Source organism: Blautia sp. AF17-9LB (assembly GCF_003479185.1).
Taxonomy (GTDB): domain Bacteria; phylum Bacillota; class Clostridia; order Lachnospirales; family Lachnospiraceae; genus Fusicatenibacter; species Fusicatenibacter saccharivorans.
Genome location: NZ_QUGU01000009.1, coordinates 536 through 115878, shown reverse-complemented (window position 1 = coordinate 115878; position 115343 = coordinate 536). Strand labels below are relative to the sequence as shown.

General features: G+C 46.2%; 96 protein-coding genes, 3 tRNA genes, 2 pseudogenes and 1 riboswitch (1 of these 102 cut by a window edge). Of the genes and pseudogenes, 27 read left to right on the top strand and 74 right to left on the bottom strand.

Going from position 1 to position 115343, the window contains the following annotated elements:
- Window positions 1-1285, bottom strand: the 5' portion of a protein-coding gene (locus tag DWX00_RS11150) for a UbiD family decarboxylase (protein WP_118595245.1). The gene continues 185 nt to the left of window position 1, outside the view; the window shows 1285 of its 1470 coding nt (coding positions 1-1285); the start codon lies at window positions 1283-1285; its stop codon lies off the left edge, out of view.
- 229 nt (window positions 1286-1514) lie between these two features.
- On the opposite strand from DWX00_RS11150, the gene DWX00_RS11145 reads away from it, so the two are divergent.
- Both DWX00_RS11145 and DWX00_RS20570 read left to right on the top strand, forming a co-directional pair.
- Complete coding sequence (locus tag DWX00_RS11145; RefSeq protein WP_158578807.1) at window positions 1515-2414, top strand: LysR family transcriptional regulator; 900 nt, start codon at window positions 1515-1517, stop codon at window positions 2412-2414.
- A 101-nt stretch (window positions 2415-2515) separates the two neighbouring features.
- Window positions 2516-2770, top strand: a pseudogene (locus DWX00_RS20570) (beta-galactosidase); the annotation flags it as partial.
- 118 nt (window positions 2771-2888) lie between these two features.
- Here the strand turns inward: DWX00_RS20570 and DWX00_RS11135 are convergent.
- The 6 genes from DWX00_RS11135 to DWX00_RS11110 all read right to left on the bottom strand — a co-directional run bounded on the left by DWX00_RS11135 (window position 2889) and on the right by DWX00_RS11110 (window position 12620).
- A complete protein-coding gene (locus DWX00_RS11135; protein ID WP_118595243.1) occupies window positions 2889-4196 on the bottom strand; it encodes an O-acetylhomoserine aminocarboxypropyltransferase/cysteine synthase family protein in 1308 nt (435 codons plus the stop codon).
- A 578-nt stretch (window positions 4197-4774) separates the two neighbouring features.
- The gene (locus tag DWX00_RS11130; protein WP_118595242.1) at window positions 4775-5683 is read right to left on the bottom strand and encodes a LysR family transcriptional regulator; all 909 of its coding nucleotides are present in this window, start codon (window positions 5681-5683) and stop codon (window positions 4775-4777) included.
- A 122-nt stretch (window positions 5684-5805) separates the two neighbouring features.
- Window positions 5806-6738, bottom strand: coding sequence for a cysteine synthase A (gene cysK / locus DWX00_RS11125; RefSeq protein ID WP_055226189.1), 933 nt, complete (start codon window positions 6736-6738; stop codon window positions 5806-5808).
- A gap of 141 nt (window positions 6739-6879) precedes the next feature.
- Complete coding sequence (locus DWX00_RS11120) at window positions 6880-7404, bottom strand: spore maturation protein (RefSeq protein WP_118595241.1); 525 nt, start codon at window positions 7402-7404, stop codon at window positions 6880-6882.
- 76 nt (window positions 7405-7480) lie between these two features.
- A complete protein-coding gene (locus DWX00_RS11115; RefSeq protein ID WP_118595240.1) occupies window positions 7481-9691 on the bottom strand; it encodes a glycoside hydrolase family 36 protein in 2211 nt (736 codons plus the stop codon).
- Window positions 9692-9869: 178 nt separating this feature from the next.
- Complete coding sequence (locus DWX00_RS11110; protein ID WP_118595239.1) at window positions 9870-12620, bottom strand: alpha-mannosidase; 2751 nt, start codon at window positions 12618-12620, stop codon at window positions 9870-9872.
- Window positions 12621-12911: 291 nt separating this feature from the next.
- Here DWX00_RS11110 and DWX00_RS11105 point away from each other — a divergent pair, with 291 nt between their 5' ends.
- A complete protein-coding gene (locus DWX00_RS11105) occupies window positions 12912-14057 on the top strand; it encodes a substrate-binding domain-containing protein (RefSeq protein ID WP_118595238.1) in 1146 nt (381 codons plus the stop codon).
- Window positions 14058-14064: 7 nt separating this feature from the next.
- Here DWX00_RS11105 and DWX00_RS11100 read toward each other — a convergent pair whose 3' ends face one another.
- Entirely contained in the window at window positions 14065-15102 is a 1038-nt protein-coding gene (locus DWX00_RS11100) for a helix-turn-helix domain-containing protein (RefSeq protein ID WP_158578805.1), read from the bottom strand.
- A 475-nt stretch (window positions 15103-15577) separates the two neighbouring features.
- Here DWX00_RS11100 and DWX00_RS11090 point away from each other — a divergent pair, with 475 nt between their 5' ends.
- Window positions 15578-16324 (top strand): SDR family NAD(P)-dependent oxidoreductase, encoded by a 747-nt coding sequence (locus DWX00_RS11090; RefSeq protein ID WP_199669507.1) that lies wholly within the window; start codon window positions 15578-15580, stop codon window positions 16322-16324.
- Between the two features lie 287 nt (window positions 16325-16611).
- On the opposite strand, the gene DWX00_RS11085 is transcribed toward DWX00_RS11090, so the two are convergent.
- Both DWX00_RS11085 and DWX00_RS11080 read right to left on the bottom strand, forming a co-directional pair.
- The gene (locus DWX00_RS11085; RefSeq protein ID WP_118595234.1) at window positions 16612-17373 is read right to left on the bottom strand and encodes a sulfite exporter TauE/SafE family protein; all 762 of its coding nucleotides are present in this window, start codon (window positions 17371-17373) and stop codon (window positions 16612-16614) included.
- 140 nt (window positions 17374-17513) lie between these two features.
- A complete protein-coding gene (locus DWX00_RS11080; RefSeq protein ID WP_117801822.1) occupies window positions 17514-17936 on the bottom strand; it encodes a MarR family winged helix-turn-helix transcriptional regulator in 423 nt (140 codons plus the stop codon).
- A 225-nt stretch (window positions 17937-18161) separates the two neighbouring features.
- On the opposite strand from DWX00_RS11080, the gene DWX00_RS11075 reads away from it, so the two are divergent.
- Window positions 18162-19502 carry an MATE family efflux transporter gene (locus DWX00_RS11075; RefSeq protein WP_118595233.1) on the top strand — a complete coding sequence of 447 codons (1341 nt, stop codon included), beginning with the start codon at window positions 18162-18164 and terminating at the stop codon, window positions 19500-19502.
- 210 nt (window positions 19503-19712) lie between these two features.
- Here the strand turns inward: DWX00_RS11075 and DWX00_RS11070 are convergent, their stop codons facing one another.
- The 3 genes from DWX00_RS11070 to DWX00_RS11060 form a co-directional block, all read right to left on the bottom strand.
- Window positions 19713-20453 carry an energy-coupling factor ABC transporter ATP-binding protein gene (locus DWX00_RS11070; RefSeq protein ID WP_118595232.1) on the bottom strand — a complete coding sequence of 247 codons (741 nt, stop codon included), beginning with the start codon at window positions 20451-20453 and terminating at the stop codon, window positions 19713-19715.
- Window positions 20454-20564: 111 nt separating this feature from the next.
- Window positions 20565-21335, bottom strand: coding sequence for a cobalt ECF transporter T component CbiQ (gene cbiQ, locus DWX00_RS11065; RefSeq protein ID WP_118595231.1), 771 nt, complete (start codon window positions 21333-21335; stop codon window positions 20565-20567).
- 21 nt (window positions 21336-21356) lie between these two features.
- The gene (locus DWX00_RS11060; RefSeq protein ID WP_118595230.1) at window positions 21357-22349 is read right to left on the bottom strand and encodes an energy-coupling factor ABC transporter permease; all 993 of its coding nucleotides are present in this window, start codon (window positions 22347-22349) and stop codon (window positions 21357-21359) included.
- A gap of 435 nt (window positions 22350-22784) precedes the next feature.
- Here DWX00_RS11060 and DWX00_RS11055 point away from each other — a divergent pair, with 435 nt between their 5' ends.
- Complete coding sequence (locus tag DWX00_RS11055) at window positions 22785-24242, top strand: alpha-L-fucosidase (protein WP_118595229.1); 1458 nt, start codon at window positions 22785-22787, stop codon at window positions 24240-24242.
- A gap of 357 nt (window positions 24243-24599) precedes the next feature.
- Here DWX00_RS11055 and DWX00_RS11050 read toward each other — a convergent pair whose 3' ends face one another.
- The 3 genes from DWX00_RS11050 to DWX00_RS11040 form a co-directional block, all read right to left on the bottom strand.
- Window positions 24600-25985: a glycosyl hydrolase family 28 protein gene (locus tag DWX00_RS11050; RefSeq protein WP_118595228.1), complete on the bottom strand. Its 1386-nt coding sequence runs from the start codon at window positions 25983-25985 to the stop codon at window positions 24600-24602.
- 12 nt (window positions 25986-25997) lie between these two features.
- A complete protein-coding gene (locus DWX00_RS11045; protein ID WP_118595227.1) occupies window positions 25998-28151 on the bottom strand; it encodes a glycoside hydrolase family 3 N-terminal domain-containing protein in 2154 nt (717 codons plus the stop codon).
- A gap of 91 nt (window positions 28152-28242) precedes the next feature.
- Entirely contained in the window at window positions 28243-30036 is a 1794-nt protein-coding gene (locus DWX00_RS11040; RefSeq protein ID WP_118595259.1) for a family 43 glycosylhydrolase, read from the bottom strand.
- A gap of 336 nt (window positions 30037-30372) precedes the next feature.
- Here DWX00_RS11040 and DWX00_RS11035 point away from each other — a divergent pair, with 336 nt between their 5' ends.
- Genes DWX00_RS11035 through DWX00_RS11025 form a run of 3 tightly spaced genes read left to right on the top strand, consistent with a single transcriptional unit; the run spans window position 30373 to window position 32918 of the window.
- A complete protein-coding gene (locus DWX00_RS11035; RefSeq protein ID WP_117801808.1) occupies window positions 30373-31359 on the top strand; it encodes an aldo/keto reductase in 987 nt (328 codons plus the stop codon).
- A 53-nt stretch (window positions 31360-31412) separates the two neighbouring features.
- Complete coding sequence (locus tag DWX00_RS11030) at window positions 31413-32216, top strand: hypothetical protein (RefSeq protein WP_022461004.1); 804 nt, start codon at window positions 31413-31415, stop codon at window positions 32214-32216.
- Between the two features lie 3 nt (window positions 32217-32219).
- On the top strand, window positions 32220-32918 hold the full coding sequence (locus DWX00_RS11025) for a nucleotide exchange factor GrpE (protein WP_022461003.1): 699 nt from the start codon (window positions 32220-32222) through the stop codon (window positions 32916-32918).
- A 299-nt stretch (window positions 32919-33217) separates the two neighbouring features.
- On the opposite strand, the gene DWX00_RS11020 is transcribed toward DWX00_RS11025, so the two are convergent.
- The 6 genes from DWX00_RS11020 to DWX00_RS10990 all read right to left on the bottom strand — a co-directional run bounded on the left by DWX00_RS11020 (window position 33218) and on the right by DWX00_RS10990 (window position 40084).
- On the bottom strand, window positions 33218-34486 hold the full coding sequence (locus tag DWX00_RS11020) for an extracellular solute-binding protein (protein ID WP_022461239.1): 1269 nt from the start codon (window positions 34484-34486) through the stop codon (window positions 33218-33220).
- Between the two features lie 90 nt (window positions 34487-34576).
- Complete coding sequence (locus DWX00_RS11015) at window positions 34577-34933, bottom strand: hypothetical protein (protein ID WP_022461240.1); 357 nt, start codon at window positions 34931-34933, stop codon at window positions 34577-34579.
- Between the two features lie 110 nt (window positions 34934-35043).
- Window positions 35044-36258, bottom strand: coding sequence for a M56 family metallopeptidase (locus DWX00_RS11010; protein WP_022461241.1), 1215 nt, complete (start codon window positions 36256-36258; stop codon window positions 35044-35046).
- 29 nt (window positions 36259-36287) lie between these two features.
- Window positions 36288-36653 carry a BlaI/MecI/CopY family transcriptional regulator gene (locus tag DWX00_RS11005; RefSeq protein ID WP_022461242.1) on the bottom strand — a complete coding sequence of 122 codons (366 nt, stop codon included), beginning with the start codon at window positions 36651-36653 and terminating at the stop codon, window positions 36288-36290.
- A gap of 372 nt (window positions 36654-37025) precedes the next feature.
- The gene (locus DWX00_RS10995; protein WP_022461243.1) at window positions 37026-37955 is read right to left on the bottom strand and encodes a calcium/sodium antiporter; all 930 of its coding nucleotides are present in this window, start codon (window positions 37953-37955) and stop codon (window positions 37026-37028) included.
- A gap of 290 nt (window positions 37956-38245) precedes the next feature.
- A complete protein-coding gene (locus DWX00_RS10990) occupies window positions 38246-40084 on the bottom strand; it encodes a six-hairpin glycosidase (protein ID WP_118595226.1) in 1839 nt (612 codons plus the stop codon).
- A 254-nt stretch (window positions 40085-40338) separates the two neighbouring features.
- On the opposite strand from DWX00_RS10990, the gene DWX00_RS10985 reads away from it, so the two are divergent.
- Complete coding sequence (locus tag DWX00_RS10985) at window positions 40339-41535, top strand: cation:proton antiporter (RefSeq protein ID WP_117804484.1); 1197 nt, start codon at window positions 40339-40341, stop codon at window positions 41533-41535.
- Between the two features lie 86 nt (window positions 41536-41621).
- Here DWX00_RS10985 and DWX00_RS10980 read toward each other — a convergent pair whose 3' ends face one another.
- Together DWX00_RS10980 and DWX00_RS10975 are read right to left on the bottom strand one after the other, a co-directional pair.
- Window positions 41622-43610 (bottom strand): right-handed parallel beta-helix repeat-containing protein, encoded by a 1989-nt coding sequence (locus DWX00_RS10980; protein ID WP_117762073.1) that lies wholly within the window; start codon window positions 43608-43610, stop codon window positions 41622-41624.
- Window positions 43611-43735: 125 nt separating this feature from the next.
- Window positions 43736-45760, bottom strand: a complete 2025-nt coding sequence (locus DWX00_RS10975) for a right-handed parallel beta-helix repeat-containing protein (protein ID WP_118595225.1) — start codon at window positions 45758-45760, stop codon at window positions 43736-43738.
- 245 nt (window positions 45761-46005) lie between these two features.
- Between DWX00_RS10975 and DWX00_RS10970 the strand changes: the two genes are divergently transcribed.
- Complete coding sequence (locus DWX00_RS10970; protein ID WP_118595224.1) at window positions 46006-46878, top strand: AraC family transcriptional regulator; 873 nt, start codon at window positions 46006-46008, stop codon at window positions 46876-46878.
- Window position 46879: 1 nt separating this feature from the next.
- On the opposite strand, the gene DWX00_RS10965 is transcribed toward DWX00_RS10970, so the two are convergent.
- The 4 genes from DWX00_RS10965 to DWX00_RS19635 form a co-directional block, all read right to left on the bottom strand.
- Window positions 46880-47992: a Gfo/Idh/MocA family protein gene (locus tag DWX00_RS10965; protein WP_117762075.1), complete on the bottom strand. Its 1113-nt coding sequence runs from the start codon at window positions 47990-47992 to the stop codon at window positions 46880-46882.
- Between the two features lie 183 nt (window positions 47993-48175).
- Window positions 48176-52441: an FtsX-like permease family protein gene (locus DWX00_RS10960; protein ID WP_117762076.1), complete on the bottom strand. Its 4266-nt coding sequence runs from the start codon at window positions 52439-52441 to the stop codon at window positions 48176-48178.
- Window positions 52442-52448: 7 nt separating this feature from the next.
- On the bottom strand, window positions 52449-53153 hold the full coding sequence (locus DWX00_RS10955) for an ABC transporter ATP-binding protein (RefSeq protein WP_118595223.1): 705 nt from the start codon (window positions 53151-53153) through the stop codon (window positions 52449-52451).
- Between the two features lie 105 nt (window positions 53154-53258).
- Window positions 53259-53414 carry a hypothetical protein gene (locus DWX00_RS19635; RefSeq protein ID WP_158578803.1) on the bottom strand — a complete coding sequence of 52 codons (156 nt, stop codon included), beginning with the start codon at window positions 53412-53414 and terminating at the stop codon, window positions 53259-53261.
- A 247-nt stretch (window positions 53415-53661) separates the two neighbouring features.
- On the opposite strand from DWX00_RS19635, the gene DWX00_RS10950 reads away from it, so the two are divergent.
- Both DWX00_RS10950 and DWX00_RS10945 read left to right on the top strand, forming a co-directional pair.
- A complete protein-coding gene (locus tag DWX00_RS10950) occupies window positions 53662-54378 on the top strand; it encodes a histidine phosphatase family protein (protein WP_055226022.1) in 717 nt (238 codons plus the stop codon).
- A gap of 203 nt (window positions 54379-54581) precedes the next feature.
- Window positions 54582-55814, top strand: coding sequence for an aminopeptidase (locus DWX00_RS10945; RefSeq protein WP_118595222.1), 1233 nt, complete (start codon window positions 54582-54584; stop codon window positions 55812-55814).
- 9 nt (window positions 55815-55823) lie between these two features.
- Here DWX00_RS10945 and DWX00_RS10940 read toward each other — a convergent pair whose 3' ends face one another.
- Window positions 55824-56432 (bottom strand): nucleoside recognition protein, encoded by a 609-nt coding sequence (locus DWX00_RS10940; RefSeq protein ID WP_118595221.1) that lies wholly within the window; start codon window positions 56430-56432, stop codon window positions 55824-55826.
- Between the two features lie 187 nt (window positions 56433-56619).
- On the opposite strand from DWX00_RS10940, the gene DWX00_RS20315 reads away from it, so the two are divergent.
- Complete coding sequence (locus DWX00_RS20315) at window positions 56620-56754, top strand: hypothetical protein (protein WP_264466111.1); 135 nt, start codon at window positions 56620-56622, stop codon at window positions 56752-56754.
- 128 nt (window positions 56755-56882) lie between these two features.
- On the opposite strand, the gene DWX00_RS10930 is transcribed toward DWX00_RS20315, so the two are convergent.
- From DWX00_RS10930 to DWX00_RS10900, 7 genes are all read right to left on the bottom strand, one after another.
- Window positions 56883-58250 carry an MATE family efflux transporter gene (locus DWX00_RS10930; protein ID WP_117804492.1) on the bottom strand — a complete coding sequence of 456 codons (1368 nt, stop codon included), beginning with the start codon at window positions 58248-58250 and terminating at the stop codon, window positions 56883-56885.
- Window positions 58251-58363: 113 nt separating this feature from the next.
- The gene (locus DWX00_RS10925; RefSeq protein ID WP_117804493.1) at window positions 58364-58855 is read right to left on the bottom strand and encodes a hypothetical protein; all 492 of its coding nucleotides are present in this window, start codon (window positions 58853-58855) and stop codon (window positions 58364-58366) included.
- Between the two features lie 55 nt (window positions 58856-58910).
- Window positions 58911-60488, bottom strand: coding sequence for a recombinase family protein (locus DWX00_RS10920; RefSeq protein WP_118595258.1), 1578 nt, complete (start codon window positions 60486-60488; stop codon window positions 58911-58913).
- Window positions 60489-60633: 145 nt separating this feature from the next.
- Entirely contained in the window at window positions 60634-60828 is a 195-nt protein-coding gene (locus DWX00_RS10915; protein WP_002334813.1) for a hypothetical protein, read from the bottom strand.
- A gap of 72 nt (window positions 60829-60900) precedes the next feature.
- Complete coding sequence (mobV, locus tag DWX00_RS10910; protein WP_118595220.1) at window positions 60901-61845, bottom strand: MobV family relaxase; 945 nt, start codon at window positions 61843-61845, stop codon at window positions 60901-60903.
- Between the two features lie 183 nt (window positions 61846-62028).
- Window positions 62029-62424 (bottom strand): replication initiator protein A, encoded by a 396-nt coding sequence (locus tag DWX00_RS10905; protein ID WP_118595219.1) that lies wholly within the window; start codon window positions 62422-62424, stop codon window positions 62029-62031.
- Between the two features lie 111 nt (window positions 62425-62535).
- The gene (locus DWX00_RS10900; protein WP_118595218.1) at window positions 62536-62949 is read right to left on the bottom strand and encodes a cysteine-rich VLP domain-containing protein; all 414 of its coding nucleotides are present in this window, start codon (window positions 62947-62949) and stop codon (window positions 62536-62538) included.
- A gap of 338 nt (window positions 62950-63287) precedes the next feature.
- On the opposite strand from DWX00_RS10900, the gene DWX00_RS10890 reads away from it, so the two are divergent.
- From DWX00_RS10890 to DWX00_RS10875, 4 genes are all read left to right on the top strand, one after another.
- A complete protein-coding gene (locus DWX00_RS10890; RefSeq protein ID WP_118595217.1) occupies window positions 63288-64088 on the top strand; it encodes a helix-turn-helix domain-containing protein in 801 nt (266 codons plus the stop codon).
- Window positions 64089-64108: 20 nt separating this feature from the next.
- Window positions 64109-64807, top strand: coding sequence for a GNAT family N-acetyltransferase (locus tag DWX00_RS10885; RefSeq protein WP_118595216.1), 699 nt, complete (start codon window positions 64109-64111; stop codon window positions 64805-64807).
- 183 nt (window positions 64808-64990) lie between these two features.
- Window positions 64991-65887 carry a GrpB family protein gene (locus DWX00_RS20445; protein WP_118595215.1) on the top strand — a complete coding sequence of 299 codons (897 nt, stop codon included), beginning with the start codon at window positions 64991-64993 and terminating at the stop codon, window positions 65885-65887.
- Between the two features lie 157 nt (window positions 65888-66044).
- Window positions 66045-66911 carry an aminoglycoside 6-adenylyltransferase AadE gene (locus tag DWX00_RS10875; protein ID WP_001255868.1) on the top strand — a complete coding sequence of 289 codons (867 nt, stop codon included), beginning with the start codon at window positions 66045-66047 and terminating at the stop codon, window positions 66909-66911.
- Here the strand turns inward: DWX00_RS10875 and DWX00_RS10870 are convergent.
- The gene (locus DWX00_RS10870) at window positions 66860-67270 is read right to left on the bottom strand and encodes a hypothetical protein (protein WP_243038003.1); all 411 of its coding nucleotides are present in this window, start codon (window positions 67268-67270) and stop codon (window positions 66860-66862) included. The genes DWX00_RS10875 and DWX00_RS10870 overlap by 52 nt on opposite strands.
- Before the next feature lie 245 nt (window positions 67271-67515).
- Window positions 67516-67635 (bottom strand): annotated as a pseudogene (locus DWX00_RS10860) (helix-turn-helix transcriptional regulator); the annotation flags it as partial.
- A gap of 147 nt (window positions 67636-67782) precedes the next feature.
- Here DWX00_RS10860 and DWX00_RS10855 point away from each other — a divergent pair.
- From DWX00_RS10855 to DWX00_RS10835, 6 genes are all read left to right on the top strand, one after another.
- Window positions 67783-68025 carry a type II toxin-antitoxin system Phd/YefM family antitoxin gene (locus tag DWX00_RS10855; RefSeq protein WP_117762181.1) on the top strand — a complete coding sequence of 81 codons (243 nt, stop codon included), beginning with the start codon at window positions 67783-67785 and terminating at the stop codon, window positions 68023-68025.
- Entirely contained in the window at window positions 68022-68399 is a 378-nt protein-coding gene (locus tag DWX00_RS10850; RefSeq protein WP_118595212.1) for a type II toxin-antitoxin system death-on-curing family toxin, read from the top strand. Before DWX00_RS10855 ends, DWX00_RS10850 begins: the two co-directional genes overlap by 4 nt.
- 136 nt (window positions 68400-68535) lie before the next feature.
- A complete protein-coding gene (locus tag DWX00_RS10845) occupies window positions 68536-68715 on the top strand; it encodes a hypothetical protein (protein WP_118595211.1) in 180 nt (59 codons plus the stop codon).
- A gap of 262 nt (window positions 68716-68977) precedes the next feature.
- Entirely contained in the window at window positions 68978-69235 is a 258-nt protein-coding gene (locus DWX00_RS19465; protein WP_147398246.1) for a hypothetical protein, read from the top strand.
- A 39-nt stretch (window positions 69236-69274) separates the two neighbouring features.
- Window positions 69275-70138 carry a hypothetical protein gene (locus DWX00_RS10840; RefSeq protein ID WP_118595210.1) on the top strand — a complete coding sequence of 288 codons (864 nt, stop codon included), beginning with the start codon at window positions 69275-69277 and terminating at the stop codon, window positions 70136-70138.
- A gap of 29 nt (window positions 70139-70167) precedes the next feature.
- Entirely contained in the window at window positions 70168-72177 is a 2010-nt protein-coding gene (locus DWX00_RS10835) for a hypothetical protein (protein ID WP_147398245.1), read from the top strand.
- Between the two features lie 76 nt (window positions 72178-72253).
- Here DWX00_RS10835 and rsmI read toward each other — a convergent pair whose 3' ends face one another.
- The 24 genes from rsmI to DWX00_RS10710 all read right to left on the bottom strand — a co-directional run bounded on the left by rsmI (window position 72254) and on the right by DWX00_RS10710 (window position 100567).
- A complete protein-coding gene (rsmI, locus tag DWX00_RS10830) occupies window positions 72254-73099 on the bottom strand; it encodes a 16S rRNA (cytidine(1402)-2'-O)-methyltransferase (protein WP_118595208.1) in 846 nt (281 codons plus the stop codon).
- A gap of 4 nt (window positions 73100-73103) precedes the next feature.
- Window positions 73104-73787 (bottom strand): tRNA1(Val) (adenine(37)-N6)-methyltransferase, encoded by a 684-nt coding sequence (locus tag DWX00_RS10825; RefSeq protein ID WP_055226320.1) that lies wholly within the window; start codon window positions 73785-73787, stop codon window positions 73104-73106.
- A 178-nt stretch (window positions 73788-73965) separates the two neighbouring features.
- Window positions 73966-74859, bottom strand: coding sequence for a PSP1 domain-containing protein (locus DWX00_RS10820; protein WP_022461269.1), 894 nt, complete (start codon window positions 74857-74859; stop codon window positions 73966-73968).
- 4 nt (window positions 74860-74863) lie between these two features.
- Window positions 74864-75853: a DNA polymerase III subunit delta' gene (gene holB / locus DWX00_RS10815; protein WP_022461270.1), complete on the bottom strand. Its 990-nt coding sequence runs from the start codon at window positions 75851-75853 to the stop codon at window positions 74864-74866.
- Between the two features lie 54 nt (window positions 75854-75907).
- Complete coding sequence (locus DWX00_RS10810; protein ID WP_055267250.1) at window positions 75908-76504, bottom strand: guanylate kinase; 597 nt, start codon at window positions 76502-76504, stop codon at window positions 75908-75910.
- Between the two features lie 27 nt (window positions 76505-76531).
- A complete protein-coding gene (locus DWX00_RS10805; RefSeq protein ID WP_117801792.1) occupies window positions 76532-77221 on the bottom strand; it encodes a response regulator transcription factor in 690 nt (229 codons plus the stop codon).
- Window positions 77218-78711 (bottom strand): sensor histidine kinase, encoded by a 1494-nt coding sequence (locus tag DWX00_RS10800; RefSeq protein WP_117804562.1) that lies wholly within the window; start codon window positions 78709-78711, stop codon window positions 77218-77220. The genes DWX00_RS10805 and DWX00_RS10800 overlap by 4 nt, the downstream gene beginning before the upstream one ends.
- A 198-nt stretch (window positions 78712-78909) precedes the next feature.
- Window positions 78910-80097, bottom strand: a complete 1188-nt coding sequence (metK, locus tag DWX00_RS10795; protein WP_055267252.1) for a methionine adenosyltransferase — start codon at window positions 80095-80097, stop codon at window positions 78910-78912.
- Window positions 80098-80223: 126 nt separating this feature from the next.
- Window positions 80224-80336: riboswitch (SAM riboswitch) on the bottom strand.
- A 222-nt stretch (window positions 80337-80558) separates the two neighbouring features.
- Window positions 80559-82187: a phosphoenolpyruvate--protein phosphotransferase gene (ptsP, locus tag DWX00_RS10790; protein WP_118595207.1), complete on the bottom strand. Its 1629-nt coding sequence runs from the start codon at window positions 82185-82187 to the stop codon at window positions 80559-80561.
- A gap of 23 nt (window positions 82188-82210) precedes the next feature.
- Window positions 82211-82468: an HPr family phosphocarrier protein gene (locus DWX00_RS10785; RefSeq protein ID WP_117801790.1), complete on the bottom strand. Its 258-nt coding sequence runs from the start codon at window positions 82466-82468 to the stop codon at window positions 82211-82213.
- A 4-nt stretch (window positions 82469-82472) separates the two neighbouring features.
- Window positions 82473-83309 carry a PRD domain-containing protein gene (locus DWX00_RS10780; protein ID WP_022461277.1) on the bottom strand — a complete coding sequence of 279 codons (837 nt, stop codon included), beginning with the start codon at window positions 83307-83309 and terminating at the stop codon, window positions 82473-82475.
- A 27-nt stretch (window positions 83310-83336) separates the two neighbouring features.
- Window positions 83337-85499, bottom strand: coding sequence for a PTS transporter subunit IIABC (locus DWX00_RS10775; RefSeq protein WP_055267260.1), 2163 nt, complete (start codon window positions 85497-85499; stop codon window positions 83337-83339).
- A gap of 292 nt (window positions 85500-85791) precedes the next feature.
- Window positions 85792-86202: a TIM-barrel domain-containing protein gene (locus DWX00_RS10770; protein ID WP_118595206.1), complete on the bottom strand. Its 411-nt coding sequence runs from the start codon at window positions 86200-86202 to the stop codon at window positions 85792-85794.
- Window positions 86203-86437: 235 nt separating this feature from the next.
- Window positions 86438-87727 carry a UDP-N-acetylglucosamine 1-carboxyvinyltransferase gene (locus tag DWX00_RS10765; RefSeq protein ID WP_055226306.1) on the bottom strand — a complete coding sequence of 430 codons (1290 nt, stop codon included), beginning with the start codon at window positions 87725-87727 and terminating at the stop codon, window positions 86438-86440.
- Window positions 87728-88064: 337 nt separating this feature from the next.
- Window positions 88065-88568: a shikimate kinase gene (locus DWX00_RS10760; RefSeq protein WP_117801787.1), complete on the bottom strand. Its 504-nt coding sequence runs from the start codon at window positions 88566-88568 to the stop codon at window positions 88065-88067.
- Between the two features lie 52 nt (window positions 88569-88620).
- Window positions 88621-89640: a sugar kinase gene (locus DWX00_RS10755; RefSeq protein ID WP_117510686.1), complete on the bottom strand. Its 1020-nt coding sequence runs from the start codon at window positions 89638-89640 to the stop codon at window positions 88621-88623.
- Between the two features lie 142 nt (window positions 89641-89782).
- The gene (locus tag DWX00_RS10750; protein WP_117510684.1) at window positions 89783-90670 is read right to left on the bottom strand and encodes a carbohydrate ABC transporter permease; all 888 of its coding nucleotides are present in this window, start codon (window positions 90668-90670) and stop codon (window positions 89783-89785) included.
- 14 nt (window positions 90671-90684) lie between these two features.
- Window positions 90685-91596, bottom strand: a complete 912-nt coding sequence (locus DWX00_RS10745; protein WP_238046142.1) for an ABC transporter permease — start codon at window positions 91594-91596, stop codon at window positions 90685-90687.
- 89 nt (window positions 91597-91685) lie between these two features.
- Window positions 91686-93530, bottom strand: a complete 1845-nt coding sequence (locus tag DWX00_RS10740; RefSeq protein WP_118595205.1) for an extracellular solute-binding protein — start codon at window positions 93528-93530, stop codon at window positions 91686-91688.
- A gap of 476 nt (window positions 93531-94006) precedes the next feature.
- Window positions 94007-95452, bottom strand: a complete 1446-nt coding sequence (locus DWX00_RS10730) for a uracil-xanthine permease family protein (protein ID WP_117510677.1) — start codon at window positions 95450-95452, stop codon at window positions 94007-94009.
- A 287-nt stretch (window positions 95453-95739) separates the two neighbouring features.
- Entirely contained in the window at window positions 95740-96093 is a 354-nt protein-coding gene (locus DWX00_RS10725; protein ID WP_055220310.1) for an Hpt domain-containing protein, read from the bottom strand.
- 430 nt (window positions 96094-96523) lie between these two features.
- Window positions 96524-97858, bottom strand: coding sequence for an NADP-specific glutamate dehydrogenase (gene gdhA / locus DWX00_RS10720; protein WP_118595204.1), 1335 nt, complete (start codon window positions 97856-97858; stop codon window positions 96524-96526).
- A gap of 349 nt (window positions 97859-98207) precedes the next feature.
- A complete protein-coding gene (locus tag DWX00_RS10715; protein ID WP_117510675.1) occupies window positions 98208-98807 on the bottom strand; it encodes a flavin reductase family protein in 600 nt (199 codons plus the stop codon).
- A 104-nt stretch (window positions 98808-98911) separates the two neighbouring features.
- Entirely contained in the window at window positions 98912-100567 is a 1656-nt protein-coding gene (locus DWX00_RS10710; protein WP_117510673.1) for a putative manganese-dependent inorganic diphosphatase, read from the bottom strand.
- A 380-nt stretch (window positions 100568-100947) separates the two neighbouring features.
- On the opposite strand from DWX00_RS10710, the gene DWX00_RS10705 reads away from it, so the two are divergent.
- Entirely contained in the window at window positions 100948-101859 is a 912-nt protein-coding gene (locus DWX00_RS10705; RefSeq protein ID WP_117804507.1) for a 30S ribosomal protein S1, read from the top strand.
- 82 nt (window positions 101860-101941) lie between these two features.
- Here the strand turns inward: DWX00_RS10705 and DWX00_RS10700 are convergent, their stop codons facing one another.
- The 3 genes from DWX00_RS10700 to DWX00_RS10690 are packed head-to-tail and all read right to left on the bottom strand — an operon-like array spanning window position 101942 to window position 105281.
- Entirely contained in the window at window positions 101942-102826 is an 885-nt protein-coding gene (locus DWX00_RS10700) for a carbohydrate ABC transporter permease (protein WP_117801780.1), read from the bottom strand.
- 20 nt (window positions 102827-102846) lie between these two features.
- Window positions 102847-103764 carry an ABC transporter permease gene (locus DWX00_RS10695; RefSeq protein ID WP_117801895.1) on the bottom strand — a complete coding sequence of 306 codons (918 nt, stop codon included), beginning with the start codon at window positions 103762-103764 and terminating at the stop codon, window positions 102847-102849.
- A gap of 14 nt (window positions 103765-103778) precedes the next feature.
- Complete coding sequence (locus DWX00_RS10690; RefSeq protein ID WP_118595203.1) at window positions 103779-105281, bottom strand: ABC transporter substrate-binding protein; 1503 nt, start codon at window positions 105279-105281, stop codon at window positions 103779-103781.
- Window positions 105282-105535: 254 nt separating this feature from the next.
- Between DWX00_RS10690 and DWX00_RS10685 the strand changes: the two genes are divergently transcribed.
- Complete coding sequence (locus DWX00_RS10685) at window positions 105536-107308, top strand: sensor histidine kinase (RefSeq protein WP_158578801.1); 1773 nt, start codon at window positions 105536-105538, stop codon at window positions 107306-107308.
- Between the two features lie 18 nt (window positions 107309-107326).
- Complete coding sequence (locus tag DWX00_RS10680; RefSeq protein ID WP_118595201.1) at window positions 107327-108904, top strand: AraC family transcriptional regulator; 1578 nt, start codon at window positions 107327-107329, stop codon at window positions 108902-108904.
- A gap of 120 nt (window positions 108905-109024) precedes the next feature.
- Here the strand turns inward: DWX00_RS10680 and trhA are convergent, their stop codons facing one another.
- The 9 genes from trhA to DWX00_RS10635 all read right to left on the bottom strand — a co-directional run bounded on the left by trhA (window position 109025) and on the right by DWX00_RS10635 (window position 115257).
- Window positions 109025-109699 carry a PAQR family membrane homeostasis protein TrhA gene (trhA, locus tag DWX00_RS10675; protein WP_118595200.1) on the bottom strand — a complete coding sequence of 225 codons (675 nt, stop codon included), beginning with the start codon at window positions 109697-109699 and terminating at the stop codon, window positions 109025-109027.
- A gap of 226 nt (window positions 109700-109925) precedes the next feature.
- Window positions 109926-110183 carry a GIY-YIG nuclease family protein gene (locus DWX00_RS10670; RefSeq protein WP_055220299.1) on the bottom strand — a complete coding sequence of 86 codons (258 nt, stop codon included), beginning with the start codon at window positions 110181-110183 and terminating at the stop codon, window positions 109926-109928.
- Between the two features lie 172 nt (window positions 110184-110355).
- Entirely contained in the window at window positions 110356-111231 is an 876-nt protein-coding gene (locus DWX00_RS10665) for an ROK family protein (RefSeq protein ID WP_022461220.1), read from the bottom strand.
- A 17-nt stretch (window positions 111232-111248) separates the two neighbouring features.
- The gene (gene manA, locus DWX00_RS10660) at window positions 111249-112184 is read right to left on the bottom strand and encodes a mannose-6-phosphate isomerase, class I (protein ID WP_118595199.1); all 936 of its coding nucleotides are present in this window, start codon (window positions 112182-112184) and stop codon (window positions 111249-111251) included.
- 342 nt (window positions 112185-112526) lie between these two features.
- The gene (locus DWX00_RS10655) at window positions 112527-113480 is read right to left on the bottom strand and encodes a M23 family metallopeptidase (protein ID WP_118595198.1); all 954 of its coding nucleotides are present in this window, start codon (window positions 113478-113480) and stop codon (window positions 112527-112529) included.
- Window positions 113481-113800: 320 nt separating this feature from the next.
- Window positions 113801-114856, bottom strand: a complete 1056-nt coding sequence (locus DWX00_RS10650) for a D-alanyl-D-alanine carboxypeptidase family protein (protein ID WP_118595197.1) — start codon at window positions 114854-114856, stop codon at window positions 113801-113803.
- 167 nt (window positions 114857-115023) lie between these two features.
- Window positions 115024-115096: transfer RNA gene (locus DWX00_RS10645), tRNA-Lys, on the bottom strand.
- A gap of 8 nt (window positions 115097-115104) precedes the next feature.
- A tRNA-Phe gene (locus tag DWX00_RS10640) sits at window positions 115105-115177 on the bottom strand.
- Window positions 115178-115183: 6 nt separating this feature from the next.
- A tRNA-Met gene (locus DWX00_RS10635) sits at window positions 115184-115257 on the bottom strand.
- Window positions 115258-115343: the final 86 nt, after the last annotated feature.

Below are 115343 nucleotides of genomic sequence, written 5' to 3'. Positions count from 1 at the left end.
TCGTGATGATATCCGCATCGCCCTGGAATCGTGTGTTCATTGCCCAAAGGACATCGTTCATATCGAAGCAGTCCACGTCCTCATCCACGAGAAATACATGTTTCAGTTCACTGAATGCAGAAAAAGCCAGCAACGCCGCCTGACGCTGTCTTCCCTCATCACTTGGACCAAGCTTTTTAAACTGAAGAACAGCCATATATTTTCCGCCGCCCGCAGAACCACAGTACACATTCTGGAGTCGTCCCGGCATTGCTTTTTCTACCATGCCATAGATACTCGCTTCCGTCGGAATGCCCGCCATGGAAACATGTTCCTCGCTTGGTCCGATGCAGGTCTGCATGATCGGATTTCGCCGATGTGTTACCGCTTTTACTTTAATCAGGCGGCACTGATCGCTCGCCGGACCGGTATAACCCGGAAATTCCGGCATGGCGTAACCGGTGTGGCTGTTCTGATCTTCCTGCACACGCACGCCCGGGATAACCTCGCCCTCGATCACATACTCTGCATTCGCAATTGCCATCTCATTTACCGAAACGCAATGGCACAGTTCCACCGGCTCTTTCCGCAGCGCACCTGCAACCGAAAGCTCATCGTAACCAAGCGGTGTTGTCGGCGGCTCAAAGCAGGAACCGATCTCAATCGCAGGATCGACGCCGATGCTGATGGAAATCGGCAGTTTCTGGCCAAGCTCCTCCGCACGGTCTGCCATCGCGCCGATATGGCGTGCACCCGGCGTGAAGAAAATCGAAAGTTCGTCTTTTCCCTGAATACAGAGACGGTGAATCGTCACATCGTGCAGCCCGGTATCCGGGTGAGAAGCGTAACACATGCCAAGCGTGATGTACGGGCCTGCGTCATCCGGCGTGTTGGTCGGTGCCGGGACGAGGCGGTTCAGATCAAAATCGGGATCCGTCGCCAGATGCACAACCTCCTGACACGGCGGCGAACCCTGAAATTCCACTGGTGCAACCGGCTTTTCCACGCTGTGATACAGCATTTTCCCAAGATTCTCCGGCTCACAGTCCAAAAGTGCAGCCACACGCTTCCGGCTCGCCAGGACACCGATCGCAACACTTGCGTCCGGGTGGCCTTTGATATTGCGGAAAATCATTGCCGGTCCTTCTTTCGTCGGACGTTTTACCGTTCCGCCCGCGCCGACATAGCGGTAAACTCCGGCAAGCTCCGCCATCGGATCAACTGCAACATCCGTCTCGGCAAGCTGTCCCGGCATATTTTTCAATCGTTCCAGCGCACTGCGCAGATCTCTTACTTTTTCAGCCATAATCATTCTCCTTATTCCCCAAATCAAAACTATCTCATAGAATGTTCTTTTTTGTACTCCATTCAGCCAGCAAATCCATCGGATCCTCTCCATCCACTTTCCCTGCTGCATGTTTTATCCTTTTTTATTTTAAAAAGAAACCTTTGTGGAATCAATTCGATCTGTGGTACAATTGTTTCCAGAATGGAATGAATGAAATGGAATGATTTTCAAAAGGAGGTTCTCTCTTATGACCATGGAACAGATCGACTTTTTTCTGATGACCGTCCGATGCGACACTTTTTTAGAAGCTGCAGAAAATCTTCATATCGCACAGTCCACGCTCTCGAAGCAGATCCAGAAGCTGGAATCCGAACTGAATCTCACCCTCTTCGACCGCACCCGCCGCCAGGCGGTTCTGACTCCGGCAGGCGAGCTGTTCTGCCAGGAAGCCTCAGAGCTCTCCCGCCAGTATCATCAGATGCTGCAGAAAATGCGCCACTTTAAAGAGTCGGAACGCCAGCCGCTCCGCGTCGGCTCTCTTCCGTTTCTGACGCAGTATCATCTCACCTCCCGCATCCGCGCTTTCGCACATACGCATCCGGAGGTTGAACTGATGCTGGAAGAGTGTGAAGAAAACGAGCTGATGGACGGTCTGCAGTCCGGTCGTTTTGATCTTGTCATTGCACGGGATTCCATGATTTCACCGCAGAAATATCACTTTGTACCTCTCGCAAAGGATCGTCTCTGTGTGATGCTCCCCATCGATCATCCGCTTGCAGAAAAATCTTCCCTGACAATCGCTGACATTGCCAGAGAACCTCTGATTCTTATGCATCCCTATACCTCGATTTATCAGCTCTGTATGCAACTATTTGAAAAGGCAGACCAAAAACCGCACATCCTGCGCACTGCCCGCCTGGAATCCATGATAAGCTCCGTGGAAGTCGGCGAAGCCTTAAGCCTGTTTGCCGGGAGTAACTTTGCATTGTTCCACCACCCAAACGTCACCGCCGTTCCTCTGCGCGACGCACCGCCTCTTGTGATCGGTGCCGCGTATCCGCTCAAAATGAAAGCATTAAAAAAGCCGGGAAATATCTCTGCACAGACGCTGAAATCATTTGTCTTTTTTATTCAAAATCCCGTATAAAAACACGCTTCTGGTGCTTTCAAACATGCCAGCGGCGTAACGCTGACGCAGCATGAGACAGACCTATGGTTAATAGCAGGCAAAAACAAAAATAGCTGGTAAAATGTCTGACGATCGCCGGAACCGATATTTACCATCCGACCCAGGATGATCTGACCGGTGCGGAAATCGCGTTTGGCGGTGATATGATTCGTTCTCTGAAAAACGACAACTATCTTGTTATGGAAACCGAGGCACAGGGATTTCCAGGATGGACGCCATACAAGGGCCAGCTCCGCCAGCAGGCTTACAGCCATCTTGCCTCCGGTGCGAACAGCGTCATGTACTGGCACTGGCATTCGATTCATAATACGCTCTGGCATCATAATTTCCCATGCGGTTTATCTAAACCCAAAAAAGAAGCATGTTTGTTTTTTCAAACACGCTTCTTTTTTTTGTATGCTTTTTTATATTCTCTTTTACTTTGTATCCTTTTTACTGAACTGCCTCAAATGCCTCATCCAGATCCTCGATGATATCGTCGATGTTCTCGGTACCGATGGAAAGACGGATGGTGTTTGGTTTGATTCCCTGATCCAGCAGTTCTTCCTCGGTGCACTGGCTGTGTGTAGTGGTTGCCGGATGGATCACCAGAGATTTTACGTCGGCAACGTTAGCCAGCAGGGAGAACAGCTCCAGATTGTCGATGAAATCTTTTGCTTTCTGTGCATCGCCTTTGATTTCGAAGGTGAAGATGGAACCGCCGCCGTTCGGGAAGTATTTTGCGTACAGTGCCTGCTGTGTTGGATCTTCGGATACAGACGGATGATGTACTTTTTCTACCTGCGGCTGGCTCTCCAGATATTTTACAACCTTCAGCGCGTTCTCTACATGACGCTCTACACGGAGAGACAGTGTCTCAAGTCCCTGCAGAAGCAGGAAGGAATTGAACGGAGAAAGCGTAGCTCCGGTATCACGAAGAAGGATCGCACGTACTTTTGTAACGAATGCAGCAGGTCCAACTGCTTTTGTAAAGCTGATGCCGTGGTAGCTCGGGTTTGGCTCGGTCAGGGATGCGAATTTGCCGGATCCCTCCCAGTCGAATTTACCGCTGTCTACGATCACACCACCAAGGGTAGTTCCGTGACCGCCGATAAATTTAGTTGCGGAATGAACAACGATGTCTGCGCCGTACTCGATCGGACGAACGAGGTATGGAGTTGCGAAGGTATTATCGACAACCAGCGGAATTTTGTTCTCATGCGCAATTTTTGCAAGTGCTTCGATATCGACAACATCAGAGTTCGGATTTCCGAGGGTCTCGATGTAGATGGCTTTTGTGTTCTCCTGAACGGCTGCGCGAACCTCATCCAGATCAAATACATCAACAAATGTGGTGCTGATGCCGTACTGCGGAAGGGTGTGTGCCAGCAGGTTGTAGGAACCGCCGTAGATGTTCTTTGCGGATACAATATGGTCGCCCTTCTGTGCCAGGTTGATGATGGTGTAGTTGATGGCTGCTGCTCCGGAAGCTACTGCAAGTGCCGCAACGCCGCCCTCCAGTGCTGCCATTCTCTGCTCGAAGACGTCCTCTGTCGGATTAGTCAGACGACCGTAGATGTTTCCTGCATCCTGAAGTCCGAATCTTGCTGCCGCGTGATCGGAGTTATTGAATACGAAAGAAGAGGTCTGATAGATCGGAACTGCTCTTGCTCCGGTTGCCGGATCCGGATTTTCCTGTCCTACGTGAAGCTGTAAGGTTTCAAATTTAAGATTTCTTTCTGCTCTTGTTTTTTTGCTCATGATTGTATTCTCCTGTTCTGTTTTTCGTTTTTCTATTTCTTTTCATGTCCGATTTTCTATTATCTATCGGAACCGGTTGTCATCCTGTTCTGTCCATGCTGCAATGCGGCTCCGTTTTCTTTCGGTTTTATCTGCTTACGCTGCAACACATGACATCATAGATCACGATTCGATTCTCTGCGAAAACTGCTCTCATTTCCTTCGCTTCCTCTCGTTTTTGTGATATTTCCTATCTGTTTACAAGGATTATTATAGCGACAGTCTTCTGCTTTGTCCAATATAGAAAATTGATGGCCAGTTATAGGTTTTTCCTATAGCCATTCTTTATCTCTACTCTTTTTTCTTCTAAAATTCCTATATCCAATCACGCTGCATAAAACAAGGTAACAAACGCAATTCATCTCCCACAGGCTGGGACTCGCAGCTTGCTCATAACCGAATAGCTGCTTCGCAGCTTATCAGGAGTGGCTTGTACCACTCCTGATACAAGCAAGTCCCCACCCACTGCTTATTGCTTTTCGCAATGGAAGCAGGGGACTTACTTGATTCGGTTAAAGTCTTCTTGTTTCTCCCTTTTCTTACAGCACAAGCTCCTTATATTTCCGAATTTCTTCCAAATACTGCTGTCCCAGTGCGCTGATCGACATACCCTTCCTGGAAACATAACCGATCATCATGTTTTCCTCTGCATGAAGCGGCACCGCGCGGTAATCACTGCCGTTTAATTCCTCACAGATAATGCCGGAGCAGAGCGTATAGCCATTCAGTCCGACCATCAGATTCAGCATGGTCGCACGGTCATTTGCCTTAATGATTCTCTTATATTCATACGTCGAAAGCACTTCCTCTGCCAGGAAGAACGAATTGTTGCTTCCCTGATCAAAGGACAGGCACGGATATTCCTTTAGCTCCTCCATAGTGATCTCTGCCTGATCTGCAAGCGGATGATCCTTCCAGAGATAGACGTACGTTCCACAGGAAAACAGGTCGTGGAACTCAAGGTTATTATCCTTCAGCAGCTTGTTCAGCACCTTCGCATTAAAGTCATTCCGATATAAGATCCCAAGCTCGCTCTTGAAGTTCTTTACATCCATCAGCACATCATACGTTCTCGTCTCATAAACCGCAAACTCGTACTCATCCATACCAAACTGCTTCACTAGCTCCACAAACGCCTTTACGGCAAAACTGTAATGCTGCATCGACACGCTGAATTTTTTCTTTCCCTTGGTGCGATAAATATAGCGGTTTTCGAGAAGCTGATACTGGTCTGTGACCTGACGTGCGTAACCCAGAAACTCCTCTCCCTCCGGGGTCAGTACTGTTCCGTGGCTGCTGCGCTTGAACAGCTCAATTCCGATCTCTTTTTCCAGCTCCTTGATTGCTTCAGAGAGACTCGGCTGTGAAATATAGAGTGCCTTTGCCGCCTCATTCATGGATCTGGAGTCTGCGGCCTGAATTACGTAGCGAAGCTGTTGTAGTGTCATAAGTAAAGTTCCCTTTCTGGTATAAATTAATATGCGAAACTGCCATTCGCGGTGGAGAGAAAATGCCGCGGATGGCAGTGTTCGCTGATATCTATTATTTTAAAATCTGAAGCTGTTCCCTTTTATTTGGCAAACAGGGCTGTGGAATAGTATCTGTCTCCGTTATCCGGCAGGAGCACAACGATGGTTTTGCCTTTATTTTCCTCTCGTTTTGCAAGCTGGATTGCTGCATACAGAGCTGCTCCGGAGGAAATTCCTGCGAGAATCGCTTCCTCGGCTGCCAGATATTTTCCGGTCTCGAAAGCATCCTCATTTTCTACCTTGATGATTTCATCGTAAATGCTGGTATTCAGAGTCTCCGGCACGAAACCTGCGCCGATTCCCTGGATTTTATGCGGTCCGGAAACACCCTCAGACAGTACCGGTGAGGATGCCGGCTCTACTGCTACAATTTTTACTTCCGGTTTTTTCTCTTTTAAATACTCACCCGTTCCGGTGATCGTTCCGCCAGTGCCGACACCAGCAACGAAGATGTCAACCTCTCCATCGGTATCTTCCCAGATCTCCGGACCTGTTGTCTTTTTGTGGGTTGCCGGGTTTGCCGGGTTCACGAACTGGCCTGCGATGAAGCTGTTCGGGATCTCTTTTGCAAGCTCATCGGCTTTCTCGATCGCACCCTTCATACCCTTTGTTCCGTCCGTCAGAACAACCTCTGCGCCGTATGCCTTTACAATGTTGCGGCGCTCTACGCTCATGGTTTCCGGCATCGTAAGGATCATACGATACCCTTTTACGGTAGCTGCCGCTGCCAGTCCGATTCCGGTGTTTCCGGAAGTCGGCTCGATGATAACGGAACCTTCTTTTAAGAGACCTTTTGCTTCAGCATCCTCAATCATCGCTTTTGCAATACGGTCTTTGACGCTTCCTGCCGGATTGAAGGATTCTACTTTTGCGATCAGTTTCGCCTGCAGTCCTTCTTTTTCTTCAATTCGTTTCAGTTCTACCAGCGGAGTTTTTCCTACAAGATCCAGAATGCTGTCATATACCTTTGCCATCGTTGATTTCCTCCTTACTTTTGCTCGCTTTTTCTCTATTTCCCTATTTCCTATTGAGTTTGTATGTTTTAAGTTGTTTCCATCTTATTCCAATCGTTTTAAAATGTCAACACATTTCACTGATATGATCAGAAAAGATGGTTAGAGCAGACCTGCAAGCGCAATACTGACCGCCATTCCGACCAGGGAAGAGAACAATGCACCCGCCAGTGTGTACCGCGTTTTTTTGATGTGGACCGCTCCGAAATAGACCGCCATCGTATAAAAAACCGTCTCCGTGCACGACATCATAATCGAAGCCGCCCGTCCGGCGAAGGAATCACACCCCGCCTCTTTGTAGAGATCCAGCAGCAAACTCACCGCCGCACTGTTGGAAAAGAGACGCACAATGCCAAGCGGCACCAGGGCAGATGGAATCCCCGCCGGTTCCAGCACCGTTCCGAGCAGCTTTCCAAAATCCTCCAGAAATCCCGATGACCGCAGCACGCCGACCGCCGCCATCAGCCCGATTAAGGTCGGCACAATTCCGATCACCGTCCGCATGCCGTCCTTCGCCCCGTTCAGAAAATCGCCGAACACATCCTGTTTCATCAAAAGCCCCAGTCCGACCACGTAAAAAATCAGCACGGGAACCATCAGATCTGAAAGCGCCGAAAGAAAACGCAAAAAATCCCCTCCCCAGAAAAATCCTATCAGATACACTCCGATACAATTTATTCCGCGGGCGGGGATTTATGTAATTTTATTTCACTTTAATCTGAAACAGACGCGCCATATACGTCTCCGGGAAGTGAATCTGCAGCGTCTTGCTGTAGTCATCGTAATGGAACACATCACCGCATGCTTTCGGGTAAATGCAGGAAACCTCCAGCTCTTTTCCCGGGAATGCACGGTCAAGCGGAACCTCAAAACCGGCCTCTCCGCCGCGTCTCCACACACCAAGATAAATTACATCTCCCGGCACACGGATTCCGGCTGCGAGGTGTTTTTCTTCATTGTCTGCCCATCCCATCGGCCAGAACGGAACGCCGTCCTTGATGCCGCTGCGGATCTCTTTGTAGCAGTCAATTCCCTCTTTTACAAGTTCAAACCGCTCCGGCGAAATTTCTGCGAGATGGCCGCTTTGGTGAATACGAAGCAGCAGCGCATTAACCATATTGAAAATAACTTCCTCTTTTGTGCCGTCCCGCAGCGGATATGACCAGATCGCCGCCTGCTCCGGCGTCACGCCGATGGCTGCATTCGCCGAGATCGTCGCATAATTGCGGTAATCCTCCTGATCGCTCGTCGACTGAATGCTGTTTCGCGCCAGCATCGCATAGTCCATCCGAAGACCGCCGCTCGAGCAGTTCTCAATGACAAGATCCGGATACTTTTTGTAGATGCCATCCAGCCATGCCAGATACGCTCTCTCATGCTCCAGAAGACCGTCTCCAAAACTGTCTGCATCCACTTCCGTACCAATACCAGGCTCAATATTGTAGTCCATCTTGATATAGCCGACACCGTAGTCCCGTACCACACGGTCGATGACTTCGGTCACATGCTCAATCACAAGCGGATGACGGAAATCCAGCTGATAACGGCTTCTGTCATACACACGCTTGCCGTGGCGCAGGAAGAAGCACTCATCCGGCAGAATGGAAGCCTTCTTACAGTTGATACCCATAACCTCCAGCTCCAGCCAGACACCAGGAATCATGCCCTTCGAACGAATATAATCCGTCACCTCACGCACTCCATTCGGAAAGCGCTTTTTACTCTCCTGCCACTCACCGACACTGTCCCACCAGTTGCCGTCCGCATACCAGCCGGCATCAATGACAAAATACTCACATCCGGCCTTCTCTGCCGCATCCACCAGCGGGAACTCTTTTTCTGTGGTCGGATCTCCAAACAGACAATTCATATAATCATTGAAAATAACCGGCAGATTTTCATTATCTTTGTTCGGACGGCGGATCTTTCTGCGGTACTTCGTCAAAGTACCAATCGCTTCCTCGAAATCATCATGACCCACGCCGACAGCCACCGGAACCGTTGTAAAGGAATCTCCCGGCTTCAGATTCTTCGACCAGTGTGACTGAATCTCTGTCGGACCGCTCACCGCCAGATAAAAATGGCAGTTCTGATCTCCGATCTCATAATGCCAGGAACCACTGTGGTCAATTTCAAAAAACAGACTCGAATCTGCCGCACTGTTTCCAATATATCCCATCGGCACATATTCCTTCGCCGACCAGTTGCCCGTATTCGTAATCTCAATCGTCTTCGAAGTTCTCTGATAATTATGCGGCTGCGTCTGCGCCATGCCAAGATCTGCAAACCGGTACTTCTTCACCGTCAGCTCCTTCTGCCATCCATTGTGAACCACAACCATCGACATCTTGTCATCCGAGCTGACAAACTTCGGAATTCCCTCTTTCTGTTCCTTCTCAATACCCCAGTAACTAAAACTCGAAATGTACTCCAGTGTCTGGTCTTCCTTTCCTTCGTTCGTCACTGTATTGTACATTCTCGCAACCGGAATCCCATCAAAAAACTGCATCACAGACTCCACCTTCGCACCTGTCACATCGTCCGACTGCACAATCCGCAGCACATCACCCTTCTCATTTCTCTCCTCGGAAATGGAATCAAACTTCAGCATAAATCCCGGAGCCGTCACAATATACTTATTTCCATGCTTCTCATACGGCCGGTTATACCCCGAAAAATTCACCTGCACCAGCTGGAAGCTCTCCTTAATCTGAGCTTCCCGCATTCCTTCCATCATCCACACTCCATCCGGCTTCCGGCAAAGATTCTCCGCGTCAAACGGTGCATGTGAAAAATGAAACAGCTTCAGCTGATTCTCTTCCGTCACCCCAAACACAATATGAATTCCATTCACATCATAACAAATCAGCTCTGCCTTGATCGGGGTCTCAATCCTGCTCGTCCATTTCTGCATCTTAAAAACCCTCCTTTGGAAATTTTTCTCATATTTCCAGCATATAACTTGTCCCCTTTAAAGTCCAGCACATTCTTGCTTTTTCCATCCTATTCTTTTCAACCATCTTGCGCCGATCCGCCCTTCAGGCGGATCCAGACTTTCCTCCCGTTCTCACTCCCAGCTCACGCGCCAGCCGTTATTTCACAACCCCAAACGTCGCAATCTCAAACTCCAGGAGTGTCACATGATACACCCCGTTCTCATCCGGGCAAAGTACCTCACCCTTCTCTTCCACTACATTACTGCGGTAAACCTCTTTCATCCAGCTCTCCTTTCGGAAGGAAAGTACCTCATCCTGCGGCATATTGTTCACAAACCGCACAAACAGATCGTCCTTTGCAAGTCCCTTCTTAAACGCCGTCAGATGAATTCCTTCCCCTTCAAAGCGGAGGAAGCTCATTTCCAGCGGCATCTCGCCCGATACGAGTTCCGGTTTTACCTGACCCGGCTTTCTGAGCCATGCCTTTGAAAGACCGGCCTGTGCTGCTGTCAGATCCTGCTGGAATGCGTAACCCTCGGTAAATGCCTCGCCCATCTTACCAGCTGCATACGGCACAACTTCAAACTCCAGGGTAAACGTTCCGATCTGCTGCGCCTTTGGCGTCGGGAAATAACCCCAGTCGCCCATCTCCGCAACGGAACGAAGCAGCGTTACCGCAATCGCATTCTCCTCATCCGCCAGAACCTCATATTCATACAATCCGCGGTTTGCCACAAGAAGACCATTTGTCTCATCTTCCATTGCAGCAAAGCACTGCTGTCTTTCACATCCGCAGGGATTCGTCCAGGTATCATTATGACGGTTATTTCTCTTTACAACCTCAAAGGCAGAATCTGCCAGATGCGTAGACGTATTCAGACCCGTCGGCATTACAACGCGGACTCTGTGATCCTTTGCCTGATTGCAGATTGTCGTTGCAACGTGCAGGCCTTTTCCCGATTTTTCCAGTGTCAGAACCGTCTTTACTTCCATCGGAACCAGTTCCTTCGAACGGTTTGCCACACGCGTATATGGGTCAATACACATCTCACGCTGTCTCTGCAGTTCCTCTCCCATACCAGACGGAATCATCATTTCGTGACAGATCTCAACTACCGTGCGGAATGCATTTTTCTCCACACAGCGAATCTCAGCTTTCATGCCTTTCGTTGTGATTGTCTGTTTTCCAGAGTCCTGAATATAAATATATTCATTTCCCATATCTCCGGTATCTTCATAGAATCCCAGATTTTCATACGTTCTTCCGGTTTCCTTATTCAGAATCTGGTAGGAACCATCCTCATTGACCGTAACTTTCAGGTTTTCATTTTCCAGAACGCGCTCATTCGCAAAATCTGCAGAGGTTTCCTGGTTCTGATCCGGCTCTGCCTGCTCCAGATAATATGTTGCATATCCCATCGCCGGAACTTCTGCCTCAAACGTTACCAGCACCTTCTTTGCCATATATGGCTGACGGAACCGGTCATCCGGCAGATCGTATCCGAAGGAAATTCCTGCATTTTCGATTTTTGCCGGAACTGCATTTCCGTTTGCATCGCAAAGCACCAGATTTGGCATTTCTACAGCCTCGGCCGCCTCATAACCATCCCATACAAACAGATTGTAATCGCGGAACAGGTGCAGTTCTTTTGCAATGACCTGTTTTTTCGCAGTGCCAGAAGTATTCCATACAACGAACGGAATCTTTTCGCTGTTTCCAGGAAGTGCCGCGGTATTCACCTGATCGGTCAGGTATTCTACACTCTCATCGTAAATCGCATCTGCCACCTGTCTGCTCTTCGCAAAGCGGGTTTTCATTTCTTCATTTACTTCATCGACGCTGCAGCCGCAGATGCTGTCATGCGGATGATTCTGCATCAGCTTTTTCCAGCTGTAAATCATCTGGTCTTCCGGGTATGCTTTGCCAAGCACCTCTGCCATGGCTGCCGCCGGTTCTGCTTTCCGCTCCAGCGCTGTTTCGCCGGCACGGTTGTCCACTTTCAGTCCCATCCAGGAAGAAGCGGTGTTTGCCAGTGTCCATCTTCCGTCTGTTTCCTGGCTTGTCAGCTCGCCTTTTACCGTAGAGAAATTCTCGGAAATTTCTTTTTCCATTGCCTTTACATAGGTTTTGAAATCCGAATGAATAAATTCAATGTCCGGGTACAGTTTCCGTGCGACACGAATTGCCTCGGTAATGTCCTTCTGCAATGGCTGATGGTCGCATCCGTTCATCATCAGAAGCTGATGTGTTGCCGCAAATCTTCTCGCATCGGCCAGTTTTTTGTCCCAGTAAACTTTTGCTTCTGCCTCATCCACCGGAATCTCCACTCCGTTGTTATACCAGTTTGCAAACAGAATACCCGGCAGTTTCGTTCCGTCCGGGGATGCCCACATCATTTCGGAATACGTGGACTCATACTGTCCTCCGGTTACCTCATTATTCGGTCCGATCGGTTTTACACCGCGTCCGAACACAACCGCATCCATGCCCGCCTGCTTCAGCACCTGCGGCATCTGTCCCGCATTTCCGAATGCATCCGGGAAATAACCGACATTTCCGATCGCTCCGTAACGCGCTGCTTCCTGCATGCCGACCTGAAGATTGCGGACACATGCCTCACCGCTGGTCAGAAACTCATCCTGCAGAATGTACCACGGGCCAGTCTGGATTTTTCCTTCACGGACGCATTTTTCCACCTGCTCGCGTTTTTCCGGGCGCACTTCCAGGTAATCGTCCAGGGCAATCGTCTGTCCATCCAGGAAAAATCCGCCAAATTCCGGATCGTTCTCTGCTTTTTCCAAAATATTGTCTACCAGCTCAATCAGTTTCATTCTGTGTTTTTCAAAAGACTGATACCACTCTCTGTCCCAGTGGGAATGGGAAATAATATGAACAGTTGTTTTCATGATGTGTTTCCTCCTGTTATAAAAATGATTTTCAAACTTAAAACTCTTTCTATATTAAGTCTTGTTCCTGTATTGCCGTGTTGATTTGATATATCATATCATAAAAAAACGCAATGCTTCTGTCAAGTATTTCTACGTTTTTCCATGATTTTATATCATTTTCTTTTCATTTGATATATCATTTTTAGTTTGACTTATCTTTTTCCCGAGATTATAATACAAAGCAAGTCGATATCACACTTTTACAAATACAGTTGTCACCAATCATACTATTTGAGGAATTTTACAGACATGGATAGAAATAAAAGAATAACGAAACCCAAATATGAAATCATCAAAGAAGCTCTTTTAGAGCGCATCCGCACCGGACAGTTTTCTTCCGATGCCGTGTTCTGCACGGAAAAAATGCTCTCGGAGCAATATGAGGTAAGCCGCATCACAGCAAAGCGGGCGATTGAAGATCTGGAACAGCAGGGAATCCTGTATCGAAAACGCGGCGTTGGAAGCTTTGTCTCGCAGAAAATCCCACCGGTTTCCTCCTCCGCATCAGAAACCGATAGCAAATCAAAAATGGTTTCCCTGCTGCTTCCCTTTGCCACAACACAGGGAAACATTTCGGAAACGATTGGTTCCTTAAGTGCCGCACTGGCCGAAAAAGGATACTTTTTAAGCATTCATATCACCGGCTCTTCCTCTCCGAAGGAACGTACGACACTGGAACTGCTCCGTTCTCAGAACATCGCCGGACTTGTCTACTATCCCAAGCGTGACAATATCCACCTGGAACAGTTAAACGATTTCCTGTTTGCAAACCGCCCGGTTGTCATCATCGACAAGCAGACCGACTGTCCGTATTTAAACAATGTTGTCTGCGACAATTACGATGGCGGACGGCAGCTCACCCGTCACCTCCTGGAACAGGGGCATCGCAACATCGCCTTTTTCACAACAGCTCCCCTTTCCGAAACCTCGTCGGTCCGTGATCGTTTCGGCGGATTTTTGCACGAAATAAAAGCCGCCGGAATCATGCCCGATTCCCGGCAGCTTATCACCTGGCCACATGCACTTTCTACAGAAGATGCCCTTTCAACAGAAATCACACCTTTTCAACAGCAGCTCCTTACCCTGCGGCAAAATGGAATTACTGCACTTCTCGCAGAAAATGATCAGGTTGCCGAACTCATCTTTCTCGCCTGCCGTACCATTGGCCTTAGGATTCCGGAAGATCTCTGCCTCTGTGGTTTTGATGACACGAGTCTCAGCCGGAGTCTTGAAATTACCTCTATTCATCAGGACTTTGAAAGCATCGGACGGGAAGCCAGCCGGATTCTCCTTTCCGCACTGGAAAACCCTGCGGCGGAACCGGAAAAAATTGTACTGCCGGTGACACTTGTTCCCCGGGCATCCTCGCTTCGAATGATAAAAACAGAATCCTAAAACCAGATCATTTTTCATCTGAATTTTCTTCCAGAAATTTTCGGATCTTCTCTGGCGGCAGCAATGCATAAATACTTTTATGGAATGTTGCCGCCACTTCCAGTTCTCCGTAATATCCTGTACGCACATCACAATTTCCCTGGAATGCCTCCCGCAGTGTCGCATTCAGCGCTGCTCCCTCATCACTGTCCATAAAATCTTTCAGCATCCGGCAGCAGGTGTGCGTGTTTTCATAATAGCGGCGGTATGCCGGATGAAATTCCCGCATCCATCCGCTCACGGATACACAGAACAACGCCGTCGGATGGATCACCGGCTGATAAAGAAGACGCCATTTTTCCTGCTGTACTGGATCTGCCGCAAACGCAAGCAAAGAAACTTTCAGCTCTTCCATAAAACCCGGATAATCTTCCTCCGTCAGAGAGATAATTTTCTGATTGCGCAGATACTGGTTGATGTTCGTCGCATCAATCTGCTCCGGAGAAATGTACTGTAAATAACGGGACATCATTTTCAAATCCGTACCTGCGTGCTCAATCGTATGCTGTGTGATTTTCTGCCACAAAAACTGCTGATATTCCGTAACCGGCGTATCCAGATATGCCATCCACAAATACTGTGCCAGCAGCCGGGCATCCCGGGATTCCATCTGATTCCGGGTAGGATCTTCCGGGCAAAAATCGGTATCTGCAAGCATCCCCGCAAGCTGTTCAAGCGACTGGCACACAGGAAGCTGTCCGCTCAGACGATCCATTTCGCTGATCGTCTGCTGAATGGTAAGCATCTGCGACTGGAGTGCATTCAGCTGTTTATGCAGATAAAATGGTGTTGTGCGCGGCTTGTGAAGAATCGCGCGGATATCCGCCAGTGAAAGTCCTGCCTCGCGCAACTTGCGGATGATAAAAAGTTTTTGAATATCTGCTTCTGAAAAATCATGGTAACCGTTATGTTCATCAACAACAGGCGAGATCATCTTCTGATCGATATAATAATAAACCGTCCTCCTGGACAATCCTGTTTTTTTGATTACTTCCTGAATTCTCATTGTTGCACCCCGTTTTTCCTTTTGTCCAGTCATTCCCCCGCATTCTGACTGTTTCTCTTTTTTTCACTCTTTTTCTTTCTGTTTTTCCGCTTTTTTCGTTTTGATTTTATAAAAGCATACACCTGGTGTATACTTTTGTTTCCTATTATATCCTGTTTTCCCTCAAAAAGCCACGTAACAATTCTCTTTTTCCATAGAAATCTTCTGCTTTTGAGAAAAGAATGCTGTTTATTTCTGAAAAAATTTGCATTGACTGTCCACCAACGATATCCCGTATAATAAAGGAAAAGATTTGCAACAAAATTTAAGAGAAAGGAAATATCCCGTTTTTTGTATTCTCCAAAACGAATCGTCATTCAGAGTCAAATGATTTTTCATGCAAAATTCATTTTTCTCCGAATCGTTAAAAAAATAAAAACTACAGCCTGCATAATCAGTTTTCATTGATACGAAAAAACGGGATCGGGTGAATGGTATGATGTTAAAAGATAAAGTTGCAATTGTTACCGGCGGAACCAGAGGAATCGGCTATGCCATTGTGCACAAATTTCTGCAGAACGGCGCGAAAGTCGTCCTGTTCGGATCCCGGGAAGAGACCGTTGCAAAAGCGGTTGCATCTTTAAAAGAAGAAAACCCGGACTGGAAAGTTTCCGGTGCATGGCCAAAGCTGACCGATGCAGCTGCCATGGTAGATGAGATCAACAAAGTCAAAGAAAAATACGGCAAAATCGATATTCTTGTGAACAACGCCGGTGTCTCAGACAGTACACCAATTGACAAGTATACCGCAGAGCGCTTTGCCAGTGTCATGGATCTAAATGTCAACGCCATGATGAACGGCATCCTTCCAACCGTTGCTATTATGAAAGAACAGGGCGGCGGCTGTATTTTAAATACCAGCTCAATGGTCAGCATCTGCGGCCAGCCGGGCGGCGTTGCCTATCCATCCAGTAAATATGCGGTCAACGGTCTGACCTGGTCCCTCGCACGGGAACTTGGTCCTTTCCATATCCGTGTAAACGCGGTTGCACCTGGCATCACCCGTACCGATATGGTTGCCGCACTTCCAAAAGAAATGATTGATCCACTCATCAACCGCATTCCTCTTCGAAGAATTGGTGAGGCAGAAGACATTGCAAACGCATTCCTCTTCCTGGCAAGCGATATGGCTTCGTATGTAACCGGAGAAATTCTTTCCGTGGATGGTGCGATGAGATCCTGATTTATTTTTCATCCAGTTGTACACCATTTTCTGATTTTGAGGTTATCTGCGTAAAATCTATAGTTTTATGATAGAAAAAATCCTGCAAGACGTTAAACTATCTCTCAATCTTCCGCTTTCCATTTTGAAGATTGGGAGGCAGTTCATGTCCCACAGGATTTTTTCCTATATAGCAGCAGATATTCTCAATCCGATTCGCTGCTTATTGTTTTTCACCATGGAAGCAAGGGACTTCCTTGATTTGGTTAAATCATATTTGAAAACTTCTAAAGTGTCAGTCGACGTAGTTAGAAAAACAGCATCACCACTCCCAGCGCACAGAGCAAAATTCCCGTCACGCGGTTCAACATTTTCACATTTGCCCCGTTGGCCCATTTCGCTCCAATCTGTGCAAAGACCAGGGTACTGATGACACAGGCAATCAGAATTGGAATGTCCGGCGCGCCGCCGATATAAAAATGAGAGATTGCACCGGTCAGAGCTGTAAAGGCCATAATAAAGACGCTCGTTCCAACTGCTGTTTTCAGCTCATATCCGAGCACGCTTGTCAGCACCAGAAGCAGCATCATGCCACCGCCTGCTCCGACAAATCCACAGATAAATCCAATCACAACACCGCAGAGAATCGACTGCTGGATTTTCTGTTTTTCTGATTTATTTGCCTGTACTTCTTTCGTTGTCATAATCGGACGGATGATAAATTTCAGTCCGACAAACAGTGTCATCACTTTCGAAAATCCGCCCATGGTTCCATTTGGCACCAGCGAAGATACGAAGCTGCCGACCAGTGTAAAAATCAGAACAGATATCAGCATAATCACGCCATGGCGGATATCAATGTTTTTATTCTTTTTATAAGTCCAGGCACTTACTCCTGATGCCAGCACATCCGATGCCAGCGCAATGCCAATCGCCTGATAAGCCGGCATGTGTAAAAAGGTAATCAGCATCGGTGAAACAACGGCCGCTGCGGAGAGTCCCGCAAGTCCCGTGCCAAGGCCGGCGCCAAGACCAGCCACAATACATACGATAAGTTGTGTTATTGTCATAGTTTTTCTGTCATCCGCTTAGATCCGTTGCACTTTTCCTGTACTTTGCCATTTAGGGGCAGATGACTGTTTTCCTCCTCTTTCTGTTTTTGTTTTGTCTTATTTTTCTATTATGTTCTTCTCTCTGGCTTTCAGCGTTTTTATTTTTCCGTCACGTTCCTCCGAATCAGCTCGCATAATCTGAGAAATTCTTCCCTGTCTTCTCTGGAAATTCCGGAAAACAACGATTCTCCAAACGCTCTCTGGCAATCCTGTCCAAAGCGGATAATTTCTGATGCACTTTCTTCTAGCTTCAAATGCACTTTCTTGCGATCCGCCGCATCTGTTTCTTTTTGAATGTATCCTTTTTCACACAGCTTGTTCACTGCCAGTGAAACATGCGATTTCTGCATTTTCCGCACACGCACAATATCCACTGCAAGATCAAACTGGCTGTTATTCGCAAGAAACAGCAGAACATCCACTTCCGCAGCTGACAGATCATAACGCACCATGACCTTTTTTCGGTACTTGGCGTATTTTCGTTCTACCTCCACTGCAAATTGCCATTGTTCATCAAACATACTTTTTCACCTTCTTTTTTAACTTGATATTCTTATTTGTTCTATTTTGAACTTTTTTGTATAATAGTTCTTTTTTGAACATTTGTCAAGGAGTGCACACGGAAAACGTTCGAACTTATAAATCTAAAGTATTTTTATAAAGTGCAGAAAATTATATTCTTGACTCTATAATCATTGTAGGGTTTACTATAATCGTAACATTCTACAACAGGAGGTTTCCCTATCATGGAACGAAACTTAACAACCGGCAGTATCCGGAAAAATATTTTCTATTTTTCGCTGCCTTATCTCTTATCGTATTTTCTGCAGACGCTCTACGGCATGGCGGATCTTTTCATCATCGGACAGTTTGAAGGCGCGGCCGGTACAACAGCCGTTTCCATCGGCAGTCAGGTTATGCATATGATTACCGTTATCATCGTGGGACTTGCCATGGGAACGACTGTCAGCATTGCGCAGGCCGTCGGCGCAAAAGATAAAAAGCAGGCATCACGCTGCACAGGAAATACCATCACTTTATTTCTCGGTGTTTCCGTCGTGCTGATGGTAATCCTGCTTCTTCTGGTAAAGCCGATCGTACTTGTGATGTCCACACCATCCGAAGCCGTTTCCGGCACCGTCGCTTATCTGACGATCTGTTTCATTGGTATTCCATTCATCACCGCGTATAATATCATCAGTTCCATCTTCCGTGGACTTGGTGATTCGAAAAGCCCGATGTACTTCATCGCGGTCGCATGTGCGGCCAATATCACACTCGACTATCTCTTTATGGGCGCCCTGCATCTTGGTCCATCCGGTGCCGCGCTTGGAACCACGCTTTCCCAGACACTCAGCGTCATTCTGGCACTGATTGCGATCCGCAAACGTGATACCGGCATCCGTCTTACCCGGTCGGATCTCTCCCCTCAGACAGCTGTGATGGGACAGATTCTTAAAATCGGTGTTCCGATCGCCCTGCAGGATGGTTTTATTCAGATCGCCTTTATCATCATTACCATCATCGCTAACCGGCGTGGCCTGGAAGCAGCGGCTGCAGTCGGTATTGTAGAGAAAATCATCAGCTTCCTGTTCCTGATTCCATCTTCCATGCTTTCCACTGTTTCGGCGCTCGGCGCGCAGAACATCGGTGCTGGAAAGCAGAAGCGTGCCGAACAGACCATGTGGTGTGCTGCACTGATTACTGTCGTTTTCGGACTGATCGTCGTTATTACGATTCAGTTTATTTCCGTTCCTGTGGTCGGTCTTTTCACAACAGATGCGGAGGTTGCACGCCTCGGCGGTCAGTATATCCGCGGTTATATCTGGGACTGCATTTTTGCTGGAGTCCACTTCACCTTCAGCGGCTATTTCTGTGCCTGCGGACGGTCGGAATTTTCCTTCCTGCACAATATCATTGCCATTCTGCTTGTCAGAATCCCCGGTGTGTATCTGACTTCCATCTGGTTCCCGGACACGCTGTTCCCGATGGGCATTGCAACGGCATGCGGATCTCTGACCTCTCTTATTATCTGCCTGCTGGTGTTCCGGTACTTAAAGAAGAAACCGATTCGTACTGCTGCATAAATTTTCTTTGGAGATATCTTTATGACAGACGATCGCAGGAAATCACCTTAATTGACAACGGAATGACAAGCGATCCGGAAAAATTTGTAACGGAGATCCGAATCCCGATTCGACCTTCGGATTCTTTTTAAAAACAACAACCGGGAATATCTGATTTTTTGATTTCAGATATCACCGGTTGTTGTTTTCTTTTGTTTTTTTCGGCCTTTTCTACCACACCGGCTTCTGCAGGCAGAACGGCAGTTCCAGTCCATTTTCCTCGAGAAGTTCCTGGTTCGTCAAAATTTCTTTTGCATCTCCATCGCAGACAATGCGCCCGCCGGACATCAGAATCACGCGACTGCACGTTTCCAGAATCATGTCGAGATCGTGCGATGCAATGATTTTCAGATGTTCAAAATCGTTCAGAATGTGGATCAGTGATCTGCGGTTTCTGGGATCGAGTGCAATCGATGGCTCGTCCATCAGGATAATATCCGGTGTCATAGCGAGAATCGTCGCGATGGATGCCATCTTTTTTTCTCCGCCCGACATTTTGTAAATTTGTTTGTCCCGCAGATGCTCGATGTGAATCTGTTTCAGTGCATGGTTTACACGTTTTTCCACCTCTTTCTCCGGCAGCCCGTAATTTCGCGGAGCAAATGCAACATCCTCAAATACCGTCGACATGAAAAGCTGGCTGTCGGAATCCTGGAATACGTAGCCGATTTTTTCGCGCACTTTAGGAAGCATCTCTTTTACAACCGGCATTTCCTCCACACGGATGCTGCCCTCGTAGTCCAGATTCAGTCCCACCAGAAGTTTCAGCAGCGTCGATTTTCCAACACCGTTCGCGCCGATCAGCCCGATGCTGTCATTTTCGTGTGCAGTAAACGTGATGTCCTGCAGAATCGGGACTGATTTTTCGTAAGAATAATTAACATGTTCAAAATTGATGTGAATATGGCTCATTTTTGATATCTCCCGACAATTCTTTTCTCTTCCCGCGTGCAGGCAACTGCACCAGGTTGCTTTTCTACTTCTTCCGACTTGTTGCAAATAGATGTCTTCCCACGCAGCGCTTCATCCCGTTACTTTCAGTACGGCAAAAAGTACAAGCCACACACCCATATACAGCCAGTCCTTCGCTTTGCACGGCTCCTTCGCTGTATAGTAAAATTCTCCCTGATAGCCACGCAAAGTCATGCTTTCATACACCTCATTTGCGCGGTCCATGCTGCGCAGAAGCAGCTGGCCGGCCAGTGTTCCCCATACCTTGAAATGAACACCCTTCTGATTCGGCGCGCGCAGACTGTACGCCTGGGTCATACGGCTTGCCTCTTCAAGAAGCACCGTGACATAGCGGTACGTCAGCAGCACCTGTGTCACCAGAATGGCAGGGATATGAACCAGACGCAGTGCATAACAGATTTTCTCGATGGATGTTGTCGCAATCAGAAGATACGCCGCCAGTACGCTGTAAATACCTTTGATCATCAGCGTCACCATGGAAAGCATCCCTGCTGTCAGCGGAGCAGTACCAATATGCCCGATTACCTGACGGTCAAAGATCGGATTGAACAGCCCCACAAAACAGACGAGCGGCAGAACAATCCGAAGCCGCCGGATGCTGTCGCTTAACGAAATTTCGCCGACAATAAAGAGCACAATCGGATAAATTCCCATGCGCAGCAGGCCGGTCAGATCGTACTTTGGAAAGGACATCGTTACGGTCAGAAAAACAATCGTCAAAACGAGTTTAACCAGTGGATGAATTTTGTTCACCCACTGGTCTTTCGTCGCAAGCATGTCCAGATGATGAATTTCATATAATGCATTGCCAAGTTTATTCATTTTTCTCCTGTTCCGTACAGCTTATGACTTTTTCTTTTTAAAGAAGCGGAATGCATAGCATGCACCGACACAGACAACAAGAACGACTGCGGATCCCGCAATTCCGGAAAAGCTGGTTCCAAATGTGGAATCGGAATTTTTAAATCCATAGTCCGGCAGAAGTGCCGTTTTTTCCTGAATTTCTTCCGCCGTTGCATGTGCGCCGGTTCCGTCGTTTTCCAGTTCCGTCGAGCCAGTCAGACGCTCCATGGACCACTCAAGTCCATCCGGATTGGAGGATGCCGCAAGAGAAACAGCTCCGCCGATCACCAGTGCTGCGATGTCTAAAATCGCAATTGTCTTCTTGAAAGAAAAGCGGCTCTTTGCCCTTTCTTCGCTGCACGAAAGCATCTCCGGACGCGCTTCATAGACGAACAGCAGAACGGCCGCTGTAATCAGGCCTTCTACAAGACCAATCGCGAGATGAATCGGCTGCATTGTTGCCACAAATACAGAAAACGGCAGATCCGTAATACCGGATGCAAGTGTTTCCAGCGCCACACTGAAAGCACCAAGCTGCAGCGTCACCACGCACCCAAGGATGGAAGCACCTACAATCTTTCCGCGCGACATTCCCTTTTTCATCATCGGACACCAGAACAGGAAATAGCCGAGAAAGCACCCATAAAACGCCATATTCCAGATGTTGCACCCAAGCGCCAGAAGACCGCCGTCCGCAAACAGCAGACACTGGATCAGCAGCACACCGATCATTGTTAAAAATGCGGCGTACGGTCCGAGTAATGCAGTCAGCATCATCCCTCCGCAGAGATGACCACTCGATCCTGTGCCCGGAATTGTAAAGTTAATCATCTGCGCCGCAAAGACAAACGCACCCATCACTCCCATCACTGGGATCTTTTTCGGGTCGCTCTCCAGGCGTACTTTTTTTACAGAAAAACCAGCTGCTCCGCCGGAACAGACATACATTGTTGCAGCCACTGCAGGCGCAACCAACGCATCAGCCATATGCATAATATTCTCCTCCTTTTTGTTTTCTGTTTTTTTCTTTTTTTTACTTTACTACGCTAAAATTCGTCCTGCAAGCCCCCGTAGGGGTTATTTTTTTAGATTTTTTTATGATCCTTTTTGTTCACTTTTACCGATTTTTTATGAACATTTTGTTTAAATTTAAAGGGTGACTTTTTAACATTTATATGGTATTCTATAGACAACACAGACGGATATCCCGGTGTCGGGAGTCCGTACACACACTATCTCGAGGACAGGATTCCTGTCCGATCCGCGGCCGCCTGCACGTCATCGGGTCGCCGCGGTTTTTTCTACAGAAAAAAGCCCTCCGGGCAGGATTCTTTCTTATTTTAGTGCCAAAACCGGCTCTTTAACGGGTTCTGGCTGTATTTTCGAGTATTGGTGTGAATTTCATCTTGACGAGAAGGAGACTCTCTTATGAGCACAGAGAACTTAGAACACGAAGATCAAAACAGAACAACGGAACCGATCATCGATATCCTGGGCAATGAAGCGCCCTCTGATCCAGAACAGGAAATTGTTTCCCAGGGTGTCCACAACTACAGCGCCGCTGAAACGTATGTGTGTCCGACCGATCCGGCTGTTCTGCAGCAGCTCGAATGGTTCCGGGATCAGAAGCTTGCGCTGATGATGCATTTTGGATTGTACTGCCAGCCCGGCATGGTTGCCTCCTGGGCATTAAGCGACAAGGATTCAGACTGGTCCCGCCACCAGGTAAACTGGACGGACGGCGAAACCTTTAAAAAACAGTATTTCGGCCTGAATCGTTCGTTTAATCCGGTCCGCTTTCAGCCGGAGGAATGGGCGCAGATGGCAGAGGACTGCGGATTCCGTTATCTTCTTCTGACCACAAAGCATCACGACGGATTCTGCCTCTGGGACACCAAATATACAGATTATAAAACAACTGCAGAGGACTGCCCGTTCCATGAACATAAAAATGCGGATATCGTAAAATCCATGTTTGATGCATTCCGTGCAAAAGGCATCGGCATCGGTGCTTATTTTTCCAAAGCCGACTGGCACTGCCCGGACTACTGGAATGAAGATCTGAGAAAAGATGGTCTGACATCCCGCGGACCTTCCTACGATCCGAAGGAATATCCCAACGTGTGGAACCGTTTTAAAGAATATACAAAAAATCAGGTTCTGGAGCTCTGTGAGAATTACGGTAAGCTGGATATTCTCTGGTTCGACGCGGGCTGGGTCTCTGAGAGCAACGGCCAGGATATTGAGCTTGGAGAGATCGTTGAGGAAGCACGTAAGATTCAGCCGTGGATTCTCTCCGTTGACCGTACAATCGGCGGCGCTTACGAAAACTACGTGACACCGGAGCTCTGCATTCCGGAAGAACCGCTGAACGTTCCATGGGAAAGCTGCCTTACCCTCGGCGTTGACTTTACGTACGAATACGGCGATCATTATAAATCTCCGCGTGAGCTTGTCGGCATGCTTGTCAACATCGTTGCCAAAGGCGGCAACATGGCACTGAACGTCAGCCCACAGCCAGACGGCCGCATCCCGGTCGATGCCTGGGACAGCCTGAACGGTTTTGGCCAGTGGATGAAAACCTTCGGCGATGCTATCTACGGAACCCGCGTCTGCGCGCCGTACCAGAGCGGAACCCTTTCGTTCACACAGAAAGGTGATTCTGTCTATGTATTCCGGTTATATCCGACGGTACAGGAATCGGTAGAGGCAGAAATTTTCGTACCGTATACCGAGACGAAGATTTCGGAGATCTGTATGGTGGAAAACGGAGAAAAGGTTGCATTCAAAGAAGTCGAAGGCGGCCTTTGCATAACTGTCCCGGCAGGATACAGACGAGGCTCCGCACCGATTGCGCTGGTGTTTGAGATGAAGAAAGAACGGTAAATCAACAAGTGTAAAATTTTCCTTGATCCATTCAGGTCGGCTGGATTAGTCATTGATACGCCTAACGTCAAAACAGTTCAAGTGCATTTCTGCACCTGAACTGTTTTTCTGCTTTGTCAATATAATTGAAAAAACTATATTCATTTAAGAAGTTGTTTCAATCCACAGTCGGTAATTTCACAGAGTCTGACTTGTCAGCAGAATGCTGACTGTGGTTTGCCTCATGTCAGTAGGGATACCGATTTCTCTCCGCCCTCCACTGCCGTTAATTTTCTTATTTGCAATTCATCTCACCACCTATCGAGGTGGGAGAATCCTTGCCATTATTTGTTGAATCTTCCCTATATGGTAATATTCTCAGAATTTCATCTGTCTGCATGTTCTGACACCGTTGACGTAAATATCATTTGCCAGTTCTGTGACTAGCCGCATATCCTGCCAGGTTTCACACTTGTTCCCCATAAAAGTAATGTTATCAAAATGGACATCATGAACACGTACTTCTTCTGTCGGTGTCTGGTACCCCCGGATCACGGAAACCGGGATATCTCCGTTCAGCACCTGGATATTATCAAAATAGATATCATTAATCTCTCCTTTGGCAAGCTGTTCCGTATATTTGCAAAGCAGAACCTTAATATCGAACAGTTTCTGTTCTGCCTGCTCTACTCTGATGTTTTTATAATGTATATCATGAACATGACCTCCATCTGCCTGATGTATGGAAATCGCCGCACCACCCATGTTTCCTTCATACTGGCAGTGTATGATGTCACAGTCTTCAAATACCAGGTCGTGGATTTCGCTCTGGAGGGCATAACCAAGCTCTATGGCATTACCGGGTTCTGCATTCCAGATTACGTTATTGTGAACACGCACTTTTGTTACATCACGTACCGTTGACGGATCTTCAAACAATCTTTGGGATTTGATGCAGATACTGTCGTCTGTGGAACGGATAAAGCAATTTTTTACCTCTACATCCTGGCTGCTCGTAATATCAATACCGTCTCCCGTTACAATCCTCGACATAATATTCATATTATCAATCACAACATGGTCACACGCCGCAGGAACTACATGCCAGGAAGGTCCGTCTACAGCCGTAAAGCCTTTTAAGAGTACATTATTACACCACTTGGCATAGATAAAGAAACGGTGTGCATTACTGTCCGGCAGATGCCAGCAGGCTCCGTTGATAATTCCGTTTCCTACAATGGAAATATTGTCACAGTGGTCTGCATATACACACCCTGATACAACCGCACCTTCCTCAATATAAACCGTATCATTGGACTTTAAGGTAAGAACTCCTACATTATATACCTTGCCCTTTTCAAAGCAGATGGTGGTATCTGCCGGTTTCTCAATCCTGTGCGAGCAAAGTACAAACAATGCATCATGAAGACCACCATCTGTCTCTACAGTAAACTTTCTCGGTTCATCAAGATGGATATGGATTGTTTCTCCTTTTACAGAAGGAACTATGCCAAAGCTGGACGGACGGATTTCAAGTTTTTCATATGATGCATGGATTGAAATCTCCAGATCATACGCTTCGTTATCTACTACAACAACATAGTCAAACGAATCTGTATGGTATACCACTCGCTCTGTTCCATTGCAGGTAACACTGTATTTTGCTGATTTTTCCAATTCATCTACAGAATTTAAAATAAATCTCGGTTCCTTGACCGGGTCCGGATTAGGATAATAAATCAAATCATTTTCAAAATCCTTCATGTCTCTTTTTTCCTATACTTGTATAATGTTCTCAGAAACAAGGTGGTCACTACTGTTTCCAATACTGATACGCAGTTTCATTCCGCTGCTGACGGTTTCCATGTTTTTGCCATAATATGAGAATTCTTCCTGGTCAATAAAGAAATCTACATCCTTCTTTTCCCCCGGCTCCAGGAAAACCTTTCGGAAACGGACAAGTTCTTTCTTTGGACGTACTACAGATGCATATAATGTTTCATAATAACACTGGACTACTTCTGCTCCCGCAACATTCCCTGTATTGCACACATTACAATGTATATGTACTTTTTTATCCTGTCCTGTCTGCACATCAATGTCCGAAATATCAAACTCTGTATAGGACAATCCATAGCCAAATGGATATAACGGCGTATTTGGGATATCCATATATCTGCTGGCAAAACGATTTTCTGAATTATCTTCTGTAAGTATATGTCCGGTTTTTACATCCCAGTAGCTTATGGGCACCTGTCCCACACACCATGGAATACTCACAGATAATTTGCCGGAAGGGTTTATTCTGCCATACACAAGATCTATGATTGCTTCAGCTCCCATAGTGCCGGGTCTCCATGCCATAATGACAGCCTTGGATCTTTCTGATATCCTCCGCAGGTCCAATGGTCTTCCTGTAATTACCACAGTCACAATATTACTTGTACGTTCTGCTATTTTTTCAAATAACACCTGCTGTTCTTCCGGCAAAGTCAGAAATGCCCTGCTGGCAGTCTCTCCTGACTGGGACTCATGTTCACCCAGTACACATACAACCGTATCTTCATGGGTTATCGTTTCCAGCCACTGCTCATCCCTTGGCTTGTCAGACAATTCCTGTTCCACCTGCCATACCTTACACTCTTCATCAGAAAGAATATTGCATCCTGTAATACATTCTGCTTCTATCTGCTTTTTTTGTAAAATATCTTCTATTGTTTCAACTGCCTCATGTTCTCCAAAAATTGACCAGCGGCTTAAAAATTCTCTTGACGCTGTATAAGGACCTGCCCAGATAACTTTCTTCTTCCTGCTTAATGGCAGCAGCTTTTCATTTTTCAAAAGGACACAGCTTTCGCCCGCCAGCTGATATGCCTTTTCCCGGTTATGCAGAGTCAGTTTTCCACTCTTTCCAAGACCGGCAAACGGATTTTCAAAAAGCCCCAGCTGATTTTTCATCATCAGGACCCGGAATGCACTTTCATCAACAAACGCTTTCGGGATTTTTCCGCTTTCTACCAGTTTTTCCAGACACAGCATATAAGCAGGACTCATCATATCAATGTCTACACCGGCTTCGGAAGCCTGAATTGCTGCTTCTTCCATATCAGCTGCCACTCCCTGTTCTTCCAGCTGACCTATGGAGCCCCAATCTGAAATTACAGTTCCCTCAAATCCTTCCTTATCCCGCAGAAGCCCTTTAAGAAGTTCCTTATTTCCGCTTATCGGTTTACGGTCAATAGCATTAAAAGCTGTCATGACCATAGCAGGCTTTGCTTTTAATGCCATACGGAAAGGTTTTACATACTGTTCCAGAAATGTCCGCTGGGATATTTCAACATCATTATATTCCCTTCCTGCATTCACTGCCCCATAACCCGCAAAATGCTTCAGGCATGCCGCTATTCCGGCATCATCTTTCTGCTGATAGCCATCTACCATTGCTTTTCCCATGATCCCATTTACATATGGATCTTCTCCAAAGGATTCCATCATCCTTCCCCATCTGGGATCTCTTGAAACATCAATCATAGGAGAAAATGTTGCTCTGAGCCCTTCTGAAGATGCCTCCAAGGCAGCTATAGAAGCCGCCTCAGACACCAGTTCCGGATGAAATGAACACGCCTGCCCCAACGGAATCGGAAAAATCGTCCGACATCCATGGATAACATCTGCCATAAAAAGAAGCGGAATATGATGGGGATGCTGTTCCATATATCTGCTCTGAATATCATAAATTTTATCTTTACCGATCACTCCAAGCACTGAACCGGCATATTGAATGATCCATTCCGGTGGTAACTGTTCGCCAACAACACCGGTGAGTACTGCCTCTTTATCGAAGTATACACCGGTGAGCTGCACCATCTGTCCTATTTTTTCCTGTAATGACATTTCTGACAGCAATTGCTGTAATTCATGTATTTCCATAAATACTCCTTATGTTCAATCCGTTTATTTCTAATGTTCATTTCTCCAAAGAGCACCTGAGCTGTTTTTCTGCTTTTTCAATATAATTGTATCATGCAAGCGGCCTTACGGTTCCTTCCGTAATTCCATTTTCATTAAACGCATCGACTCTCACATACACCGTTTCGCCTTCTACCAGCGCTCCAATATTTTGCTCCGGCATAAAGGTCATGCAGCTGTGATACAGCTTGTCCGGTGCAAAACCCCAGAGGACGTTGTATCCGACAGCGTCTGTCTGTGGCTCGATGGTGATGCGCATATCCATAGTTCCGGTCCGCTCTGCCTGGTACTGCGGTGCGGATGGTTTTTCGCCGTTGCCGAGGCCGAAAACACGAAGACCGGAGATGCATGGATTCTGGTTGTACGGCACTTCAAAAACAGTGAGTTTCAGATAACGGATCTGTACACCCTCTTCTTTTACGATGAAATCGTGCGGCAAATTGGTTTCTGCGTCTGATTTATCTGCCAGAACAAAATAGTTTGTTCCATCGGCGGATGCCTCAAGCAGCCATCTGGTCTTATGCTGGCTCGGGTCGATATATCGTTCGCCCTGACGCTCGCCCGGCAGAGGTGCATCGATTTTGTCATCTGCAAAATTGATCTGTACGGCGCGGACATCTTTTACCTCACCAAGATCCATCGAAATCCACTCACCCGGCTGATTTCCGGCTGCGCGCCACCAGGTCTGGATATTTTCATCTGTCGCAAACGACGGTTCTCTGCCTTCTTCCGAGGACGATGCCGTCATTGCTTTCTGATAGCTTAAGAGATACCACTCCGGTTTTGCCCATGGGTCTTCTTTTGCCTGCTCCACCGCCATCGGCCAGTCGCCGAACTGCTGATTACAGAACAGGACACCATCTTTGTCGAAACCTGCCCGCCAGATGCCGACGCGACGCTCCATATCGTGGTTTTTGCTGATCTGCATTGTCGCGGTATGCCACCAGTTTCCATAGCGGTCTTCCATCGTCGAACCGTGGCCTGCACCGCGCAGGAATCCGCCCGGTTTATAGGAATATGGATTGTTCTTTGCCAGATGGAACGGGCCAAGCGGGGAATCACTCTCGTAAACACCGTCACCGTAAACGTTGTATTCCGTTCCCGGGCCGGCATACTGGAGATAATAGATTCCATTGTGCTTTGTCATCCATGCGCCCTCGATGAACGGTCTCTGGCTGAACATAATTTTGGCAAACCCGATCTGCTCCTCCGTCAGATGATCCGCATCTTTTCCCTGTGCTTTCAGAAATTCTTTGAATTTTTCAACAGCTTCTTCTTCACTCAGCGGCATTTTGGAATGATTTTCTCCGACGCGCTCGTATCCGATTTTTTCCGGCTGACCGTAGATCAGTTCTTTTCTCTCGGTCTTTGGAACCATCGTCTCCGGTTCAAGCTCCACACCCCAGATCGGAGTCACGTTATTGCATCCCCAGTAAAAATAGAGCTTTCCGTCATCATCAAGAAACAGGTTCGGATCCCAGAAATCGAAGGTTCCCGGAATACGCTCAAACGGACCGTTTAAGATATCTTTCGTGCGGTAAAAATCGCAGATCGTGCCACGACGGGATGCGCTGAAATACACGTAATCGCCGACCACGCGCACATCCGGCGCATAGTCATACAGCGGCAGGCTGTCCGGCAGACGGTGGCTCTCCCAGTGAACCATATCCTCCGAAACCCAGACGCTCAAAGTCATGGATGCAAAAATATAATATTTTCCCTGAAATAAAATCATCGACGGATCGGCGGCCTCGCGGGAAATCTTGTCCTCGCCGCTTCTCATATCCTCGATAAACTGGTAACGGTAGTCCATGTTTAATGGATTGCAGTAATACTGTTTCTTCATGTTTCCTCTTTTCCGGATTGTGCGTAAAAACCCCTGCAACATGCTTTCGCACATCCTGTCTTTGTCTTATAAAAAAATTTTAGCATACTCCGGGATGAAAAAAAATGTTCTGATTTGACTTTTTACTTTTAGAAAACTGACTTTCACTTGATTTTGTATATGTTCCTTCACATGTTTTTCCTGTTCTTTCTCTCGTTCTTCATGCTTTTTGAACATACCCTTCTTTTTGCATCAAGTATTGGACAAATCTGTATTCCGATTTTACAATGGAAGTATCTTAGAAAAGCACGAAATCATGTACTCTGGGAGTACATCATCGCACAGGGAGATTTTTTCATGGAATACACAAAACTTGGAAATTCGGATTTAAAGGTATCGAGAATCTGTATGGGATGTATGGGATTTGGAAATGCAAAAAGCGGCATACATTCCTGGACACTGGACGAGGAGCATTCCCGCGCGATTTTAAAACGCGGTCTGGAACTTGGTGTAAACTTTTTTGATACCGCTGCCGGTTATCAGAGCGGCACCAGCGAGCAGTATCTGGGACGCGCGCTGAACGATTTTGCAAAACGTGATGAAGTCGTTGTCGCAACAAAATTTTTCCCGCGCAGCCCGCAGGAAATTGCAGACGGGGTGAGCGGAAAAGATCATATTTTAGGTCTTCTCGATCGCAGCCTTACGAATCTTGGCATGGACTATGTTGACCTTTATATCTGCCATATGTGGGACTATCACACACCGGTAGAAGAAATGATGGAGGCATTAAATTCAGCTGTCGTTGCAGGAAAGGTACGCGCCATCGGTATTTCTAACTGCTTCGCATGGCAGCTGGCAAAAGCAAATTATATTGCGGATAAGAACGGCTGGGCCAAATTTGTTTCGATTCAGGGACATTACAATCTGCTATTCCGCGAGGAGGAACGCGAGATGGTTCCGTTCTGCAAGGATCAGAATATTGCACTGACACCGTACAGCCCGCTGGCTTCCGGCCGCCTGGCAAAAAAACCGTCGGAGCTTTCCAAACGGCTGCAGGAAGATACGTACGCAAAAGGAAAGTATGATGCGACGAAAGAAAAAGACGCCATCATTATCGACCGCGTCGGTGAACTTGCAAAGAAGAAGGGGCTGACGAGAATCCAGATTTCGCTCGGATGGCTGCTCACAAAAGTAACTGCTCCGGTTGTCGGGGCGACAAAGGTATCGCATATTGAAGAGGGCGTCAAAGCCATCGGTGTACAGCTGACACCGGATGAGACTGCTTATCTCGAAGAGCCATATGTCCCGCATGCACTGGTCGGCGTAATGCGCGAGAACCCTTGATAAAAAGTAACTGCTCCGTATCTTCACCGTTATGAGTCAGGCGGATATTACGGATGCTTCACGAGAGAAACACAGACGAAGAAGACTTTATGCAGGAAGCAGAAAGCGCAGTTTCTTCTACCCTGGAGCCTTGTTCGATTCGATATTGTATTGCTCTGATGAAGGAATTGAAAATGGAGCTTCAAAAAACTGCATTTGCACAGATAAGCGATTGTGTGCTTGCCCTTTCTATACCGGAAATTATAACGCAGAAAAATGTACGGACCGCCATGGAAAAAGCAGGCTTTCATGTAATAAGGGTTATGACTGCGACAGATGCTTGTGCCCTTTCAAAAGCACAAGATATGAAACATGACCAGCAATTTGGGGTTCGTGTGATTTCAAATTGTAAAAAGCAAAATCTGCTGGCAGAATTTTCAGCATGGACAGATCAAACTAATATGCTGGAAGGATTGGAATATACCATCGGAGAGAATACTCCAGAAATGATTCCAAATATGACGTACTATTATCTAAGTGATACGAAATCGAGAGAAACACTGGGTCAGGAAACAATCGGATACGAGGATCTTTCCGTTGTGGCCGCGGATAGAACTGCAGCCCAGGGAGCCAGACTTACCAATCCTACCGCGAAGCCTATTACCATGCTTGTACTTTTCCCATGGACCGCCGGAATTGAAATTTCAACCATCCAATGGGGAAAGGAATGCATTCCATTAACCTGGCTTAACGAAGAACGACACATGATTCCCATGCGAACAGATGGTTTCGACATTTTGCTGGATTCCGGAATCAAAGGAAAAGGTCTGAACCTGTATCTGAAATCAAAGGATTCTAAAAGGAAAGTCAGAACCTAGAAAATGGAGGAGATCTGTCCTGAATTTCCAAAGGATGCAAGCCGGCTGAAAGCATGGATCGAGGTTGGAATGGAATGCGGCGATTTTACCCTGATACTGCAATCAGGAGAGAATCTTGCAAAGATAGATTTGAGTCAATTCACAGAAGAAAAGCCGAAACGCTTCCCGATAAATACCGTTTTCGTACCGGAACAGCTTCTCGCAAATGTACTTCAGGCCGGAAAAGAGTTTTGCCTGGGGGCGGAAAATCTGAACCCCACAACGAAGGCTTCTGCAATTGGAAAGAGAATCCAGATGATCGCCAGACAGACACAAGAAGTATTTGCAGACTGTCATGACGGAGATACAAATATCCGAGTCAGCACATGGATTGAAAAGCTGCTGGCTGTAAAAGACAATCTCGAATATGGAATTGTCAGTTCGGAACGAACGACGAATCGCTGGGCCTATATGGATGAAAAGCTTCTTATGATGGATTTCCGTACAGCTTTGGCGCAGAATTTATATCAGCTGAATGTCTTACCGATGGAAGCAAATGGTACAATATTTGATCCTCATATCCATGATGCAGTGCACATCGAAGAAACCGACCGGGTGGAAGAAGACAGAGTTGTCGAGGAAATACAGAAAGGCTACTTCTTCGGAGAAAAACTGTATCGACCGACAAAGGTTATTGTTTCTAAAAATTCCTGTCAAAAGTAATGCTCTGTCATATGTGTCTTGATATATACGAATCAATTTCTCAAACGCACAGATCATTAACCGATATATAAATTAAGGGTGAAGAGGAGCCTGTTTTTAAAGCTCCTCATCACCCTTGACAAACCCTAAAAGAATTTAACCGAATCAACCAAGTCCTGATAAGCGGTGAAGCAGCTATTCAGTTATGAGCAAGTAACGAAGCGGATTGCGAATATCCGCTTTAGCTTTACAGACTGTTCCACAGTACTCCGGAAAATCTGTTTCTTGCAACTCTCACTCCACAGGGCTGATTTTTTATGTCATTTCTGTATTTTTCCCTTCCATTTCTGTATTGTTTTTATGAAGACATGCTCTTTTTGCTTTTCATCTTCCTGTGCCTCATACTTAGATAATAAGGAATTAAGTTCCCTGTCCCATACCGAATAAAATCGAACGGTGTTTACTTCTTCCTGTATCGTTTTGATTTGTTTTTGATCTTGTCTCGAAAGACTCCGCATTCGTTTTTCTAGTTCCTTTTTGTAAATAGAAACCCCTTGCGGAAATCTTATATTGCTTGCCTCTCTTCTATCTTCTAACTCTATTCCTTTTCCTGATAAAACTTCTTCACTGTATAGCATTTGTAAAAAGGAGACTGCTTTTAAAGGTTGCTTTGTGTTCTTATTAATTCCTGCATAAAGTGTAACATTTGCAGTGAATCCGCCTTCCTGATTCGGCATTGCAAATACCGTATGAACTGTTTTTTCACCTCCAAGTTCTTCCAAATCATTTAGACTTACTACTCCTGTATCTTTTATTTTCCAGTTTAAAGCTAATGATCTTGTTTTTAATGCTACTGTTTCATCCAAAACTTTTTTTATCTGCTCTTCCGAATATAGAAGTGTTTTTTTCTTATAATCAACTACCTCACTAAATGTATCAAAAAATTGAACCCCACTTCTTTGCCCTACAATCTGTTGAATTGCTTTTTCTTTTTGTCTGGCTAATTCCAGCCAATTTCTTGATATTTCTGTATTTTCCGGTAAATCCTGTGTTGTAAATGCATATAGAAAATAATCGTATGTCATAGGAATCAGTATTTGTTCCTCATTAGCCATACCTGCAGACAAAATCTTCTCTTCTAAAATATCTATATCAAAATATTTCATGTATGGTTTCAACGAAAGAAAGGTTCCCTGATACATTTCTTTTTTGGGGTCCTCAAAAACAACTGCTCTTTGCTCACTCCAGGTCGGATTCGGCCCTTCTGCCAAAAATACATCCGGCCCTTCTCCTGTCGTAATTTCATTCTGGATCTCCTGTACTTTTTCTTCCGAAGCCTGTTGCCCTGATGGGATTACCATTAGTTCCACTCCATTATTTTTATATATTTTCTTCCAGGCTGCCACTATTTGAAGTACCGTTTTTTTATTTTCTTCATCAACACAAATTTTTAATGGCATTTCCGTTTTCTCAATTTCAATCTTGGCTTGTGTATCTGCATATACCGTTTCTGCATTTAAGCTCCCACTGACTAATGTGATGTTAATCAGAATCAAACCAAAAATTTCTTTCAACCTTTTTCCCATCATTATGCTACCCCCTATGTTTCTATATAGCACAAGGCTATTGCATGACTTCTGTTTTTTTACATATCATACAACAGCCTTGTGTTTTAACCATTAATTATCATATCCGTGACAAATTGTTCTTGTTTCTTTCACATTAGCAGTATTTCCTGCGTTACAATTTAAACATTTTGTAGTTTTTATTCCTGTTCTATACTGCTTCAAATCAGTTCCCCATGCGTGACCATGAGTACATGTAACTGTACCACTGCTTATCCAGCTTCCCCATACGGTTGACGATGTTATTCTTCCTCCACATCTCGGGCAAACTGCAGCATACGGCATAATTTCTTCATACGCAAAAATATTCTTACTTTCGATAACATCCGCTTTTGTTACATTGGCAGAAAATGTACTGGCCAACATTAAGGTCATTAGAAAAATGGAAATTTTTTTCTTTACCGCTTTCATACTTTTCTCCTTAAAAATTTATTATACCTGTCAACGTACGTTCTACATTTGTATAACAAAAAATACCATACTTCCTACTTTTTGTCAATCTTTTTTCTACATTTGTCTAATTAATCATTATACCCATGGCAGACTATTTTTTCTTGCCTGATCTTTATCTCAAAAAAATTTCCACATTCATTACACCTGATTTTTTCTACTCCATATCTGGCTTTCTGTAAGTCATCTCCCCATGCATATTGATGTGTACATACTACATTTTTTTCATTTTCCCATGCATTCCAAACCACTTCTCCTTGTACCGCAGCTTTGCATTTGGGACAATTTTCTATATGCGATGATGACCATATTTGTCGCGCTATTTGCATTTCCGAAAAACTCAAAATAATTATTCCAAAAAGAAAAACAGTGACGTATATTCGAAGTTTTTTTCTTGCTAAAAACACATTGTAAAATCGTTCTTTCAGTATCTCTGTTTCTGATACCATTGAAACAACTCCAGACAATTCTTTTTTCGTTTGTTTTGAAGCCACTTTTAAAATAACATTGCAATAATCTTTCCGTTGCGTCAGATTCATATGTTTTGTAACAGTCTCATCACAGACACATTCGATATCTATATTTGCCATTTTTTGCACCCACAGCATTGGGATACAAAACCAATAAACATCCCTTATAATTTGAAGAAACCTTTTATACCATAAATCGTGTTTTTTCTGATGTGTCAATTCATGTAAAAAAATCAAATACCATTCTTCATAGGAGTAATTTTCCGTTTCCAGCATTTCTTGTGGAATCAATACTTTTGTATTTCGTACACCAAACAACATAGGAGAATAAAAATCTTGATTTTCACAGACCCATATTTCTGTTTTTTTTATTTTACAAACTTCGCTTGCTTTTTTTAGAGCTTCTAATACGGAATTTTTTTGCATCTTTTTACATTCTGCAAATATTCTTTTTTTCCATATTCTATATTGTATTGCGTGAAACAAAAGACATAAAATCATCCCTGCAATCCATATATACAGCAAAAATTTTTCGCCTGACATCCACCTTCGAATTGAAACGTTTCCCATTTTCGTCATGATCGCGGTCTTTTGATTTTGTTCCCCGATATAATATGCCGGCATAGAAATCATAAAAGGATGTTGCCGAAATTTCTCTGTCACACTCCAAAATGGAAAGCACATTTTAAGTGTCAGAAGTATCCAGACTATCTTTCTCCAGTAATGACCGAGCCTTTTCCCCATTATTTTTTGTACAACATATGCCATAAATGCGACTATGCCTATTGAAAGATTCCACTTTATGATAAATGCCATCTGTAACTATATCCTCTACACCACTTTTTCTATTTTTGTCTGTCAATAAATTCCTGCAATTGCTTAACCTCTTTTGAGCTAAGTTTTTCTCCATCATACAGTGCCGATGCGAATTTTGCTAATGACCCTTGAAACATTTTATCTAACATGTTTTTTCCAACCGTGCCTATATAATTTTCTTTTTCTACTAATGGTACATAAAGATTTGATTTCCCGTTCCTCACTTTTTGAATAAATCCTTTTTTTTCCAAACGAGTAAGCAATGTTAAAATGGTACTCGGTGCAACATTTTTCTCTACATTCAACTTTTCTTCAACTTGAAATCGACTGACAGGTTCCTCATATTCCCATATAATCATCATAATTTCCTGTTCTGATTCTGGTAATTTTTTCATTTCTACTCTCCGCTTTTCTCTACTTTGATCAGATTATAGCATATTTTCCAGAAAATTGTTGCACTTTTTGGGACTGTTTTCCGCCTTCCGAAGCTAGTACATCGTTTTCGAAATAACTATACCACTCACTTGTCTGCAAATCTGATTGCACAGGCATAAAAGCCTCGGCGTAGCCCGCTACGCCTACATTTTTATACCTGCACACTCGAATCTGCATCCTGCGTGATTGGTATAGTTATTTACAAAACGATGTACTAGATTCTAGCATGATTCTTGATTTTTTCTTCCGTTTCGCATAGCTTTGAATGCACTTCAAAAGCACCGGCCAAATGGTCGGTGCTTAAATAATGGTTTCATCAAAAATGGTTCATCCTATACCACACATAAATATGCAAAATATCCTGCATAGCATAAAAGCATAACGACACCACACGTTTTCCGTAATTCCCTGTTCTTGTACGTCCCAATCCATAAAACCAGACCTGCCAGAATTGCGATTCCTGTGTCTACAATAAATTTAGTTTCAAATGGCACAGGACAGATCAGTGCGGCTGTTCCAATTACAAATAAAATGTTAAAAATATTGCTTCCGACAATATTTCCGATTGCAATCCCTGCATTTCCTCTTTTTGCCGCTGTCACAGATGTTACCAGCTCTGGAAGAGATGTTCCGAGAGCAACAATCGTCAGTCCGATAAAACGCTCACTCATTCCAAAGTATCGTGCAATCTCGGTTGCCCCGCTGACGGCAAAATCACTTCCTTTTACAACCAGGACGCCGCCTGCCACCATCAAAAGAAGACATTTCCAGACAGGATAATTTTTCGCTTCCTCCTCTTCCGGATTTTCCCCTTTTTTTGACATTACAAATAAATATCCAAGATATACAAGAAACAGTACCCATAAGACTATGCCCTCGGCAAACGTTACTTTTCCTCCTGTCATTCCGCATATCATTAAAACTACCGTAACAAACATCATAAACGGTATTTCATAAAACAAGGTAGACCTTTGTATTGCCACATTTGTTATCAATGCCGTAAGTCCGAGAATAATAAAAATATTCAAGATATTACTTCCAACCACATTTCCTATCGTAATTCCTGCGTTCTGCTGCATCGCTGCAGTAATACTCACAGCAGCCTCCGGCATACTCGTTCCCATTGCAACAATGGTAAGTCCGATAATCAGCTGGGGAATTCCAAACTTTCTTGCTATGCTTGCAGACCCTTCCACAAACCAGTCTGCTCCTTTTACCAGAAAAAGGAAACCCACTATCAAAATCCCTGCCTGTAACATCATACGTATCTTCCTCTCTTTCTTTTGCATTCTTTGCAGCAGGTGTTATAGGCATAAAAAAAGAGACTCCTACTGCATCTACAGTAAAAGTCTCGCTATTTAATCACTTTCCGAGTTATTGAATATCAATAGCTGTACTGACGAAGAAGTGAACACGGTTGGCTAGCTACTCCCTTTTATTTTTCCAGTTTATCAAATTTCTTTTTTTTCGTCAACGTTTTTTTGTTTCTCAGCTCCTGGAAATGTTTTACAGCCACTTTTGATTCTCACAACTCCTTTGTCCGGTTCTGGTTTTATTCCAGATTCATGCACAGACCCCAGTCCTGGTCATTGGCATACGGATCGGCAAAATCGGTTTTCTGGCCGTTGACGGAATACGGATACACGTACGCACAGGTCGCTGTTCCATCCTCAAAGAACATGGACAGCACGCCGCGCAGGGAATGCTCACCGCGAATATTATATTCTTCGTTTCCGGTCAGGCGAGCGTAGCGCTTGAAGGTTCGACCGTTTTCTGCACTCCAGTAGTGCGGGAAAGTATCTCCGAAGACTCTGCGTTTTCCGAACCAGTAGCCGTCCCAATGGCGGATTGCAGTTTCATGCAGATGGTAGTCCGGCTGCTGGCCGTCGAAGAGTTCGAGGACGGCGATCTGCTGCTCGGCTCCGCGCAGGTATTTTTCTTCCCCGGTCACTTCGTAAACCTGAAGAATGACTTCGGCCGCCGGCTGTACGATCGATTGTTCGTAATTTACTTCCGAAGCCGGATAAGCCGTTCCAATCTCAATCAGTTGATCAGCATGACGTCGGAACAGATCTCTTACTGTTTTCAGATCCTCCTGTTCTCCTGCTTTTTCCAGCTCTTGGCAGAGCATCACAATCGGCATTTCAATCGGATAAAAACGGAATCCATCCTGTTCATAAAATTTTTCTGTGATACGAACTGCTGTCTTCAGATTTTCTTTTTCTCCCCACAGCTTCCAGCATTCAAGAAAGAATGTCACTGCCCATGGGTAGTTGTAAAGCCGAAAATAGCTGTTGTCCTTTCCGGAACAGTTGCAAACAAGACCTGTTGCTACATTTACCAGCTCGCGAAGATAGAATGCATGGTACTCACGAAGGCTTTGCTCCGCTTTTTCCCGGTCTTTTAAAAGATTCTGCTGCAGTGCCCGTGCAATCAGCACACCCATACCGGTACGCTCCCGTCCGGCATTGAAATCGTTTTCCGGCGTGCAGACGAGAATTTTTTCTTCGTTATCATACGGCAGATAGGCACCCTGCAGTTCTTTGATCTTTCCATGATACTGCTGGTGATCGACAATAAACGCACACCGTTTTGCAGCCAGTGTTTCCGGCCGCTCCTGTACGAGAAGACGGCAAATAGTTTTCACCTCATCGGCACAAATTGAAAGTACATACTCCCCTGTTTTTTCATTTTCAAACAGATATTCATAAACACCTTTTTCCGTCTTTTCCAGCGATACTCCGTTTACCGTCACTTTTTCCGCCGGAAATGTCGGTTCAATGGTTACCTTACTCGTCTCTCCCGGATAAATCACATACTGCTCCGCATCCACCAGAATCACCTGGGAAAATGCTCTTAATTTCTCCCGGAAATCTTCACGTCCCTGATGCGGAAATACTTTCCACTCCAGCGTCATCGTGTCTCCCGGTGCAAATTCCTGTGCGGACGGGTGCAGCCAGAAGCAGCCTCTGTCATTACTCTGCAGTTTCAGATCGCGCTCCACGCTGTAAGCAGAAAGACTGCCTTTTGTGAGCACCATTCCCAGATGCGGAGCCGCACCACCCATGCGGAGCGCCATGATATAACTGGTATTCTCCCCACAGAAAACATGTGCATGGCACCGATAGTCACGGCAGGTCACACTGTCCGTGTAGCGGTCCTGCAACGGAAATGAAACCCCAATACTTCCGGCATTTGTAAAATACGGATGCGCACCGTTGTAAGAAACCACAATCTTCGTTGTCAGCACATCTCCGTCTTTCTCATTCTGCACCTCAGCCGAAAACTCCGGCGGGCATTTCACCTCGGCGTATGGGAAATCCTCCCGCAGCCAGTTCATCTGTTTTGGATCTTTGGAAAATACAATTTCTTTCACGTTCCCAACTCTCATTTTTTATTTCCCCTTTCGTTTTTTTGATCCCGCTTTTTGAACTCCATGTAAAATTTATTTGCTGCTTTGATCATACTATATCTACATGCTCTTTTCTATATCTCTTTTTTCGTTTTACTTTATTTTTTCTTTCTTGCCGATAGTATTTTTTCTCAATTTTTGCTATACTGAAAATGTATGCGTATCAAACTCCGGCATTGCTCTTTCAAGCTGCCGACACATACATAAACTTCATAAAAGGGGGTATCTTTTTCATGGATACGTATGTCATTTTAAAAGACCTGGCAATCATTATCGTATTCGCAAAATTGTTTGGTATTCTTGCCAGAAAATGCAAGGCTCCGCAGGTTGTGGGCGAGCTGATTGCCGGTATTGTCCTTGGACCCAGTGTGCTGGGACTCGTTCAGCAGTCTGACTTTCTCGCACAGATGGCGGAGATCGGTGTCATTTTGCTGATGTTCTCCGCAGGTCTTGGCACCAGCCTGAAGGATCTGCTCCGCACCGGAGTGAAATCCCTGCTGATCGCCTGTGCCGGTGTTTTTGTTCCTCTGGTTCTTGGAGCCGTCTTATACATGAGCTTTTATGGCTTCTCTGCTGTCGGAACGGAAGAATTTTACCACGCTGTTTTTATCGGTGTTATTCTGACTGCAACATCGGTCAGCATCACCGTACAGGCCTTAAAAGAACTCGGCAAACTGAAAACAGAGGTTGGAACAACCGTCTTAAACGCAGCTATCATTGATGATGTCATTGGTATCATTGTGCTGACTGTTGTCATCGGTTTTAAGGATCCGACATCCAATCCGCTGAAAGTAGCAGCCTCCACCATTCTGTTTTTTGCCCTTGCGATTGTGCTCGGTTTTCTCTGCTTTAAGCTGTTCAACCGCATGAACTCCGTATTTCCGCACACCCGCCGTCTCCCGATTCTGGGTCTTGCACTCTGCTTCGGACTGTCCTACATTTCCGAAAAATATTTCGGCATCGCCGATATTACCGGTGCATACGTTGCGGGCGTTATCCTGTGTTCCCTCGATTCTTCCGATTACATCGAAGAAAAAATGGATATCAGCTCCTATATGATTTTCGGACCGATTTTCTTTGCAAGTATCGGACTCAAAACAACGCTCAGCGGCATGAACGAGAAATTCGTACTCTTTGCCATCTGTTTCGTCATCGTCGGCCTTGTCGCAAAAATTATCGGCTGTGGCCTGATGTCAAAGGGATGCGGCTTTACCTGGGGCGACAGCCTGAAAATCGGTGTCGGTATGATGACCCGCGGTGAAGTCTGTCTGATCGTCGCGCAAAAGGGTCTGAATGCAGGCTTTTTATCCGGCGATTTCTTCAGTGCCGTGATTCTGCTGATTCTCTTCTCGAGTGTTGCAACACCGATTATACTAAAAATCTTATACGCGAAAATGCCGACGGCAAAAGATTCTGCAAAGGCATCCTGACTTTCCTTTTACCAAAACAGGGCGCTGTGCCATTTCCTGCACAGCGCCCTGTTTTTTTCGTATCAACCGGTAAGTTCTGATTTTTTCTACCACAGAATCTTCTCTGCCTCAGCTCCATCCGCAAACGGTCCCGGCATTGCTGCCACGCCGCGGTGCTCGCCAAGATAGTCCTGATCGAAGATAATCGTGCTTCCGTCCGGATCTTCGAATCTCTGCTCCGGCTCGAAGGCGTATCCTAAAATATCACTGTTGATAATTCCCGTCCGGAAATCCTTCAGGAACTCATACACGTTCGTCTTGATGGAATAGTGGCCGTCTTTTTCCACAAGTTCCACCTTAACCTGGTTCTCGTTATCCATAAGATTCTCTTTTTCATTCACACACGCCTTTGCTCCGTTAAAGTAAGCGTTTCCATTTACCCAAACCGGCAGATGGCATTTATTGTGATACGGCTCCAGCTTGCTCATGTCGGCCGGTTTGTCCAGCTCAAAGTGGCTGATCCACTCGTCATAGGTCGGATACTCGTCGAACACATGCGTTCCGACCTCCTGGTTATCCTCCATCTTGAAGCCCATGTCCTCAACCGTTTCTGTTTCCTCAACCGGGTAATTCTGGATAAAAATGTTGTTGTAGAACCGGTCATCGCCATGCAGGAATGTCATGAATCCGGCAACCTCGGTACGGTGACGGATGTGATACGGCGTGTAACGGTCTCCTGTTCCGCCGCCAACTGCAGTTAATGAGCCAAGCATCAGATTGTGTACGCAGGCAATACCATCGGTCGCCATACGAACGCTGACCGGTGAGAGCATAATGTTGTTATCGATCAGTGTCGGACCATGGCCAACCTCGATGAAAATATCCTGACTCATCATTGCGCCCTCTGCCTTTGGTGTTCCCTCCGGCGGGCAGTTGTCGTGCAGCAGGTTCTGGGTCAGGCGTGTTCCCTGTGCCTCCCAGTCGCACCAGATGCCCATCGTACAATGATGAATGTGATTTCTTCTCATCACAACATCGATCGCTGCATGCATCTTGATACCGGAAATCTCGGCTCCGCCAAGCTGCTGCATATTGTTGATGTTGTGAATGTGGTTGTCCTCAATGATACTGAACACACCGCCCATCCGTCCGACAATACCGGTCTGCTCACAGTGATGGATGTGGCAGCGGCGGATGATATGGCTTCCGATGTTCTCCTTCGTCCATCCATGATACTGGCCGCGGCACACAGCATCACGCTCCATCTGGGTCGGGCTTTTTACGTGTTTTCTGGTAAAGTAATGGTCGTTCTCCGGATCGTAATATTTTCCGAGCGAAATACCGCAGCACTTGCTGTTGCTGACCTCACAGTCCTCAATAATCCATCCCTTCGACCAGTGCGGACCGATCATACCGTCCTGATAAGCAGCCGGCGGCGCCCATGTCGTTGCCGCCTTGCTGACATCAAATCCACTGAACGTAATGTAATTTACGCCTGTTTTCGACGGCATAAAGCAGTTCCGGCGCACGTTGATTTCTACTTTTTCCTCCGTCGGGTTTTTACCCTGGAAGTTTGCGTAGATGACCGTCTGATTTTTCTCTTTGTCCTGCTCGGTATACCATTTGTAAACCGACCACTCCGGCTCCCAGGACGGCGCATAAACCTCGCCCTTGATACACTCCTCGAGCGTCTCTGCCTCGTATAACTGGCGGTCATTCAGATAAACCGCGCCGGTATGGCGTACCACCGGTGCAAAATACCAGTCACCGCCGACCATTGTCGTGTATGGGTTATAATTGCCAAACACTCCGTTGTCTACACGGCATACCCACACATTATCTTTGTAATGCTCCCAGTCATTCATCGTTTCCGCACCGGTGATCTTTGCGCCGAGCGGCTTCTCACTCTTATAGACGATTCTTGCATCCTCGGTTCCTCCGTTGACCGGATCAACATATTCATGGTAAATACCAGGTGCAACCAGAACTTCATCTCCTGCCTTTGCAATTTTTGCCGCATCGTTGATGAACTTGAACGGCATCTCTTTTGTTCCGTTTCCATTCTTCGGAGCGGAATTATTGACATAGTAAATCATTTCTCTATACTCCTTTTTGTTATAGTAAAACCTGAAAACACTGCAAAAAAGGCTGTGACGCAATCATTCACTCTCTGCGGCTCTGAATTTTTTACGCTATTTTTTTGCGGGTCTATAGAATTTCTTTATGATAATGCTTCTTCCGCAGCCTCTTTTGATGCAAACGGGCCCGGCAGCGGATGAATGCCCTGACGGTTTCCGAAGTAGTCATATCGGAACACGATCGGCGTTCCATCCGGATTCTCATATTTCTGTTCCGGCTCAAATGCCATGCCAAGCGTCTCCGTTGAGATCACTGCACAGGCATTCTGCGGCAGATAATCGTAAACATTGGTCTCCAGTTTCCATTTTCCGTTCTCTTCTTTTACACCGATGGTGATTTCATGCTCGGTATCCACTACAGCGTCCTGTTCCTGCTCCGCCGGCTTCGCCCCATTGAAGTAAACGTTTCCGCCAAGCCATACCGGCAGCTTCTCGTAATACAGATCCGGCGACTTTCCGGAGCCCATTCCGCAGTAGCCCTCAAATCTTGCCACGTACTCCTCCAGCGTCGGATATCCGCTGTACGGTGCGGTTCCTGCTGTCAGATTTCCGTCATCCCACTCATTATCTCCGGTCAGTTTACGGATTTCTTCCATTCCCGCACGAACCGGCTTCTGGATGAAGATATTATTGTAGAACCGGCAGTCACCGTGAAGAACCGTCATAAATCCGTTGATCTCCGTGCGATGCGGCACATGGTACGGTGTGTAGCGTGGCGACGGCAGCTTTTCGGAGCCATTGTTGACACCGCGGCCGACAGCAGTAAACGATCCCGCGATCAGGTTATGTACTACCGCAACACCCTGTGTTGCCAGCTTTATAGCGCGGTCCGAAAGCAGTACGTTATTGTCCACCAGCGTCGGTCCGTGGGAAATTTCAATAAAGATATCCTCGCCGATGCCGTCCATCCCCTCCGGATTTGCATTCTCCTCGTTCGGCAGCGTATTGTCATGGAACAGGTTCTGCGTAACACGTGTGCCCTGTGCCTGCCAGTCGAGCCAGAGGCCTCTCGTACAGTGATGGAAATGGTTTCTTCGAATGATCACATCGATCGCCGCATGCATCTTGATGCCGCCGATCTCCGCACCCGCAAGGTTCTGTTTATTATTGATATGGTGAATGTGGTTATCCTCAATAATCGAGAACACACCGCCTAAATGGCCTACAATACCCGTCTGTCCACAGTCGTGGATGTTGCACCGGCGGATGATGTGGCTTCCGATGTTTTCCTTCGTCCATCCCTCTCGCTGCGCCTGGCAGATACAGTCACGCTCCGTCTGTGTACCATCTTTGAATTTCCATTTGAGCCATTTATTGTCATTGTTCGGCTGTCTGTATTTTCCAAGTGAAATGCCCGAGCACTTCGAATCTGAAATCTCACAATCCTCGATGATCCATCCCTTTGACCAGTGCGGGCCGACCATTCCTTCCTGATATGCCGTCGGCGGAGCCCACTGAGTTGCCGCCTGTTTTACAACAAAGCCGGACAGCGTGATATAACCGATGCCCTCCTTCGATGGATAAAAGCAATTCTCACGTACATTGATTTCTACGGTTTCTTCGTTCGGATTTTTTCCCTGAAAATTCACATAGAAAACGGTCTCATTTTTTTCTTCGTCCTGCTCCACATACCAGGTGTAAACCGTGAATGCCTGATCCCAGGATTTTTTATAGATCTCCGGCTTTTTCACCTGATCCAGACTTGTCACCTCATACATGGATTTTCCATTCAGATACACTTCTCCGGTGTGTGCCGTGTAGGATGCGATAAACCAGTCACCGCTGACCAGTGTCGTATATGGATTGTAATCCCCAAACAATCCGTTCGAAACGCGCGCTGTCCACACATCACCTTCCAAATGCTCCCAGTTATCCACAATTTCCGCACCGGTAATCACAGCTTTTCCCGGTTCCACAGAACGGTACACAATTCTTGCATCCTCACATCCCGCATTCGCCGGATCTACATATTCCCGATATACGCCAAGCGCTACAAGCACCTCGTCGCCGGGCATTGCAATTTTTGCCGCCTCAGAAATCGTCTGAAATGGATATTCCTTCTGCCCATTTCCGCTTCGCACAGCATTTCCATCTACATAAATCTGCATTTTTCGCTTACCTCTCACTTCTTCACTTTTCATAAACTTTTATTGTGAATTTTCGCCAAAATCACATCACTCTTTTTCCGATTTCTGCCGTTCTTCACAATTTTCATATCTTAACCATAATACAGATCCTCGTAAAACACTACTTATATATTGCCGATCATTGCCCAGATGTTTCGATTTTTTCTATATTTTTTCTCTCTTCTGTTGTATAATACCGTTTATCAGATACGGAGGATTCTTTTGCCATGAAAAACGATTCGACTTCTTTTTTCGAAAACAATCATTTTGCTAACAGCTATGTTTACGATATCTCTATTTCGCATGTCCCCGCCTATTTCGGTCTGCACTGGCATCACTATATCGAAATTGTGCTTGCACAGGATAACGGCATTATCTATGAAGTAAATGGAGAAACCTTTCCGCTAAAGCCCGGTGATCTTCTTTTTATCTGGCCCGGCGAGCTGCACGCTGTTTCCACAACCAACAGAGAACATCGCCTGATCATGCTTCAGCTCGATGCAGATTTTCTGGAAAAACGCGTGGATTTCCAGTCTGTTGCTTATCTTTTTTATCAGATCCGTCTTCTGAATCAGAACAACTTCCCGGAAATCGAAAAGCTTCGCGGATTTCTGACAGAGCTTCGCAGGCTCTCCCTCTCCGGTATCAGTTTTTCTGAACTGCGCGGATGCGTTCTGCTATATCAGTTTTTTATTCTGCTCGGCGAAAATCTCTCCGTGCCGACCGAAACTGCCGCACCGCAAAAAACAGGCCATTCCGCACAGGTACACCGCCAGATGGTTGCTGCATGTACCTGGATCTCAAGTCACTGCACCGAACCGGTTTCCCTGGAAGAAGCATCAAAAGTCGCCGGATTCTCCCGCTGCCATTTTTCCAAGCTGTTCCGCGCATACACCGGCCTCTCCTTCACGGATTTCGTCACCAGGGAACGGCTCCATATCGCCGAAAACCTGTTAAAAAAACCGGATCTCACGATCACCGAAGTGTCGCTCGAATCCGGTTTTAACAGTATTTCTACGTTTAACAGAGTCTTTTTGAAATCAAAAAATGTAAGCCCTACCGACTTCCGTCAGATGTACCTGCAATCCTATCAGAAATAGGCTATGAATTCGGCATGGCCTCTGGTCTTTCGCAGGTGGATGGAACCTTCTCAAATGCACCCGTTTCCGCACTCTTCATAATCTGATCGATCGTATCGAGTACGTGATATGCCATTTTGGCACTCGCACGGTTTGGTCTGCCCTCGGCAATTGCTTCTGCCATCTCAGACGGGCCAAGACCACGGCTGTTTTCGCTGTAATCAAAGCCATAATGTAAAACTTCCGGAACAGTCTGCTGTGTCCAGTCTTTTACACCCGGAATATAGACAACATCGCCGCCGAAATTGTTCGGATCAACAAGCTTTAAGATACCTTTTTTACCGTAAATGGTGAATACCGCCTGATCATTGATGACGCTGTCACCATTGACGCAGAATGTACCGGTCACACCGTTTTTCATTTCCAGAATGGTAAAGACCTGACTTTCGTTTGTATAGTCAAATTCCTGTCCGTATTCCGGGCTGCCCGGAATGATGTTCACACGCTTCGCCGCAAGGTTTCGCACGGACGATACAACGCGATCCACCGGACCAAAAAGACTCACAATTGCCGTCAGATAATAAACACCGAAATCGTAGCAGATACCGCCGCCCGGCATCCGCAGAAAACGGAAGATGCTCGCCAGCAAATCAAGATCGCGGTTTGCGCATGCTTCGAAAGATGTCACCTCGCCGATCAGCCCGTCGTCGATCGCTTTTCTTGCGGTCTGCAGTGCCGATCCAAGGAAGGTGTCCGGTGCGGAACCGAGATAGAGATGTTTCTCCTCTGCCAGCTCGATCAGTTTCGCTGCCGTTTCCGGTGCGAGGGTCATTGTTTTTTCAGTGTAAACGTGTTTTCCGGCTTCCAGTGCCTGACGGATCAGCCCCTCGTGGGTCGGTGCCGGTGTCAGAATGACTACCATTTCAATCGACGGATCTGCCAGAATTTCCTCGTAGGTACAGCCCTTGATGCCATACTGCTCTGCTTTCTTTTTCGCATGTTCAAGATGGCCTGCGCAGCATGCTGCTACCTCAAGATTCTCAAAGTTATGAATCATGTTCGTCAGATAAATATCACTGATCGCTCCGCAGCCGACAACGCCGACTCTCATTTTTTTCGTTTCTGTTGTTCCCATTTGTAAAAATCCCCTTTACTCTTTGTTTTTTGATTCTGTTCTAATAAAAACCCTTATTTTTTTTATACAACGAAATGTCTGAAAAAACAAGCATTCCGGCTCATATTTCACTTTCAAAATGAAAAAACCACCCACGGTTTCTGCAGATTCTCTGCATCACCGCGGACGGCCTTTTTCTGTTGTTTACTCCACGCTTTTCAGCGATTCAATCATATCAATTTTTCTTAACCGGTAGAACATCATAAAATTGACGAACAGAGCAAACGCCAGGGTAATCAGGGCGCTCCAGCCGTAGCTCCGCGGGAACACGTTTCGTCCGAACATCATCATATCGACCTCGACGGTCTGAATTACGCAATGATGTAAAAACGTTCCAATTCCCATGCCCGCGATAACGCCGAACAGTGTCAGCACCATGTTTTCCCGGTACACGTACGATGCCACCTCGCCGTCGAAGAAGCCGAGCACTTTCAGCGTTGCCAGCTCTCTCTGTCGTTCGGTGATGTTGATGTTGTTCAGGTTGTACAGCACCACAAACGCCAACAGGCCCGCCGATACGATCAGCACCACGATGACGATGTCGAGGGAACGAAGCATGTTGTCAATCTGATCAATCAGGTCGGATGTGAACGAGATTGCCGCTACACCGTCGTACGTCATGATTTTTTCTCCGAGTGCTGTCTCATAATTGCCCGACATGTCCTGATATTTCATCAGAAGCTGGTTGTAGTCCGGCGCTCCGCCGAACAGCTCCTCGTAGAGATCCGGGGCCAAATACAGGTAATGGCGCACGTAGTTTTCGACGATGATCGAAATCTTTACGTCCACAATATCATCGCCTTTTTTCAGCTGAACCGTGTCGCCTGCTTTTACGCCGAGCATCGTTGCTGTCTTTTCGCTGATGGCTGCGCCGCCGTCGGTCGGGAATTCGTAAACTTCTCCGCTTTTCCGGTCTCGGAAGGCATAGAAGTCATTGAAATTCGTCAGTTCTTTCGGCACTTCAAGCACTGCATCCACGGTCTTTTTGTCGGTCTGCAGTTCGATGTTCTGGCAGTACATTTCCAGCAGCTCATCGATGCCGCTGTAGTTTTCCAGATCGGTCTGCAATGCTTCTTTTTCGGATTCATCCACATCTGAATTCAGCACAGCATTCGCCTGATAGGTGAAGAGGCTGACGAACTGGTTTTTCGCAATCGCGGTGATGGAATCCTGAAGGCCGAAACCGACGAGGATCAGACCCATGCATCCGCCGATTCCGATAACGGTCATGAAGAATCGTTTTTTATACCGCACCAGATTCCGCACGGTTGATTTCTGCGTAAAGTTCAGATGTTTCCAGAGTACGCCGATGCGTTCCAGGAAAATCCGTTTGCCGTTTTTCGGTGCTTCCGGCCGCATCAGCTCTGCCGGACCTGCGGCGAGTTCTTTGTAGCATGCCGCGATCGTCGCCACGCCGGTGCAGGCTGCACTCGCCAGAATCGCAAGGCCTCCCTGCTCCCAGTTCAGCGGGGTCATGTAATACGGGAGTCCGGTATACAGCATGCCGTAGGCATTCATAATAACCCAGGGCAGGATTTTTTCTCCAACCACCACGCCCGCGAGAGCGCCGGATACGGTGGAGAGCATCGCGTATGCGAAATATTTAAAGGCGATCACGCCGTCGGAATAGCCGAGGGCTTTTAACGTTCCGATCTGCTGACGCTGTTCCTCGATCATTCGTGTCATCGTCGTCAGGCTGACGAGAGCAGCCACGAGGAAGAAGATAACCGGGAAGAATTTTCCGATATTCGAGATACGGCCGGCATCCTGACCGAAGCTCTCAGTTGACGTTACCTTATTCCGTCCCCAGACGTACCACGTTGGTTTTTTCAGGTCTGCGAGTGTTTTCTCACCGTCCGCAATTTCCTGCTTCGCATCCGCGATTTCTGGTTCGGCGTCGGCTTTTGCTTTTTCATATTCGGCTTTGCCGTCCTCAAGTTCCTTTTCTTTATCGGCAATTTCCTGTTTCGCATCCGCAAGGGAGATTTTTCCGTTGGCGATTTCCTGTTTCGCGTCGGCAAGCTGGGTTTCTCCGTCGGCAATCGTCTGCTTGGCTTCGGCGAGCTGACTTTCTCCATCGGCGATCGTCTGCTTTGCTTCTGCTAACTGGGTTTCGCCATCGGCGATCGTCTGTTTCGCGTCGGCGAGCTGACTTTCTCCACTGGAAATTGTCTGCTTTGCAGCGGCAAGCTGGGCCTCACCCGACTGAATCGTCTGTCGGTACGATGCAATCTGCTGTTCCCCATCAGCAAGCTGGGCTCTGGCAGCCGCAAGCTGAGTTTCTCCGTCTTTTAATTTACTGCGGTTCGTCTCAATCTGAGCTTCTCCGTCGGCAATCGCTGCTTTGGCGGATGCAAGCTGGGCTTCGCCATCCTCAATCTGTTTCTGATAAGCTTCTGCCTGTGCTTCTCCATCCTGAAGCTGGGCAAGAGCCTCTGTAATCTGAGCTTCGCCGCTTTCCAGTTCTTCTTTTGCAGAAGCAATCTGTGCCTCGCCTGCGGCGCATTCCTGCTCTTTTTCTGTTAATTGTGCATCTGCAGCGGCAAGCTGACTTTCTGCGTCGGTAATCTGAGCTTCTGCAGCCGCAAGCCGGGCTTCCGCATCAGCGCTTGCTGCTTCAAACGCTGCGATGTTTTGTTCCAGAAATGTTTTCTGCTCCTGCATCGTGAAAAGCTGCTGTGCTAACTCTGTCTGTTTTGCTTCCAGCGCAGTTTTCTGTTCCAACAGGGATACATATGCTTCATCTTCCTCTGTCAGTCCGTCAAGCTGAGCCTCAATCACCTCGATCTGACCAGTCACTTCTGTCTGCGCAGCCTCCACCATCGGAAGCTGCCTGGAAATCTGGGCTAACTGATCCCTGGCTGTCTCATACTGACTCTTCTGTTCTTCATACGCTGCCTTCTGCGCTTCATACTGTGTGCGTCCTGCAGCGGTTTCTGCTTTCTTGTTGTCCAGTTCCTCGCGTGCAGCGGAAAGCTGTTCCTTTGCAATATTCAATTCCGTTTCTTTTTTGGAAAGCTGCTCTTTTGCAGTATTCAGCTCCGTCTGCTTCCGAGTCAGTTCGGTTTTTGCCACCGAAAGCTGCGTCATTTTTTCCTCTAACTCTTTTTTGCCGGATGCCAGTTCTGTTTCTTTCTCTGCAAGCTGTGCTTTTCCGTCGGAAAGTTCTTTCGCTTTTGCCTCAAGTGTGGTTTTTCCACTTGCAAGTTCATCGGCTTTCTGATTCAGCTCCGCTTTTCCGCTTTCCAGCTCTGCCGCCTTTGCTTCCAGCGTCGCTTTTCCGCTCGCAAGTTCCGCCTCTTTATCTTTCAGCGTTGCCTTGCCGGATGCCAGTTCCTGCTCTTTATCGGCGATGGTTGCTTTCGCACTGAGAAGTTCCTGCTCTTTGTCTGCAATGGTCTGTTTTCCGTCAAGGAGTTCCTGTTCTTTCTCAGCAATCGTCTGCTTTCCGTCAAGAAGCTCCTGTTCTTTGTCCTTTAACGTCTGTTCGCCGTCGAGAAGTTCCTGCTCTTTGTCCGCAATCGTCACTTTCGCGTCGGCAAGCTGCTGTGCACCGTCATCCAGCTCTGTTTTTGCGTCCGCTAATTTCTGCTCTGCATCAGCGACCTGCTGTTTTGCATCATCAATCTTTTCCTGTCCTTCGGTTTTGACTGCCGTATACCGCCGGTCGCACGCCGCATCCTCGAGCGCTTCAATCTTCGTCTGTACAGCCTTCACCGTCTCATCATACGCATCGCTGTAGCTCGCCTCTTCCTGTGCGCCGTCCGCCTGGACGTAAATCTCTGTATAGAGATCCGAGGTAAATGTCTCCGGAAGCAGCAGTGCAAAACTGTTGATGCTTCCGTTTCCAATCGAGCCCGTTCCCCGGTTCAGATCCATATAATAAGGGAGTGTCGCCGAACCAACAATCGTAAACGTGTCCCCGGTCAGCGAATCTGAGAGCGGATCCTCCGTTCCGGAAGTGAACGTTACCTGATCTCCGATCTCACAGCCGGAACTTTTCAGAAACTGCGTATCAACAAGAATTTCATCCTCTTTCTCCGGCATCCGTCCCTCGACCACGCGCGGCTCATTCACACCGTCCGTCAGCGCAATCAGCTTCACAACCTGCTCGCTCTCGCCGATGTCATGCAGCACTTCCACCGTTTTTCCGCCGTAGACCGCTTTCACGCCATCCGTCTTCGCGATATCCGCCAGATCATCGTCTGTCAGCCCCAGCGTTCCAAGAACTTTCAAATCCATATAATTTACTTCATCATAATACCGGTCCGCCGAAACCTTCATATCTCCTTCCGCCGACCGAATGCCCGAGAAAAACGCCGCGCCAAGAAGCACGATGAAAAAGACTGACAGAAACCGCCCCTTGTTCTTTGTGATTTCCCGGATAAAGTCTTTTCGAAATGCTCTCATCGTCCACCTACCATTCTATCTCTTCCACCGGCGTCGGGTTCTCATTTGTTTTCATGCCCGCCACTTTTCCGTTTCGGATTTTAATCACGCGGTCCGCCATCGGTGTCAGCGCCGAGTTGTGAGTGATGACAATGACCGTCATCCCCTTCTCCCGGCAGGTATCCTGCAGCAGCTTTAAGATCGCTTTTCCCGTCACATAATCGAGCGCGCCGGTCGGCTCATCGCAGAGCAGCAGTTTCGGATTCTTCGCCAGCGCACGCGCAATCGCCACACGCTGCTGCTCTCCGCCCGAAAGCTGCGCCGGGAAGTTATTCATTCTCTCTTCCAGCCCAACCTCCGCAAGCACCTCCGACGCATCCAGCGGATGCTTACAAATCTGCATCGCCAGCTCCACATTCTCGAGCGCCGTCAGGTTCTGCATCAGATTATAAAACTGAAAAACAAATCCAATATCCTCCCGCCGGTACTGGATCAGCTTCTTGCCGCGGTACTTACTGATCTCCGCCCCGTCCACCAACACCTTTCCTGAAGTCGCTGTGTCCATTCCGCCTAAAATATTCAGCACCGTCGTCTTACCCGCACCGCTCGGTCCAACAACAATCACAAACTCACCCTTTTCCACATCAAAGCTGATCCCATCCGCAGCCTTGATGGTAATCTCACCCATTTGATAGGTCTTTGTTACATCCTGAAGACTCACATATCCCGCCATGCCGCCGTGTTCCTCCTATGCAAAAAATCGATATTTCCTATTTCTTTTATTGTATCAATCTACAGCCGCGGCGGCTAGTCCTAAGTGGACGAATTTACTGTTTTTTTATAAATGGCATCTCCCCTTTATTTCAATACTGCCCTGATCATACATCTTATCCCAACCAGAATAATCACCACCTCCTGTAATCTCTGTGCCATCTCCATCGCAGCCATGCCCTCTGCTGCCTTCCCGTTCAAAAATATTTCCAGAACGCATCATCCTCTGTCACTCTCCTCTCAAATCTTAACCACTCCTCCCAGGCCGCCTACCAGACGTGCGAACGCCTCTTCCAATTTGCCGCATCTTTTTCCACAGAAACTCACACAAGTTTGACAATTTATGATACACTAAGCTAAGTGACATCAATTCTGAATGTTCTGTGCTCTGCCGCAGATTTTTCGGAACTGAAATTGACTTTTCGATGCATAAACCAAACGATTTGTGGCATACGAAGAAAGGAATTCTTATGAAAATTATCTTTATCCGCCACGGCGAACCGAATTATGAGATTGATTCGCTGACTGAAAAGGGCTGGCGTGAGGCTGAGCTGCTTTCGAAGCGCACGGCGAAATGGAACGTCACCGATTTTTACTGCTCGCCGCTCGGACGCGCGAAGGATACGGCTTCTTTTACGCTGAAAAATGCGGGCCGCGAGGCCGAAATTCTTCCGTGGCTGCGGGAATTTGATGCGCCTGTCCTTGATCCGGAGACCGGAAAACGCCGGATTCCGTGGGATTTTCTGCCGGATGTGCTCGATGCGAACCGGGATCTCTATGATCATGATCTCTGGACACAGAACCCGATCATGAAAACCGGAAACATGGATGAAAATTATCGTGTCGTAACGGACGGACTCGATGCGCTGCTTGCTCGCTACGGTTATGTACGCGACGGCTACCGCTACCACGCTTCAGATGAAACGAACCGCGAAGCTGTCATCGTCTGCTTCTGCCATCTCGGCGTTACCTGCGTCGCGCTGTCCCATCTGCTCAACACAACGCCGGTGCAGCTCTGGCAGGGCCTGTTCCTGGCGCCGACTTCCGTCACGATCGTCGGAACGGAAGAGCGCAAACCAGGCGAAGTGTACTTCCGCTGCCAGACCGTCGGCGATGTCCATCACCTGCTTTCTGCGGGCGAACCGGTTTCGTATTATGGAGCGTTTAACGATCCATTCCAATTTTAACATCCGTAGACAAGAAGTCCCTCGCTTCTAAAGCGGTGGGATGAATTGTTAAAAGAAACATAACGGCAGTGGCGGGCGGAGAGAAATCGGTATCCTCCACTGACATGAAGCAAGTCACAGTCGAACTATTTTCGACATGTCAGACTCCGTGAAAATACCGACTGTGAGTTGAAACAAACTTTACAAAAAGGGAGATTTTTATCATGAATGAAGCAAAATTAAGAGAATACGCAAAGCTGATCGTAAAAATCGGCGCAAATGTACAGAAAGGACAGCGTGTCCGTCTGCAGGCCGGTGTGGATCAGGTTCTGCTTGCTACCATGGTCACGGAAGAGTGTTACAAAGCCGGTGCAAGCTATGTTGAGCTGATCTGGGAGTGTGGTCCGATTAACAAGCTGAGTTATCAGTACGCCACAGCCGAAACACTCGGTACGGTTCAGAACTGGGAGGAGGAGCGCCTCAAACAGATGACCGTAGATCTTCCGGTCCGCATTTTCATTGACTCTTCCGATCCGGATGAGCTTGCCGGCATCTCTGCCGATCTGCTCTCTACCGTCCGTCAGATGCGCGGGAAAGTAACGAAAAAATACCGCGATCAGCTCGACGGAAAACATCAGTGGCTGATCGTTGCCGCTCCGTCACCGGCATGGGCCAAAAAAGTATTCCCGGGCGAGCCGGAGGATATTGCGGTTGAGAATCTGTGGAATGCTATTTTTGATTGCCTGTATTTAAAAGAAGGCGAAGATGTCGAGAAAATCTGGCAGGCACACTGTGACCGCATGACCCAAAAAGCCAACTGGCTGAATGAACAGGCGTTCCGCAAACTGCATTATACCAGCAAAAACGGCACCGATTTCACAGTTGAACTGATTCCGGGCGCAAAGTGGAGCGGCGCTGGCGATATCAACCATATGAACAATACCTTCTATGTCCCGAATATGCCGACCGAAGAAGTTTTCACCAGCCCGATGCGCGGCAAATGTGAAGGCCGCCTCGTTTCCACCAAACCGTTAAGCTGGTCCGGCCAGGTTATCAACAACTTTACCGTTGATTTTAAGGACGGAAAGGTTGTCGACTGCCACGCAGAACAGGGCGAAAAGGTTCTGAAAAAAATGTTCGCGATGGATGAGGGCGCCGCGATGCTCGGCGAGGTTGCACTCGTCCCGAAGGAGTCCCCGATCAACCAGTCCGGACTGATGTTCTTTAACACTCTGTTCGACGAGAACGCATGCTGCCACGTTGCCGCCGGCGCCGGCTTTTCCGAGGTGCTGGACGGATTTATGGATATGAGTGATGAAGAAATCCTCGCAAAAGGTATCAACGATTCCCTGATCCACGTTGACTTTATGGTTGGATCGGATGACCTGCATATCGTGGGTATTCACGAAGACGGAAGCGAGACCGATGTCTTTGTAAACGGCACCTGGGTTGAGTAATCTGAATAATCATCGCCCCATTCTTTCCATCACTTTGCAAAACACCACCGCCGCAATCGTACTCGCAGCCGTCGCAGCAAGCGCCGGTCCGACAATTGCTGTTGGGTGGACGCTGCCGTACTGACTGCGGTACGCAATGATGTTGACGGGGATGAGCTGCAGAGAAGAAATATTTAAAATCAAAAACGTACACATTTCCCGGTTTGCGGTTCCTTCTGGAACTGCGGCCGGGTTTTTCATTTTCCGCCGCTCTTCCTCCAGCTCCTCAAACCGCTCCATCGCCGCAAGCCCCGGCGGCGTCGCAGCCGCGCCGAGTCCGAACACATTACAGATCATATTCATCCCCGCCGAGCGCATCACAGAGTGATCTTCCGGCACTTCCGGAAACAAAAACCGCATCACCGGCCCCATTCGTTTCACCAGCCCGTCAATCACTCCCGCCTTCTTCGCAATCTCCATCAGCCCTGCCCAGAACCCCGTCACCCCAACCAGCGAAACCGCCAGCACCACCGCCTCCCTCGAAGCCTGAATCACCCCATCCGTCACCTCCGGCATCCGTCCCTGCAGCGCGCCATATGCGATTCCGAGAAGCAGCATGGAACTCCATAGAATGTTCATTGCATCACCTGACTAAAAAGATCTTTATAAAAATATGCTGACTTTATATTTTCCATGATTCGAAACTCAAGTATACACCATAATCCCACAAATTTTTATTATGCCGTCGTTTTATAATGCTTTCTAAAATTGATATTTTAGTTTTATACGTATATAATAATAAACATTATAAGGGTGGTGTTTTAAAATGAAGAAAGCAGCATATAATATACTTCCAGGAACAGAAGAAATATTAAAAACCATGGGCAAGCAGCTTCAGGATCTGAATCTGCTTACAAGAAAAAGCAAAACTGAGAGCGGATTGCTGCAGATTATAGACTGACACGCAGACAAATAGAAGAAATGAGACCTGCATTCAGTGCCTGCTATGAATAATATAATGTGATATATAATTACCGGTCAACACACAGATTTTTCCGTGCATTGGCCGGTAATTTTTTCATTTAAAAATCAGTTTCCTGTCTTCCCTTTTCTCATATAAGGGTTTCGATACAGTGAAATCACAAGCTCCGCAGCCATGAAGCACCAGATGATCGGTTCGCACCAGATTACGGCGCTGTAGTGGTAGCGTGGAATAAATACCATGGCAAAGATAATCTTTCCAAACAGCTCAATAAAGCTCGACAGCAACGGCAGAATTTTCTCTCCGAGTGCCTGCAGTGCCAGACGGCTGCAGTTGACAAGACCAAGGGCGAAGAAAAACGGGATGGCTACGCGGAGGTAGCGGGCTCCGTTTCCGAGGACGGTCGGGTCGGATGAACCAGAGATCAGGTGTACCATGGTTGGTGCAAGCGGGGTGACGATTACAATCAGGCACGCGGTTACGCTGAAGCAGAAAATGTAAGCGTAACGGATGCCTTTCCGCACGCGCTCCCAGTTGTCTGCGCCGCGGTTCTGTGCAACGTAGGTGTTGACGGCCTGCGCCATGGAGGAAAGCGGCATCATGGAGAACGAAAACAGCTTTCTCGCAGCGGTATGTCCGGCGATAGTTTCATATCCGAGGCTGTTGATGCCCGGCTGCAGAACGATCGAACCAACATAAATGATGCTGCTCATAAATCCCATCGAAAATCCCTGCGCCAGCAGATCTGCGTACAGTCCGCGGTCCAGCGCGAAGTGGCGTTTTTCCGGAAGCAGGATTTTCGCTTTCGTAACAATATAAATCAGGCAGAGCACAACGGAAATGCCCTGTGCAATGACGGTTGCAATCGCGGCACCCCGGACACCCATGCCGAAGGTGCGGATAAACAGCAGATCGAGCACGATGTTCACCAGCGATGAAAAGATCAGGAACACAAGCGGCATGAAGCTGTTGCCGATCGCCCGCAGCAGGCCGGAGCACAGGTTGTAGGCGAACATGACGAACAGGAAAATCGAGAGAATCGAAATATAGCTGTAGGATTCCTCAAGAATCTCCGCCGGTGTTTTCAGCAGGCGCAGCAGCGGATGCATGAAGATCGTTGCCAGAATGGTAACTACCAGTGTCACGGCAACGCCGATGACGATACAGGATGCGACCGATTTTTTCATCCGGTCCGTCTCCTGCCGTCCAAAGCAGCGCGCCGTGACGATCGCAAGACCGTTTCCGACGCCGAACGTAAATCCGGTCATCATCTCATAGATCGACGAGCAGGCACCCATCGCCGCAATCGATGAGTCGCCGAGTGTATAGCCGACGATCAGGGTATCCATCGTGTTGTAAATCTGCTGAAACACGCGGGACGCCATGATCGGCAGGGCAAAAAGCAGCAGAGATTTCAGGATCGGGCCGTGAAGCAGATCGACCTGAGAACTCCGCCGGGTTTGTGTCTGTGACATAAAAAAATTCCTCCCTCTAAGTATAATGCATTGTTACCATTATATCAGAAGAGAGGAATTACCGGGCAGATAAAATACCCAAAACCATAAAAAAATACAATAATACAAAACTTTTACGGATTTTTGTCAATGATCGTGCATGTTCCGCCTTTTTCTTCGAAGTAATCCTGCATCTGCGCCGACAGCACATTCACATCCTCGTACTGCTCCGGCCGCACATGGTTCGAAATCCAGGCATCGCCGCCCTCGTACAGGATCTGATACTGGCTGTTATAGGAAGCTTCATATACATATGATTCCCCGTCGAGCGTGCATTCATAACGAACCGTGCGAAGCGACGCTTCATCCCGCAGCTGTGATTCCGTGTACACCCGAAGTCCGATCGCCGCTCCAATCAGAACAAAGATCGCCGCAAACACACCAACAAACGCATACCGGATCACTTTCCGTCTCCGCACTGCCTGCTGCACCAGCTGATCATTTAAGACCGCAAGCTGCTGTGCAATCTCATTCAGTTCCGAAGGCTGCTCCTCCTCTACTTCCAGCCCGCCGCCCAGCAGCACGCTCACCGGCACCTCAAACAGCTCCGCCATCCGATCCAGCATCACCGCATCCGGAACCGAAATCCCGGTATCACATAGTTAAAGATATTGGTATCATTCAATCAATTTTGCCGATAAAGCGGTAGAAGATTTCTACCTCCTGTTCCCGGCTTCCGTCCTCACCTTTGACCGCTTCATGGACAACGATTTTTTCAATCAGCGTATTCAAAAGTTCGGCGGTCAGTTCTGTTGGATTGACGCACTCTTTCATCAAGGCAATCCATTTTTCTGCGTCTGCGGCGTTCTGGCTTTCAGTGGCGATAGCGGATTGAAGCTGTTCAATCTTTGTGTCCAGTTCAGCCTGTTCGCTTTGGTACTTCCCGGACAGCATAGAGAAGTTGTATTCCGTGATACGCCCCGCCGCCCAGTCCTCATACATCCGGGCAAACAGGGTATCAACTTCGGATTTCCGCTTCTCTGCCTTTTTCAGCTCGGCGGCCTGCTTCTTTCTTGCGGCGGCCTGTCCCTTGTCATTGGCGTTTAACAGCCGCTTCAAGAGCCGTTCTTCATCATGCTGTACCAGCCCCGACCAGTATTGCAGACGGGAGAGGACATAGGCGTAAAGCACATCATAGCGGATATAGTGCATGGAGCATTGGCGTGTGCCCTGTCCGTACTTGCTACAATGATAATGGCCGTAAGGCTTGCTGTTCTGCCTGTTCTCCCCATAGGACAGCGACCAGCCGCAATCCGCACATTTTACCAATCCGGAAAAAATCTGCGTTGTACCATCCTTGCACTTCCTACGGCGGTTTGCTATCTGCTCCTGTACCTGCCGGAAAACCTGCTCGCTGATAATCGGCTCCTGCGTGTTCTCCACCCGCACCCATTCACTTTGGGGCTTGCGTACCCTCCGCTTGTTCTTAAAGGAAATGTTCGTTTCCCGGTAGTGAATGGTATGGCCGATATAGGTTTCATCTTTCATAATGCTCTTGACCTGCGCTATCGTCCATGCGTAGCTTTTTTCCTCTGGCGCACCCGCATAGATGTTTGCGAAAGTCCCGTCACGCTGGAAGTTGATAAATCCCGGCGTGGGAACCTTTTCCGCAATCAGTATTCTTGTGATACTGGCCGCCCCTCTGCCATGAATGGCAAGGTCAAAAATCTTCTCCACTATCCAGCGGGTTTCCTCGTCGATTATCAGCTTGTTTTTGATTTCCGGGTGTTTCCTGTACCCGATGGGAGCATAGGCGCCGATACGCTGTCCTGTGGCAAACTTCGCTTTGAAAGCGGCCTTTACCTTGCGGCTTGTATCTTTCGCAAACCATTCATTGAACAGGTTTTTGAACGGGACAAAATCGGAAAGCCCTTTCTCTGTGTCCTCATTCTCCGCAACGGCGATGTAGCGAACCCGTTTCTCCGGGAACAGAAATTCCAGATAGTAGTCCATCATCACATGTTCCCGCCCGAAACGGGACAGGTCTTTCGTGACAATGCAGTTTACTTTTCCGGCTTCCACATCGTCCATCATGCGCCGAAAATCCGGCCGTTCAAAGTTCGTCCCCGACCAGCCATCGTCCACATACTCACCGACTACATGAAGCCCCTGTTCCTTTGCGTACTGTTGCAGGATTGTCCGCTGTGTTTCAATGCTTACGCTGTCACCATAGTTTTCATCGTCCCGGCTCAATCTCATATAAAGCGCCGTGTTGTAAATCGTAGTATTGTAAGGTTGTTTCACCGTTAAAAATCCTCCTTCTAAAGAAACAACCCACGCTTACAATACTTTTGCTCTATGGCAATTATATCATAAGCGTGGGCGTGTTATCAATGATGGGCTATCAGGTTGAAGCGGCTTTTTCTGCGGTATGCCGCACCACATCTACAATCAGATCACCGAGGGGCTTCCCGCCTGCGGCGAAGTGTTCGGAGATTTTTATACGGTTGTTCCCACATACAAAATACTGCGTGCCGTTCTCTGCTTGTATGACCTGCCCTGTCCGGGGTGTAAAAATATCGCTTTCGCTTTTTGCCATCCAGTGTCCTCCATATTCAGTTTTCAAGGTACAATGCCGCACAGGGGCGGCGAAAATTTCTGCTTATATCTATCACCTTTCCTTTACCGTGTGCCGCTGCTGCCGTTTCAGTTCCGCCAGTATATCCGGCGGGATACGGTCAACCAGCCGCTGTAAATTGTCCAGTTCGCTTTTCAGCTTTGCCCGTTCCATCGTATCTTTCATCTTGCCTTTTTCACTGGCCTTTGCCCTTGCTTCCAGCTTCTCATTCTCCGCCAACAGGTCATTGATTGTGACCTTGTACTTTTTCAGTTGCCCGGAGAAGTTCTCCATCTGCGGGAACCACTTTTTCAGCATGGAGAGGGCTTCCTCTTTTTTCTTTCCGGCGTTCAGCGGGTTAATGCCGTCAAGGGCGGCTTCAATGGCTCTGGCCTGTTTGGAGAGGGAAACCGCCTGTTTGAAAAGCCGAGTGGGGATATGCTTCCGGCCTGTCTTGCTGGCACTCTCCCCACGCTCCAAGTCGGGATATTTCTCCACCATATAGGCGTGAAAGTCGTCCTGCCACTTCGTCAGGTTTGCCCGGTTGCCGATAATCTCCTTTGCACACAGGCGGTTGTCCTTTGTCAGCGGAACAAAGGTCAAATGCAGGTGGGGTGTTTTCTCGTCCATGTGTACCACCGCCGACACGATATTTTCCCGTCCTACCCGGCCAATGAGGAAATCTGCCGCCCTTTGGAAGAACGCCTGTATCTCCTTTGGGGATTTCCCCTTGAAAAACTCCGGGCTGGCAGTTATCAGCGTATCGACAAACCGTGTGCTGTCTTTCCTCGTCCGGCATCCGGCCTGCTCGATACGGCTCTGAATGAAGTGGTAATAGCGTCCCTCCGGCTTGACGATATGGAAGTTGTATTTGCTCCGGCTTGTATCAATGTCGGGGTTACTGGCGTATTGTTCTTTCTGTCTTTCGTGATGGGCTTCCAGCGGCCTTGCTGGGTTGCCCTTGTGCTTCTCAAACCGCAAAATTGCGTGTTGTGCCATTCTGCTCCTTTCCCCATTCCTTTCCTATCCGGGGTTTTCCACAGGGAAAATCCCGCCGGAATTATCTCTGATACGATAGGAATGGAATGGATATAAATAAATCATTTTAATCTTTGTATTTCTATATACCGTCCGGTTTTCGTACTTCAAGGGGGCGGTTTCCGTACTTCATGGGTACGGTTTTCAGTCCTCCGGCGTACCAGAACGGGATTTCTTGAAGTCGGTGTTTGGAACCGCTTCATAGGATTTTGGGAAAATGCGGTTGGGTTTTCCACAGCCCTGCTTCTGGATTTCCACCAGTCCGGCGTATTGCAGTTCCCGCAGGGTATTTACCGCTTTCTGCCGCCCACAATGGAGCAGGTCAACCACTTCACAGATAGGGTAATACAGGAAAATCCGTCCGCAGTCATCCGCCCACCCATTCTTGCGGGACAACTCTGTCCGGCGCAGGATAAAGGCGTACAGAACCTTTGCCTCGTTGGACAGGGACTTGAATGTGGGGGCTTCAAAGAGGAAATTCGGGAGCCGGGTGAAGCTGAACGCCTTTTCCGGCTGATGGATATAGATGGTATTTGTCATAGTGCGTTTTGTGGACGGTTAGAAGCCCGTTTTCCGGGGCGGGCGATACTTTATACCACCTGCCCCGGTTTGGGGCTTGTAAAGCCTGATAAATCAAGGCTTTTTTCGCTCCTAACTGTCCACAGCAGACCTCCTTTTCCGTTCACTTTCTGTTTTCTGCCGCCTGTGAACTCTGGCGGCACAGCCGGGGCAGTATTTTGCCCGGTTGGATTTGGGGACGAACACGCCGCCGCAGACCGCACAGCGTTTCAAGTCCTTATCCCGGAAAATTTCCGCTTCCAGCGTCCCGTCCAGCGGCAAGACCGCCCAGCGGAACCACTTACAGCAGACCGAGAAAGAAATCGTCTGCGGGCAGGTGCAGGTGTCCCCATCGTCAAGGACAATGCAGTTGCCGTCCTCAAAGCAACAGCACTCCCGGCGTATCAGGCTGGCCGCCTGTTTCCTCTGCGCCGGTGTCATGCGGTAAAGGGAACCGTCCGGCCTGCGTTCCAGCGGCGGCAAGTCTTTATAGGGGTTATCTCTCATGCGTTCCCTCCATTTTTCTTTCCGTTGCCGTTCTCCCCGAAAAGGCTTCCTGCCCCATTCCTGCGGCGTATTCCGGCGTTGGCACGCTCCCCGCAACTTCGGGACATTTTGTCCCGAAGTCCGGCTCCTTGCGGTGCTTCCCCAGCCGGGGTATTCCTTTTCGGACGGTCATTCTGTTTTCAAGGTGCTGTCCATCGATGAACTACCCTAAGTCTACACGAAAAAAATGCAATTCCCGGAATTTTGCGAGAATTGCATTTTGATGAAGTTTACACTTTGGAAATTGCATTTTTGCAATCATTCTGTATAATGGAAGTATGCGGAGGAGGTGCGTGTTTATGGCTTTACCCGGAACACCCGGACAGCGGATTTCCGATTTATGCAACGGGAACCACATCACACAAAAGGAACTTGCGGAGAAAATAGGCGTTTCCGCTTCCCAGTTGAGCCGCATTGTCAGCGGCGAAACGAGAACGGTCAGCAGTGATATTCTCATAGGTGTGGCAAAGGAATTTAAGGTATCGACAGACTACATACTGGGCTTGTCCACCGTGAGCGTCCGTAAAAGCTACGATATTTCTGAATTAGGCTTGTCCGAGGGAGCCGTGAGGGGGCTTGTGACGGGTGCTGTTGATGTGCAAATCCTTAATCGTCTGTTAGAACACAGGAATTTTCCCAAGCTGATAGATTTGATACGGATTTATTTTCAGGACACGGCGGCAAAGGGGATAACAGCAAGAAACAAGCTTATCGAGATAGCAACGGCTTCCCTGTCCGACCTGATGAAAGAACACCCGGAACACCGGGCGGAAGCAAAGCAGGATTTGCAGCTTTTGAACGCCCAGAAGATGGGGGAACATGAAGCGGAGATTGAGAAAATCAAAAATGTGTTCCTCGCTATCCTGCGGGATATTAAGAAAGACATTGACAACGGGTCACAGCCGGGAGAAGCTGTGACCGCCGCTATGTTCCAAGCCATGCGGGACGCACTGGCGGAGCAGAAACAAAAACCGCTTTCCATTGACGATGTAACGGCGATGATAGCCGGACAGATCGGACAGCTTGCACCGATGGACGAGGAAACCGCCGACCTGTTTCAGCGGTTAGTAAAGAAAATGATTGAACAGGCAGAGAAATAAATGTAAGAGAATATTAGAAAATGGGAAAAAGCAACTCGTACTATATGCAGCTTCATGTAGAAGCACTGTTTACAATGAATGAAAAGAACGAACTTATGACTATAAGGGAACCATGGGACTCAACTTCACAGCCGGCTCCCCGCTTCTATTTGACAAGACCACTTTACGAAAAACCACATGCTTATTTTCGTGTTGACGTACCGAAAGAATTAAGAGAAAAACTACAATCAATTACCAACAGAGAGCCAGTACTGATGCTGCCGAATGAATCACCTATTTATGATAAAGAATATCGGCAATTATTAGGAGAAAGTAAGATTTCAGAAGATGCTTGTTTTTGGCTTCCTGAACAGCCAAAGTTAAAAGCCTGCTTACTCACTAAAGACAACATTGAGCCTCAGATGAGCCACTATTTTCCCTGGCTACCTGAAGAGTTGCTGGATGTTCCCTTTTGCGCTGCTTATTTGGAAGATTCTCAAGTCGTATCTATTTGTCGTAGTGTTCGGATTATTCTTGAGGCAGAGGAAGCGGGAATTGAAACGGCTGAACTTTACAGAAGAAAAGGGTATGCATTCCACACACTTGCAGAATGGGCAGAAGCAGTTAGACGAAATGGTAGTATTCCTTTGTATAGTGCGTCCACTTCTAACTTAGCCTCTTTAGGTTTAGCAAAAAAGGCAGGCGGCATTTTCTTTGGTAACGGTTTTTGCGTTTGCTGATTTATGGTTTTGGGGTATAACAAACTGTTTGAAGAAGAAAAGAAGCGGCTAAAATAGATTGCGGAGAAGTTGGACTTGCCGAAAAATCCAAACCCGCAGCGAGGCAGAAAGTAAGAGAGCAGTAAATACTGATTAAGGGAGCAAGTTGATATGAAAATTAAAGAAATCAAGGAGTGATTTATTATGCCACAGCATATAACCGTTGTAAATTATGACCCGGAATGGCCGTCAAAATATGTACGAGAGCGGGACTATATTACCGAAATACTGAAAGAAAATTGCATTTCTATCTACCATATTGGAAGTACATCTGTTCCGGGACTGGCCGCCAAGCCAATTATCGATATTATGGCAGTCGTTAGAAGTCTTGAAAAGGTAGATACGGTTGCGGAAAAGTTTTCAGAGATAGGCTACGAATATCTCGGAGAATTTGGAATAACGGGCAGACGCTATCTTCGCAAAGGCGGTGATGAGCGAACCCATCAAATTCATATTTTTCAAGCGGACGATTGGAACAATATCGGACGGCACCTCGCATTCCGTGACTATATGCATACCCATGAAAAAGAGCGGAACGAATACGCAAAAATCAAGAAAGACCTTGCACAAAAGTTTCCCTATGATATAGATGGATATTGTGATGGGAAAGAAAATTTTGTTCGTGAGATGGAAGAGCGTGCGCTTGCCCAATACGATGGGACGTGGGATAAATTGTATATTGCCGCAAGGAAAGTACAGCATGAAAGAAAACTCTCTCCACTGATTGAGGTTGGGAGTGTTTCTGCCGCAGTTCTTTCGGCAAAAGGAAATATCTATACCGGGGTTTGCATTGATACCGCTTGTTCATTGGGAATGTGTGCGGAAAGAAATGCGATTGCAAATATGATAACAAACGGGGAAAGCCAAATCATAAAAATAGTCGCTGTTATGCCAGACGGAAAAGCAGGCATGCCGTGTGGAGCCTGCCGGGAATTTATGATGCAGTTAGATAAAGCGGCGGGAGAAATAGAAGTCCTGCGTGACTATGAAACAAAACAGGTGGCGAAGCTAAAAACCCTAATTCCTGATTGGTGGAAGTAAGTTATTAGCAAAGCCAGCCGAGCCAGTCAACGGTCAAGATGAACGGCGCATAAATGCGCCGCCGTTGACAGTCCCGCCCGTCTTTGCTGATGGGCAATCAAGGCGGGAAAGCCCTAAAATGGCTTCACACCTATTTCAATAATTGGAGGAGATAAAAATGAGATCAGAAAAAGAAGTTTATGATATTGTTTTGAATTTTGCAAAAACAGACAAACGCATTCGCATGGTTACTTTGGAAGGATCTAGAACAAATACAAATATTCCGCCTGATGATTTTCAGGATTTTGATATTACTTTTTTTGTTACGGATATGGACAGCTTCACAAGTGATGATAAATGGCTAGATATATTTGGTGAAAGGTTGATTCTGCAAAAGCCGGAAGATATGGAATTATTTCCAGCTGTAGAAAAGGGATTTTCATATTTAATGCTGTTTACTGATGATGTTAAGATAGATTTAACTTTGCTGCCGCTGGAACTGATAGACGAGTATTTTACATGGGATAAACTGGTAAAGTTACTGTTGGATAAAGACAACCGTATCGTAAAGCCGCCAATACCAACGGATATAGACTACCACTTGCAGAAGCCTACTCAAAGAATGTTTGACGATTGCTGTAATGAATTTTGGAATACTACAACATATGTAGTAAAGGGCTTATGCCGCAAAGAAATTCTTTTTGCTATTGACCATATGAATGATATAGTACGAAAAGAATTGCTTCGCATGATTTCCTGGCTGATTGGTATCAAACAGGGATTTCATTTCAGTTTGGGAAAAAACTATAAATTTATGAAGCAATATGTCCCAGAGGAATTGTGGGAACGACTTATGTCCACTTATAATATGGATTCCTATCCCCATATGTGGGAATCCTTTGAACAATGTATGGCATTGTTCCGGGAGGTTTCGTCAGAAGTGGCATGTCAGTTGGATTACCAGTATCCACTATATGATGAAAAAATCAGTAATTATGTGATTCGGCAAAAGAAAAAATATGGCATTGAAGATGATAACAAATAAAATTTTTTCAATCGAAAAAATTTATTTTGATTATTCAATTTTGAAAAACTGAATACCTCAAAATCAGAAAGAGCGCGGCCAAGCACTTTGAGGGATTGGCCGCCTTGTCCACCCATCCAGCGGGGCGGCGGGCGGCGGTCAAGGCCGGGTGTAACCCCGTTCATTTCAGCCTTGACGGTTGCCCGCTGTCCTGCTACTTTTTCGGGAGTGTGGCCACAACTTCGGGACACTTTGTCCACAAGTCGGAGCGTAGGACGAGGGACGGGAGCTTTCATATACGCCCAGTCTGCTGTTGAAAACAGACCTGCGCTTACGGCTCCACGCCACGCAAGCACAGCCCTGTTTTCCTGCCGCTTCAAATGCCCTTGCCCTCCCCGGCGGCAACGGCATTTTCACGGCAACGCCGACAGAGCGTATAACACACTACACTTTGCGTCGCAAAGTCGTGTGCCAAATGGGGGCGTTGCCCCCTTTGGAAACCCCCACAAGAAAAGGCGATATGCTACCCCTCCACGGGGCGCATACCGCCTTTTCTTGTTATTCAGCCCTCCGGCTGTATTGGTTGAGCAAAAGTCAGCGTGGGATTGGTGTGGTATCTTTATCTAAGCGATACCCCTTTCTCCCATTTCGAAATCGTCTGCCGCACCACATGCAGCTGCTCCGCCAGCGTTTCCTGGGAATATCCTTTTTTCTTTCGCAGTATTTTGATGTTATCACTCAGCATAACTGTGTCCTCCTCGTATTTGATGGGCCTATCATACGATAAAAACTGGCGTTGCGGCAAGCAACAAAAAATAACACGGCAAATTAGGTTGTATTTATCCTAAGATTTATATATACTATAGAAAAAAGTCTTAAGGAGGTACCCAAAATGACTATCGACACAAAAACTTTAATTTCCATTTCCGAAGCAAACCAAAATTTTTCCAAAGTCGCCCGCCTGGTAGACGAATGTGGTTCCGCTGTGATTCTGAAAAATAACGTTCCAAGATATCTTGTCATCGACTTCAGCAAAGCCGAGCAGGAAACCACTGCATCCGACGAGGATGTGTTAAGCATCTCAAAACGCCTGATGGAACAAAATAAAGAAGCATACGAGGTACTTGCTAAATGAAAAGACTGAGTAAAAAGCAGATTCTCATGCTGCATACTCAGTTGATTCAGCAAACTGGCGGAAGCGACGGAGTCAGAGATTACAATCTGCTGGACTCCGCTCTCGAAACGCCTTTCCAGTCCTTCGGCGGAGAAGACTTGTACCCCACCCTGCAGGCAAAAGCCGCAAGACTGGGCTATGGCCTGATCAAAAATCATTGTATGATTGACGGCAACAAACGAATCGGCACACACGCCATGCTTGTTTTTCTTGCCTTAAATGGAATCGAGCTGAGCTATACACAGAAAGAATTATACGAAACCATTCTTGGCGTCGCAGCCGGAACTATTACTTATGAAGGACTGCTGGAATGGATTCTGGAACATCAAAATTAAGTTGTATTATTTTCTAAATACCGGAACAAATGAAAACTTTTGTTCCGGTATTTTTTATAAAAATCAATTTTTCGCCAGAAAAATCGTCGTTTTATCTGTTTTAATAGAGTTATCAAAAAGAAAGGAGCTCAAAGCTATGACAAAAGACGAAATCAGAACCGCCGGACGCCTTGCTCACGATGCTTACTACGAAAAAGGCTACGATGCCGGCAGAAAAATTGCGGATGATCTGATAGGCCGCATGGTATTGGATGGCTCTAATACGCCTGAAAACATCAGTGTTTTTGAAGATGCTACCGGATACAGTTACAAATAAGATTTTCTCATCTCAGATGTCGTAACTGTTTCCCGGTCGGACAGCTGTCGGATACAGAACTACGATGGCTGTCGGACCACTGAATTTCATACTTCTGGAAAGGAGGTTAACAGCATGGCTGGATGGTAGGAACAGGTTTATTCTTTTCTTTTTTAAACATCTGGAGCGGTTGGAATTTACTTCACCGCTAATGTGGTAATTAATTATAGCAGGTGGCCTTTCTGGTCACCTGCTATTCTCTCAAATTTTTAAGGAGTCGTCTATGAATTCAGCAAAACAAGACCAACAATTAAAACAATTATTAAAAGGCTACCGTGTAATGACCGCAAGCTTAAAATCAAATTTAGAATCCTTTGGCATCGAAGTAACCAAACGCAAAAAACATTGGATTTTAAAATACCACGGATTTGTATTCAGCTGTCCCACCTTCTCCAGCGATTGCCGGTCCGGTATCAATTTAGCGCAGGAACTTATACGCGCTAGAAAACATGATGTAGTATATACGTATAAATCGTGCTAAAATACTACATATAAAAAGCACAGTAATTGGAGGGATATTATGAGTCAGAGAATTTTTCATATACTAATTGCAGAGGATATGGAAACAACCGTAGACTTGATGAAATATTATCTGAATAAAGAATTTTCCAATCTTGACATTTCCGTTGTCGGCACTCCGGATCCTGCTCTTTCTGACAAAGAGCTTCGCGCCAGAAACAAACACTTATTATCCTTCCGCTATGATCTGGCAATTATCGATTTCAATATGCCTTATCATTTTTTTGAAATATCCGATTCATACAAAAATGCCGGTGAATACGTTATTGACACCCTTGTCAAAAAAAAACCTGATATTCTTATTGTGATTCGTACCGTTTCTCCGGATCCCATTGAAATTTCCAGTGCTATCAACAAAGTGGAACGATATCGCTGCCAATATATCCGAAAGGAAAACCTCGATAATCCCGATGAATTTCAAAAACTGATAACGGTTGTAAAAAAACAATTAGAATGGATCAAAAAAGAATCTCCCGACAGAATTCAGGCTGGACGCTTGGAATATTTCCATAAATACGATGCTGCTTTAGCCTACGAGTACGGACCTGACAATTATAGGTCTTATCGGGATGATGAAATTTATCTCGGCAAACAGCTTATCGCAGATAAACTGACTGCGCGGCAGAAATATGTACTGTATCTTTATCTTAAAAATTTAAATCTGCCTTTATTTGACCGCGAAATCATCCAAAGTCTGCAGACAAATTACGCGGATGATTTTCTTGATTCCGCTTCTGTCAGCAAACGAATGAGAGAAAGTATTCTCAACAAATTACTGCCGCTTTTTGACAAAGCTGGATTGGAACTGATTTGCGAAAGAAATCCTTCGAAACGAACTCTGGTCATCAAAAGCAACATTGATTAAATCTTATGTAGAAAAGAGACTTATTCACTATGAAGAAAAGATATATTTTTTCATCTCCTTTTTTGGCACCTATTGCAATGCTCTTTATCATTGGAGAATTACTTTTTAAACAAATATACCTACATCCTGTGTCCAACATCCAACTAGGCTTGCTCTCCATTCCTGTTTATGGATGTTCCCTTGCATTTATTTTAAAAATTATAATTTTTGACTTATTGTTTCTTGAAGAATTTTTTGAAATTTTTATTTCCAGACGATATTATGGCTTTCCTTATTCAGAGATCTTTTGTTATCCCTTCTCTGCTCTTTGCATGATCAATTTTATTTTAGTTGTTTTGAACATCGGTTATAGTATCCTACATATCCGAATCACTGACTTTATTCACCTTTTCCAGGATCCAGGTGGATATTTATCTACATTTAACTATAGTCCGTTATTGCCAGCAATCCCCTTTTTATTATTATATCTTTTTTTATCTCTTTTGGCATGCTTCTATTATCTAAAAAACATATGGTTAACTACAAAAGGAGTAACCACGTCTGCTCCTCTCGACGATGGTTCTGACAAGATATCCCAAAAAATAGAAGTCATTTTTCCTGGCGAGCGTGATAATAATGATTCTTTCCAATTTCGTCTTCAGATAAACGGCGTACTTCTCTGTTTCATTGTATGTTTCCGTTTTCTTGTTTTAATGAATATTCACTTAAAGCCAATTGATCTTTGGGGCCTTGTTTCTTTTCTGTTTCTTGCCTTTTTTTTCCGCGAAAGCTCGCAGCGTAAAAAGCGGCTTTCTGATGATAAGTCTTTCTTCTACAACACAATAAAAGACAGTATCAACATCGATGCCGTCATCGATTGGAAAACATTACTGGAATTTAATACGCTCGAGCTGAACCGTCTGAAAGAAGTCGAAAAAAAATACAAAATCGCCAAAATCAGAAACACCCGCTGGCTGGAATTATATGAACACTCCATTATCAACAATCTTATGAATGTATATCATGCCGTCAAATGTCTGGATTTAAAAATCTACGATGTAAAAACAGCATTGGAAAAAATCGAACCCAGCATAAAAGAAATCGATGCCACCACCAGAGAATGCATGATGCTTTTACCAAGTTATTCCAATCATATCTTTGAAGACCTTGAACTGATTGCTTACCTGGAAAAAGAAATCCCTGCTCTGGGCGGACTTTTCGAGAGAAATGATATGATTTCCTGCTACCATACATCCGCTGATCTTTGTTTATTAAGCGCAGTTTTCAAAAACGTAAAAGAATATGTGCAGAATTATTCGGATCAGCCTTTTACCTGCCAACTTTCTCTGGATAAAGCAGACTGGTTAGTTGTTCATCTTAGTTCTCCTGTCGCAGACTCAGAAAATATTTCTTACCTTAAACGGGATGTCACAAGAGTCGCACAAATGTGGACGGAAGATCATATTAACGACTATTATCATTATCCCCTTAAACTTGTGATTGCCCAATTATATATGCAGGATATGAATGGATTTATGTCCTATCGTATTGAAAATGACTGTATGGTTTTTGATTTCCATTTTTCTACGCCGGAAAAAGAAAATTACCGTTCCTCTATCGAATTTCAGGAAATAAATCTTGTAAAATTTCTCAAAAATTACACAGTTTCTCTTGAAAACATGATTTTTTCCCCGTCAGACATTAAAACAATGATGCTTCGTACAAACGAACAGCTTTTAACAGAAATCCTGAATAACTTTGAATATTTCTTCAGCAGTATGTTATATTCGAAAGAGCATTCCTCAATACTCATAACCTTGAAAAAATCTGACGCAGCCTGTGAAATCTTTCTGTCCTTCCATTCTCAAAGAATAGAAGAAATGCCGGAATTTGCAAAAGAAACTTCTCAATATTTAAGAAACCGAAACGCACCTCTGTCAGAGCATATTTCCCTTTCTTTGCTGATGCTCGAAATCAAAATGGAACAGCTCGGCGGAAGTGTCGATCTTTCTTCTGATGAAGATATATTCAACTGTAAATTACTTTTTCCTACTGTATAATACAATGTGGGAGCTACCTTAATTGACAAACCACAAAATACTTGTCAATCAGGATGCTCCCACAAATTTTTAATATTTATTCTTTTCCCAGCAGATACTGATAAATATCCCTCTTCGTCACCCCGCGATCCTTCGCCACGAGTTTCATCGCTTCTTTTCTTGCAATCCCCTGGTCTTCATACCGTTTCATATGTTCCTCAATCGAAATTTCCTCAAACGCAGCCTTCGCCTCGTCCTCGATTTCTTTCTGGCTTCTGCCCTCGATGACAAGAACGCATTCGCCTTTCGGATCTTCCTGTTCGTAGCGAGTGATGGCATCTTCAAGCGTGGTCTGCCATGCCGTCTCGTGTTTCTTGGTCAGTTCCCGGCAGAGTGTCAGCCGCCGGTTGCCAAGCGTCTCCAGCAGCTCCCGCAGCGTTTTCAGCAGATGATGCGGCGCCTCGTACACGATCATGGTTCGTGTCTCGTTTTTCAGCCGCTCCAGCGCCAGTTTATGTTCTTTTTTATCCGGCGGAAGAAACGCTTCAAACACAAATCTTCTCGTCGAAAGTCCCGACAGCGTCAGTGCCGTTACACACGCACACGCCCCCGGCAGACTCGTCACTTCGATTCCGGCTTCGTATGCCATTTTCACCAGCTCCTCCCCCGGGTCTGAGATTCCCGGTGTTCCGGCATCGGTGATAAGGGCAATGTTCGTTCCCGCCAGCAGCTTCTGCACCAGCTCGCGGCCCTTGTCGTATTTGTTGTATTCATGGTAACTCGTCATCGGCGTATGAATCTCAAAATGGTTCAGCAGCTTAATGCTGTTTCTCGTATCCTCCGCCGCGATCAGATCGACCTCCTGCAGAATGCGGATTGCACGGAAGGTCATGTCCTCCAGATTTCCAATTGGTGTTGCACACAAATATAATTTTCCTGCCATGTTCTTATCTCCCGTCTCCATATAATTCCCGGATGTCCTTTGTATACACGCCCGGCGTCTCATACACAATCAGCGGTTTCTCCACGGTAATTCTCGGATTCCCGCCTTTCATCGCCTCGATCAGCACCATGTTCGGCTCCTTGTCCACAAACGGATAAACGAGCTGCATCCTTTTTGGTTCCAGATGATATTTTTTCAGCGTCGAAAAAATCTCCGCCAGCCGGAACGGCCGGTGCACCAGATAGAACCGTCCTTTCGTCTTTAAAACCGCCGATGCCTCTTTCGCAATATCATCAAACGAGCACAGCACCTCATGCCGCGCAATCGTCTTCGCCTCAAGCGCATTCGTCAGCCCGTGCTGCCCCGTCATGTACGGCGGATTGCACGTTACCACATCAAACACTTCTTTTCCAAACTGCTGCGATGCCGTCTTCACATCTCCCTGGAAAATCTCAACATCATTTTCCAAATGATTGTACCGCACACTCCGCTGTGCCATCTCGGCACTGTACTCCTGAATTTCCAGCCCGGAAAAATGCTCGCCGTTTGTCTTCGCCTTCAGCAGAATCGGCACAATTCCCGATCCCGTGCAGAAATCCATCGCCCGCTCCCCGCGCTTCACCTTCGCGTAGGATGCCAGCAGCACCGCGTCAATGCCATAGCAGAAAAGGGATGGATTCTGTATCATCCAGTAACCGTTCTGCAGATCATCGAGCCGCTCACCCGGCTTCAAAAATTCTTCTTTTCTATCCAATGAAAATCCCTCCTCCTGCTGACCGCCCAGCGCCGCATCACACAAAAAGAAGCGTCAGTTTTACCCGGCGCTTACTTTTTTCAAAATGCATTCCAAATCAATCTTATTCCGGCTATTTTGCCTCTTCCGAAGAAGCCTGCTCCCCGGAGCTGTTTCTGTCTTTTTTCTTCTCTTTGCCTTTTTCCTTCTTATGCTTCGGCTTGAACTTGAGCTCTTCCACCGGGCACTCCCGCATTTCCTTCTCATCGTTCACATCCACCAGCACTTTTACGAGCTGACGAAGCACATTCACACCGGAAACCTCACCTTTCATGCCGTCCGGCAGCGTTACGATATCGCCGACACCCGGCAGCTTGCGGTTCAGGTATTCATAGGTTTCCTGCTCGTTTTTCAGGCAACACATCAGTCGTCCGCAGACACCCGAAATCTTCGTCGGGTTCAGGGACAGGTTCTGCTCTTTTGCCATCTTGATCGAAACCGGTGCAAACTCGGACAGATACGTATGGCAGCAAAGCGGTCTGCCGCAGATGCCAATTCCGCCGAGGATCTTTGTCTCATCGCGGACACCGATCTGGCGAAGCTCGATTCTCGTCTTAAAGACAGCCGCCAGATCCTTTACCAGCTCACGGAAATCAATTCTTCCGTCGGCGGTAAAGTAAAACAGCATCTTGTTATTGTCAAACGTATACTCTGCATCGATCAGCTTCATCTCCAGGTTGTGCGCCCGGATCTTCTTCTGGCAGATTTCAAACGCTTCTTTTTCTTTCTTGCGGTTGCTCTCCTCCCGCGCATCATCCTTCGGCGTTGCAATGCGGATGACTTCTTTCAACGGCTGGATCACTTTGGAATCGTCAACTTCTTTTGGCCCCAGCACAACGAAACCATACTCTACGCCGCGCGCCGTCTCAACGATAACGTGGTCGCCCACGCAGATGTCCAGCTCTCTCGGCGAGAAATAATATACTTTTCCTACGTTTCGAAAACGTACTCCTATAATTGTTATCATGTTATCAGTTTTCCTTCATTGTCAGGAACATAAGCTCCATGGTTAAATCAAAATTAACATTCGCGTTCAGGCGGGCTCTCGCCTTCTGAATCGCCTCTATAATCTTCTCCAGGCCTTCGTATGAGCTCTTATTTGCTCTCTCACGGATTCCATTCAGCTCCTGCTTGAACACAAGGGAATCGACCTCTTTTGTCGCCTTAAAGAGCAGAACATCGCGGAACCATAAAGAAAAGATATCGAAATAATCATCAATATTGTCTTTTTCGGCCGTCAGTTTTTTGATCGTCTCCACGATTTCATACAGCGGCATACTGTCGGCGTACTTTGCCATGCGGAGTGCACTTTCCAGCGTCTCCTCGTATTCCGGAGAACGGGCAATCCGCTCTGCTTTTCCGATATTTCCCTGCGCCAGGGACGCATCAACCTCTGCCTGGTAATCCGGCACATGCATTTCGTTCATCAGATAATCTTTCACAAGCTGGTCTCCCACTGGTTTTAAATTTAACTGCACGCAGCGTGACGAAATCGTCGGAAGCAGCGCATCCGGGTTGTCTGCCAGAAGCATGACAACTGCGTAGGCCGGCGGCTCCTCGATCGTCTTCAGCAGCGCGTTCTGCGCCTGAAGTGTCAGCTTCTGCGCCTCGTCGATGATATAAATCTTGTACGGACTGCTGTACGGCTTGATCATCACATCGTTAATGAGCTGCTCGCGGATTTCATCGATGCTGATGGTGTTCGGCTTTTCATGCTTCACATAAATGATATCCGGATGATTCTGGCTCTGTGCCTTTTTACAGGACGGGCATTCCATACAGGGCTCGACCCCGTGCTTCTCGCACTGAAGCGTCATCGCAAACAGTGAAGCCATCATTTTCTTTCCCGATCCACTCTCTCCGCCAAAAAGATAAGCATGAGATACTTTATTCATCGAAATGGCATTCTGTAAATGCGTTATGATTTCCTGATGTCCTACAACCTTCTGAAAACCCTGCATAAAATCACCCCCTGGAGTTCTTTTGTATTTCTTACTAATACTGCATTAAGTATATCACAACTTTTTCTGTTGTTCCACAAAATTCTGAATTTCGGAAAAACAGTCTTCCGGCGTAGAATTATTGGAAAATCTGCGGACAATTCCAGCTTCCGCAATTTTCTCCTCCGTAAAATCCTCACAGTCCGCCAGGAATCTCCGGCACATCTCCGCGTATTTCGGCTCTGTCTGTTTTCTTTCCCGTTCCAGTGCCCGCGAAAGCCGCAGCCCGTCGTCCACCTCGACATACAGCGGAACCATCGCCTGCTCCCCGAAGTATGCCTTTAATTTCAGATACGATTCCAGTGTCCCGATTCCGAGATAATCATGCTTCGCAAGATCAATCTGCCCGTCATCCGCCGTAAAATAATACCACGGCCCCTGCACCGTCGAATACATGCGCTCCTCGATAATCTTTCCGGCCTCCCGCAGTTCCGAAAGCCGTTTTTCATCCACAAAGAAATACTCTCTTCCGTCCTGCTCCCCGCTCCGGATCGGCCGTGTTGTATACAGGACAAACGGTTTTAAATCCAGCGCCGTCTCCTGGATCAGATTCTCATAAATATGATCTTTCCCTGACGCACTTTTTCCCATCAGATAGTAAATTTTTCCCATTTTATCTCTCCCCGAAACACAGATTCTTTATGCCTTAAACCGATATCCAACGCCCCAGATCGTCTCGATATACTGCGGCTTTGCCGTATTAAACTCAATCTTTTCACGGATCTTCTTGATATGCACCGTAACCGTCGCAATATCTCCGATCGACTCCATATCCCAGATCTCCCGGAACAGCTCCTCTTTTGTAAAGACGCGGTTCGGATTCTCCGCAAGGAAGGTCAGCAAATCGAATTCTTTTGTCGTAAACTGCTTCTCCTCGCCATTCACCCACACGCGGCGTGCCGTCTTGTCAATCTTGATGCCGCGGATCTCCACGATATCATTTTCCTTCTTGCCGCTTCCGACCAGACGTTCGTACCGTGCCAGATGTGCTTTCACGCGCGCAACCAGCTCACTTGGGGAAAACGGCTTTGTCATATAGTCATCCGCACCAAGGCCCAGTCCGCGGATTTTATCAATATCATCCTTCTTTGCAGAAACCATGATAATCGGAATATCCTTCTTTTCACGCACTTCGCGGCAGATCTCAAAGCCATCCACCTCCGGCAGCATCAGATCCAGGATCAGCAGATCAAAATCCTCCTTGATCGCCCGTACAAGACCGGTGTCTCCCTGGTTTTCAATCTCCACCTCAAAGCCCGAAAGCTCCAGATAATCTTTCTCCAGATCTGCAATGGATTCCTCATCCTCAACAATCAGTATTTTACTCATGAAACAGGTACCTCCTGATATTTTCTTAATACAAAGTACATCGTGGTGCCCACCCCTTCTTTGCTGGTGGCCCACACTTTTCCGCCGTGGTCTTCGAGAATTTTCTTCACAATCGAAAGGCCAATTCCGCTGCCGCCCCTCGTGCTGTTGCGGGACGCATCGGTGCGATAAAAGCGATCGAAAATCTTCGTCAGATCCTTCGTCGCAATTCCCTTTCCGTTATCCTCAATCTCCACCTGCACAAAATCTCCGACATCGCGCAGACGGATGTTGATGACCTTATGGCTCTTGTCCATATATTTGATGGAATTGCTTACAATATTATTGATGACACGCTTGATCTGCTCCGCATCCGCAATGACGACCGGGTCGTCCTCGAGGTAATTAAAGTATGTCAGATCCACATGCTGCGCGTCAAGTTCCAGATTCAGCTCCTCCACGCAGTCATCAAAGTAATCTGCGATGTGGATTTTTGAAAACGTATACGGAATACGGTTCGTGTCAATCTTGGAATAAAACGTCAGCTCATTAATCAGACGATCCATCTCATTTGCCTTATTGTAAATCGTGCGGATGTAACGGTCCATCTTCTCCGGCGTATTCGCCACACCGTCCATGATGCCCTCCACATATCCTTTGACCGCGGTAATCGGCGTTTTCAGGTCATGCGAAATGTTGCTGATCAGCTCTTTATTCTCTTTGTCGAACTCAACCTTTTCCTCCGCCGTCTCTTTCAGCCGGATGCGCATCTCCTCGAAGTCCTCGCAGAGATCATTGATCTCTGCCACACCACACGGCTCCACGGTAAAGTCAAGATTTCCGTCTTTGATGTTCTGCGTCGCCTTCTTCAGCTGTCCGAGCGGGCCGATCACACCGCGGTAAATCCAAAGGCTCAGGCCAAGGCTGGTGAACACCAGAATCAGAACCGTCACAACAGCAAGTTCTCTTGCCATACCCGTAATCTGCGGCGCAATCTGATCTGTCTTGGTTACGATAAACGCACTGCATTCTTTTCCGTCCACGTTCTCATAGTCCACCTGTTTGACCATCCACTGTTTTTCATTTCGGAAATAAACACCGCCTTGGGAATTGGCGCCTGGATCGCCGTATTTCGGCAGCTCATTTTCCAGTTCCTCCGACGACAGCTCTGCCGATCCGTTGTAAATGATGGTTCCGTTTTCACACACCGCAATAAACGACTGTTTTTTCTTCAGTCTCGCATTCAGAATGGCGAGATAATCCGTTTCTTCCAGCATCGAGGTATCCGATTTTGCGGTCTTCTCCACCTCGTCGTACTCTTCTGCTGTCATCGCATTCAAAAGCAGCGTATTGTTCGAAATGGTTCGATACGTTGCGTTTGCGAGACCATATTTTTCACCAATGCTCTTCGTCTTATACCCTACAAAAAAGTAAAACGTTAAGGCGCACATCACAATCGGAACCAGTATGATGATGAAAAAAGAAATGATGACTCTCGTCCGTAATTTCATGCTTTTTTTCTTTTTTTCCATATAAAATTCACCTGTTTTCCAACACATATTTCGTATTTTCCGCGCCCGCAGGACAGAAAAAAATCCTCAGTACGCAGTCTAAATTTATTATAGCACAACGCCTGAGGATTTTTCATTAACTTAGATGAATCTTTCTAAACTTTCTATAAACACAAGGTTCGTACGAACAACCGTGTTTTAAAGGTATTTTTTCAGGTCTTCTACCTTGTCCAGTTTCTCCCACGGCAGATCCAGATCGTTTCTTCCGAAGTGGCCGTAAGCGGAAGTCTGTTTGTAGATCGGACGGCGCAGATCCAGCATTTTGATGATTCCAGCCGGGCGAAGATCAAAGTTCTCGCGAACGATATCGGTCAGTTTGTTGTCGGACAGTTTTCCTGTGCCGTAGCTGTCGATCATGATAGAGGTCGGATGAGCGACACCGATTGCGTAGGAAAGCTGAACCTCGCATTTATCAGCAAGACCTGCTGCTACGATGTTCTTTGCTACGTAACGTGCTGCATAAGCTGCAGAACGGTCTACTTTTGTGCAGTCTTTTCCAGAGAAAGCTCCGCCGCCGTGACGAGCGTATCCGCCGTAGGTGTCTACGATGATCTTACGGCCGGTCAGACCGGAATCTCCGTGAGGTCCGCCGATTACGAAACGGCCGGTCGGGTTGATGAAGAACTTGGTGTGCTCATCTACCATGTCTGCCGGAATGATTTCGTCGAATACGTATTTTTTGATATCCTCATGAATCTGCTCCTGGGATACTTCCGGATCATGCTGAGTGGAAAGAACAACCGCATCAAGACGGAACGGTTTGCCGTTCTCATCGTACTCTACGGTTACCTGTGTTTTTCCATCCGGACGCAGGTATGTTAAAGTACCGTCTTTGCGGACTTTGGTCAGCTGGCGAGCCAGTTTGTGTGCCATGTAGATCGGGTATGGCATGTACTCTTCGGTCTCGTTGGTTGCGAATCCGAACATCATTCCCTGATCTCCTGCTCCAATGGCATCGATCTCCTCATCGCTCATATTGTTCTCTTTTGCTTCGAGCGCTTTGTCTACACCCATAGCGATATCGGTGGACTGTTTGTCAATTGCAGTTACAACAGCGCAGGTATCTGCGTCAAATCCGTATTTTGCACGGTCGTAGCCGATTTCGCGAACGGTATCACGTACAACCTGCTGGAAATCAATGTGTGCGTTGGATGTAATCTCACCCATTACCATAACGTATCCTGTTGTAGTACAGGTTTCGCAAGCTACGCGGCTCATCGGATCCTGCTCAAGCAGCGCATCCAGAATCGCATCAGAAATGGCATCACAGATTTTGTCCGGATGTCCTTCGGTTACAGACTCAGAAGTAAACAGTCTTTTTTCCATTCTTTTTCTCCTTTTTTTCTTCTCTTCTCTTTTGCTTTTCGTTCGTGGGCTTTGGCTTTCCCTGAACATTTTTTCGTAAAAAAAGATCCGCAATTTTTAGCGGACCTGAATAGTAATGTTCAAATCCCCTTATTGTTCGAAAATTTCGCTCAGGCTGGCACCTTCCCGTACAGACCATTCTGTCTGGGGGTTGCCGTGGTTTCACAGATCCTATGTATCTCCACCACTCTGAATAAGAGAAAAGCAACTGAATTTTTGATTTTGTTTTTTGCTACTCTGATACACTATCGCAAAATACGCCATTCGTCAAGAGGAAATAAAAGGATTTGAGACATTTTCTTACTGTTGTCCCAAACATCCTTTCTTTTTTTCTGATTTTTCGGCTGTATCTTCTGTTATTTGTGAACAGATAAGAAAACTCTCCAAAACAGAGAGTTTTCTTATCTGCTGTATCGTTTTTTCTACTCTTCTGCTTTCATCTCGCGGACAACCTTCCGCAGCTTCAGAATCATGGACGGAGCAACAGAAAGCTCATCCACTCCCATTCGTACAAACTGCTCCGTCAATGTCAGGTCTGCACCGAGCTCCCCGCAGATTCCTGCCCATTTTCCGCATTTGTGTGCATTTTCCACCACCATGCGAATCATCCGAAGAACTGCTTCATGGTGTGGGTTGTAAAAATCATCCAGCTGCTCATTCTGACGGTCAATCGCCAGGGTATACTGAGTCAGGTCATTCGTTCCGATGCTGAAGAAATCCACCATTTCCGCCAGACGGTCGCTGATCATCACGGCAGCCGGTGTCTCGATCATAATGCCCTGCTCCGGAATTTTATACTGCACTTCCTGTTTTTTCAGCTCTTCCTCTACTTCTGCAACAATTGCGTAGATTTTTTCTACCTCTTCTGTTGATGTGATCATCGGATACATGACAGAAAGGTTTCCGTAAACGGCTGCGCGGAACAATGCGCGAAGCTGCGCTTTAAAAATTTCCGGCTGTTTCAGACAAATCCGGATTGCACGGTACCCAAGCGCCGGATTTTCTTCTTTTCCAAGATTAAAGTATTCTACCTGCTTATCTGCCCCGATATCCAGCGTACGGATAATCACTTTTTTGCCTGCCATGGTCTGCACGGCCTGTTTATATGCCTGAAACTGTTCTTCCTCCGTTGGGAAATCATTTCTTCCAAGATAGAGAAATTCACTTCGGAAAAGTCCGATTCCGCCGGCATCATTTTCCATCACATAGCCAAGGTCACCAACACTGCCGATATTTGCATAGATGTTGATCTTACGGCCATCCGGCGTAATATTTTCTTTTCCTTTCAGCTCCTCAAGAAGCTTCTGTTTTTCTGCTTCTTCCTGCATTCTTTTTTCGGTTTCCTTCCGCACATCCTCCTCCGGCTCAAAGATAACCTGACCTGAAAAACCGTCTACAACGGCCGTCATGCCTGTTTTCAGACCGTTTAAATCCATCGGGACGCCGATTAATGCCGGAATATTCATCATTCGCGCAAGAATCGCAGTATGAGAATTGGTAGATCCATGCACAGTCACAAACGCAAGTATTTTTTCTTTGTCCATCTGTACAGTTTCACTCGGACTTAAATCGTCTGCCACTATAACAGATGGTTCCATAGAACTCAGGTCGTTATCTCCCTCACCGCTTAAATTGCGGACCAGACGTTCGGAAATATCTTTTACATCTGCGGAACGTGCCTTCATATATTCATCATCCATAGCTGCAAACATCTCTGCAAAATTATCGCCGGTTGCTGCTGCTGCATATTCTGCATTTACCAGCTCTGTCCGGATCATGTTCTCCATTGATTCCAGATAGTCCTCATCCTCCAGCATCATCTGATGGACTTCAAAGATCGCCGCACTTGCCTCTCCAACTTCCCGGACTGCCTTGTCATACAGTCTGCCAAGCTGTTTTTTCGAAACCTCCACGGCTTCTTCCACACGCTTCACTTCTGCTTCCGGATCTTCAATCCGGGCTCTTTTAACCTGGTAATCATTTTTCTTCAGAACCGCAACCGGTCCCATAACAATTCCTTTATATACGGATTTCCCCTGAAAACACTGCATTTTTTATCCTCCGAGCGTATTTTTTACAGATTTGCTTCAAAAAACGCTTTCAGCGTCTCAATCGCTGCATCTTCGTCCTCTCCGTTTGCTGCAACGGTTACGGTATCTCCCTGCTTTACGCCAAGTGACATTAGCATCATCAGCTGAGTCAGTTTTTTCGTTTTCCCATCTTTTGTGATGGTGCATTCCGATGCAAAATTTTTTGCCTCCTTTACCAGCATTCCTGCCGGTCTTGCGTGGATTCCCAGTTCATCTTTAATGGTATATTCAAATGATTTCATGCTTTTATTCTCCTTCTTCTCTGTCCATAATCCGTTCTATGTGCATAGCGAGATATCCAATTTCGATCTCCTCCATCGGAAGTTTCAGCCTCTTTTCCATCTCCTCACAGATTCGTTTCGCCGCCTGAAAGGCTTTCGGAAACTTTACGGACATGTAGTCATTCATATTTACTTTCAGTTTTTCCCCACTGACCGCTCTTGCAACCATATAGCGGATATGGTTCATCATACGGTTATACGACAACGACATCACATCGATGGTATGCCCGGTGATATGCTCCACCAAAGAAATGCTCTCCCGGACTGCTCTTGCTACTTCCATGGCCTGTGAAACATTTTCCTCCACAATTGCCGAATGAACATGAAGTGCAAGATAGCCGATTTCATGTTCATCAATTTCGATCTGAAGCCGTTCTTTTAAAAGCTCCCTGATACAGGAAGCAACTTTATACTCTTTGTAAAACATCACACGGATATCGTCGGTGAGCGGATTGCTGATCTGCTCACCGTTCTGAATCCGCCGGACAGCAAAATCCAGATGATCTGCCATTGGAAAGACGATGGAACGGTCAATTTTTCCAAATTCCTTTTCTGCCTCGTCAAGCACGGCACTCGCCAGCTCCAGGCTGAGCGGAGAAACGCCCTGTACAATGGTTCTGGCATTTCCTCGCTCCGTCATCTCTGTCAGGGAATAAATGCGGGCATCGTCTCCCGGCTGTACACGCTGTCCCGTTTTTTTCCCAAATGCAATTCCTTTCCCCATGACCAGATATTCCCGGTTATTTTCTTCTTCCACCCCAATAAATGAATTGTGGTTCAGTGTTTTTGCTATCCTGTACATTCTTCTCACCCGTTTTTAAGGCACAGCTTACGCGAGAATCTCAATCGCAAATAAAGGATCTCCTGCTTTTACCGGTCCGTCTGCCAAAAGACGGATTCTCTGGTTCTCCTCCAGCTCTGTGCAAAGAACCGGTGACGTAACCGACGGCGCATGTGTTTTCAGATATTCCAGATCCAGTTTCAGCATCGGATCACCTTTTTTCACGGTCTGACCGCTTTCTACCAGTGCCTCAAATCCCTCTCCGTTCAGTTTTACTGTATCAATTCCGACATGAATCAGAAGGCTGACCCCGGAATCGGTTACAAATCCAATCGCATGTTTTGTGTCAAAAACAAACGCGACTTCTCCGTCCTCCGGAGCACGCACATAAGGATCTTCCGGTGTCACAACAGCGCCGTCTCCCATCATCTTTTCTGCAAACGCTTCATCCGGCGCAGTAGAAAGGTCGGCTGCCAGTCCGCTTATCGGGCTGCAGACAGTAATCGTATCCACAACCTTCTGTTCTTTTGTTTCCTGCGTCGGTTCCGCCTCTTTTGGGGTTGGTGTATTTTCTGCTTCCGCATACGTATTCGGAGCTTTTTCCAGATAATCCTCTAAATTTGATTTTATCACAGTTACATTGGGTCCGTAAATAACCTGTACACCATTTCCTTTATGCACAACGCCAGATGCCCCTGTCGCCTTTAAAATACCATCGCTGACTCTCGCTGCATCATGAACAGTACAGCGCAGTCTTGTCGCACAGCAGTCCACATCCGAAATATTTTTCTTTCCGCCAAGACCTTTTGTGATCGCTTCACTCATGGCATCTTCCGATGCCACCCCATCGTTTTGCGCCTCTTTTCTTGCATTTACATCTGCTTTCGTATAAAGCTTGGTTTCTACATCATCATCCTCACGGCCCGGTGTCTTAAAATCAAACTTTTTAATCATGAATTTGAAGATAAAATAATACAGGAAGAAATAAAGAATGCCGACCGGAATCACCCTCATCCAGCTTGTCTTTTCATTTCCCTGCAGAATACCGAACAGGAAGAAGTCCAGAAGTCCGCCGGAAAAGGTAAGACCTACCGCGATATTCAGGATGTGTGCGATCATATAAGCTGTTCCCGCAAGAATAACCTGCACGACAAACAACGCCGGTGCAACAAACAGGAAAGAGAATTCCAGCGGTTCTGTGATACCAGTTGCCATACACGCAAGTGCTGCGGAAAGAAGCAGGCCGCCTGCTGCTTTTTTCTTCTCCGGTTTCGCACAATGGTACATGGCAAGTGCCGCTCCCGGAAGTCCGAAAATCATAAAAATAAATTCTCCGGAGAAATATCTCGTTGCATCTGCACTGAAATGTGCGACATTCGCAGAATCCGCAAGCTGTGCGAAGAAAATATTCTGTCCGCCCTGCACCATCTGTCCTGCCACTTCCATGGTACCTCCGACTGCTGTCTGCCAGAACGGCATATAGAATACGTGATGCAGACCAAATGGAATCAGTGCTCGCTTAATCAGACCGAAAATCAGCGTTCCGACATAACCGGAGCCGGTTACCAGGCCACCCAGCGCATAAATGCCGTTCTGTACAACCGGCCATACAAAATACATTAAAATTCCCACAAACATATAGACGATCGTAGAAATAATTGGTACAAAACGAGTACCTCCAAAGAAAGAAAGTGCGTTCGGAAGCTGGATCCGGTAAAATCGATTATGAAGTGCTGCGACTCCAAGACCGACAATAATACCGCCAAACACACCCATCTGCAGCGACTGAATACCGCAGACAGAAGTGATGGTTCCTTCCAGAACAGATTCTGCAATTTCTCCGTTTTCCAGAATCTGACCCGTAATAGTCAGCATTGCGTTAATCGCTGTATTCATAACGAAATATGCAATAACGGCTGACAGGGCAGAAACCTCTTTTTCCTTCTTTGCCATACCAATTGCAACACCTACCGCAAAAATCAGAGGCAGGTTATCAAACACCGCACTTCCTACTTTGTTCATGATCACCAACAGCGCATGAAGAATTGTGCCGTTGCCGAGCAAACTTGTCAGCCCGTACGTTTCAATTGTGGTTGCATTGGTAAATGAGCTTCCGATTCCCAGTAAAAGTCCGGCTACCGGAAGAATTGCGATCGGGAGCATAAAGCTTCTTCCCACTCGCTGCAGAACACTAAAAATTTTGTCCTTCATTTTTTTACTCCTTGTGTAGTTTATACTTTTTACAAGAAGAGTTTCTGCGGTTTTGCATCTTTTTAGCCGGTTGTACTCTTTTTTCTAAAACAGAGCACAAAAAAGAGACACTAACCCACATAAACAATTCCTGTTATGTATAGTTAATGCCTCCAAAAATCGAGTTACACACTACAACTGTAGTTGAATATAGCACAGATAAATCTCTTTTGTCAAGTCAGTTCTTATGATTTCAGCTTTTTTCTTTTTATCCATTTTTCACATTCTTATGCATCTATTTTGTGCACAATAGCTAATCAACATCTTTTTTTTGAAATGTCATAAATTCAAGATCTTCCTGTTTCCATAGTTGTGCAGGCACATGCAATACTTCTTTACTTTCAATATCCTGCCACCGGCCTTCCGGAAGATACAGTTCATATTCATCTCTGTCAAATCCGGGTGAAATAAGCAATGCATCACCAAGCATATAAGACAGATTCTGTATCTTTGCGATTGGATCTTTCGGATATTCCATCACAAGCGGACGAATCATTGGAATACCAGACTGATGACTCTGGCAGGCGGTGTGATAAAGATATGGCACAAGTCGATGTCTGAAGTTAATCCATTTTTTTACTTCTTTTAATGCCATATCTCCATACTGCCATGGTTCCCGCGGTGTTTTACCGTGCGCTCTGGATAATGGCATCCACAATCCCATCTGCACAGAGGAAAGGTAATCTTCTATATTCGGACGTTCCTCATTTCCGATATAAATTTGTACCTTTTTAAATATCTTTTTTTACCAACACTGACCGCCTCAGCTTTGAAAGGTAAAAAATAATTCACAATAATAGTAGTAAAATTTAAGCCAATTTTTTCGCAATAAAGTAAAATAAAAGAACGGTACCTTTTATTGGACCGTCCTTTTTGTCAACATCTGTTTTATGCTGTTTTTACGCTCTTAATCGGAATTTCTGGATATCCTTTGCATTATTCACGCGCTCAATTTCAGCGCCGAGTCCTCGGAGCTTTCCATCGAAATCCTCGTATCCGCGCAGAATGTATACAATATCATCCACCACGGTAACACCCTCTGCTGCAAGACCTGCAATAACAAGTGCTGCTCCGGCGCGAAGATCCGGTGCGGAAACCTCTGCTCCGGTAAATTTCTCTACGCCGTCGATGATCGCCGTGTTGCCTTCTACTTTAATACAGGCGCCCATACGTGCCAGCTCATCCGCATATTTAAAACGATTTTCAAAAATACTCTCTGTTACAATACTCGTACCGTTTGCCAGTGCCAGTGTAACCGCGATCTGCGGCTGCATATCGGTCGGATAGCCCGGATACGGCTGTGTCTTTACGTGTGTTCTGCCCAGACGTTTGCTTGCGCTCACACGGATGGAATCGTCAAACTCTTCTACGTCGCAGCCAATCTCCTCGAGCTTTGCGGTTGTTGCTTCCAGATGCTTTGGAATCACGTTTTTAATCAGCACATCGCCCTTTGTGGCTGCTGCTGCAAACATATACGTACCTGCCTCGATCATATCCGGTACGACCGCATAGCTGGTTCCGTGCAGGGTATCGACACCCTTGATCCGGATCACGTCGGTTCCTGCTCCTTTGATGTTTGCTCCCATGCTGTTCAGGAAGTTCGCCACATCGACAACGTGCGGCTCTTTTGCTGCGTTCTCAATCGTTGTATTTCCTCTTGCCATCGAAGCTGCCATCATGATATTGATGGTGGCTCCAACAGAAACCATATCCAGGAAAATGTGGCTTCCATGCAGATCTGCCGCACTTGCCACGATTGCGCCGTGACGGATGCTTACCTCAGCGCCGAGTGCGCGGAATCCCTTTAAATGCTGGTCGATCGGACGGCTTCCAATGTTACATCCGCCCGGAAGCGGAACTTCCGCTCTTTTGTATTTTCCAAGCAGCGCGCCTAAAAGATAATAAGACGCACGGATTTTTTTGATATATTCATAGTCAACACTCAGATCACCGATAGTCGATGCATTGATCCGCACGGTATGACGGTCGATGCGGTCCACAGTAGCTCCGATCTCTGCAATTGCTTCCAAAAGTACATTAATATCGCTGACATCCGGCAGATTTTCGATCAGGACCGTTTCGTCGGTCATCGTTGCTGCCGTAAGAATTGCAAGCGCCGCGTTTTTTGCTCCCCCGATTTCCACTTCGCCCACAAGAGGATTTCCACCTCTGATGACATACTGTTCCATATATTCACCTCAAATTTTCTTTTTCATAACTTAACGAGTGTGTTTTATCCGAAATAACGATTCAAAGTCTGTTCTGCTGTTTTTTTTACACACTCTGGACTCACTGAAACGCACTGCTCCCCGCAGTAATTTTTCAGTCTCCCCTTATCTTAACTCAAATCTAATATTTTGTAAATCAATTTTAATATATTCCGTACTATTTCCGTTTTTTTCCACCGTTTCCGGTCAGGAATATTCAGAGAAACGTTATATGTAATTTCTAACTTTCAGAACATTTTCCTTATTATTACGTAATATTATGTTTTTGAAAATTCTCCGAATATTCCACCGTTCCTTCTTACATGCCAATCTGCTCGCGAAGTGCCAGAATCGTACCCTGGATATCCTTTCCGCTCTCATCGACCGTAATCTCGGCATACTGTTCATACAGTTTACTTCTCTCATCGTAAAGATCTTTGAGCGTCTGACCCTCTTTCAGCACAACGCCGCGTCCCTTCAGGTTTCCAAGACGCTTTGCCAGATCCTCATACGACAGCTTCAGGTAAACGATTATTCCAATCTCTTTAAAATGCTCCATCGCCTCTTTCCCGTAAATAGCGCTGCCGCCCGGTGCAATGACGCTTTCATCGGCTTCCAGAGTCGCATTGACCTCATTCTCAATCGCAAGAAAGCCTTCATTTCCCTCATCTGCAATAATCTCGCGCAGAAGACGTTTCTCCCGATGCTGAATCACAAGATCCGTATCAATAAACTCATACCCCAAAGCCTTTGCAAGGATAACGCCAACGCTGCTTTTGCCGGCTCCCGGCATTCCTATTAATATAATATTCCGTTTCTTCAAGTTTTATTCCTCCTGCTGTCCTGTATGTACTCTCGGAATCTTTTTGTTTCCTCTATCTCTGCAGATTTGTTCCGCCCTGCTTCATGATCTGCTCAATCTCTTTTTCGCTGACCACGTTGGCATCGTGCTGAATCATCAGCTTTAAGACGCTTGCAGAAATCGCAAAATCGATGGTTCTCTGCGGCGCAAAATCATGCGCCATCGCGTGAATCAGTCCTGCACCAAACGCATCACCGGCTCCGACTGCCTCAAAGCTGTGTACTTTGTGAACCGGGCTCTCATAGAATTTTCCGTCTTTCAGGTAAATTCCCATCCAGTCGCCGTCCTCCACGGTGTAGAGATTGCGCAGCACGCTCGCAACTGCTTTACAGTTCGGGAACTGTTTCTGAATTTCCAGCATGCCCTCTTTGTAAGACTCGATCTGTTCAATGCCGCGCGACATATCTCCATCATACGCCGGAATGCCAAGCGATGATTCAAAGTCCTCATCATTTGCAATGCAGACATCCACGTAAGACATCAGACGGCGCATGACGCGCTGTGCGTCCTTTGCTGACCACATTTTTCCGCGGTAGTTGAGATCACATACCACCTGGATTTTTTTCTCTTTGCAGAGCATAAGAGCGCTCTCCAGCGTCTTTTCGATCTCGCAGCTGATGGCCGGCGTGATACCGGAGAAATAAAAGAGATCCACGCCCTCGAGCAGTTTTTCCCAGTCAAACTCCTCCGCTTCTGCCATCGCGATCGCGCTGTAGGCGCGGTCATAAACCACGCTCGTCGGTCGGATGTTGGTTCCCTTTTCAAAATAGTAAATACCGACGCGGCCGCCGCCCCGCAGAACACGGGTCGTATCCACACCGAACCGGCGGATTTCATTGATGGCCGCCTGTCCGACCTGGTGCTCCGGCACTTTTGTCACGTAGGAAACATCGTTCCCGAGTGTTGCCAGAGAAACCGCGACGTTCGCCTCCGCGCCGCCGTAACTGGCTTCAAAGGTATCTGCCTGCAGTATTTTCAGATGCTCCGGTGTTTTTAAACGCAGCATCAGTTCTCCGAATGTAAGTATTTTCATGATAAAATCCCCTCCAGAAACATTTTGTTTTTCACCTCAATACCTTTTTATCTTACGCTGTTTTCTCCCCGGACGCAAGAAAAAAAGCGCAAAAAAGCGGCTTCCTGTTTCGATTCAGAAGCCGCTTTTTCTGCGTTTTCTCTTATTCTTTTACTGCTCCCAGTGTAATACCGGTTACGAAGTATTTCTGCAGGAACGGATATACAATCAGCATAGGAACAAGGGCGATAAATACCTTTGCTGCCTCCAGTGATTTGTTGGAGTTCTGTGCTAACTGCTGATACTGCTCTGCAGTCAGGGTTACGCCTACCGGGATCTGAACGGAGATCTGACGGATGTAGGTCTGTAACGGATAGTTCGTCTCTTTGTTCATTAATACCAGGCCCTGGAAATACTCGTTCCAGTAACCAACGGATGTAAACAGGACGATGGTTGCGATAACCGGTTTGGAACACGGAACTACAATCTGCCACAGGATACGCCACGGGCCGGCGCCGTCTACACGGGCTGCCTCCTCGAGGTCTCCCGGGATGCCGCGGAAGAAGTTCATCATCAGGAGTACGTTGAATACCGGAACAGAACCAGCCAGAACCAGTGCTGCCATCGTATCGATCATACCATAATTTTTAACGGTGATGAACCACGGAATGGTACCACCATTGAACAGCATACAGAATACCAGGATCCACATCAGGACATTTCTCGGTTTGTACTCTGTTTTGCTCTTTGCCAGCGGATAGGACATCATAATCAGGACAACCATGGTCCATATGGTTCCAATCACAACTCGCTTGATGGAAATCCAGAAGGAATTCCAGAATGCGGAATCACCCATAATCAGGCTGTAGGATTTTACGTTTGATCCGATCGGGTAAATCGTTACAAGACCACCCTCAGCGGCTGCTTTTGAAGAAATAGATACGCAGAACGTATACCATAACGGATAAAAACAGCTGAATGCCAGGAGAATCAGGATGATAGCATTTATGACTTTAAACGCTTTGCTGCCAAAACTCTTGCTTTCTATCATAATTTCTGCCCTCCTTAGAAAATCTTGTAATCAGCAAACTTGTAAGCACAAACATAAGAAGTAACAACCAGCACGAAGCTGACAACAGATTTAAAGAGACCTGCTGCAGTAGCCAGCGAGAACTGCATGTTTGTAATACCAATACGGTATACGTATGTATCGATGATATCACCAGTTTCAATAACCAGCTGGTTGTACATGTTGAATACCTGGTCGAAACCTGCATTCAGAACGTTGCCCATTGCCAGTGTGGTCAGAAGAACGATGGTCGGAACCAGTCCCGGGATGGTGATGTGCCATACACGTTTCCAGCGGCTTGCGCCGTCGATTGCGGCTGCCTCGTAAAGGCTCGGGCTGATGCCGGTCAGCGCTGCAAGATAAATAACTGCGTTGTAACCGAACTCTTTCCATACATCGGTTCCGATCAGTAACTGACGGAAGATGCCAGGCATGGTCATCGGAAGAACGGTATCCGTTGCACCCATTGCGCTGCGGACCGTGTTGAAAATTCCGTTTGCGCCAAGGATATTGGTGATGATGTTTGCAAGGATAACCCAGGATACGAAGTGCGGCAGATATACGATCGTCTGAACCGTCTTTTTGAACTTCATATTCTTTACCTCATTCAGCAGCAGTGCGAACACCAGCGGAATGATGATATTCAGAATAACCTTTGCGATTGCAATAATCAGAGTATTGACAAGTGCCCGTTTTGCATCCGGGATAACGGTCAGGTATTTAAACCATTTCAAACCTACCCACGGAGAGCCGAACCATCCTTTGCTCGGATTGTAATCCTGGAATGCCATTACAATACCAACCATCGGAACGATAGAAAACATAAACAGCCAGATATAACCCGGCAGAACCATTAACGTATAGTGAAAGGAATTTGACAGCCCGAGACGGCCTTTTTTCTTCTTCACGGCAAGCTCCTCCTTTGATGTCATTCTTTTAAAGTAGTGGGGTACAGGTTTTCCTGTACCCCACCCTCCACATCATACATTTACATTAGTTACTCAGCCAGGTAATCTTTTACCAGCTCAAGGATCTGATCACCACCCTGTACATGCCAGTCGGTGCAGAACTGATCCCACTCGTCAAGGCTCTTCGCACCAGTGATGAACTGAAGGATACTCTTGTCTTCCAGGTCAGAAATCTGGGTCCAGTAGGTATCCATTCCGTCGATGGTGTAGTACAGTTCAGAATAGATCTTGTGATCCGGCTCAAGTGTTGCGTATGGACGATCACCAATCAGCAGTGCATAGAATCTGTTGAACTGTCCGTTGTTGGTGTTGACATCCATATCGGTTACTGTCAGATCTCTGGATCCGTCATAGTCCTCAGAGATAACGTCTTTCAGAGTTGCGGCATCGTTTGCCAGGTTCTTGTACAGACCGTTGAATTTGCTTCCGCCCTGCTGATAATCATCTGCGCTTGCTTCGCCTTTGATGATTCCCATCAGTGCATCATACTCATACTCGCACTCATCGGTAGCTGCCATACAGTTACGCAGCGGATACCAGCCGATTGCTACAGAAGTATCGAAGGTAGACTCATCACGAACGAGTACGTTGTTCATGATAACAATGGCTTTCTTCACATCATCCGATGCGTTTTTGTTTACCATAGTATAAGTGGTTCCAACGTCTTTCATATGAATATTCCACTCACCGTCTTTGGTGTACAGCGGATATGCCTGCCAGTTTGCATTGTTATCGTTACGGAAGGAATCCGGGTTTCCGTATCCAAGGCTCCACCATGGTCCCATGAAGATACCGCAGGTTCCGTTCTTAACATTGTTTGCATTGTCGCCGTTGGTTGTGGTTCCAACCTCCGGGTTGATGAGGCCTTTTTCATACCAGTCATGTAAGGTGGTAAGGGCTTCTTTCATTTCATCTGTTGTAGTTCCCCAGTACAGTTCGCCGGAATCATCTTTCAGAAAATATCCCGGTGTTGCATTGAATGCCTGATATACAGCATCGAAACCGTATCCGTTGTTGGAGGAGTTCAGGAAGTTGGAGTAGGTTCTTCCGCCGTTATCAATACCTGCGATTGCATAATCCGGGCTGAGACCTGCGTCTTTAAATTTCTGAGCTACTTCGCCGAGTTCATCTACGGTCTTCGGAACTTCCAGTCCTAACTGATCCAGCCAGTCCTGACGGATAAAGTACAGGTAAACACCATCGGTATCTACCGATATGTTTGGCAGTGCACAGAAGGTTCCGTCTACGGTTGCATTGTTGATCGCACGTCCTTCGGTAGTCTCGATGATTTCTTTTACCTGTTTGGATGCGTACTGGTTGAACTCCGGCCAGAGGTCTGCAAGAAGATCTGCTCTTGCTGCCTGTACCAGGTAGTTACGGGTTGGTGCAACGACTGCATCCGGAAGGGAAGCAGATGCGATTGCCAGAGATACTTTCTGCTGGAAGTCAGATGCATTACCTGCAGTCCAGTCGCAGACAACTTTGATGTTGTAGTTATCCAGAAGGTATCTGGTGTACTGGTTGTTATCTACGGAATCGCCGTCCGGAAGTGTGGTATCCTTCGGGTCGATCTGATATCCATAATGTACTTCTACGACATGATCAAATTTTGCAAACGCACGATCGTCATTTTCACCCGGTACTGCATCGTCTGCTTCATCAGCTGCTGCAACCCAGTCACCAGAACCTGCTGCATCGCCGGAGCCGCTGTCCGATGAGGTATCCTTTGCTTCATCGCCGCCTGCCGTACTTGATGCTGTTGTGCCGCTGCTCTTGCTGTTTGTGTCAGAACTGTCTCCTCCAGTGCTGCCACATGCTACCAGGCTTACGATCATGGTGCTTGCCAGTAATGCAGAAATTACTTTCTTTTTCATTTGGTGTCCTCCTTGTGATTTACGTTCTTTTTGCTTGCTCCGTTGTTGCTTTTGTCCAGGCTTACGAAGAATCCATTGTTTTTAATCATACGTTTTGCCTAAAACTTTCACATTTTCGTCACACTTTTTATGCAATGATTATACCTCTCTTCCACCCGTTTTGACAAGCATTTTTTATGTGTTTTTCACAATTTATTTCGTTTTTTTAATTCATATTGTCGATTTTGTACACTATTTTAAAATTTATAGTCAATCTTGACTTTTTCTTTTTCGTTATTCTTTTATCTATTGACGGATTTTTTGTGCTTTTTCCGTCACTTTGTATATTCCTCGTATTTTCAGACATTTTACCTGCAGAGCCTTCTACCGGCAGTTCCCTCCGAATGCCGGGCAGCACAATAAAAAAGAACCTCTTATCTCTCCCCGGGAATACTTCTTTCCGGAAACATAAGAGGTTCTTTTTCTTTTTTTGTTCTTTATTCTGCTTTTTTCTTCTCTTTTGGAATAATGATATTCAGTACAATCGCCGCAACAGCTGCCGGAACAATACCGGAGCCGCCGAAAATCAGCTGGATATAATAAGGAAGCTCAGAAGTTGCTCCCGCTGTGGAACCAAGGCCGTAGCCAAGACCCAGTGCAACAGAAACGATCGTGATCTCACGGCTCGTAATCGGCTCTTTTGTGATGAGCTGGATACCGGAAACCAGAATTGACGCAAACATCATAACGGCTGCACCGCCGAGTACGGACTGCGGCATAATGGATACAAATGCTGCAATCTTCGGGCAGAGTCCGCAGAGGATCAGGAAAATGGCTCCGCAGGAAAGTGCCATACGGTTTACGATTTTTGTCATCGAAATAATGCCGACGTTCTGTGCAAAAGAAGTATTCGGGAGAACGCCGAGTGCTGCTGCAAAGCTGGATCCGAGACCGTCGCAGATGATACCGCCGGAAAGCTCAGAATCGGTTGCCTCGCGGTCCATACCGCTCTCTACGCAGGCGCAGATATCGCCGACCGTCTCAACGGTTGTTACGATGAACATGATCGCTACCGGGAGAATTGCCTCCACACGGAAGACTGGTTTTACCTCAGCCAGTTTTCCAAAGCCTGCAATACCAGGGAGTGCGAACCAGGACGCATCTTTTACCTGCTGGAAATTGACAACCCAGGAATATGTATAGGAAACAGTGCTTCCATCCTCAAGAACCGCCGTTCCGGTATGCGGCAGAACCATGGTCATAATAATAGCTACCACGTAGCCGACTAAAATACCGATCAGAATTGAAGCCGTGCTTAAGATTCCCTTCGGATTTGTAAAGTGCTTCAGTGCCAGCGTTACAATCAGAACGACCATGCCAAGGAACAGGTTCTGTATGGAACCGTAATCGTTCGTTCCGGAACCGCCGCAGAGATAATTGATTCCAACCGGAATCAGCGAAAGACCGATCGCCATAACGACACAGCCGGTAACAACCGACGGGAAAAATTTACGAAGCGGCTTTAAACAGACGCCAAGCACGCCCTCAAACAGACCGCCGACAATTGTCGCACCAAGGATAGCGCCGTACGTCAGCGCGCCCTGTCCCAGCACGGCTGTCACGCTCTTGAATACGCCGAGGAATCCAGAAGATGTACCCATAACAATCGGTACTTTACCGCCGATCGGTCCAATCGAAAACATCTGTACCAGTGTTACAATACCGGCTACTGTCATTGCATTCTGCAAAAGAGCCGTACGAAGTGCACCGTAGCCCGCATCCGCCGTCAGACCGCACGCTCCCATGATGATCAGAAGCGGGGTAAGGTTTCCTATGAACATCGCCATTACGTGCTGCAATCCAAGCGGAATCGCCTGCTTCAGCGGAATCCGTCCTTCAAAGGTGTACGGGGTTCCCATAGCTGAACTTTTTTCTTTTTTCATTGCTTTTCTCCTGCTTTTGTAGATTTGGGCTGCCTTGCCTTTCGGTATGGAATATGCCCTGCACAGCCGGAATTTTTCCGGCAAAGCGTCCTTGTTTTTTCTTATAGATACTTATAAGTTTTTCTTTTTAAACAAGTCTTCTTCATAAGCTGTGCTTTTATGTAAAAAGATTATCATGTTTCTTTTTTCCCGTCAACCCGCATCTTGTACAGAATTCCATAAAAAGGAGACACCGGTCTGTGTTCCTCATCTCACAGATCAATGTCTCCTTGTTTTCTTCCTTCAATTTAAGCGTTCTGGAAATCCTCAATCGCTTTTACGGTGCGGTTATATTCTTCCGTCACCTTCTGCATCAGATCATCCGTCTCGGTCTCCTGCAGCGGTCTTAACCGCTCGGTCAGCTCGGCGCTTGGCTCGTACAGATTTTTAAAACCAAGATTCTGGCACACGCCTTTTAATGTATGAGCTGCACGGAATGCAACCTCAATATTTCCGTCCGCCAGTGCCTGGCAAAGCTCCTGATAGCTCGGATCCTGAGGAAATTTTAAAATGATCCGCTGAATCAGAGACTCACTGCGAAGCCGCTGAACGGTTTCCTCGTAATCTGCTCCCATCTGCATGTAGCAATCTTTTAATGTCATCTTCTCTTCCTCTTCCCTGTATGCAAATTCATTACATATTAATGCAAACAAGTTCTTTATCAATACATAAATAATTATATTTCTCACGCAAGCTCTTGTCAACTTCTGCTTTTCATTATTTTTGCATTATTTTTGTTTACTATACGCTCTATTTCTGAACATAAAACATCTTTTTTCTTACGTTTTTCTTACGTTTTTATCTTACCTGTATATTGCATTCATGCATAATAATACAACTTACTCGCATATTCTGTCGTTTTATTCACACGGTACCGCGTGAAAGTCTATTTCTTCTGTCTAGTCTCGTTGCAAAATGTAATGTTTTTTGTACACTGTAATTTTCGTTATTTTTCTGTGTTTCTTCTATCTTTTATGCAAAAAGGGACCCTCGGTCTTAACCGGAGATCCCTTTGGATTTCTCAAAATCAGATTAGCAGATTCCCTGAGCTATCATAGCGTCAGCTACTTTCTCAAAGCCTGCGATGTTAGCGCCCATAACATAGTCGCCCTCATGGCCGTAACGTTTTGCAGCATCAACCATGTTGTGTGTGATGTTGATCATGATATTTTTCAGTTTTGCATCAACTTCATCGAAGGTCCAGGACAGACGCTCGGAGTTCTGGGACATCTCGAGTGCGGATGTTGCAACACCACCTGCATTTGCAGCTTTTCCAGGTGCGAAAATTACGCCGTGCTCCTGCAGATATTTGGTTGCTTCCAGAGTAGTAGGCATGTTAGCGCCCTCGCATACTGCAGTGCATCCGTTCTCAACAAGTGCTTTTGCATCCTCAAGCAGCAGCTCGTTCTGAGTTGCGCAAGGAAGAGCAAGGTCTGCTTTTACAACCCATACGCCGCGTCCTTCGTGGTACTCAGAGTTTGGACGATATTTCTTGTACTCGGTCAGACGGGCACGATTTACTTCTTTGATCTCTTTTAATGCAGCTACATCGATTCCGTCTGGATCGTAAACCCATCCGTTGGAGTCAGAGCAGGTGAGAACTTTCACACCAAGCTGAGTAGCTTTCTCGATTGCATAGATTGCAACGTTTCCGGAACCGGATACACAAGCGGTCTTGCCTGCGATGTCGATGCCGTTCAGTTTCAGCAGCTCCTGGGTCAGGTACAGCAGTCCGTATCCGGTAGCCTCTGTTCTTGCTAAAGATCCGCCGTAGCTTAAACCTTTACCAGTCAGAACGCCTTCGTATACGCCGCGGATTCTCTTGTACTGTCCGAACATGAAGCCGATCTCTCTTGCGCCTGTTCCGATGTCACCAGCCGGTACGTCGGTGTCTGCGCCGATATATTTGCAAAGCTCTGTCATAAAGCTCTGGCAGAATGCCATGATCTCTCTGTCAGATTTTCCTTTCGGATCGAAGTCAGAACCACCTTTACCTCCGCCGATCGGAAGGCTGGTCAGTGAGTTTTTGAATACCTGCTCGAATCCCAGGAATTTGATAATACCAATATTTACAGAAGGATGCAGACGGATTCCTCCTTTGTAAGGTCCGATTGCACTGTTAAACTGTACACGATATCCGGTGTTTACATGAGCCTGTCCTTTATCGTCTACCCACGGCACACGGAATTTGATCTGACGCTCTGGCTCTACCATTCTCTCCAGAAGAGCAACTTTTCTGTATTTTTCCTCGTTTGCTTCAATAACAGGGCGAAGAGATTCCAGAACCTCTTTGACTGCCTGATGGAATTCCGGCTCAGCTGGGTTTTTTGCAACTACGGACTCAATAACCTCATCTACGTATGACATGTTAGTTTCCTCCTTGAAATTTCTCCCTTAATGTAGTGCAGAAAGATTTCTTTAAAAGATCCATCTGCGGTTCTCATCAGCCTTAAAGCGTGGAGAAAATCATTTCCGCACTCTCTCGCGTCTCCGGTGGATTCTCCCGTCCTCCGGATCACTTAATTTTATAAGGTCAACGATTGGTTGATATTATAGCATAAAATATCCGGTTTTTGCAATATTTCACGCAAAAAATTCCTAATAAATCATGATTTTGTAGCGTTTTCTAATATTTACCCAGTATTTTTGTCGATTTTGTATATTTTTACCGAAAGTACTATAAAATTTCGCGTGCTGATTCTTTAGAAAATAAAGATTAGCTGCGGTTTTTTGTTTTTATATTAGGTGTTTTCGATTTTTTCTTCACGCTCCAGCCAAAGGTTCCCTGCTTTTTCCCGATTCCAAAGTACTCTCCGTGGGAATACACAATCGGTTTCGCGCGGTTCAGATCGAAGCGGCCGCGCTCATCCATGTATGCCTCATCCGCATGGACAGCCACAACTTTTGCAAGAAACATGTGATGCGAGCCCAGTTCGAGCACCTGCTCCACTTTACACTCGATATTAACCGGCGACTCCCCGATCATCGGTGCGGAAATCTCCTCCGCCTCGACTTTCGTCAGTTTCATCTCTTTGAACTTATCCACATCTCTTCCCGAGCGCACGCCGCAGTAGTCGGTCGCATAGCAGAGGTCCTCCGTCGTCAGGTTGATGACGAACGCACCGCTCTCTTTGATCATCTGATAGCTGTAGCGTTCCGGCCGCACCGAGATCGATACCATCGGAGGATTCGTACACACCGTGCCGGCCCAGGCAACGGTGATGATGTTGTCCTCCCCGTTCTTTCCGCGCACCGACACCATGACCGCCGGCAGCGGATACAGCATATTTCCCGCTTTCCATGTCTGTTTTCCCATTCTTATTTCTTTCCTTTCCTCTTTTTCACCCTTTTATGACCGAAAAAAGCGTGCCCCGGATCTGTTTTCAGGCCCGGAACCACGCTTTTTTATTTTTTCTGTTTTTACTGATTCTGCAGCGCCATCATAAATGCCGGAATCAGCTGTTTCTTTCTCGATACAACACCCTTCAGCTCGCAGCTGACCTCGTTGACCGGAAGATCTTCAAAAGCTTTTTCGATGACTTCCTTTGCCCCGCTTCCATAATACAGAAGCTCTGTAGATTCTTCTATAATATTGGTCAGCATAAAGAATACCATCTCGATGCCGTGTTTTCCGCACTCGCTTTCCATCTGCGGCAGAAGCTGTTCCTTGATGGATTCCAGCTCGCCCGCATCGAGGGATGTAATCTGGCCGACACCAAACGTAACATCGCCCATGATGAATTTTTTGAAATCCTGGTAGAAAATTTCTTCCGGTGATTTATCTTTCAGGTTGCTTCCTGCACGGAACATTTCGGATGCAAACTCCGGAATGCTGATGCCTGCAATGTCCGCCAGTGCCTCTGCTGCCGCTTTGTCAAGAAACGTACACGTCGGCGACCGGAACATCAGCGTATCGGAAATGATGGCTGCGCAGAGCAGTCCTGCGATGTTCGGCGCGATCTCCAGCTCTTTTTCCTTATAAATTTCATACATAATCGTTCCCGTGCAGCCCACCGGCTCATTGCGGAACATAACCGGCGCCATCGTCTCAAGTGATCCCAGACGATGATGGTCGATGATCTCGAGAATCTCCGCCTCTTTGACGTTATCGACCGCCTGTGATTCCTCATTGTGATCGACGAGAATCAGTTTCTTTCCTGCATTTCCGATCAGGTTCCGACGGGAAATCGTTCCCACATATTTTCCTTTCTTGTTCAGAATCGGGAAATCGCGGTGTCTCTGATTTTTCATAACTTCTTTGATATCATCGAGGAAATCTTCGGTGTTGAACGTGATCAGATTGCTTCTGCGCATCAGATATTTGACCGGAATACTCTGGTTAATCAGACGCGCAATCGTATACGTGTCATGCGGACTGCTGATGATCACACAGCATTTTTCCTCTGCAAATTTCTGAATCGTTTTCGTCACCTTTGCGCCAAGTCCGACGATAATGCAGCTTGCATCCATCTCGATTGCACAGAGCTGGTCCTCCGCACGGTTTCCGAGAATGACAAGGTCATCTTTTTCGATGTAGTTCTCCATCGTATCCGGATGGAATGCGCCGACAACGACTTTTCCGCGGATAAAATATCCATGCTCATTTCCGACAATGACAGATCCGTCCAGCGTATCCGCGATACTGCGGTATTGCGTCCTTGCCAGTGACATGACATGGCTGTCATAAGAATCCATATAGGATTCCGCGATATCACTGACCGTGATCACGCCCTGCAGATCATTGTCCGGCGAAGTAATCGGCAGTGTGACTACATTGTTGTTTTTCATCATGGAATACGCTTTTTTCACGGAAATCGTACCCGGCACGCTCGGCACCTCGTGAATCTCAATTTCCTTTACCTGCGTTCCCGCATTCGGCAGGTAGCCCGGCGCACGCACCCCAAAGCGCTTCAGTACATACTCGGTCTCCTCATTGATCTGACCGGCACGGCGTGCCACGTAGGTTTTTGTTTTATCCGTTCTGTTTTTGATATCCGCATAGGCAATCGCCGAACAGATCGAATCCGTATCCGGATTTTTATGTCCAATTACATAAACTCTTGAATTTGATTTCATAATAGTACTCCTCCCTTCTGTATGTTTGTGGTATACAGTAAGTTCGTCCCGGTAGTTTTACTTCTTTTTTTGTAACGACTACAGTTACTGCTCACTTCGTGACCAGTAACCGCCGCCCTGCACATGCAAATTCGCTCCGCGAAGTTCCGGGCGGCCACCTGAATCACTTTCTCCTGCAGCCGCGCAGCAAGTGCGCGTCTCAGTAATTTTGGTAACGACTACACACATATTACCATCCTTTTTTCATCTGGTCAAAGAAAATCTTTTATGTTAAGATAAACGCAGATAGAAAAACGTGCAAAATTGAACCCGATTTTTTCATAAATCCACAATTTTCCTCTCGTTTTCCTGTTATTCTTACGAAAAAGGGGTGTTTCATTATGTCAGAAGAAAAATTAACCATGGATGACTTCTCCGCAGAGCTGGAAGCTTCTTTCAAAAAAATTGAGGAAGGCGACATGCTCACCGGAACCGTCATCTCCGTAGATGAAAAAGAGGTGATTCTCGATCTGAAATACTACGCAGAGGGCGTCATCCGCGCCGAGGACTTCAGCAACGAGCCTGGCTTCTCCTTAAAAGACGCTGTTCAGGTCGGTGACGAAATCACCGCAACCGTGATCCGCAAAGACGACGGCCACGGCAACATTCTTCTCTCCCGCGCAGAGGCAAACGATATCCTCGCATGGGAAAAACTCGCACAGTACAAAGAAGAGAAAACCGTACTGGATGTAAAAGTCAAAGGAATCGTAAACGCCGGTGTTATCGCTTACGTCGAAGGAATCCGCGGCTTCATCCCGGCTTCCAAACTCTCCCTGAACTACGTGGAAGATCTGAATGAATACTTAAACAAAGACATTCAGGTACAGGTTTTTGACCTCGACAAAGAAAAAGACCGCCTGATCCTCTCCGCCCGCGAGCTTCTCCGTGAAAAAGCAGATGAGGACCGCAAAGAGAAAATTTCCAACGTAGAAGTCGGCCTTGTTACCGAAGGAACCGTGGAAAGCCTGCAGCCATACGGCGCATTTATCAACCTCGGAAACGGCCTCTCCGGTCTCGTCCACATCTCCCAGATCTGCGCCAAACGAATCAAACATCCATCCGCAGTCCTGGCAGTCGGCGATAAAGTCAAAGTAAAAGTCATCGCCATCAAAGATGGCAAACTCAGTCTCTCCATGAAGGCACTCGACGACGTTGCCGCCGAAGAAATTCAGGAAGAAACCATCGAACTCCCGGAGACAGAGGAAGTGACAACGACACTGGGATCGCTGTTTAAAAATATTAAGCTGAACTAAAGTTGCATCAAAAAACAGACTTTCCATTCTCACGCATTCCTGCGTGTATCTGGAAAGTCTGCTTTCTATTATAAGAATTCTATTAGCCCTTTACAGCTCCAATCACAATACCTTTCACAAAGTATTTCTGGAAGAATGGATACACAACCAGAATTGGAAGTGCTCCCATAACTGCAACGGCCATTTTGATACCAGTTGCCGGAAGTGTAATGCTTTGTGTCAATGCTCCTCCTGAAGCACCGCTCATTAGATACTGCACATCCAGAAGCATCTTATTCAGCAGAACCTGAATACTGTACAGTTTATCGTTGTTGATATAGTACAGACCATTCAACCAGTCATTCCAGTATCCGAGGCCGACCAGAAGTGCCAGTGTAGCAATAATCGGCGTAGACATCGGAAGAACAATTTTTGCCAGAATTCTCCACTCACCTGCTCCGTCAATTCTTGCAGCCTCGATGACCGCATCAGGAATGTTGGTGGTGAAATACGTTCTCATCATGATGACATAGAAAGCTCCCATCAGAAGATTTGGAACAATCAGTGCCCAGATGGTATTTTTAATATGAAAGATTCCAGTCCACATCATATAGGACGGTACCAAGCCACCGTTGAACAACATCGTAAAGAAAATCACAAAGGAGAAAAATGCTTTTCCCGGAAGCTCTTTTCTTGACAGTGGATAGGCAAACAATGTTGTCAGAGTCAGGTTTGCCACGGTTCCGACTACCGTTACCAGTGCGGAAATGATATAACCTCTTACAATACTGCCTGAATCTACCAGCAGTGTTTTGTATGCATCAAAACTGATTTCACGCGGCCAGAAAGAATATCCATATTTTAATAGAATGTTCTCTTTGGTGATTGATGACATAATCAGCAGAATAAACGGGACGATACACATAACGGACAGTAAGATCATAATCACATTAGCTGCAATCTGAAAGCTTTTATTTCTTTCAACCATTTTTCATACTCTCCCTTCGCTTAGAATAATGCACTGTTTTCGTCCAGTCTTCGAACAATCAGGTTTGCAATCAGTACCAGTGCAAATCCTACCAGTGATTGATAAAGACCTGCGGCAGATGCCATACCAATGTTATTCAGCTCCATCAATCCACGATATACGTAAGTATCGATGGTGTTAGTCACATCGATCAACGGTCCGCTGTTCATTGGTACCTGATAGAACAGTCCGAAATCTGAATAGAAAATACGTCCTACACTCATCAGCGTCAAGGTGATAATGGTTGTTTTCAATCCCGGTAGTGTGATATGTACAATTCTCTGCCAGCGGTTTGCACCGTCGATAGATGCAGACTCGTAAAGACTGGCATCCAATCCTACTACCGTTGCATAATAGATAATGCAGTTATATCCCAGGTTTTTCCATATATTGACAAAAATCAAAATGAATGGCCAATATTTCGCATTGGAATACCATCCAATTGCCTCTTTTCCCATCGGTTTCAGAATACTGTTGTTAATAAATCCCGCATCTGTACTCAGGAATCCATATACCAAATAGCTGACAACGACGATAGAAATCAGAAACGGTACCAGAATTAGGGTCTGGTATACTTTCTTTCCCATCGTGGAACGGATCTCATTCAGCAGAATTGCTACTGCAATTGCAAGGACTGTTCCAAGCACGATAAAAATAATGTTATATCCCAGTGTATTTCTTGTAATTGTCCAAGCATCTTTTGTCTTAAACAAAAACTCAAAGTTTTTAAGACCTGTAAACGGGCTTTTGAAGATTCCCAGACTGTAATTATATTTCTTGAATGCAATGATAATTCCAGCCATAGGCATATAGTTATTGATAAATAAGTATACAAGCCCCGGAAGCAGCATCAGATACATGGGAATAAATCTGCGAATTTTACCCCAATTTCTTTTCATCTTCCCAGCCTCCATTATTTGTTGGCTTCCAGCCAATCATCTAACTGTCTCTGCTTCTCAGCGATGATGGTATCTGCTCCTGCTGCTTTCAACTCATCCAGGAATTTCGGAATGGTAGTTTCTGGATCCAGGGAACCGCACTCCAGTGCAGGACCATATTTGGCAGTTACGTTTGCGCATGCAGTTACTTCGTTCTGTACATCTGTGTTGTCCCATGCAAAACCTTTGGCCGGAGAAACAACCGCATTGTTGTTGAACTCCTGGGTCTGATCCCAGATGTCCGGATCATTTCCTTCCCATACATAGGAAATTGCCTCATTCGGCCAAGCCCATGGAAGACTGGTATAACCTGTGTTACTTGCTGTTACACCGTCTGGGTAGTTGATGACACCGTTGTCTTTGTCTGTAAACTCATAATGAGTTCCTTCCAGACCATTGATAAGAATATTTGCCAAATCCGGGTTTGTGTAGATTTCGTTTAATACCTGTACAGCTCTTTCCGGTTTATCACTGTTATGCGGAACATACCATACAATGTCAACACGTGTTGTGGTAGTATATGGTTCTACCAGATCCAAAACAACGATTTCTTTTCCGGACTCTTTTTCGATCTCCTGCTCGATACCTGGTTTTGTATTTGTAAAACGTCCAAAACCTTTACCAGAACCAATCAGACTATTTGCCATTTCAGTAGAAGTGGAAGCATCCGGCATGATCAGACCTTTCTGCGCCCAGTCATAGCGAAGTTTCATTTCGTTCATATATTTATCTGTTGCGTAGTAATTAATAACTTCTGTGCTGTCAGAAGATACACTTTCTAAAGATCCGATGTCTCCACCAAGGTCATCTGAATTTGCCATAAGGCTCATGGAACCCACATGAGAAACAATGGGATATACATCTGGATACATTTCTTTTACTTTTTCAAGGAGCGGCTCCAACTCCTCTTCTGTTTTAATAGAACTATAGTCAATTCCGGTTGCATCTGCCATCTCTTTATTCATAGCAAATCCCCATCCCGTTGCTTTCTCTTTATTGGACGGAACACCATAAATATTGCCGTTAAAGGTTACACATTTCCAGTCGGATTCGCTGATCTCAGATTTCATATCGCTGCCATAGCTGTCCAGATAATCCGTAATTGGAAGGATCTGTCCGCTGCTGATTGCAGATGTTACATTTCCACAATACTCATACATCAGATCCAATTTTTCAGAAGATGCCAATGTCAGGTTTACCTGCTGATCATAGCTTCCAAAACCAACTCTTGTTACTTCAATTTTTGTATTGAATTTTTCCTCTGTGATTTTGCTTGCTGCTTCAGAAATTTTTGCGCAGTCATCTGTACTTGCATCACCAGGTGCCAGAATTTTTACTGTATAGCTGTCATTATTGCTACTTTCTGCGCTCTTAGAAGATGAACCCTGTGCAGAGCTTGCATCGCTTCCGCAACCTGCCAGCATACTTCCCGCCATAACAGAAACAAGTAAAAATGTCATTGCTTTTTTCTTATTCATTACATTTCTCTCCTTTGTTCTTTTCTTTGTTTTACGAATAGCTATATCCTATCAAAGAAGTATCTCTTTCTCTATAAAATCTGTGACTTTCTCTTTATATATTGTGACATACCACTGTAACTTTCGTTATTTTAACGAATCTGTATACTTATTTCTTGAAAACACACGACATCTATATTAGAATAAATGGCATGTTCCAACAATTGGAACGCTCACACGATTTTTCTTATATTGTTATATTCTTGGAGGCTCTTATGTTATCTCGTAAAAATTTTTACATCTCATCAAAAATTTTTTTCACCCTTATAAGCCTTATCATGCTTATTCCGCTTACATTTCTGACGATATTTTTTGATTTCTACTCGCTTCGCCTGCTGAACCGCGAAATCGCTTCTGCAAACCGAAATGCTCTGTTTCTCTATCAGGAACAGTTAGAAGCAGATCTTTCCCAGATAGAAACCTCAATGGCACAGGACTGGGCTCAGAACTGGAATTATCAGAAACTAAAATATAAACTTGATCCGCTCGATGTTCATTTAAATACACTCTCCATTGTGAATAAAGCACGGGAACAGCTTGCTCTGACAGAATGTCTCGGTGCTGTCTATATTTATTCTGCTCCCAATGATGTCTGCCGCTGTGCCTATCAGGACTGCTATTCCTATGAAGAATTAATAACAATGCAGAATTATGTAAAATCCCTTGATTTTGAATCAACTTCCAAATCCTGGTTTTACGATAAAGTCGGTGATAAATACTTTTTGGTTCGCCTTCTCGGTTTTTCCAATGCCTACAGTGTTTCTCTAGTAGATTTTGACCTGGTCATGGCTCCATCTCGCCTCGCCACACAAACGCATAAAACTAGTTCACTCGTCTATCTTTCCAATGACGGAACCGTATTAAATCCTTCTAAAACCATTACAGAAAATAAACTGACCTTTTCGCCTGAAGACAATAACCACGTCAAAAAAGGACAAAAAGAAAACTTTTTTGTTGTACAGGATCGCTTAAAATATGCTGATATTACCATGCTTTACCTTTCCTCTTACCAGGGAAGCCAGTTTTATTTAAATGCGACACAGATGTTTGCCATCATTGCCTCTGTGCTGGCACTGCTTTTGATTCCGTTCATGTGTTTTTTGGCCATCAAAATTTACTTTTCTCCATTAAGAGATGCAATCACTACCATGGAGAATATTCGAAACGGTAAATTGAACTCAAAACTGCAGGAAACACAGTTTATCCGTGAATTTTCCGTCTTTAATTCCACTTTTAACCGAATGATGGATGAAATTCACCATCTGAAAATCCGCACTTATGAAAATAAGCTGACCATTCAAAAATCTCAGCTGCAATATTTTCAAATTCAGTTGAAGCCTCATTTTTATCTGAACTGCCTGAAAACTCTTTACGGTATGATTCAACAGAATAAAGGAAACGATGCACAGCAAATGATTTTATATGTTTCCCAGTATATCCGCTATACCTTCCGCGACAACAGCAGTCTTGTGCCACTGCAGACGGAACTGAATCAGGTACAGAATTATTATAAACTTCAGAAGCTAAACACAAGAGATTCTTCTGAGCTGACCATTTCTGCCGATCCCGCTGTTTCAAAGTTTCCGGTTCCCATGCTCTGCATTCAGACATTCGTCGAAAATTCTTTTAAGCATGGGCGAATCTCCAGCCAGCCGCTCAATGTACACATTTCCGTACAGCTGACAGAGACTGAAGAAGGAAATTATTTAAATATCAGTATTCAGGATAACGGAACCGGATTTCCGGACGAATTTCTGCAGTCCTTTCTGCAACATACAGAAGATGCAGTAACCGGACAGCACATCGGTATACACAATCTCCGTCAACGACTTACCTTACTTTACGGTGACCAGGCCGGACTGATCTGTATGAACAATTCCTCCGGCGCCATGACAGAAATTATCCTGCCCATCCAGGAAGAACCAAATACCAGTTCAGAAACTAAAAGTAGCTTACTCTCAAACGAAAATTTGTTTTCATTATCCTAGAAAGAGGAGGAATCCCGAATGAATGTATTGATTATTGATGACCAACCCGATGTTGTCGCCGGTATTCATTCCGGCATCAACTGGGATGCGCTTTCCATCCGACAGGTTTTCTGTGCTAACGACATTATCCGTGCGCGTGAAATTCTTTCAAACAATTCCGTGGATATCATGCTCTGCAATATCGAAATGCCGCTCGGCAGCGGTCTTGAACTTTATGAATGGGTTGCGGAGCATTTTCCAGAAATCAAATGTATTTTTCTCACCTCACATGAAGATTTTTCCTATGCACAAAAAGCACTGCAACTCGGCGGATTCGATTATCTGATTCAGCCCGCTCCCTACAGTGCAATTGAGGTTTCCATTCAGAAAGCAGTCCTGCAAATTCAAAAGGAAAGAAAGGAAAAATTTTACAGTGAATATGGAAACTATTTCAGCAAACGCGAAATGGATCTTCTTGATGTGCTTTTAAATGAATTTTTGCAGAAACAGCCTGCAGAACCGCAGAATATCCTGAGTTTTCTGGACACGATCTCCATAAAACTCGATCCCGACTGTTCCTGTGTTCTGACTTTGATTGATATTCTCGAACAGGACACGCCACATCCAGTTCGTGACCTTTCTCTCCTCCGCTCTATCCTGCAGAATGTCGTTTTCGAGCTGTTTGAGCCGTTCACTAAAAAACTGCTTTTCTGCCATGTCCACGAACAGGTTTTTGCCCTTATTTTATACGAAACCGATAATTTCACAAAAGATCAGGTGCAAATTTATTTGCATACTTTTGTGGAAGCCGCTTCACAGTATCTCCACTTTAAAATAGCATGCTACTGTGCTCATTCTGCAAATTTTCTTCTGCTACCAGATAAAATACAGCAACTTTTGGAACAGCGCAGTGAAAATGCGGCAAACTATAGTGGTATTTTTTATCAGAAATCCAGCATTTCCCAGGTTCCCTACACCCCTCCGGATTTTGTCCACTGGAATTTCATGCTCTCCTCTGGTTATTACGATGCCGTCCGTGCAGACATGCATGATTATCTGCTCCGCCAAAAAGAATCCGGTCATGTAAACCAGAAAATGCTCAGTCTCTTTTTACAGGATTTTCTTCAGATCTTCTATCAGATTCTGAACCATCACCACATCGGTGCACACGGTGTTTTTGAAAAAGAATACGATATTCACGCTCTGAACAACTCCTGTCATTCCATAGAAGAGATGCATAAACTGCTTGATTTTTCCGTTGATTATCTAAAAAGCCTTCAAATTAGCGCAGAACCAGGTGTTTCACAGATCGACCAGGTGATAAATTTTATTCAGAAAAATATTCACCAGAATGTTACCCGCACCGAAATCGCACATCAGGTATACATGAACCCGGAATACCTCTCCCGGCTTTTCAAAAAGGTAAAAGGAATTTCACTTTCTGACTATATCGTGCAGGAAAAACTGAAAATTGCGATTTCCCTGCTTGAGGGAACCAATCTCCCGGTCAGTGTAATTGCAACGAATATCGGCTACACGAATTTTTCTTATTTTACACAGGTATTCAAAAAAGTCTACGGAATTTCTCCGAGTGAATACCGTCAAAAGAAAAAATAATGCAAAAATAGTACTGCGGAGCGTAAAGTTTTCCCAAATAAATGTTAATACCCGGGTATAACGAAAATACGTTCCGCAGTATTTTATTTTTGCATTACTGTTTTATCTTCAAACAAGTTTTTATACCGGCATCGCCGCCACAAAATAATACATCACAATAAAATGACAGAAGCTGCCACCCATCACAAACAGATGGAAAATTTCATGTGTTCCGAACTTTTTATGCTTCGCATTAAACATCGGCATTTTTAAGGAGTAAATCCCCCCGCCGACCGTATAAATGATGCCGCCCGCCAGCAACCATCCAAATGCCGGCCGTGAAAGAGCCAGAAACAGCGGATGAAATGCCAGTACACACAGCCATCCCATTGCGATATACAACACTGAGGAAAACCACTTCGGACAATTGATCCAGAATGCCTTGACGAGAATCCCGCCAATCGCTGCCGCCCACACCAGTGCACAGAGTGCAATTCCCGTCCGTCCATGCAGTGCAATCAGGCAGATCGGTGTGTAGCTTCCCGCAATCAGCACTGAAATCATCATATGATCAAACTTTTTCAGTCGACGGTTCACCTTCCCGTTTACATCAAACGTGTGATACACGGTGCTCGCCAGATACAGCAAAATCATACTCAGCATAAACACTGTCATTGCAACCACATGCAGATGATCCGGCTCCCGCGCCGCCTTCAAAAGTAATGGCAGCGTTCCCACCACCGCCAGGATCAGCGCAATCCCATGTGTAATCGCACTGCCAGGATCCTTGATTCCATTTTTTCTGATATACTTCATCCTGCTCATTCCTTTCCTGTCAGAAACACTGTGTATTTCAATTACTACTTTATGTAGTTTTCATTACTACTTGTCATCGTTTCTTTTATTATAGCAGGATAAAATTATTTTTCAAGTCAAAATATCTATTTTCTTTTGAAAATGTTTGACCTGCTTTGACACAAAAAAACAGACTGCTCGCTTACGCATACCGTTGTGCCTGTTTGAGCCGTCTGTTTTTGTATTTTTATTGCTTCTTCGCTTGAATCAGCTTCCATTTTTCTACCCGCGAAAGCTGCTTAATTTCCCATTCTCTCCGCATAGCCTCCTGTTTTGTTAAAAAGGTTTCAAAATACACCAGTTTTACCGGTTTGCGGCTCTTTGTATATTTCGCTCCTTTTCCAGCATTGTGTGCCTTTACTCTGCGTTCCAAATTATTGGTCCAGCCTGTATAAAAAGATCCATCGCTGCATTCCAGAATATATGTAAAATTCCCCTGTTCCATTTCAAATTCCGTTCCTTCTGTTCATCTGTATTCTATGTAACTTTAACACTCGGTTCTTTTAGGCGCAATCAAAAAAATAAGAAAGAGTCCTGCTTCGCAGGAAAATTCAACGAAGTTTCCTGTAAGCAAAAAACCGTCCGGATTTCTCCGAACGGTTTTCTCATTTTTATTTTTACTGCATTGCCAGCTCATCTACCGCCAGTTTCAATGCGCCCATGATACCCTGATTGTCGTTCAGGCTTGGAAGTACAATGTAGCTGTCGAGATCCTCAAGTTCTTTTGTTACAAGATATCCGTTCAGCTGTTTCTTTACTTCTTCTCTTACGAGCGGCATCATATGCTCCTGATGCATAACGCCTCCGCCCAAAACGATTCTCTGCGGGGAGAGCAGCATGATGCAGTCTACAAGTGCCTGTCCGATATAGTAAGCCTCAAGCTCCCATACCTCTTTTTTGTCTGCCAGCTCAATACCTTTTTTGCCCCAGCGTGCTTCAATGGCAGGACCTGCAGCAAGGCCTTCCAGGCAGTTGCTGTGATACGGGCATTTTCCGCCGTAAGTATCTTTCGGATGTCTGGTCAGCAGAACGTGTCCGCCTTCCGGATGAAGCATGCCGTGCAACAGCTTGCCATTGGAAATAATTCCCATTCCAACGCCCGTTCCGATGGTGATGTAAATGCTGTTGTCCAGACCTTTTGTGATTCCCCAGGTAGCCTCACCCAGTGCAGAACCGTTTACATCGGTATCAAATCCAACCGGGATGTCCAGTGCATCTGCGAAAGCGCCTACGATGTTGTAGTTCTTCCATGCTAATTTGGGAGTTGTGGTAATGTAACCATATGTTTCGGATTTTCTGTTCAGGTCGATCGGTCCAAAGCAACCGATTCCCAGTGCCTGAATGTCCTTCTCTTTGAAATACTCAATCATTTTCGGAACGGTAATTTCCGGTGTCTCGGTCGGGATAGAAATTCTCTCATAAATTTCTCCATTTGCGTTTCCAATTGCGCAGACCATCTTTGTTCCGCCTGCTTCTAATGCTCCAAGTCTCATTGTGTTTTTCTCCTCTCTTATGCTTCTGGATTTGAGCAGATTACAGAAAGTTTTCCTTCAAATCTGCATCCATTAAAATTAGCCGGTATAATAAAGTGAGTACCTTTCTTAACCGGAATACCGTTTACAGTACCCTCTCCGGCGATTACACTTACATTAGTATAATATTTTTTCGCATCTAAGGTGAATACACCGTCGATGTCGTATTTATCTACAGAGTAGAACTTGCATGTTACAAAATGGGTATGTACCGCGCCCGGGATTTCCTCTGTAAAGGTATCGATATCTGCCGGTTTAAACGGAGCCTCGATAACATCGATACTCTGCTCTACATGAAGCTGTCTCGGTTTGCCGTTCTGCAATCTGTCATAATCGTATACACGATAGGTGATATCGCTGCTCTGCTGTGTCTCCAGAATCAGTGTGCCGCCTTTGATGGCATGTACGCATCCCGGATTGATCTGGAAGAAATCTCCCTTATGTACCGGCACTTTGCGGATGAAATCGCTCCACTCATGATTGCGGATCATTTTCTCCACTTCTGCCTTGTCTTTTGCATTGTGTCCGATAACAATTTCTGTACCCGGTTCGCAGTCCAGCACGTACCAGCACTCGGTCTTTCCAAGAGATCCATTCTCATGCTCTCCTGCATAAGCATCATCTGGATGAACCTGGATGCTCAGATCATTTTTTGCATCAATGATCTTGATCAGCAGCGGAACCTGGCTTCCCGGGTAATTTCCGAAAATTTCCGGCTCCTCTTTCCAGAGCTCACCTAATGTTTTTCCATCAAATCTTCCGCCTGCCACATGGCTCATTCCGTTGGCATGTCCGCTGATCGCCCAGCACTCGCCGGTTGTATCGCTCGGAATTTCGTAATCAAATACGTCTCTTAACTTTGTTCCACCCCAGATTGCTTCTTTGAACACCGGGTCCATAAATAAAAGCTCCATATTTTTCTAATCCTCCTTGTTTTCAGGATCTGTCCACTACATCTATTTTAACCGATAACATTCAAAAACGAAACCCCTAAAATGACAAACTTTCACATTTTCTGTAACCGGTTACTTTCCTTTTATTCCGCCTTTTTTCTATATCAAAACAATCCTGTTTGTTATATGTAAAGCTGACTGTTTTCAGCCAGCCTTTTTTATAAAAAGCAATCGAAAAACGGTATTTTACCATCCGCGGTCTGCGCCGCCTTTTTTGTATTCAAAACCTGTAAAAAAGATTCGATTGCGAATCCTACACTTTATAATACTTTCCCGCATCCCATTTCGTGCAGGTCCTCTTTTTTATTCCGAAATTGCCGGGAGATATACCATAGGATCAATGGCTTTTCCGTCTTTTTTCATCTCAAAGAAAAGATTGCTTCCCTCTTTTACATAATATTTCGTCGGTGCTGCAACTGCTCCGATCCGTGCTGCTTTCTGAACTTTCTGGCCTGCCTCGAGGGAAACGTCTGTGAGCTGTCCGTAGATGGCTTCGTATCCATTTCCAAGATTCATGGTGACGGTGAGGCCGGTTCTTGCATCATTTTCCACACTCACAACTTCTCCGTCCGCTGCCGCCAGAACCGGAGTTCCTTCTGCCGCCGAGAAAACAACGCCTGGATTGCACTGGTAAAGATCCAGTGTCGGGAAATAAACGGTATTTTCCATGTTATACGGAATCAGAACTGTTCCAGTAACCGGCAGTTCCATGATTGTCGCTTCGCTGAACATCAGATCCTGTGCAGCCCCTGCTGTCTCAACTGCCGTTTCCTGATTTTCTGCAGAATCCACAGTTCCGGATGCTGCACTCGTTTCTTCATTCGCCGCTGTTTCTCCTGATCCTGTTTCTCCGTTCTGATCCGCCGCTGTTCCGTTTACCGCCTGCGCGTCCTGTCTTTCTGTATTCCCATCTGATTCTTCCGGTGTATTCTGAGCCGTCTCTGCATCTGCTTCTGGATTTCCCACCGCCTCTTCTTCACACGCCGCTTCCATTTCCGGCGCCTGTTCCAGACTGTTTTCCACATCATCTGCCTGATCCTGTACGGCACGCGTTCCGTCTGCATCTCCCGTCGTCTCCTCCGTCTGCTGTTCTGTAGTTCCGGTGCTTTCGTCCTCTGTAAGCTGTGCCGTCTCTCCCTGTTTCGCCTGATCTGCCTTACCGTTTCTCGCATCCTGCTGCCAGGTCAGCACTCCGCCTGCAATCATCATTGCCAGTGCCGCTGTGATCACGCCGATTCTCAACTTGTCTCTTTTCATGTTCTTACCACCTCTGCTGATATCTTTTTAAGCATTTCAGAGGCGTTTTTCGATTTCTCGCTCTCCTCCTGCTTTTCTACAGTAAGCAGTATTTCCCATCCGGCGCGATCTATACACAAAAACCGGATTTTTCCTTTCCGTTATCCACAATTTTTCCCCTGCGCTTCTTTCTTTTGTGGAAAACATAATTCTTTTCTGCGCATTCCGTGCAAAACATCCCTAATGTTATCCACACCTTATTTTCTCGACTTGCTTCACGCAAAAAAAAGAGCCGGAACCGGGAATTTTCTCCCGTTTCCAGCTCTCACTTTCACCTGTATTTACTGTAATCTTCCATACACCGTACTCGCATCCGCGATGCTGTCCACCGCAGATCCCGAATCCGTCATGGCCTCTGCCGTAACAAGTATGTACTCTTCGCCTCCATATTCTGCAAAGCTGACCAGGCACTGACCCGCCTCATCGGTAAATCCGGTCTTTCCGCCTTCAATGACTGCCCCGTTCTCCAGTGTCGTACTCATCTCATAGCTGGTAAACCGGTGGAGCATCGTATCATACAGCGTAATTCCCTCCGGGTGTGATGCGGTAGCCTCCGTTGTGTAAACCTCCCTCGTCACGATCTCGCGAAACGTATCACTCTTCAGACACTCACTCATCAGCACCGCAATATCACGGCAGGTAGAATAATGGTTGTCGTTATGCAGTCCCGTGCAGTTCTCAAAATGCGTATTGGTAAGTCCCAGTTCTTCTGCTTTCTGGTTCATCATGGCCACAAAACCTTCTTCCGATCCGCCGACTGCTCTCGCCAATGTCTCACAGGCATCTGCGCCGGATGGCAGCAGCACACCATAGAGAAGATCACGAACCGTTGGCTGTTCGTACGGATTAAATCCCGCTACCGACGCATCCTGTGCCGTCAGTTCCTCGAAGATGTCCTCCGGAACCGTAATCGTCTCGTTCAGATCCGGAAGATTTTCAATGGTAAGCAGCGCTGTCATAATCTTTGTCATCGACGCCGGATAAATTCTCTCATCTCCGCCCAGATTCATCATCTCAGCCAGATCGCTTTCCCGCACCAGCAGGGCATGCTGACTGTTCAGACCATCTGACGAAATCTGCTGTACCGGCTCAGGCGTCGGTGTAATCTCCTCCTCCGGGCTGGAATCCGATATCGGCTCTGAACTGTCCCCAGCAAGAGAGGATGACGAAACCGAAGAGGATGCACTTGCGTTTCCATCCGTCTGTTTTTTCTCGTTCTTCTGCATCTGATATCCAAGCACGCCAATCAATCCGATAATGATAACAAGCAGAACACTTAAAATCACTTTCTGCTGAAACTGGCGTCTTCGTCTTTTGTTTTTCTTTTTTTGTGCCATAAACAGATTCCTCCGTTCTTTTTTATTCTTTCAAAGCATAGTACATTTCCTGCTCTTTTGCAAGATTTTCGCCGTAACCTTAAGATAAACATAATCAAAATTGGTCCGGTGGACCAATTTTGGATATGCAGAACAAAAAAAAGAACCCTCGAAAGGGTTCCACATAGTGAAGCATCGGGGATTCGAACCCCGGACAACTTGATTAAAAGTCAAGTGCTCTACCGACTGAGCTAATGCTCCGTAAAATATGCCTAGTTCCGGAATCGAACCAGAGACACGAGGATTTTCAGTCCTCTGCTCTACCAACTGAGCTAACTAGGCATAAAATTGCGGGAGTAGGATTTGAACCTACGACCTTCGGGTTATGAGCCCGACGAGCTTCCAGACTGCTCCATCCCGCGATATCCTATTTTTGTACTTGATTTCTCAAGTAAAGCCGATGATCGGACTCGAACCGATAACCTGCTGATTACAAATCAGCTGCTCT

Excerpts from the sequence above, each read along its gene's own strand:
- DWX00_RS10670 (WP_055220299.1), bottom strand. The coding sequence starts at position 110,183 with ATGGAACAGGGGAATTTTACATATATTCTGGAATGCAGCGATGGATCT.
- ptsP (WP_118595207.1), bottom strand. The coding sequence starts at position 82,187 with ATGCAGTGTTTTCAGGGGAAATCCGTATATAAAGGAATTGTTATGGGA.
- DWX00_RS11115 (WP_118595240.1), bottom strand. The coding sequence starts at position 9,691 with ATGCAGAAATGGACGAGCAGGATTGAGACCCCGATCAAGGCAGAGCTG.
- DWX00_RS10725 (WP_055220310.1), bottom strand. The coding sequence starts at position 96,093 with ATGACATTAAAAGATTGCTACATGCAGATGGGAGCAGATTACGAGGAA.
- DWX00_RS10765 (WP_055226306.1), bottom strand. The coding sequence starts at position 87,727 with ATGGAACAGTATGTCATCAGAGGTGGAAATCCTCTTGTGGGCGAAGTG.
- DWX00_RS10855 (WP_117762181.1), top strand. The coding sequence starts at position 67,783 with ATGACTATCGACACAAAAACTTTAATTTCCATTTCCGAAGCAAACCAA.
- DWX00_RS10930 (WP_117804492.1), bottom strand. The coding sequence starts at position 58,250 with ATGTCACAGACACAAACCCGGCGGAGTTCTCAGGTCGATCTGCTTCAC.
- trhA (WP_118595200.1), bottom strand. The coding sequence starts at position 109,699 with ATGAAGTATATCAGAAAAAATGGAATCAAGGATCCTGGCAGTGCGATT.
- DWX00_RS11105 (WP_118595238.1), top strand. The coding sequence starts at position 12,912 with ATGGATAGAAATAAAAGAATAACGAAACCCAAATATGAAATCATCAAA.
- DWX00_RS10925 (WP_117804493.1), bottom strand. The coding sequence starts at position 58,855 with ATGCTGGATCGGATGGCGGAGCTGTTTGAGGTGCCGGTGAGCGTGCTG.
- rsmI (WP_118595208.1), bottom strand. The coding sequence starts at position 73,099 with ATGGCAGGAAAATTATATTTGTGTGCAACACCAATTGGAAATCTGGAG.
- DWX00_RS10805 (WP_117801792.1), bottom strand. The coding sequence starts at position 77,221 with ATGAGTAAAATACTGATTGTTGAGGATGAGGAATCCATTGCAGATCTG.
- DWX00_RS10800 (WP_117804562.1), bottom strand. The coding sequence starts at position 78,711 with ATGAAATTACGGACGAGAGTCATCATTTCTTTTTTCATCATCATACTG.
- DWX00_RS11100 (WP_158578805.1), bottom strand. The coding sequence starts at position 15,102 with ATGAGAATTCAGGAAGTAATCAAAAAAACAGGATTGTCCAGGAGGACG.
- DWX00_RS10960 (WP_117762076.1), bottom strand. The coding sequence starts at position 52,441 with ATGAGAGCATTTCGAAAAGACTTTATCCGGGAAATCACAAAGAACAAG.
- DWX00_RS11080 (WP_117801822.1), bottom strand. The coding sequence starts at position 17,936 with ATGTTTGATGAACAATGGCAATTTGCAGTGGAGGTAGAACGAAAATAC.
- DWX00_RS10965 (WP_117762075.1), bottom strand. The coding sequence starts at position 47,992 with ATGGGAACAACAGAAACGAAAAAAATGAGAGTCGGCGTTGTCGGCTGC.
- DWX00_RS11070 (WP_118595232.1), bottom strand. The coding sequence starts at position 20,453 with ATGAGCCATATTCACATCAATTTTGAACATGTTAATTATTCTTACGAA.
- DWX00_RS10715 (WP_117510675.1), bottom strand. The coding sequence starts at position 98,807 with ATGGGAAAACAGACATGGAAAGCGGGAAATATGCTGTATCCGCTGCCG.
- DWX00_RS10890 (WP_118595217.1), top strand. The coding sequence starts at position 63,288 with ATGGCTTTACCCGGAACACCCGGACAGCGGATTTCCGATTTATGCAAC.
- DWX00_RS19465 (WP_147398246.1), top strand. The coding sequence starts at position 68,978 with ATGAATTCAGCAAAACAAGACCAACAATTAAAACAATTATTAAAAGGC.
- manA (WP_118595199.1), bottom strand. The coding sequence starts at position 112,184 with ATGGAGCTTTTATTTATGGACCCGGTGTTCAAAGAAGCAATCTGGGGT.
- DWX00_RS10950 (WP_055226022.1), top strand. The coding sequence starts at position 53,662 with ATGAAAATTATCTTTATCCGCCACGGCGAACCGAATTATGAGATTGAT.
- DWX00_RS10875 (WP_001255868.1), top strand. The coding sequence starts at position 66,045 with ATGAGATCAGAAAAAGAAGTTTATGATATTGTTTTGAATTTTGCAAAA.
- DWX00_RS10970 (WP_118595224.1), top strand. The coding sequence starts at position 46,006 with ATGAAAAACGATTCGACTTCTTTTTTCGAAAACAATCATTTTGCTAAC.
- DWX00_RS10710 (WP_117510673.1), bottom strand. The coding sequence starts at position 100,567 with ATGAAATCAAATTCAAGAGTTTATGTAATTGGACATAAAAATCCGGAT.
- DWX00_RS11015 (WP_022461240.1), bottom strand. The coding sequence starts at position 34,933 with ATGAAAGCGGTAAAGAAAAAAATTTCCATTTTTCTAATGACCTTAATG.
- gdhA (WP_118595204.1), bottom strand. The coding sequence starts at position 97,858 with ATGTCATACGTAGATGAGGTTATTGAGTCCGTAGTTGCAAAAAACCCA.
- DWX00_RS11135 (WP_118595243.1), bottom strand. The coding sequence starts at position 4,196 with ATGAGCAAAAAAACAAGAGCAGAAAGAAATCTTAAATTTGAAACCTTA.
- DWX00_RS10755 (WP_117510686.1), bottom strand. The coding sequence starts at position 89,640 with ATGAAAATACTTACATTCGGAGAACTGATGCTGCGTTTAAAAACACCG.
- DWX00_RS10845 (WP_118595211.1), top strand. The coding sequence starts at position 68,536 with ATGACAAAAGACGAAATCAGAACCGCCGGACGCCTTGCTCACGATGCT.
- DWX00_RS10955 (WP_118595223.1), bottom strand. The coding sequence starts at position 53,153 with ATGGCGGGATATGTGAGTCTTCAGGATGTAACAAAGACCTATCAAATG.
- DWX00_RS10945 (WP_118595222.1), top strand. The coding sequence starts at position 54,582 with ATGAATGAAGCAAAATTAAGAGAATACGCAAAGCTGATCGTAAAAATC.
- DWX00_RS10680 (WP_118595201.1), top strand. The coding sequence starts at position 107,327 with ATGAATGTATTGATTATTGATGACCAACCCGATGTTGTCGCCGGTATT.
- DWX00_RS10915 (WP_002334813.1), bottom strand. The coding sequence starts at position 60,828 with ATGGCAAAAAGCGAAAGCGATATTTTTACACCCCGGACAGGGCAGGTC.
- DWX00_RS10700 (WP_117801780.1), bottom strand. The coding sequence starts at position 102,826 with ATGGTTGAAAGAAATAAAAGCTTTCAGATTGCAGCTAATGTGATTATG.
- DWX00_RS10995 (WP_022461243.1), bottom strand. The coding sequence starts at position 37,955 with ATGATGTTACAGGCAGGGATTTTGATAGTGGGTTTCCTTTTTCTGGTA.
- DWX00_RS11035 (WP_117801808.1), top strand. The coding sequence starts at position 30,373 with ATGGAATACACAAAACTTGGAAATTCGGATTTAAAGGTATCGAGAATC.
- DWX00_RS11005 (WP_022461242.1), bottom strand. The coding sequence starts at position 36,653 with ATGAAAAAATTACCAGAATCAGAACAGGAAATTATGATGATTATATGG.
- DWX00_RS10740 (WP_118595205.1), bottom strand. The coding sequence starts at position 93,530 with ATGAAAAAGAAAGTAATTTCTGCATTACTGGCAAGCACCATGATCGTA.
- DWX00_RS10685 (WP_158578801.1), top strand. The coding sequence starts at position 105,536 with ATGTTATCTCGTAAAAATTTTTACATCTCATCAAAAATTTTTTTCACC.
- cbiQ (WP_118595231.1), bottom strand. The coding sequence starts at position 21,335 with ATGAATAAACTTGGCAATGCATTATATGAAATTCATCATCTGGACATG.
- holB (WP_022461270.1), bottom strand. The coding sequence starts at position 75,853 with ATGCAGGGTTTTCAGAAGGTTGTAGGACATCAGGAAATCATAACGCAT.
- DWX00_RS10655 (WP_118595198.1), bottom strand. The coding sequence starts at position 113,480 with ATGAAAAGAGACAAGTTGAGAATCGGCGTGATCACAGCGGCACTGGCA.
- DWX00_RS10750 (WP_117510684.1), bottom strand. The coding sequence starts at position 90,670 with ATGATAGAAAGCAAGAGTTTTGGCAGCAAAGCGTTTAAAGTCATAAAT.
- DWX00_RS11075 (WP_118595233.1), top strand. The coding sequence starts at position 18,162 with ATGGAACGAAACTTAACAACCGGCAGTATCCGGAAAAATATTTTCTAT.
- DWX00_RS10975 (WP_118595225.1), bottom strand. The coding sequence starts at position 45,760 with ATGCAGATTTATGTAGATGGAAATGCTGTGCGAAGCGGAAATGGGCAG.
- DWX00_RS11055 (WP_118595229.1), top strand. The coding sequence starts at position 22,785 with ATGAGCACAGAGAACTTAGAACACGAAGATCAAAACAGAACAACGGAA.
- DWX00_RS10980 (WP_117762073.1), bottom strand. The coding sequence starts at position 43,610 with ATGATTTACTATGTCAATAATTCCGCTCCGAAGAATGGAAACGGAACA.
- DWX00_RS11130 (WP_118595242.1), bottom strand. The coding sequence starts at position 5,683 with ATGACACTACAACAGCTTCGCTACGTAATTCAGGCCGCAGACTCCAGA.
- DWX00_RS10900 (WP_118595218.1), bottom strand. The coding sequence starts at position 62,949 with ATGAGAGATAACCCCTATAAAGACTTGCCGCCGCTGGAACGCAGGCCG.
- DWX00_RS10810 (WP_055267250.1), bottom strand. The coding sequence starts at position 76,504 with ATGGGAAAAATTTACTATCTGATGGGAAAAAGTGCGTCAGGGAAAGAT.
- DWX00_RS10905 (WP_118595219.1), bottom strand. The coding sequence starts at position 62,424 with ATGACAAATACCATCTATATCCATCAGCCGGAAAAGGCGTTCAGCTTC.
- DWX00_RS10990 (WP_118595226.1), bottom strand. The coding sequence starts at position 40,084 with ATGAGAGTTGGGAACGTGAAAGAAATTGTATTTTCCAAAGATCCAAAA.
- DWX00_RS10650 (WP_118595197.1), bottom strand. The coding sequence starts at position 114,856 with ATGGCACAAAAAAAGAAAAACAAAAGACGAAGACGCCAGTTTCAGCAG.
- DWX00_RS10850 (WP_118595212.1), top strand. The coding sequence starts at position 68,022 with ATGAAAAGACTGAGTAAAAAGCAGATTCTCATGCTGCATACTCAGTTG.
- DWX00_RS11110 (WP_118595239.1), bottom strand. The coding sequence starts at position 12,620 with ATGAAAACAACTGTTCATATTATTTCCCATTCCCACTGGGACAGAGAG.
- DWX00_RS10780 (WP_022461277.1), bottom strand. The coding sequence starts at position 83,309 with ATGTACAGGATAGCAAAAACACTGAACCACAATTCATTTATTGGGGTG.
- DWX00_RS10820 (WP_022461269.1), bottom strand. The coding sequence starts at position 74,859 with ATGATAACAATTATAGGAGTACGTTTTCGAAACGTAGGAAAAGTATAT.
- DWX00_RS10940 (WP_118595221.1), bottom strand. The coding sequence starts at position 56,432 with ATGAACATTCTATGGAGTTCCATGCTGCTTCTCGGAATCGCATATGGC.
- DWX00_RS10665 (WP_022461220.1), bottom strand. The coding sequence starts at position 111,231 with ATGAGACTTGGAGCATTAGAAGCAGGCGGAACAAAGATGGTCTGCGCA.
- DWX00_RS10770 (WP_118595206.1), bottom strand. The coding sequence starts at position 86,202 with ATGGGATTGTGGATGCCATTATCCAGAGCGCACGGTAAAACACCGCGG.
- metK (WP_055267252.1), bottom strand. The coding sequence starts at position 80,097 with ATGGAAAAAAGACTGTTTACTTCTGAGTCTGTAACCGAAGGACATCCG.
- cysK (WP_055226189.1), bottom strand. The coding sequence starts at position 6,738 with ATGGCAAAGGTATATGACAGCATTCTGGATCTTGTAGGAAAAACTCCG.
- DWX00_RS11045 (WP_118595227.1), bottom strand. The coding sequence starts at position 28,151 with ATGGAAATACATGAATTACAGCAATTGCTGTCAGAAATGTCATTACAG.
- DWX00_RS20445 (WP_118595215.1), top strand. The coding sequence starts at position 64,991 with ATGCCACAGCATATAACCGTTGTAAATTATGACCCGGAATGGCCGTCA.
- DWX00_RS10885 (WP_118595216.1), top strand. The coding sequence starts at position 64,109 with ATGGGAAAAAGCAACTCGTACTATATGCAGCTTCATGTAGAAGCACTG.
- DWX00_RS10920 (WP_118595258.1), bottom strand. The coding sequence starts at position 60,488 with ATGAGATTGAGCCGGGACGATGAAAACTATGGTGACAGCGTAAGCATT.
- DWX00_RS11060 (WP_118595230.1), bottom strand. The coding sequence starts at position 22,349 with ATGCATATGGCTGATGCGTTGGTTGCGCCTGCAGTGGCTGCAACAATG.
- DWX00_RS10835 (WP_147398245.1), top strand. The coding sequence starts at position 70,168 with ATGAAGAAAAGATATATTTTTTCATCTCCTTTTTTGGCACCTATTGCA.
- DWX00_RS11145 (WP_158578807.1), top strand. The coding sequence starts at position 1,515 with ATGACCATGGAACAGATCGACTTTTTTCTGATGACCGTCCGATGCGAC.
- DWX00_RS10840 (WP_118595210.1), top strand. The coding sequence starts at position 69,275 with ATGAGTCAGAGAATTTTTCATATACTAATTGCAGAGGATATGGAAACA.
- DWX00_RS11085 (WP_118595234.1), bottom strand. The coding sequence starts at position 17,373 with ATGACAATAACACAACTTATCGTATGTATTGTGGCTGGTCTTGGCGCC.
- DWX00_RS10695 (WP_117801895.1), bottom strand. The coding sequence starts at position 103,764 with ATGAAAAGAAATTGGGGTAAAATTCGCAGATTTATTCCCATGTATCTG.
- DWX00_RS11090 (WP_199669507.1), top strand. The coding sequence starts at position 15,578 with ATGATGTTAAAAGATAAAGTTGCAATTGTTACCGGCGGAACCAGAGGA.
- DWX00_RS10705 (WP_117804507.1), top strand. The coding sequence starts at position 100,948 with ATGTCAGAAGAAAAATTAACCATGGATGACTTCTCCGCAGAGCTGGAA.
- DWX00_RS20315 (WP_264466111.1), top strand. The coding sequence starts at position 56,620 with ATGAAGAAAGCAGCATATAATATACTTCCAGGAACAGAAGAAATATTA.
- DWX00_RS10825 (WP_055226320.1), bottom strand. The coding sequence starts at position 73,787 with ATGATACAGAATCCATCCCTTTTCTGCTATGGCATTGACGCGGTGCTG.
- DWX00_RS11025 (WP_022461003.1), top strand. The coding sequence starts at position 32,220 with ATGGAGGAGATCTGTCCTGAATTTCCAAAGGATGCAAGCCGGCTGAAA.
- mobV (WP_118595220.1), bottom strand. The coding sequence starts at position 61,845 with ATGGCACAACACGCAATTTTGCGGTTTGAGAAGCACAAGGGCAACCCA.
- DWX00_RS19635 (WP_158578803.1), bottom strand. The coding sequence starts at position 53,414 with ATGATGCGTTCTGGAAATATTTTTGAACGGGAAGGCAGCAGAGGGCAT.
- DWX00_RS11040 (WP_118595259.1), bottom strand. The coding sequence starts at position 30,036 with ATGAAGAAACAGTATTACTGCAATCCATTAAACATGGACTACCGTTAC.
- DWX00_RS11020 (WP_022461239.1), bottom strand. The coding sequence starts at position 34,486 with ATGATGGGAAAAAGGTTGAAAGAAATTTTTGGTTTGATTCTGATTAAC.
- DWX00_RS10775 (WP_055267260.1), bottom strand. The coding sequence starts at position 85,499 with ATGAAGGACAAAATTTTTAGTGTTCTGCAGCGAGTGGGAAGAAGCTTT.
- DWX00_RS11010 (WP_022461241.1), bottom strand. The coding sequence starts at position 36,258 with ATGGCATTTATCATAAAGTGGAATCTTTCAATAGGCATAGTCGCATTT.
- DWX00_RS10785 (WP_117801790.1), bottom strand. The coding sequence starts at position 82,468 with ATGAAATCATTTGAATATACCATTAAAGATGAACTGGGAATCCACGCA.
- DWX00_RS10730 (WP_117510677.1), bottom strand. The coding sequence starts at position 95,452 with ATGAAAAAAGAAAAAAGTTCAGCTATGGGAACCCCGTACACCTTTGAA.
- DWX00_RS10985 (WP_117804484.1), top strand. The coding sequence starts at position 40,339 with ATGGATACGTATGTCATTTTAAAAGACCTGGCAATCATTATCGTATTC.
- DWX00_RS10690 (WP_118595203.1), bottom strand. The coding sequence starts at position 105,281 with ATGAATAAGAAAAAAGCAATGACATTTTTACTTGTTTCTGTTATGGCG.
- DWX00_RS11030 (WP_022461004.1), top strand. The coding sequence starts at position 31,413 with ATGCTTCACGAGAGAAACACAGACGAAGAAGACTTTATGCAGGAAGCA.
- DWX00_RS11050 (WP_118595228.1), bottom strand. The coding sequence starts at position 25,985 with ATGAAGGATTTTGAAAATGATTTGATTTATTATCCTAATCCGGACCCG.